The 93385-nt window shown below is 72.0% G+C and carries 89 protein-coding genes; 37 read left to right on the top strand and 52 right to left on the bottom strand.

Features of this window, described 5'->3' with window-relative positions:
- The first annotated feature begins 305 nt into the window (after window positions 1–305).
- The gene (locus DEJ32_RS12185; RefSeq protein WP_110901466.1) at window positions 306–875 is read left to right on the top strand and encodes a manganese efflux pump MntP family protein; all 570 of its coding nucleotides are present in this window, start codon (window positions 306–308) and stop codon (window positions 873–875) included.
- 45 nt (window positions 876–920) lie between these two features.
- Here the strand turns inward: DEJ32_RS12185 and DEJ32_RS12180 are convergent, their stop codons facing one another.
- The 4 genes from DEJ32_RS12180 to DEJ32_RS12165 all read right to left on the bottom strand — a co-directional run bounded on the left by DEJ32_RS12180 (window position 921) and on the right by DEJ32_RS12165 (window position 6002).
- The gene (locus DEJ32_RS12180; RefSeq protein WP_146234151.1) at window positions 921–1265 is read right to left on the bottom strand and encodes a hypothetical protein; all 345 of its coding nucleotides are present in this window, start codon (window positions 1263–1265) and stop codon (window positions 921–923) included.
- Between the two features lie 116 nt (window positions 1266–1381).
- On the bottom strand, window positions 1382–2371 hold the full coding sequence (locus tag DEJ32_RS12175; protein WP_110901464.1) for an XdhC family protein: 990 nt from the start codon (window positions 2369–2371) through the stop codon (window positions 1382–1384).
- The gene (locus DEJ32_RS12170; RefSeq protein ID WP_110901463.1) at window positions 2371–5181 is read right to left on the bottom strand and encodes a molybdopterin cofactor-binding domain-containing protein; all 2811 of its coding nucleotides are present in this window, start codon (window positions 5179–5181) and stop codon (window positions 2371–2373) included. The genes DEJ32_RS12175 and DEJ32_RS12170 overlap by 1 nt, the downstream gene beginning before the upstream one ends.
- Window positions 5178–6002: a xanthine dehydrogenase family protein subunit M gene (locus DEJ32_RS12165; RefSeq protein WP_110901462.1), complete on the bottom strand. Its 825-nt coding sequence runs from the start codon at window positions 6000–6002 to the stop codon at window positions 5178–5180. The genes DEJ32_RS12170 and DEJ32_RS12165 overlap by 4 nt, the downstream gene beginning before the upstream one ends.
- Window positions 6003–6218: 216 nt before the next feature.
- On the opposite strand from DEJ32_RS12165, the gene uraD reads away from it, so the two are divergent.
- The 4 genes from uraD to DEJ32_RS12145 are packed head-to-tail and all read left to right on the top strand — an operon-like array spanning window position 6219 to window position 8638.
- On the top strand, window positions 6219–6737 hold the full coding sequence (gene uraD / locus DEJ32_RS12160; RefSeq protein ID WP_110901461.1) for a 2-oxo-4-hydroxy-4-carboxy-5-ureidoimidazoline decarboxylase: 519 nt from the start codon (window positions 6219–6221) through the stop codon (window positions 6735–6737).
- Entirely contained in the window at window positions 6734–7060 is a 327-nt protein-coding gene (gene uraH, locus DEJ32_RS12155) for a hydroxyisourate hydrolase (protein WP_110901460.1), read from the top strand. Before uraD ends, uraH begins: the two co-directional genes overlap by 4 nt.
- Before the next feature lie 8 nt (window positions 7061–7068).
- Window positions 7069–8025 carry a factor-independent urate hydroxylase gene (gene pucL, locus DEJ32_RS12150; RefSeq protein WP_110901459.1) on the top strand — a complete coding sequence of 319 codons (957 nt, stop codon included), beginning with the start codon at window positions 7069–7071 and terminating at the stop codon, window positions 8023–8025.
- Window positions 8026–8041: 16 nt separating this feature from the next.
- Complete coding sequence (locus DEJ32_RS12145) at window positions 8042–8638, top strand: NTP transferase domain-containing protein (protein ID WP_258368367.1); 597 nt, start codon at window positions 8042–8044, stop codon at window positions 8636–8638.
- A gap of 71 nt (window positions 8639–8709) precedes the next feature.
- On the opposite strand, the gene DEJ32_RS12140 is transcribed toward DEJ32_RS12145, so the two are convergent.
- The 7 genes from DEJ32_RS12140 to DEJ32_RS12110 all read right to left on the bottom strand — a co-directional run bounded on the left by DEJ32_RS12140 (window position 8710) and on the right by DEJ32_RS12110 (window position 15883).
- Window positions 8710–9804, bottom strand: coding sequence for an alkene reductase (locus DEJ32_RS12140; protein WP_110901474.1), 1095 nt, complete (start codon window positions 9802–9804; stop codon window positions 8710–8712).
- A 66-nt stretch (window positions 9805–9870) separates the two neighbouring features.
- The gene (locus tag DEJ32_RS12135) at window positions 9871–10083 is read right to left on the bottom strand and encodes a hypothetical protein (RefSeq protein WP_110890165.1); all 213 of its coding nucleotides are present in this window, start codon (window positions 10081–10083) and stop codon (window positions 9871–9873) included.
- 48 nt (window positions 10084–10131) lie between these two features.
- Window positions 10132–10575 (bottom strand): MarR family winged helix-turn-helix transcriptional regulator, encoded by a 444-nt coding sequence (locus DEJ32_RS12130; RefSeq protein WP_110901458.1) that lies wholly within the window; start codon window positions 10573–10575, stop codon window positions 10132–10134.
- 121 nt (window positions 10576–10696) lie between these two features.
- A complete protein-coding gene (locus DEJ32_RS12125) occupies window positions 10697–13462 on the bottom strand; it encodes an MMPL family transporter (RefSeq protein WP_110901457.1) in 2766 nt (921 codons plus the stop codon).
- Between the two features lie 87 nt (window positions 13463–13549).
- Window positions 13550–14185, bottom strand: coding sequence for a TetR/AcrR family transcriptional regulator (locus tag DEJ32_RS12120; protein WP_181420667.1), 636 nt, complete (start codon window positions 14183–14185; stop codon window positions 13550–13552).
- A gap of 76 nt (window positions 14186–14261) precedes the next feature.
- Window positions 14262–14558 (bottom strand): hypothetical protein, encoded by a 297-nt coding sequence (locus DEJ32_RS12115; RefSeq protein ID WP_110901455.1) that lies wholly within the window; start codon window positions 14556–14558, stop codon window positions 14262–14264.
- Window positions 14559–14704: 146 nt separating this feature from the next.
- A complete protein-coding gene (locus DEJ32_RS12110; protein WP_110901454.1) occupies window positions 14705–15883 on the bottom strand; it encodes an epoxide hydrolase family protein in 1179 nt (392 codons plus the stop codon).
- Between the two features lie 84 nt (window positions 15884–15967).
- On the opposite strand from DEJ32_RS12110, the gene DEJ32_RS12105 reads away from it, so the two are divergent.
- Genes DEJ32_RS12105 through bla form a run of 4 tightly spaced genes read left to right on the top strand, consistent with a single transcriptional unit; the run spans window position 15968 to window position 19264 of the window.
- The gene (locus DEJ32_RS12105) at window positions 15968–16558 is read left to right on the top strand and encodes a MarR family winged helix-turn-helix transcriptional regulator (RefSeq protein WP_110901453.1); all 591 of its coding nucleotides are present in this window, start codon (window positions 15968–15970) and stop codon (window positions 16556–16558) included.
- Window positions 16559–16569: 11 nt separating this feature from the next.
- Entirely contained in the window at window positions 16570–17481 is a 912-nt protein-coding gene (locus tag DEJ32_RS12100) for an NmrA family NAD(P)-binding protein (RefSeq protein WP_110901452.1), read from the top strand.
- Window positions 17482–17528: 47 nt separating this feature from the next.
- Entirely contained in the window at window positions 17529–18326 is a 798-nt protein-coding gene (locus tag DEJ32_RS12095) for an SDR family NAD(P)-dependent oxidoreductase (RefSeq protein ID WP_110901451.1), read from the top strand.
- Window positions 18323–19264: a class A beta-lactamase gene (bla, locus tag DEJ32_RS12090; protein WP_110901450.1), complete on the top strand. Its 942-nt coding sequence runs from the start codon at window positions 18323–18325 to the stop codon at window positions 19262–19264. Before DEJ32_RS12095 ends, bla begins: the two co-directional genes overlap by 4 nt.
- Window positions 19265–19274: 10 nt before the next feature.
- Here the strand turns inward: bla and DEJ32_RS12085 are convergent, their stop codons facing one another.
- The 5 genes from DEJ32_RS12085 to DEJ32_RS12065 form a co-directional block, all read right to left on the bottom strand.
- On the bottom strand, window positions 19275–20264 hold the full coding sequence (locus DEJ32_RS12085) for an alpha/beta hydrolase (RefSeq protein ID WP_110901449.1): 990 nt from the start codon (window positions 20262–20264) through the stop codon (window positions 19275–19277).
- A gap of 154 nt (window positions 20265–20418) precedes the next feature.
- A complete protein-coding gene (locus DEJ32_RS12080) occupies window positions 20419–21435 on the bottom strand; it encodes an ABC transporter substrate-binding protein (RefSeq protein WP_110824801.1) in 1017 nt (338 codons plus the stop codon).
- A gap of 56 nt (window positions 21436–21491) precedes the next feature.
- Window positions 21492–22343 (bottom strand): ABC transporter ATP-binding protein, encoded by an 852-nt coding sequence (locus DEJ32_RS12075; RefSeq protein ID WP_110901448.1) that lies wholly within the window; start codon window positions 22341–22343, stop codon window positions 21492–21494.
- Window positions 22340–23434 (bottom strand): iron chelate uptake ABC transporter family permease subunit, encoded by a 1095-nt coding sequence (locus DEJ32_RS12070; protein ID WP_258369043.1) that lies wholly within the window; start codon window positions 23432–23434, stop codon window positions 22340–22342. The genes DEJ32_RS12075 and DEJ32_RS12070 overlap by 4 nt, the downstream gene beginning before the upstream one ends.
- On the bottom strand, window positions 23431–24510 hold the full coding sequence (locus tag DEJ32_RS12065) for an iron ABC transporter permease (RefSeq protein ID WP_258365907.1): 1080 nt from the start codon (window positions 24508–24510) through the stop codon (window positions 23431–23433). Before DEJ32_RS12065 ends, DEJ32_RS12070 begins: the two co-directional genes overlap by 4 nt.
- A gap of 28 nt (window positions 24511–24538) precedes the next feature.
- On the opposite strand from DEJ32_RS12065, the gene DEJ32_RS12060 reads away from it, so the two are divergent.
- A complete protein-coding gene (locus DEJ32_RS12060; RefSeq protein WP_110901447.1) occupies window positions 24539–25363 on the top strand; it encodes a siderophore-interacting protein in 825 nt (274 codons plus the stop codon).
- 22 nt (window positions 25364–25385) lie between these two features.
- Complete coding sequence (locus DEJ32_RS12055) at window positions 25386–25772, top strand: VOC family protein (RefSeq protein ID WP_110890154.1); 387 nt, start codon at window positions 25386–25388, stop codon at window positions 25770–25772.
- 87 nt (window positions 25773–25859) lie between these two features.
- Here the strand turns inward: DEJ32_RS12055 and DEJ32_RS12050 are convergent, their stop codons facing one another.
- From DEJ32_RS12050 to DEJ32_RS12040, 3 genes are read right to left on the bottom strand one after another with little or no spacing between them, the layout of a single operon-like run.
- Window positions 25860–26774, bottom strand: coding sequence for a carbohydrate ABC transporter permease (locus DEJ32_RS12050; RefSeq protein ID WP_110901446.1), 915 nt, complete (start codon window positions 26772–26774; stop codon window positions 25860–25862).
- A gap of 1 nt (window position 26775) precedes the next feature.
- The gene (locus DEJ32_RS12045; RefSeq protein WP_110890153.1) at window positions 26776–27741 is read right to left on the bottom strand and encodes a carbohydrate ABC transporter permease; all 966 of its coding nucleotides are present in this window, start codon (window positions 27739–27741) and stop codon (window positions 26776–26778) included.
- A gap of 45 nt (window positions 27742–27786) precedes the next feature.
- Complete coding sequence (locus DEJ32_RS12040) at window positions 27787–29148, bottom strand: extracellular solute-binding protein (protein ID WP_110824793.1); 1362 nt, start codon at window positions 29146–29148, stop codon at window positions 27787–27789.
- A 234-nt stretch (window positions 29149–29382) separates the two neighbouring features.
- Between DEJ32_RS12040 and DEJ32_RS12035 the strand changes: the two genes are divergently transcribed.
- Window positions 29383–30885, top strand: coding sequence for an alpha-N-arabinofuranosidase (locus DEJ32_RS12035; RefSeq protein WP_110901445.1), 1503 nt, complete (start codon window positions 29383–29385; stop codon window positions 30883–30885).
- A 442-nt stretch (window positions 30886–31327) separates the two neighbouring features.
- Here DEJ32_RS12035 and DEJ32_RS12030 read toward each other — a convergent pair whose 3' ends face one another.
- Window positions 31328–32365: a LacI family DNA-binding transcriptional regulator gene (locus DEJ32_RS12030; RefSeq protein ID WP_375342320.1), complete on the bottom strand. Its 1038-nt coding sequence runs from the start codon at window positions 32363–32365 to the stop codon at window positions 31328–31330.
- 211 nt (window positions 32366–32576) lie between these two features.
- Here DEJ32_RS12030 and DEJ32_RS12025 point away from each other — a divergent pair, with 211 nt between their 5' ends.
- The 4 genes from DEJ32_RS12025 (at window position 32577) to DEJ32_RS12010 (ending at window position 37862) form a co-directional block, all read left to right on the top strand.
- Window positions 32577–33527, top strand: a complete 951-nt coding sequence (locus DEJ32_RS12025) for a carbohydrate ABC transporter permease (protein ID WP_110901443.1) — start codon at window positions 32577–32579, stop codon at window positions 33525–33527.
- A complete protein-coding gene (locus DEJ32_RS12020; RefSeq protein ID WP_110901442.1) occupies window positions 33524–34486 on the top strand; it encodes a carbohydrate ABC transporter permease in 963 nt (320 codons plus the stop codon). Before DEJ32_RS12025 ends, DEJ32_RS12020 begins: the two co-directional genes overlap by 4 nt.
- 133 nt (window positions 34487–34619) lie before the next feature.
- Entirely contained in the window at window positions 34620–35954 is a 1335-nt protein-coding gene (locus DEJ32_RS12015; RefSeq protein WP_110901441.1) for a sugar ABC transporter substrate-binding protein, read from the top strand.
- A 78-nt stretch (window positions 35955–36032) separates the two neighbouring features.
- Window positions 36033–37862 (top strand): beta-galactosidase family protein, encoded by a 1830-nt coding sequence (locus DEJ32_RS12010; RefSeq protein WP_110901440.1) that lies wholly within the window; start codon window positions 36033–36035, stop codon window positions 37860–37862.
- A 67-nt stretch (window positions 37863–37929) separates the two neighbouring features.
- On the opposite strand, the gene DEJ32_RS12005 is transcribed toward DEJ32_RS12010, so the two are convergent.
- Entirely contained in the window at window positions 37930–38235 is a 306-nt protein-coding gene (locus DEJ32_RS12005) for a hypothetical protein (protein WP_110901439.1), read from the bottom strand.
- A 246-nt stretch (window positions 38236–38481) separates the two neighbouring features.
- The gene (locus DEJ32_RS12000) at window positions 38482–38790 is read right to left on the bottom strand and encodes a biopolymer transporter Tol (protein WP_110890146.1); all 309 of its coding nucleotides are present in this window, start codon (window positions 38788–38790) and stop codon (window positions 38482–38484) included.
- Between the two features lie 62 nt (window positions 38791–38852).
- Between DEJ32_RS12000 and DEJ32_RS11995 the strand changes: the two genes are divergently transcribed.
- Window positions 38853–39926, top strand: coding sequence for a spore photoproduct lyase family protein (locus tag DEJ32_RS11995; RefSeq protein ID WP_258369040.1), 1074 nt, complete (start codon window positions 38853–38855; stop codon window positions 39924–39926).
- Between the two features lie 24 nt (window positions 39927–39950).
- Window positions 39951–40355, top strand: coding sequence for a DUF6640 family protein (locus tag DEJ32_RS11990; RefSeq protein WP_220033024.1), 405 nt, complete (start codon window positions 39951–39953; stop codon window positions 40353–40355).
- A 219-nt stretch (window positions 40356–40574) separates the two neighbouring features.
- Here DEJ32_RS11990 and DEJ32_RS11985 read toward each other — a convergent pair whose 3' ends face one another.
- Window positions 40575–41990 (bottom strand): MFS transporter, encoded by a 1416-nt coding sequence (locus DEJ32_RS11985; protein ID WP_110901438.1) that lies wholly within the window; start codon window positions 41988–41990, stop codon window positions 40575–40577.
- A gap of 296 nt (window positions 41991–42286) precedes the next feature.
- Window positions 42287–42598: a DUF3253 domain-containing protein gene (locus DEJ32_RS11980; protein ID WP_258368371.1), complete on the bottom strand. Its 312-nt coding sequence runs from the start codon at window positions 42596–42598 to the stop codon at window positions 42287–42289.
- A gap of 179 nt (window positions 42599–42777) precedes the next feature.
- On the opposite strand from DEJ32_RS11980, the gene DEJ32_RS11975 reads away from it, so the two are divergent.
- Window positions 42778–44142, top strand: coding sequence for an alpha-amylase family glycosyl hydrolase (locus tag DEJ32_RS11975; protein ID WP_110901436.1), 1365 nt, complete (start codon window positions 42778–42780; stop codon window positions 44140–44142).
- A gap of 87 nt (window positions 44143–44229) precedes the next feature.
- Here the strand turns inward: DEJ32_RS11975 and mmsB are convergent, their stop codons facing one another.
- The 3 genes from mmsB to chvE all read right to left on the bottom strand — a co-directional run bounded on the left by mmsB (window position 44230) and on the right by chvE (window position 48193).
- Window positions 44230–45411: a multiple monosaccharide ABC transporter permease gene (mmsB, locus tag DEJ32_RS11970; protein ID WP_110824778.1), complete on the bottom strand. Its 1182-nt coding sequence runs from the start codon at window positions 45409–45411 to the stop codon at window positions 44230–44232.
- A complete protein-coding gene (gene mmsA / locus DEJ32_RS11965) occupies window positions 45398–46927 on the bottom strand; it encodes a multiple monosaccharide ABC transporter ATP-binding protein (RefSeq protein WP_375342319.1) in 1530 nt (509 codons plus the stop codon). The genes mmsB and mmsA overlap by 14 nt, the downstream gene beginning before the upstream one ends.
- Window positions 46928–47056: 129 nt before the next feature.
- Window positions 47057–48193, bottom strand: coding sequence for a multiple monosaccharide ABC transporter substrate-binding protein (gene chvE / locus DEJ32_RS11960; protein ID WP_110901434.1), 1137 nt, complete (start codon window positions 48191–48193; stop codon window positions 47057–47059).
- Window positions 48194–48377: 184 nt separating this feature from the next.
- Here chvE and DEJ32_RS11955 point away from each other — a divergent pair, with 184 nt between their 5' ends.
- The gene (locus tag DEJ32_RS11955) at window positions 48378–49436 is read left to right on the top strand and encodes a substrate-binding domain-containing protein (protein ID WP_181420666.1); all 1059 of its coding nucleotides are present in this window, start codon (window positions 48378–48380) and stop codon (window positions 49434–49436) included.
- Window positions 49437–49443: 7 nt separating this feature from the next.
- Here DEJ32_RS11955 and DEJ32_RS11950 read toward each other — a convergent pair whose 3' ends face one another.
- Entirely contained in the window at window positions 49444–50043 is a 600-nt protein-coding gene (locus DEJ32_RS11950; protein WP_110901432.1) for a PIN domain-containing protein, read from the bottom strand.
- A gap of 30 nt (window positions 50044–50073) precedes the next feature.
- Window positions 50074–50517, bottom strand: a complete 444-nt coding sequence (locus DEJ32_RS11945; RefSeq protein WP_110901431.1) for a helix-turn-helix domain-containing protein — start codon at window positions 50515–50517, stop codon at window positions 50074–50076.
- 207 nt (window positions 50518–50724) lie between these two features.
- Here DEJ32_RS11945 and DEJ32_RS11940 point away from each other — a divergent pair, with 207 nt between their 5' ends.
- The 5 genes from DEJ32_RS11940 to DEJ32_RS11915 all read left to right on the top strand — a co-directional run bounded on the left by DEJ32_RS11940 (window position 50725) and on the right by DEJ32_RS11915 (window position 57329).
- Complete coding sequence (locus DEJ32_RS11940; RefSeq protein ID WP_110901430.1) at window positions 50725–52398, top strand: xylulokinase; 1674 nt, start codon at window positions 50725–50727, stop codon at window positions 52396–52398.
- Window positions 52398–53099 carry an L-ribulose-5-phosphate 4-epimerase gene (locus DEJ32_RS11935; RefSeq protein WP_110901429.1) on the top strand — a complete coding sequence of 234 codons (702 nt, stop codon included), beginning with the start codon at window positions 52398–52400 and terminating at the stop codon, window positions 53097–53099. Before DEJ32_RS11940 ends, DEJ32_RS11935 begins: the two co-directional genes overlap by 1 nt.
- Window positions 53096–54628, top strand: coding sequence for an L-arabinose isomerase (gene araA, locus DEJ32_RS11930; protein WP_110901428.1), 1533 nt, complete (start codon window positions 53096–53098; stop codon window positions 54626–54628). Before DEJ32_RS11935 ends, araA begins: the two co-directional genes overlap by 4 nt.
- Before the next feature lie 28 nt (window positions 54629–54656).
- Entirely contained in the window at window positions 54657–55934 is a 1278-nt protein-coding gene (locus DEJ32_RS11925) for an FAD-binding protein (protein ID WP_258369039.1), read from the top strand.
- A 537-nt stretch (window positions 55935–56471) separates the two neighbouring features.
- On the top strand, window positions 56472–57329 hold the full coding sequence (locus DEJ32_RS11915; protein WP_110901426.1) for a cation-transporting ATPase: 858 nt from the start codon (window positions 56472–56474) through the stop codon (window positions 57327–57329).
- A 63-nt stretch (window positions 57330–57392) separates the two neighbouring features.
- Here the strand turns inward: DEJ32_RS11915 and DEJ32_RS11910 are convergent, their stop codons facing one another.
- Window positions 57393–58721 (bottom strand): GNAT family N-acetyltransferase, encoded by a 1329-nt coding sequence (locus DEJ32_RS11910; RefSeq protein WP_110901425.1) that lies wholly within the window; start codon window positions 58719–58721, stop codon window positions 57393–57395.
- A gap of 121 nt (window positions 58722–58842) precedes the next feature.
- Window positions 58843–59370 (bottom strand): hypothetical protein, encoded by a 528-nt coding sequence (locus tag DEJ32_RS11905; protein ID WP_110901424.1) that lies wholly within the window; start codon window positions 59368–59370, stop codon window positions 58843–58845.
- Window positions 59371–59602: 232 nt separating this feature from the next.
- Between DEJ32_RS11905 and DEJ32_RS11900 the strand changes: the two genes are divergently transcribed.
- Entirely contained in the window at window positions 59603–61153 is a 1551-nt protein-coding gene (locus DEJ32_RS11900) for a Mur ligase family protein (RefSeq protein ID WP_110901423.1), read from the top strand.
- On the opposite strand, the gene DEJ32_RS11895 is transcribed toward DEJ32_RS11900, so the two are convergent.
- The 4 genes from DEJ32_RS11895 to DEJ32_RS11880 all read right to left on the bottom strand — a co-directional run bounded on the left by DEJ32_RS11895 (window position 61120) and on the right by DEJ32_RS11880 (window position 63943).
- Window positions 61120–61815, bottom strand: a complete 696-nt coding sequence (locus tag DEJ32_RS11895; protein ID WP_110901470.1) for a signal peptidase I — start codon at window positions 61813–61815, stop codon at window positions 61120–61122. The two genes, DEJ32_RS11900 and DEJ32_RS11895, sit on opposite strands and share 34 nt — an antisense overlap.
- Window positions 61812–62690: a hypothetical protein gene (locus DEJ32_RS11890; protein WP_110901422.1), complete on the bottom strand. Its 879-nt coding sequence runs from the start codon at window positions 62688–62690 to the stop codon at window positions 61812–61814. The genes DEJ32_RS11895 and DEJ32_RS11890 overlap by 4 nt, the downstream gene beginning before the upstream one ends.
- Entirely contained in the window at window positions 62687–63283 is a 597-nt protein-coding gene (locus tag DEJ32_RS11885) for a TasA family protein (protein WP_110901421.1), read from the bottom strand. Before DEJ32_RS11885 ends, DEJ32_RS11890 begins: the two co-directional genes overlap by 4 nt.
- Before the next feature lie 111 nt (window positions 63284–63394).
- A complete protein-coding gene (locus DEJ32_RS11880) occupies window positions 63395–63943 on the bottom strand; it encodes an alternate-type signal peptide domain-containing protein (protein ID WP_110824764.1) in 549 nt (182 codons plus the stop codon).
- Window positions 63944–64256: 313 nt separating this feature from the next.
- On the opposite strand from DEJ32_RS11880, the gene pnuC reads away from it, so the two are divergent.
- The gene (gene pnuC / locus DEJ32_RS11875) at window positions 64257–64922 is read left to right on the top strand and encodes a nicotinamide riboside transporter PnuC (RefSeq protein ID WP_110901420.1); all 666 of its coding nucleotides are present in this window, start codon (window positions 64257–64259) and stop codon (window positions 64920–64922) included.
- 44 nt (window positions 64923–64966) lie between these two features.
- On the opposite strand, the gene DEJ32_RS11870 is transcribed toward pnuC, so the two are convergent.
- The 6 genes from DEJ32_RS11870 to DEJ32_RS11845 form a co-directional block, all read right to left on the bottom strand.
- Entirely contained in the window at window positions 64967–66199 is a 1233-nt protein-coding gene (locus DEJ32_RS11870) for an ABC transporter permease (RefSeq protein WP_110824762.1), read from the bottom strand.
- Window positions 66196–67095 carry an ABC transporter ATP-binding protein gene (locus tag DEJ32_RS11865; protein ID WP_110890203.1) on the bottom strand — a complete coding sequence of 300 codons (900 nt, stop codon included), beginning with the start codon at window positions 67093–67095 and terminating at the stop codon, window positions 66196–66198. Before DEJ32_RS11865 ends, DEJ32_RS11870 begins: the two co-directional genes overlap by 4 nt.
- Window positions 67096–67272: 177 nt before the next feature.
- Window positions 67273–68961 carry a glycoside hydrolase family 13 protein gene (locus DEJ32_RS11860; protein WP_110901419.1) on the bottom strand — a complete coding sequence of 563 codons (1689 nt, stop codon included), beginning with the start codon at window positions 68959–68961 and terminating at the stop codon, window positions 67273–67275.
- 38 nt (window positions 68962–68999) lie between these two features.
- Window positions 69000–69917: a carbohydrate ABC transporter permease gene (locus DEJ32_RS11855; RefSeq protein WP_181420368.1), complete on the bottom strand. Its 918-nt coding sequence runs from the start codon at window positions 69915–69917 to the stop codon at window positions 69000–69002.
- Window positions 69917–70849, bottom strand: coding sequence for a carbohydrate ABC transporter permease (locus DEJ32_RS11850; protein WP_181419553.1), 933 nt, complete (start codon window positions 70847–70849; stop codon window positions 69917–69919). Before DEJ32_RS11850 ends, DEJ32_RS11855 begins: the two co-directional genes overlap by 1 nt.
- Window positions 70850–70860: 11 nt before the next feature.
- Window positions 70861–72162 carry an ABC transporter substrate-binding protein gene (locus tag DEJ32_RS11845; RefSeq protein WP_110901469.1) on the bottom strand — a complete coding sequence of 434 codons (1302 nt, stop codon included), beginning with the start codon at window positions 72160–72162 and terminating at the stop codon, window positions 70861–70863.
- 131 nt (window positions 72163–72293) lie between these two features.
- Here DEJ32_RS11845 and DEJ32_RS11840 point away from each other — a divergent pair, with 131 nt between their 5' ends.
- Window positions 72294–73502, top strand: a complete 1209-nt coding sequence (locus DEJ32_RS11840; protein WP_110901418.1) for an ROK family protein — start codon at window positions 72294–72296, stop codon at window positions 73500–73502.
- Window positions 73503–73525: 23 nt separating this feature from the next.
- Here the strand turns inward: DEJ32_RS11840 and DEJ32_RS11835 are convergent, their stop codons facing one another.
- Window positions 73526–74524 (bottom strand): low specificity L-threonine aldolase, encoded by a 999-nt coding sequence (locus DEJ32_RS11835; protein WP_110901417.1) that lies wholly within the window; start codon window positions 74522–74524, stop codon window positions 73526–73528.
- A gap of 59 nt (window positions 74525–74583) precedes the next feature.
- On the opposite strand from DEJ32_RS11835, the gene DEJ32_RS11830 reads away from it, so the two are divergent.
- Together DEJ32_RS11830 and DEJ32_RS11825 are read left to right on the top strand one after the other, a co-directional pair.
- A complete protein-coding gene (locus DEJ32_RS11830) occupies window positions 74584–75495 on the top strand; it encodes a metallophosphoesterase (RefSeq protein ID WP_110901416.1) in 912 nt (303 codons plus the stop codon).
- Between the two features lie 165 nt (window positions 75496–75660).
- Window positions 75661–76722, top strand: a complete 1062-nt coding sequence (locus DEJ32_RS11825; protein WP_110901415.1) for an NADP-dependent oxidoreductase — start codon at window positions 75661–75663, stop codon at window positions 76720–76722.
- A 33-nt stretch (window positions 76723–76755) separates the two neighbouring features.
- Here the strand turns inward: DEJ32_RS11825 and DEJ32_RS11820 are convergent, their stop codons facing one another.
- The 6 genes from DEJ32_RS11820 to DEJ32_RS11795 all read right to left on the bottom strand — a co-directional run bounded on the left by DEJ32_RS11820 (window position 76756) and on the right by DEJ32_RS11795 (window position 83410).
- Window positions 76756–77643, bottom strand: a complete 888-nt coding sequence (locus tag DEJ32_RS11820; RefSeq protein ID WP_110901414.1) for an ABC transporter permease — start codon at window positions 77641–77643, stop codon at window positions 76756–76758.
- A complete protein-coding gene (locus DEJ32_RS11815) occupies window positions 77630–78619 on the bottom strand; it encodes an ABC transporter ATP-binding protein (protein WP_110901413.1) in 990 nt (329 codons plus the stop codon). The genes DEJ32_RS11820 and DEJ32_RS11815 overlap by 14 nt, the downstream gene beginning before the upstream one ends.
- Complete coding sequence (locus tag DEJ32_RS11810; RefSeq protein WP_110901412.1) at window positions 78616–79686, bottom strand: DUF2092 domain-containing protein; 1071 nt, start codon at window positions 79684–79686, stop codon at window positions 78616–78618. Before DEJ32_RS11810 ends, DEJ32_RS11815 begins: the two co-directional genes overlap by 4 nt.
- A 138-nt stretch (window positions 79687–79824) precedes the next feature.
- Entirely contained in the window at window positions 79825–80286 is a 462-nt protein-coding gene (locus tag DEJ32_RS11805) for a ribose-5-phosphate isomerase (protein WP_110890119.1), read from the bottom strand.
- On the bottom strand, window positions 80283–82055 hold the full coding sequence (locus DEJ32_RS11800) for a dihydroxyacetone kinase family protein (protein WP_110901411.1): 1773 nt from the start codon (window positions 82053–82055) through the stop codon (window positions 80283–80285). The genes DEJ32_RS11805 and DEJ32_RS11800 overlap by 4 nt, the downstream gene beginning before the upstream one ends.
- 50 nt (window positions 82056–82105) lie before the next feature.
- Window positions 82106–83410 carry an RbtT/DalT/CsbX family MFS transporter gene (locus DEJ32_RS11795; RefSeq protein WP_110901410.1) on the bottom strand — a complete coding sequence of 435 codons (1305 nt, stop codon included), beginning with the start codon at window positions 83408–83410 and terminating at the stop codon, window positions 82106–82108.
- A gap of 49 nt (window positions 83411–83459) precedes the next feature.
- Between DEJ32_RS11795 and DEJ32_RS11790 the strand changes: the two genes are divergently transcribed.
- Window positions 83460–84320, top strand: a complete 861-nt coding sequence (locus tag DEJ32_RS11790) for a GolD/DthD family dehydrogenase (RefSeq protein ID WP_110901409.1) — start codon at window positions 83460–83462, stop codon at window positions 84318–84320.
- A 73-nt stretch (window positions 84321–84393) separates the two neighbouring features.
- Window positions 84394–85404 carry a sugar-binding transcriptional regulator gene (locus DEJ32_RS11785; protein WP_110901468.1) on the top strand — a complete coding sequence of 337 codons (1011 nt, stop codon included), beginning with the start codon at window positions 84394–84396 and terminating at the stop codon, window positions 85402–85404.
- 25 nt (window positions 85405–85429) lie between these two features.
- On the opposite strand, the gene DEJ32_RS11780 is transcribed toward DEJ32_RS11785, so the two are convergent.
- Genes DEJ32_RS11780 through DEJ32_RS11770 form a run of 3 tightly spaced genes read right to left on the bottom strand, consistent with a single transcriptional unit; the run spans window position 85430 to window position 87043 of the window.
- Entirely contained in the window at window positions 85430–85954 is a 525-nt protein-coding gene (locus DEJ32_RS11780; RefSeq protein ID WP_110901408.1) for a DinB family protein, read from the bottom strand.
- A 59-nt stretch (window positions 85955–86013) separates the two neighbouring features.
- Window positions 86014–86478 (bottom strand): GTP-binding protein, encoded by a 465-nt coding sequence (locus DEJ32_RS11775; protein ID WP_110901407.1) that lies wholly within the window; start codon window positions 86476–86478, stop codon window positions 86014–86016.
- On the bottom strand, window positions 86429–87043 hold the full coding sequence (locus DEJ32_RS11770) for a hypothetical protein (protein WP_110901406.1): 615 nt from the start codon (window positions 87041–87043) through the stop codon (window positions 86429–86431). Before DEJ32_RS11770 ends, DEJ32_RS11775 begins: the two co-directional genes overlap by 50 nt.
- A 44-nt stretch (window positions 87044–87087) precedes the next feature.
- Here DEJ32_RS11770 and ykgO point away from each other — a divergent pair, with 44 nt between their 5' ends.
- Both ykgO and DEJ32_RS11760 read left to right on the top strand, forming a co-directional pair.
- Window positions 87088–87210, top strand: coding sequence for a type B 50S ribosomal protein L36 (ykgO, locus tag DEJ32_RS11765; RefSeq protein ID WP_056224971.1), 123 nt, complete (start codon window positions 87088–87090; stop codon window positions 87208–87210).
- A gap of 28 nt (window positions 87211–87238) precedes the next feature.
- Window positions 87239–87895, top strand: a complete 657-nt coding sequence (locus DEJ32_RS11760) for a histidine phosphatase family protein (RefSeq protein WP_110901405.1) — start codon at window positions 87239–87241, stop codon at window positions 87893–87895.
- Between the two features lie 182 nt (window positions 87896–88077).
- Here the strand turns inward: DEJ32_RS11760 and DEJ32_RS11755 are convergent, their stop codons facing one another.
- Window positions 88078–89820, bottom strand: coding sequence for a glycerol-3-phosphate dehydrogenase/oxidase (locus DEJ32_RS11755; protein WP_181420665.1), 1743 nt, complete (start codon window positions 89818–89820; stop codon window positions 88078–88080).
- Between the two features lie 193 nt (window positions 89821–90013).
- Between DEJ32_RS11755 and DEJ32_RS11750 the strand changes: the two genes are divergently transcribed.
- The 3 genes from DEJ32_RS11750 to ald form a co-directional block, all read left to right on the top strand.
- Window positions 90014–90976 carry a sugar-binding transcriptional regulator gene (locus tag DEJ32_RS11750; RefSeq protein ID WP_110890112.1) on the top strand — a complete coding sequence of 321 codons (963 nt, stop codon included), beginning with the start codon at window positions 90014–90016 and terminating at the stop codon, window positions 90974–90976.
- A gap of 79 nt (window positions 90977–91055) precedes the next feature.
- Window positions 91056–92057, top strand: coding sequence for an AraC family transcriptional regulator (locus DEJ32_RS16625; RefSeq protein ID WP_110901403.1), 1002 nt, complete (start codon window positions 91056–91058; stop codon window positions 92055–92057).
- 251 nt (window positions 92058–92308) lie between these two features.
- Window positions 92309–93385: alanine dehydrogenase (ald, locus tag DEJ32_RS11740; RefSeq protein WP_110901467.1), on the top strand; the 1077-nt coding region annotated here is incomplete at its 3' end.

The following is a 93385-nucleotide window of genomic DNA, read 5'->3' as shown; positions in this document are numbered from 1 at the left end:
AAGGGGTGGAGAACCAGCGATGTGCGGCTGGTGAGCGCTTGCGGGCCGTTCCCGGCTTGTGACAGTGATTCGGCACCGGTGCCGACATGGTTTGGGTGGGTTTCCCGTCGTTACCGTCCTGTTACATCCGGCCGCCCCGCCGGGTCGTCCGCTCCTACCCGAGCGGTGCGCCCAACGGGCGGATTCGGGCAGACGAATCCTCCTGATCAGGCCTTTCCGGTCCCGGAGGCTGCGATCGACATGGCAGGATCGTCGGGTTCCGAGACGACGGCGTCTCCTCCGTCCGTCTCGAGAGGCGCCACCCCATGTCGTTCTGGGCCCTGTTCCTGATCGCGCTCGGCGTCTCCGCCGACGCCTTCGCCGTCGCACTCGGCAAGGGCCTGCACATGAAGCGGTTCTCCGTGCGCCAGGCCGTGGTCATCGCGCTGGTGTTCGGGGCCTCCCAGGCGCTCATGCCGCTGCTCGGGTGGCTGCTCGGCACCGCCTTCGCCAGCGCCATCGCGGATGTCGACCACTGGGTCGCCTTCGGCCTGCTCGCGCTCGTCGGCGGGAAGATGCTGTGGGAGGCCTTCCACGGGCACGAGGACACCGACGAGGACACGGACCGGCTCCGCGTCCGGGAACTGCTCGTCCTCGCCGTCGCCACGAGCATCGACGCGCTCGCGGTCGGCATCACGCTGGCGTTCCTGCCGGTGTCGATCGGGTGGGCGGTGCTGCTCATCGGGGTCACGACCGCGGTGCTGAGCTACGTCGGCGTGGTGGTCGGCCGGCGCGTCGGTGCACGCTTCGGCAAGCCGGCGGAGATCGCCGGGGGCGTGGTGCTCATCCTCATCGGCGTGCTGATCGTGCTCGAGCACACGGGCGTCCTGGGCTGAGTCGCATCCCCACGGGCGGACGGTGCCGAGAGCGGAGGAGGACGCTCAGACACCCAGCGGCGTCGGTGCGCCGAACCACAGTGCCACCGGTGCGACCACGACGACCAGTGCGCTGGCGAGCAGCACGGCGGTCGCTGCGGTCGGCGCCCGTCTCCCGCCGAGTGCGACGGCAGCGAGGACCAGCGCTGCCACCGAGCCGCACCACGGTCCGACGGCCAGGACCACGACGAGCGGCCACAGGAAGAGCGCCGTGTCCGCGCCGCGCAGCAGCACCGGCAGCCAGAGAGCTGCCCAGAGCACCAGCAACGCTCCGGCGGACACCGACGTCAGGACGGTCGCGACGACGAGCGTGGTTCCCCGAGCGCCGATCGGGCCGGTTGTCATGGACACAGCTGGAGCCTAGCGAGCCGGGTCATCGCGGCTGACGCCGTCGATGTCGTCGGAGTGAGATCGCCGATGCTCCGCGCCGTCCGGGGTACCGGCGGGGAGTGACCCGCCGCGGCTGGTCACCGGGTCTGGGCCGTCCGCCGGTGGAGCGCCCCGCTCCCGTCGACGAGCGGACCGCCCGGAGCGCCCCGTCGCACGGCCACCACCTCGGCCATGATCGCCAGTGCCGTCTCCGCCGGTGTCTCCGCTCCGATGTCGAGCCCGATCGGGGAGCGCAGCCGCGCGGTGTCCGGCGTCCCGAGGTCGTGCAGCACCGCCAGACGCCGCTCGTGCGTCGCGCGGGACCCCATCGCCCCGACGTACCCGGCACCGCGGCGGAGGGCGAGGTCGAGCACCTCGGCGTCGAACCGGTCGTCGTGGGACAGCAGCACCACGACGCTGTCCGGCCCGATCGCGGTGTCGGCCAGCACCCGGGGCGGCCACCCCACGATCCGCTGCTGCGCCGCCGGGAACCGCTGGTCGGTGAGGAACACCGGCCGCGGGTCGACGACGGTGACCGCGTAGCCGAGCATGGCCGCGGTGTTCGTCACGGCGACGGCGAACTCGACGGCACCGACGACGATGCAGCGGGCGCGGCCACCGGCGTACTCGGTGAAGACCCGCGTCCGGCACCCGTCCGCCGGACGCACGACCGCGCCGAGCGACGCGGGCTCCAGGGACACCGTGAGCGACGTCGGCGTCCCGGCGGCGGCGGCACGGAGCGCGTCGAGCACGACGGCATCGCTCGGCAGGACGCGGTGGACGAGGACCTCGACCCGCCCGCCGCACCGCAGCCCCGGCGCCCAGTCGGCAGCGGGGTCGGACGGGTCCTCGAACCCGAAGCGCTCGAGCACGGCGACACCGGTCGTCAGGACCTCCTCCGCCGTCAGGTACAGGGACCCCTCGACGCACCCGCCGGAGATCGTCCCGACGACCTCGCCGCCGGGCAGCACCGCCATCGAGGTGCCGGTCCCGCTCGGCGAGCTGCCCTGCACGTCGACTGCGGTCGCGACGACGACGGGGTCGCCGGCGTCGAGGACGGCCAGGAGGCGCGGCGCCAGTTCGAACATCACGCACCTCCGGCGTCGGCCGGGTCGGCGAGCAGCGCCCACACCCGGTCCCGGGTCATCGGGAGACGGTACGGCCGCACGCCGATCGCGTCCCGCACGGCGTTCGCGATGGCCGGGGCGACGGGGTTGTAGGGGGCCTCGCTCATGGACTTCGCCCCGAGGGGACCGAGCGGGTCGTGTGTGTCGGCGAACAGCACCTCGGTGCGTGGCACGTCGGACATCTTCGGCACCCGGTAGGACCGGAAGGCGTCGGTGGTGACCCGTCCGGTGTCGTCGAGCACGACCTCCTCGTACAGGGCCGAGCCGACCGCCTGCGCGACACCGCCCTCGACCTGCCCCCGGAGCTGTTCGGGGTTGAGCACGGTGCCGGCGTCCACCGCCTGGACGCTCTGCAGGACCCGGACCTCACCGGTGGGGCGGTGCACGGCGACCCGGGCCCCGTGCACGGTGAACGCGAGTGACCGGGGCGTGCCGTCATGGGTGCCGTGCGCGACGAGCGGACCGTCGACGAGCAGTTCCGCGTGCCCGACGAGTTCGTCGCCGACCCGCACACCCCCGGGCTCCACGGCGACCGCAGGCCCTAGCACCCCCGATGCGGTCCGTGGGGTCCGGGCTGCCACGACCACGAGTGCCCGTGCGGTCATCTCGTCCCGGAGGGCCTGCGCGGCCGCGTACAGGGCACGTCCGGCGACGACGACGCCTGCGGAGCCGAACGCACCGGTGTCGTACCGTGCGGCGTCGGTGTCGGACTGGTGCACCTCGACGCGGTCCGGGGTGGTGCCGAGCGCGGTGGCGACGAGCTGCGTGTGCACGGTCGTCGTGCCGTTGCCGAACTCGGCGGTGCCGACGCCGATCCGGTAGCGGCCGCCCGGCAGCAGCTCGACCGAGGTGTGCGCGTGGTGTCCCCGCGGCGGCATGGTCGCGATGGCCGCGAGCGCGACGCCGGTGCCGAACGCCCAGTCCGGGGAGCCGTCGGGCCCGGGACCCGTCAGGACCGGCCCGTCCGTCCGCGGGACCTCGGGCAGGGGCCCGGCCAGGGCCTGTTCCACGAGGTCGAGGCACTGGTCGAGCCCGTAGCTGCCCTCCCACCGCAGGTCGGTCTCCTCGTGCGGATCGGTCACGACGAGCGGGTCACCGGGCACGACGACGTTCCGCCGCCGGAGCTCGAGCGGGTCGATGCCGAGCTCCCGCGCCAGCTCGTCCATCGCGGACTCGATCGCGAACACCACCTGCCCGAGGCCGTACCCGCGGAACGCTCCCGACGGCAGGTTGTTCGTGTACACCGACTCCGCGTCCACCCGCTTGGCCGGGCACCGGTACACAGCGACGGACTCGCTGACCGAGTGGAACATGACGCCGATGCCGTGGTTGCCGTACGCCCCTGTGTCCATCGTCTGGTCGACGTGCATCGCGGTCAGCCTGCCGTCGGTGTCGGCGCCGAGGCGGACCCGGACGCGCATGGGGTGCCGCGTCGGCGCGATCGTGAACTCGTCGCGTCGGCTGAACTCGTACTGCACGGTCCGGCCCGTGCGCAGCACGGCGAGCGTGACGAGGTCCTCGGTGAGCATCTCCTGTTTGCCGCCGAACCCCCCGCCGACCCGCTTCGCGACGACGCGCACCCGGGCCGGGTCGAGCGCGAAGACGCGGGCGATCTCGTCGCGGACCAGGAACGGGACCTGCGTGGCGGTCCAGAGCACGAGCCTCCCGTCCGGGTCCACCCACCCGCGGGTGGCGTGCGTCTCGAGGGCGGCGTGCGAGACCCGGCCGGTGCTCCAGGTGCCGTCGACGGTCGCGGCGGCGACCGCGAGGGCCGCTCCGACGTCGGCCGTCTCGCCGTGGAGGCTCGCCACGACGTTGCGCGTCGGCTCGGCGATCCGGTGCTCGGCCGACGTCTTGTCGCCGTGCAGGAGGGGTGCGCCCGGTCGGCGTGCGGCGTCCGGGTCGTGCACGCTCGGCAGGACCTGGTAGTCGACGCGGAGGAGCGCACACGCCAGCTCGGCGGTCCGGACGCTGTCGGCGACGACCGCGGCGACCCGTTGTCCGCGGAACCGCAGCACGCGGTCGAGGACCCGGGTGTCGTCCGGGTCGTCGAGCCGCGACTCGTGCCGTCCGGTGGAGAACAGGACGCCGGGGTCGTCCCGGTACGTCAACACCGCGTGCACCCCGGGGAGCGCCTCGGCCGCGGTGGTGTCGATCGCGGTGATGCGGGCGTGCGGGTGCGGGCTGGCGAGGACGGCGAGGTGCAGCAGGGCCTCGGTGGCCCGGACCGCGGGGGTGTCGGGGACGTCGAGCGTGTACTCCTCCTGTCCCGTGACGACGCGCATCGCGGCCGGGGCGCCGACGGACGTGCCGACCGCCGCGCCGGGGGTCGCGCACGCGGTGTTCACGACACCGTCGAGCGCGTCCTCGATCGCCCGGTACCCGGTGCAGCGGCAGAGGTTGCCCTTGAGCTTCCGGTGCCGGTCGGTGTGGTCGTCGTCGGTGAGCGTGGACGCGGTGACGACGAACCCGGCTGTGCAGAACCCGCACTGGAACCCCGGAGCCTCCGCGAACGCGCGCTGCACCGGGTGCGGGTGCTCCGGGGTGCCGAGGCCCGCTGCCGTCGTCACCGTCCGGCCCTCCAACCGGTGTGCGGGCGTGATGCAGGAGTGCACGGGCACCCCGTCGACGAGCACCGAGCAGGCACCGCAGTCGCCGGCGTCGCACCCCTTCTTCACCGACGTCACGCCGTGCTGCCGGAGGAGCGTCCGGAGGACCTGACCGGGCTGCGGTGCGACCTCCATCGGGGTGCCGTCGACCTCGATCTTCATCGGGTCCCTCCCGCTGCGGCTTCGTCGCGGAGCTCGTGCGCGGAGCGGGTGCTGACCGCGCGGCGCCAGGCGGGGGACCCGTGCGGGTCGTCGTACCAGTGGTCGTCGGACCCGAGCGCGGCCGTGAGTGCGTCGTCGAGCCCGTCGGCCGTCGGGACCCCGGCGAACCGGAACACGACCGGGCGCGGGGTAGCCGCCGTGACCACGAGCACGAACTCCTGCGCGGACCACCGTGCGGTGACGAGGGACCCCGACCGGCCGTACGGGCTGAGCGACACGCGCCGGTACCCGGTCGTCGCTCGGAGAGCCGCCTCCGGGACCTCGAAGGACCGGATGACCTCGTCGTGGCGCAGGTCGAGCGTGCGCACGCCGAGGACGAGCCGCTCGACGGGCACCCGCCGCTCCCCGCCGTCGGGCGTCCAGATGACCGCGGTGGCGTCGAGCGTGACGAGCAGCGCCGTCATCGCACCCGCGGGCAGTCCCACGGCCACGTTCCCGCCGACGGTCGCGGCGTTCCAGACCTTGAACGACGCGAGCAGGGCGTTCGCGCACTGCTCGACGAGCGGCCACGCGCGCCACGACACATCCGGCCGCACGCGGAGCAGCGACGCGATCGTGCAGGTCGCGGCGACGGTCAGGGTGCCGGGCGCGCGTTCGACGTCCGGCCAGGCGAGCGACGTCAGGTCGACGAGCCCGGTCAGGCCGGGCTGTTCCTCCGAGAACAGCCACGTGCCGCCACCGAGCGGGCGGTCACCGGGGGAGAACGCGAGGTCGTCGCGGTGCGACGGTGTCCGCACGGTGCGGACGGAGACGAGGTCCATGGACAGGTCCGATCAGGGCAGGGCGACGGGGGACGGTCAGCGCACCGACTCGTCGGCCGTGCGCGATCATGCCCCGGTTCCATGCCATGTCGGCAACCGTAGGGAACCGGTGTTTCAGCACCGTTTCGGGGAAGCAACAGCCGGTGGCGGTCGCCGCGCCGGAGCCGTGACCTGCTCGACGCCTGCCCGAAACACGGGGGTGCCATCCTCCGGGACATGACCGTTCCGCTGTCCACCCCCGTCGTCGTCCACGTGTTCGACCGACTCGACGACGCCGACGCCCGTGCACTCGTGACGTCCTGGGCCGCCGTGCCCCGGTGGGTCGAGGCCGTGCTCGCCGGTCGTCCGTTCGGGACCGTCGGCGCCCTCACCGCGGCGGCCGACCGGCTCGCACGCACGTGGACCGACGCCGAGGTCGAGGCCGCGCTCGCCGAGCACCCGCGCATCGGTGACCGTCCCGTCGGTGACGGGGCGGCGGCAACGGCCTCCCGGCTCGAGCAGGCTGCGTCCGCCGGTGCCGACGTGGCCACCGCCGCGGCGCTCCGGCAGGGGAACGCGGACTACGAAGCGCGGTTCGACCGGGTGTTCCTGGTCCGGGCCGCCGGGCGGACCGCGGACCAGGTCCTCGCCGAACTCCGCCGACGACTCGGCAACGACGACGACACCGAACGCACCGAGGTCGCCGACCAGCTGCGGGAGATCGCCCTCCTCCGACTCGCCAGGAGCGTCGCATGAGCCACCTCACCACCCACGTGCTCGACACCACGCACGGTCGACCGGCCGCGGGCATCGCCGTCACGCTCGTCGACGCCGACGGGGTGCTCGTCGCGTCCGGCACCACCGACCCGGACGGCCGCATCGCCGCGCTCGGCCCGGACCGCCTGCCGCCGGGGGAGTGGACGCTGACGTTCGCCACCGGCGCGTACTGGGCCGGACTCGACCTGCCGGCGTTCCACCCCCGCGTGGTCGTCGTGCTCACGGTGCCGGACGACCCCGTGCACCTGCACGTCCCCCTGCTGCTCAGTCCGTTCGCCCACTCCACCTACCGAGGGAGCTGACCCCGACCATGACCGACACCACCACGACCGACACCACCACCAGCACGTCCGTCCCGACGACCGTGCACCTCGGCGCGAACCAGTACGGGAAGGCCGAGGTCCGCCTGGTCCGGGTCACCCGCGACACCGACCGGCACGAGATCGAGGACCTCACCGTCACCACGCAGCTGCGCGGCGCGGCGCTCGCCGACTCCTACACGGACGGCGACAACGCGAAGGTCGTCGCGACCGACACGCAGAAGAACACCGTGTACGCCTTCGCCCGGGAGCACGGGGTGCACAGTCCCGAGGAGTTCCTGCTCCGGCTCGCCCGACACTTCACCACGGCGTTCGACTGGTACGACGGCGCGACGCTCTCCGCCGAGCAGCACACGTGGGAACGCATCGCCGTCGCGGGCCGCGAGCACGACCACGCCTTCGTCCGGGCCGGTGCCGGCACCCGGACCGCGGTCGTCCAGGTCGACGGCGACGACGTGCACGTCATCGCCGGCGTGACGGACCTGACGGTGCTCAAGTCCACCGGCAGCGAGTTCCACGGTTTCCCGCGGGACGGTTACACCACCCTGGCCGAGACCGACGACCGGATCCTCGCGACCTCGGTGACCGCCCGCTGGCGGTACCTGCCGGACGCGGTCGCGGCGGGCATCGACCACGACGCCGTGTACGCCGGCGTGCTCGAGACCATGCTCGCGACCTTCGCGGAACTGCACTCCCTCGCGCTGCAGCAGACGCTCTTCGCGATGGGCCGGGCGACGATCGAGGCGTTCCCCGAGATCGCCGAGGTGCGCTTCTCGATGCCGAACAAGCACCACTTCCTCGTCGACCTCGCGCCGTTCGGGCTCGACAACCCGGGCGAGGTCTTCTTCGCCGCCGACCGCCCGTACGGCCTCATCTCCGGCTCGGTCGTCCGGGACGGCGTGGCCGAGGCGCCCGCTGCGTGGACAGCGCTGCCCGGGTTCGTGTGACCGGGGCAGTTCCCCGGTGAGCGACCGCGCCGGGGGCACCACGGGCCTCCTGCTGGCGGCGGGGGCGGGCACCCGCATGGGCATGCCGAAGGCCCTGGTCCGCGACGCCGGCGGGCGACCGTGGGTCACCACGGCGGTCGACACGCTGCTCGCCGGCGGGTGCGACGCGGTCGTCGTCGTGCTCGGGGCGTCCGCCCGGGAGGCCCGTCCGCTGGTCCCGGACCGGCCGTCGGTCCGCACGGTGGTCGCCTCCGCGTGGGCGGAGGGGATGGGGGCGTCGCTCGCCGCCGGGCTCGCCGTCGTCAGGGAGGGCGACGGGGCCGCCGCGGTGGTCGTGTCCCTCGTCGACCTGCCGGACCTGCCGGTCGCGGCGGTCCGGCGTGTGCTCGACGTGCCGGGTGATCGTCGTAGGGCCCTACGCCGAGCCGTGCACGACGGACGCCCGGGGCACCCCGTCCTCGTGGGGCGGGTGCACTGGGGGCCGCTGGCGGCGGTGCTCCACGGGGACCTCGGAGCTGGCCCGTACCTGCGGTCCGCCGGCGCCGAGCGGGTCGAGTGCGGCGACCTGTGGGACGGCCACGACCACGACCGGCCGGGACCCGGCCGCCGGTGAGCCGGGCGTGGCACGGACGACGGGAGGCCCGGTACCACCGGTACCGGGCCTCCCGTCTGCGCAGGCGACGACTACGCGACCGACGCGCGCACCTCGGCGAGTGTCGGGTAGTCGGTGTAGCCCTCGGCGCCCTGACCGTAGAAGAGCTCCGGCCGCGGCTCGTTGAGCTCGGCGTCCTGCTCCCAGCGCTCGGCGAGGTCCGGGTTCGCGATGGCCGGGCGGCCGACGGCGATGGCGTCGGCGATGTCCTCGTCGACGACCATGACCGCCTCGTCGCGGGTGGTCATCGCGCTGAAGCCGGAGTTGACGACGAACGGCGCACCGGCGGTCCGACGGATGTGCTGCACCAGGTCACCGGCGGGGTCGGCGTGCAGGACGTCGATGAAGGCGAGGCCGAGCGGTGCGAGCCCCTCGGCGATCGCGCTGTAGACGGCGCGCACGTCGTCGGCGTCGTCCTCGACGACACCCTGGATACCGTGCGCCGGGGACAGGCGGATGCCGGTGCGGTCGGCGCCGATGGCCTCGGCGACTGCCGTGGTGACCTCCACTGCGAAGCGCGCGCGGTTCTCCGGCGAGCCGCCGTACTGGTCGGTCCGGATGTTCGAGTGGGTCGACATGAACTCGTGCACGAGGTACCCGTTCGCTCCGTGCACCTCGACGCCGTCGATGCCGGCGGCGATGGCGTTGCGGGCGGCCTGCACGAAGCCCTGGACTGCCTCGGCGACCTCGTCGGTCGTGAGCTCGTGGGGGACGGGCATGTCGGCCTTCGAGCCGTCGGCCAGGTGCGTCTGACCGGGGGCGGCGACGGCGCTCGGGCCGACGATGCGCGGGGTCTGCGCGATCGAGGGGTGCGAGACGCGGCCGCCGTGCATGAGCTGCATGACGATGGTGCCGCCGCGCTCGTGCACGGCGTCGGCCACGCGGCGCCAGCCGGCGATCTGCTCCTCGGTCTCGATGCCGGGCTGCCCGGGGTACGAGCGGCCCTCCTGGACGGGCCAGGTGCCCTCGGTGACGATCATGCCGAGGCTCGCGCGCTGCGCGTAGTGCTCGACGAGCAGGTCGTTCGGGACGCCGTGCTCACCGGCGCGGGTGCGCGTGAGCGGTGCCATGACGATGCGGTTGCTGAGTCGGAGGGCGCCGAGGGCGGCGGGTTCGAAGAGCTTCACGTGGAGCGGGAACACGAGCGCCGTGTTGCGTATTCCGACTTCACGCGCCGCAGCGGTCCGTCGGCGTCAGCGGCGCGGGCAGACGAGGGTGGAGGAGCGCACCTGGCCCTCCGGCCGGATCACGGTGTGCAGGGACAGCGGCTGGTGACAGATCGGGCACTCGCGGTCGACGGTCCGGTCGTCGATCCCCTCGGGGTGGCCGGCACCGATCTGTGACGGGCCCATCTTGTCGATCAGCGTCGTGTTCCAGCGTTCGTACCACCGGGCGAAGCGTCCCATGGCTGCCTTCCGTTCTTACCCTGATCGTTAGTGTACTCGCTGTTCGCCTCAGACTGCGTCGACGACCTCCAGGAGTGCGGTGAGTTCGTCCTTGAGCGCCTCGAGCCGTGCGACCGGCCATCCCAGCCGTGCCGCGACGGTGACCGGGACTGCTTCGGCGCGGTCGCGGAGTGCGCGCCCCGCGGTCGTCAGCGACACCGCGAGCTGTCGTTCGTCCTCGGTGCTCCGGCCACGACGGACGTAGCCCGACGCTTCCAGCCGCTTCAGGAGTGGGCTCAAGGTCGCGGACTCCAGACGGAGGTCGGTCGCGATCTCCCGCACCGAGCGCGGGTCACGCTCCCACAGGGCGAGCATCACGAGGTACTGCGGGTGGGTGAGGCCCATCGGTTCGAGCAGCTCGCGGTAGAGCCCGACGACGCTCCGGCTCGTGGCCGCGAGGGCGAAGCAGAGCTGCCGGTCGAGGGAGAGCGGGTCCGTCGCGGTGTTCGCCATGCAGCCACCGTACCCTTCGTGCACGAAGAGTCGCGCGAGCGGTGCCAGCGACCGGACGCACAGGAGGCCCGGTGCTGGTCTCGTGGACCGGCACCGGGCCTCCAGGCGGTGGCGCTGCTGCCTACGCGCGGTGCGCCGGCGGGTGTCCCGAACCGTGCGTCGGCGCGTCCGGCTCCGCCGGAGCGGCGTGCGACCCGTGGTGGCCGCCGCCGGACTGCGCATCGCCGACGGGGTCCGTCGCTGCCTGTCCGGCGTCGGCCTGTCCCGTGGCGGCCGGGGTGCTGCCGTCCGCGACGGAGCGGTGCCCGGTGACCGGCTGCATGCGCTCGAGCTTCGCGCCCTCCACGTCCACGTCCGGCAGGATCCGGTCGAGCCACTTCGGGATCCACCAGGCGCTCCGACCGAGCAGGTGCATCACGGCCGGGATGAGCAGCATGCGGACGACGAACGCGTCGAGCAGGACACCGAACGCCAGACCGAACCCGATCGGCTTGATGGTCGACGACTCCGAGAAGATGAAGCCCGCGAACACCGAGATCATGATGATCGCGGCCGCCGTGACCACCGCGCGGCCGGCGTGCAGCCCGCGCTGCACCGCGACCTTCGCGCTGGCCCCGTGAGCGTACGCCTCACGCATGCCGGAGACCAGGAAGAGCTGGTAGTCCATCGCGAGCCCGAACAGGATGCCGATCTCGATGATGGGCAGGAAGCTCAGGATCGGTGCCGGGTCGTGCACGCCGAACACGCTGCCGAGCCAGCCGAACTGGTAGATCGCGGTCAGGCCACCGAACGAGGCGAGCACGGACAGGATGAACCCCGCCGTCGCCGTGATCGGCACCAGGAACGACCGGAACACGATGATGAGGATGATCAGCGACAGGCCGACCACGACCGCCAGGTAGAGCGGCAGCACGTTCGCGAGCTTCTCGGACACGTCGATGTTCGCACTGGCGTTGCCCGCGACGCCGAGTTCCACCCGTCCGTCATCGGTCGAGACGCTCTGGGCGCGGAGGTCCTTGACGAGCTCCTCGGTCGAGACGCTGTCCGGGCCGCCGTTCGGCTTCACCTGGAAGGCGATGATCGTGCGGTCCTTCGACGCGCCGATCGGGAGCACGGCGTCGACGTCGTCGTTCTCCGCGAGCGCCTGGCCGATGGTGACCTCGGTCGCGGTGACGTCGTCCTCGCTGACCGCCTGCGGCAGTGTCGCGACGACGAGCAGCGGACCGTTCTGACCGGCGCCGAACTCCTGCTCGAGCGTCTTGTACGCCTTGTACTGGCTGGACTCGACCGCCTCGGACGACCCGGAGGGCAGACCGAGTCGCATCTGCGTGGCGGGGAGGGCGATCGTGCCGAGGACGGCGACGCCCGCGATGAGGGTGATGACCGCGCGCCAGGTCGACATCGGCTTGTTCGGCACCCGGACGGACCCGGTGTTGCCGATCTGCTGGCGCTCCTTCTTCCGCAGGATCCGGAGGCCGAGCAGCGACAGCAGTGCCGGCGTGAACGAGGTCGCGATGAGGATGGCGAACAGGACCGCCACCGCCCCGACCGTGCCCATCAGGCCGAGGAACGGGATGCCCGTGATGTTCAACGCCAGGAGCGCGACGATGACCGTCGTGCCGGCGAAGACCACGGCGTTGCCCGAGGTGCCGTTCGCGAGCCCGATCGACTCGTGCACGCCCATGCCCTGCTTCAGCTGCGTCCGGTGCCGGTTGAGGATGAACAGCGAGTAGTCGATGCCGACGGCCAGGCCGAGCATCACCCCCAGGACCGGCGTGACCGAGATGAACTCGACGAGGTCCGAGAACGAGAGCGACGCGAGGGTGGCGACGCCGACGCCGAGCACCGCGCTGAGGAGCGGGATCGCGGCACCGATGACGGTGCGGAGCATGAGGAACAGCACGAGCGCCGCGATGACGACGCCGATGATCTCGCCCGGTCCCAGGATCGAGGGCACACCCTGCGCGATGTCGTTGGACACGTACACGTCGACGCCGCTGATCGTCGCCGCCTCGGCGCGGTCGGAGATCTCCTGCTTCGTGGTCTGCGGGACCTCGTAGGTCGACTTCGTGAACTGCACCGTGCCGATGGCCGCGGAGTCGTCCGACGAGACGAAGCGGATGTCCTTCGACAGGTCGAGCAGGTCGGAACCCTGTTCGAGGTCACGCTCGCTGTCCTCGAGCTTCTGCGTGTTCTGGTCGATGGTCTTCTGCGCGTCGGCGAGCTGCTGCTCGCCCGCCGTGAGTTGCTGCTGCTGGGCGTCGATCTGCGCCTGCGCCTGCTCGAGCTGCTGCTGGCCGGCCTGTGCCTGCGCCTGGGCGGCGGGGCTCGCAGCCGCGGCGGCACCGGCGGCGCTGGCCTGGGCCTCCGCCTGGGCCTTCTGCGCGTCGAGCTGGGCCTGGGCGTCCGCGATCTGCTGCTTGCCGGACTCCAGCTGCTCCTTCTGGGCGTCGAGCTGCGCCTGACCGTCTTCGAGCTCCTTCCGCCCGTCGCTGATCTCCTTGCGCCCGTCGACGATCTTCTGCCGCTGGTCGTCGAGTCGCTGCTGCGTCGCGAAGCCGTCGGTCGTGCCCTTGACGCCCGGCAGGTCCTCGAGGTCCGTCAGGAACGCCTGCACGTCGTCCCGCTGGGCGCTCGTGAAGGCCCCGCCGTCCTTCGTCTGGAAGACGATCGTCCCGTTGCCGCCGTTCGCACTCGGGAACTTGTCGGCGAGTTCGTCCTGCACCTGGCTGGTCTTCGTGCCGGGGATGGAGATCGCGGAGGAGATCGTGCCCGAGAACAGGCTGAAGGTGACACCGGCGATCGCCATGAGCACGATCCAGGCGATGATCACCGTCCAGTGTCGGCGGGCCGCGAAGCGACCGAGGCGGTAGAGGAGACCGGCCATGCTGGGCGCCGTTCCTTTCGTGGTGTGGGGTGGTTGGTCGGAGTGGGGTGCGCCGGTGGACCCCGGGGGAGTGGTCGGTGGAGCAGGTCAGGATTCGGGGAGGTAGCCGCTGCGGACGCTGTGCACGAGCCGCCCGAGCAGTGCGTCCCAGGCGGCCCGGGCGTCGTCGTCGAGCCGCGGTCCGGTGGTCGTGAGCCAGTGGTCGGCGATCACGACGATGCCACTCATCAACGAGTCCACCAGCAGGGCGGTGTCCAGGGCATCAGCTGCGGGATGGCGACGGGCGACCTCGCTGCGGAGGCGTCCCGTGACGCGCGCGAAGGCGGTCTGCGTCAGGGCGGTGGCCTTCGGGTCGTCGCCCTCCGGCTCGCCGAGGATCCGGTGCAGGCGGACGATGGCGCTCGGCAGGTCGGTGCCGCGGGCGGCCGACTCGAGCTCGTCGAACATCGCCGACCGTGAGCCGTCCCCGACCGGCGTGCTGGCGATCTCGGCCAGGAACCGGTCGATGATGACGGACAGGGCCTCCTCGCACACGGCCAGGCGTACCTCGTCGAGCGAGGCGAAGTGGTTGAAGACGGTGCGCCGGGCGACGTCGGCGCGTGCCGCGAGTTCGTCGACGCTGAACTCGCCGCCGCGGTCTTCGATGAGCTCGCGGGCAGCGCCGAGGATCGCCTCGCGGTGCCGTTCCTTGAGGGCAGCACGGCGATCGGGCGAGCGGGTCACGACGTCGACACTAGGTGCATCGATGCACTCGGTGCATCTTCGCCGGGCCGATCCTCAGGAACGTCCCCCGGTCGACTCAGCGCGGTGCGCGCCGGTGCCGTCCGTGTCGCTGCAGCAGTGCCACCCAGCGGGGGAGGCGGCGCTCGCCGGCGACGACCGCCTCCACGGTGCTGGACGGTGCGAATGCGAACCAGGGGCAGTTGGGGCAGACGTGCAGCCACTCGTGGACGGCGAGCCCGACACCGTAGTACTGGTTCCGGGCGACGCGGAGCGGGCGTGAACACCGGGGACAGGACAGCTTGCCGCCGTCCCGGTCGATCGCGATCGATGGGGTGGTGTCTGCAGTGGTGCGTGCATCGTCGACAGCAGTCATGGCCCGAACCTCTCCGGTGTCCCGTCACGCTCCGTTGCGTGGCTGTGCGGAGAGGATACGACGCGTCCGGCCGCGTCGCACACCCGGTCACCGCCGTGTCCCGTGGACGCGGAGCCGGGTGTGCGGCGCTGCCGGTGCGGGTGGTGTCAGCGGAGCTGACGGAACGTCGCGCGGATGTCGGCGACGAGCAGTTCCGGCTGCTCGAGCAGGGCGAAGTGGCCGCCGCGGGCGACCTCGCTGAAGTGCACGAGGTGCGTGTACCGACGTTCGGCCCAGCGGCGGGAGCGTCGGACGTACTCGCCCGGCATGATGCTCAGGCCGACCGGGACGGTGAGCGGTGCCTCCACCGTGCCGGGGTTCGCCCACCCCGTCCGGTTCGCCTCCCAGTACATCCGCGCCGAGGATGCCGCGGCGTTCGGGAGCCAGTAGAGCATCACGTCGTCGAGCACCTCGTCGCGGGTGAACAGCCGCTCGGCGTCGCCGTGTTCGTCGTGGGAGCCGCCGACGTCCTGGAACATCGCGTAGATCCACGCGGCCAGGCCGACCGGGGAGTCGCTGAGTGCGTAGCCGATCGTCTGGGGGCGCGTCGCCATCTGCTGCGAGTAGGCGGACAGTTCCTGCCAGTAGTGGCCGCTCTCCTGGAGCATCGCCTGCTCCTCCGGGGAGGCGTTCCGGACTTCGTCGTCGGTCGGCATGAGCGCCATGTTGAGGTGGATGCCCGCGAGCCCGATCCCCTCGGCGGCTTCGAGCGCGGCGAGTCCGGCGGTCACGGTCGCGCCGAGGTCGCCGCCCTGTGCGAACCAGTCCGTGTACCCGAGACGGTGCATCAGCACCGACCACGCACGTGCGGTGCGCGCCAGGTCCCAGCCCGGGGTGGTCGGCTTCCCCGAGAACCCGAACCCGGGCAGGCTCGGGATGACGAGGTGGAACGCGTCCTCCGGCGCGCCGCCGTGGGAGACAGGGTCCGTGAGCGGCCCGATCGCGTGCCGGAACTCGAGGACGGAGCCGGGCCAGCCGTGGGTGAGGAGCAACGGCCGCGCTCCCGGCTCGGCCGATCGGACGTGGAGGAAGTGCACGTCGAGCCCGTCGATCGTCGTCGTGTGCTGGCCCCATCCGTTCAGGAGCGTCTCGACCCGTCGCCAGTCGTAGTCGGTCGCCCAGTGCTCGACCAGGGCGCGGACCTTCTCGAGCCGCGGACCCTGCGAGGTGTCGGGCACGGTCTCCCGATCGGGCCACCGGGTGGCGAGCAGGCGCTGCCGGAGTTCGTCGAGTTCCTCCTGCGGGACGTCGAGGGTGAAGGGGGTGATCGCGGTTTGGTCGCTCATGGTGGTCTCCTCGTCGGGAAACACTTGCTCCCGCCCGGAGATGATCTTTGCACAAGACGATCTCGGAGGTGTACCGTCTGCTGTATGGACGATCGAGTGGCGACAGGCGACCTCCCTGAGATCGACTGGGACGCGCAGGGCATCGAGACCGAGCTCGGTTGGGCCGTCCCCCTCGTCCTCCAGGAGTACGTCCGGCTCGGGAGCGTGGCGGTCGCGGACGTCCCCGGCGGTCCCCGCGGCTACCAGGTGCTCGTGGCGACCACGACGGAAGAAGCCTCCTCGCAGCTCCTGCTCGCGAACCGACTCGGCATCGACAAGACCCAGATGACCTACGTCATCGACGCGCTCGAGGCCGGCGGGTTCGTCGAACGCCGACCGGACCCGACCGACCGCCGTGTCCGTCAGGTGCACCCGACCGACGCCGGGCGCGCCCTGCTCAGCCGCACCCGCCGGACCCTCAGAGCTGCCGAGGAGGTCCTCATGCGGCACCTCGAGCCGGACGAACAGACAACGATGCGTCGGCTCCTGGCCCGCGTCGCGCTCGCCGCTGGGGCAGGGACAGCAGGAGCGCGCGGGGACGACCCCGCGTTCGAGCACCCCCTCGCCGTCCCGGAGCGATCCCGGCGGCGCACGCAGACCACCACCTCGTCGACCTCGTCGACCACCCCACAGTGAGGCCACTCCCCATGACCAGTACCGTCCTCGTCGCCGGCGCCACCGGCGACCTCGGCCAGCGCATCGTCCGCGAACTCCTGGAGCGTGACATCCGCGTCCGGGTCCTCACCCGCCCCGGGAGCGGGACTGCCACCGACCTCTTCAGCGCCGACCCGCGCGTCGACGTGGTCGCCGCGGCGTACACGGACCACGCGGCCCTCACCGAGGCCGTGGCAGGGGTCGACGTCGTCGTCTCGGCCGTCAGCGGGACCCGTCCCGTGATCGTGGACGCGCAGCGCGCCCTGCTCGCGGCGACCGTCGCGGCCGGCGTGCCGCGCTTCATCCCGTCGGACTACTCGGCCGACTACCGACGCATCACGCCCGGCACGAACCGCAACTTCGAACTCCGACGCGAGTTCGCCGCCGAGGTCGACGCCGCGCCCGTCCGCGCGACGTCGATCCTCACCGGCATGTTCACCGACCTGCTCACCGGCCAGGCGCCGATGATCCTGTTCGGGCGGCGCCGGGTCCTGTTCTGGTCCTCCGCCGACCAGGTCCTCGACTTCACCACGAAGGACGACGTCGCCCGCGTGGTGGCCCTCACCGCGTTGGACGACGACGCCCCGCGCGTCGTCGAGACGGCGGGCGACCACATCTCGGCACGGGACGTCGCGCACATCATGAGCGAGTTGACCGGGACCGCCTTCCGCCTGCAGTGGGCCGGCACGACCGGGACGCTCTCCGCGATGAGCGCGGTCGGGAAGCGGCTGTCGGGGAACCCGGACGAGACGTTCCCGGCCTGGCAGGGGATGCAGTACTTCGTGAGCATGTTCAGCGGGGAGGCGCAGCTGCGGCACGTCGACGACGACCGCTACGGTCCGCACACCTGGACGACCGTCCGCGACGTGCTCCGAGCACACCTCGAGCCGAACGCGACCCGGTGACGGAGGGGCCGTGACGCCCCGGCCGGAGGACCGTTAGCGTGGCGGCCATGACGCAGATCGACCTGACCGGGCGGACCGCCCTGGTGACCGGCTCCACGCAGGGCATCGGACTCGCGATCGCCGTGGGCCTGGCCCGCGCCGGGGCGTCGGTGGTCGTGAACGGACGCGGTGCCGACGGGGTGCAGCGGGCGATCGGTGCCGTCCGCGACGCCGTCCACGGGGCGCAGGTCGACGGTGTCGCCGCCGACCTGTCCACGGCGGACGGCGCGGCCGCGGTGCTCGACGCGCACCCGCACCTCGACGTGCTCGTCAACAACCTCGGGATCTTCGGCAGCCGCGACCCGTTCGCGATCACCGACGACGAATGGCGCCACTACTTCGAGGTGAACGTCCTCTCCGCGATCCGCCTGATCCGCTCCTACCTGCCCGCGATGACCGAGCACGGGTACGGGCGCGTGGTCTCCATCGCGAGCGACTCCGCCGTCGTCACCCCGGCCGAGATGATCCACTACGGCATGACGAAGACGGCGCTCCTGGCCGTGACGCGGGGGTTCGCCAAGGCCGTCAAGGGCACGGGCGTCACCGTCAACACCGTGATCGCCGGACCGACCCACACCGCCGGCGTCGAGGACTTCGTCGCCGAGCTGGTCGGCACCGACCTGCCCTGGGACCAGGCGCAGCGCACGTTCATGCGGGAGCACCGGCCACAGTCCCTCGTCGAGCGCCTGCTCGAACCGGAGGAGGTCGCCCACATGGTGACCTACCTCGCGTCGCCGCTGGCGTCCGCCACGACGGGTGGTGCGCTCCGCGCGGACGGCGGGTACGTCGACGCGATCCTGCCGTGACCGGGCGACGGGTCGAGCGCACCCGGGTGGCAGCGCTCGCCGCGGTGGTGGCCCTGTCGCTCGGCCTCGCCGGGTGCCAGGACGCAGCTGCGACCGATGCGACGCACAGCCCGTCCGGGACGGCCGCCGCGACCCCCGGACAGTCGACGCCGACGCCGGACGCGGCTGCCGAGCGGGCCTTCGCGGCACTCGAGACCGAGCACGACGCCCGGCTCGGCGTCGTCGCGATCGACACCGGCAGCGGGGTCGGTGTCGCACACCGGGCGGACGAGCGGTTCGCGTTCGCCTCGGCGGCGAAGGTGTTCATCGCCGCGACCGTGCTCGACGCCGCCGCACCGGACGACCTCGACGCCGTCGTGCCGATCGGACAGGGCGACGTGCTCTCGTACGCGCCGGTCACCGGTCAGCACGTCGGCTCGGGCATGACGGTGCGCGCACTGCTCGCGGCGATGGTGCGCTCGAGTGACAACACGGCGGCGAACCTGCTCGTGGCCAGGGTCGGCGGGCCGGCTGCCGTGCAGCGGTGGCTCCGCGGGATCGGGGACGACGTCACCCGGGTCGACCGCGTGGAACCGGACCTGAACGAAGCCGTGCCCGGTGACGAGCGGGACACGACCACCCCGGCGCAGTTCGCCGCCGACCTCCGCACGGTCCTGCTGGGCGGTGCCCTCGACCCCGACGACCGCGCGTTGCTCGTCGGCCTGATGCGCGGGACGACGACGGGGGCGGGGACGATCCGCGCGGGCGTGCCCGAGGGCTGGACGGTCGCGGACAAGACCGGCACCGGGTCGTACGGCGTGCGGAACGACGTCGGGATCGTGACACCGCCCGGGCGTGACCCGATCGTGCTCGTCGTGATGACGGGCCACGACACCGCGGACGCCGAACCGGACGACGCGCTCGTCGCCGCTGCCACCCGCACCGCCCTGCGGGGCTGATCCCCGTCGGTCAGCGGGGGAGCACCGCCGACCACCGCTCGACGGCGTCGTAGGCGCGCTCGCGCACCGGCGCCGCCGAGAGCACGACGTCGTGCAGCGCGCCGTGCAGTCGGCGGACCGTCACCTCGTCGCCGAGTGACAGTGCGCGTCTCGCGACGGCGTCGACGTTGAGGGCCACGTCGGCGTGGGACATGCCCTCGTTCCACCGCGGCTGCAGCATGCTCTTGTCGCTGAGCATGACGAGCACCGGGACCGTGAGGCCGAGCCCGTGCGCGACCCGCTCCTGCCCGGCGAACACCGCGGCCAGCCAGCCCGGGTGCAGCGGGAAGCCGCGTTCGGGTCGCCACCGTTGGTCGTACGTCCACGACCCCTCCGCGGAGCTCGACACCGTGCGCGTGTAGAAGCCGGGGTCGACCGCCGGCATCGGCGCGAGGGGGTTCCGCTTCGCACCCAGCTTGATGACCGGCGCGACGACCGCCCGCCCGATCGCGTCGGCCTGGAACTCGAGCCACGGGCTGTTCAGGACGAGTCCGTCGACGAGCGCCGGGTGCCGCGCTGCCCAGAGCGCCAGCGTGAGGCCGCCCGTGGAGTGGCCCATCGGCACGAGCCGCCGGCGCTGCCCGGGGTGCTCCGCCCGGATCGCGTCGAGCGCGGCGGCGATGTCCTCGTCGTAGGTGACCAGGTCGCCCACGTGCCCGGGCGTCTGGTGCGGCCGCAGGCTCCGCCCGTACTTCCGCAGGTCGAGGGCGTGGAAGCGGGCGCCGAGCCGTTCGACGCGCTCGGCGAGCTCGGTCTGGAAGAAGTAGTCCGACCACCCGTGCACGTACAGGACGTCGACGTCGTGCAGCGGACCGGCGTGGGGTCGGAGCCGGTCGGTCATCGTCCGCCGCCGACGGACCAGGGTGGCGACGACCGGGCCTTCGGCGTCCTCGCCGAGCGGGAGCTCGAGTCGCTCGTACGGCGGGCCGAGGACGTCCTCGTGCCACCCCGCGTCGGTCATGCCTCGTTCCTACCGCACGACGCTGCGCGACGACGGACGGGAGGTCCCCACCGGGCACGGCCGCGACGCCGCTGGCGCGTCGCCGCGGTACCGGCCGGCGTGGGCCCACCGCACCTTCGGGTGGAGGGCCTCCCGTCCGTGGTCGTGGGGTCGCTCAGGCGACCGGCTCGCTGTCGTCGAGCCAGCCCGCGAGCTTCGTCATGTAGTCGGCCTGCGAGGCGTAGTCGAGCGCCGGGAAGGTGAAGCTGTGCACCTGACCGGCCTGCAGGGCCGGGTTGTCGGCGAACGTGGGCTGCTTCTCGAGGTCGGCCACCTGGTAGCCCTGCTGCGACAGCAGGATGACGTCGGCCGAGATCTGGCCCGCGTTCTCCCAGCTGTAGATGCCCCAGTAGAAGCCCTTCGGCTTCGGGGTCACCAGGTCGACGCCGAAGTCGCTCCACATCTGCAGCGTGGGCTCGTCGGACGGGCGGGTGACGTAGGCGCCGTCACCGTCGGCGTACATCGAGACGACGGACAGGCCGCTCTCCTCGGACGCGGTCCGGAGGGTCTCCTTCGCCGTGTCGAACTGCTGCTCCGCGGACTCCACGGCGGACTCGTCGGCGCCGAGGTCCTCGGCGAGGTCGGCGATGTCCTCGATGACGTCGAGGCCCTTGCCGCCCCACTTGACCGTCGCGACGGGGGCGATCGCCTCGACCTGCTCCTGCTGCTCCTTGTCCTTGAAGCCGTAGGCCGGCTGCGAGGCGTCGAGCGTGCCCTCCGCGTCGGTCGGGTAGACCGAGGTCACGACGAGGTCGGGCTTCAGCGCGGCGAGCTGCTCGAGGTCGATGTCGCCGTAGGCGGTGCCGAGCTGCGTGATGCCGTCCTGGTCGAGGTCGTCGAAGCGGGCGTCCTTCGCCATCGGGAGCTGGCCGAAGGTGCCGACCGGGCGGAGGCCGTACTCGATGAACGAGATCGCGATGTCGTTCAGGACCACGACGCGCTCCGGCGTGTGGTCGACCTTCACCGTCGTGCCCATGGCGTCCTCGTACGACCAGGCCCCGGACGACGCCTTCGCGTCGTTGCCGGTGTCGTCGGAGGCACCGGTGCCGGAGCACCCGGTGAGGATGAGGGCCGTCGCGGTGACGGCGGTCAGGAGGGCGGCACGAACGGAGCCGCGGCGGGGAGTGTTCACGTTAGGTGAGCCTAACCTAACCAGGAGTTCCGCACCAGTCCGGGTCGCCCTCGGCCTCAGTCCGCGTTCCCGTCCGCCTCCGGCACGACCATCGGCGAGCCGGTCACCGGGTCCGGGATGACCCGCGCGTGCAGCCCGAACGCCCGCTCGAGCAGTGCCGGCGTGAGGACGTCGACCGGGGACCCGTCCGCGACGACCCCGCCGTCGTGGAGCACCACGAGGCGGTCGGAGTAGCGGGCGGCCAGCGTGAGGTCGTGCAGCACCATCACGACCGTGGCGCCCTGCTCCCGGTTGATCCGACGCACCAGACGCAACACGTCGAGCTGGTGCGCGAGGTCGAGGTAGGTGGTGGGTTCGTCGAGCAGGAGCGTGTCCGCCCGCTGCGCCAGGACGAGCGCGATCCAGGCGCGCTGCCGCTGCCCGCCGGACAGGCTCGCGACGTCGCGGTGGGCGACCTCGGTCAGACCGGTCGCGGCGATGGCGTCCTCCGCCACGGCGGCGTCCTCGGCGGTCCAGGGTCGGGCCCACGACTGGTGCGGGTTCCGGCCGCGCATCACCAGGTCGAGCACGCTCGTCCCGGCGGGGGCGAGGGGCGACTGCGGGAGGATCGCGAGCTTCCGCGCGACCGCCCGGTTCGCCTCCTTCCGGATCGGCGCACCGTCGAGCAGCACCTCGCCGGACTGGGGCTTGAGCACGCGGCCGAGCGCCTTGAGGAGCGTCGACTTGCCGCAGCCGTTCGCGCCGAGGAACGTCGTCACCGTGCCCCGCTCCACCGCCAGGTCGAGGTCGCGGAGCACCGGGTGCTTGTCGTACCCGACGGACAGGCCACGGGCCTCCAGGACGGGTCCGGCGTGCACGCGGTCCGGCGTGGTCACGGCCGCGAGGGCCGGCGGGGTCGTCGTGGTCATCGGGACATCTCCTTGCGGTGACGGATGAGGAGCCGGATCAGGTACGGGGCGCCGATCACGGTGGTGACGATGCCGACCGGCACCTGCCAGGGGAACGCCGACCGGGCGAGCAGGTCCGCGCCGAGCACGAGCACCGCCCCGAGGGCCGCCGACAGCAGGAGCGGCGGCCGGTTCGTCCCGGCCAGTCGCACGGCGATCTGCGGCACGACGAACGCGACGAACCCGACCGGGCCCGCGGCAGCGACCGCCGCGGCCGTGAGGACGACCGCCAGGCCGATGACGAGCAGCCGGTGCCGCTGCACGCCGAGGCCGACGCCGGTGGCGACCTCGTCCCCGAGCTGCCCGATCCCGAGCGCCGCCGACGTGGCGAGCGCGATCGGGACGCCGACGGCGGCGATGACGAGGAGCGGCCACACGGTCGTCCACGACGTGCTCGACAGGCTCCCGACGAGCCACTGCGACGCCGCGGTCGCCTGGGTGATCTTCGCGCGGATGAGCAGGTAGCTCGTGACCGCGTCGAGCGTCGCGCTCACCCCGATGCCGACGAGGATCAGGCGGTGGCTCTGCACCCCGCCACGCCAGCCCAGGCCGTAGACGATCGTGGCGGCGACGAGCGCCCCGATCGTGGCGGCGACGGGGATGCCGCCGCCGAGGACCAGGGCGCTCACCGAGTAGCTGCCCCCGCCGAGGACGACCGCGGCCACGGCGCCGACGCTCGCGCCCGAGGTCACGCCGATGATGTCCGGCGTCCCGAGCGGGTTGCGCGTGAAGGTCTGCGTCAGGGCTCCGGCGACCGCCAGGGTCACGCCGACCAGGGCCCCGGTCAGGACGCGGGGGAGGCGCAGGGTCGTCACGATGAACGACTCCGGCCCGGACTCGAGTCCGAGCAGCGCCCGCACGACCGTGCCCGGTGCGATGAAGGTCGAGCCGATCGCGACGCCGAGCACGACGAGGAGCAGGGCGGCGACCACGGCGACGACCGAGGCGGTGAGGACCCGCGGACGCCAGGCGAGCCCGATCGGCCCGATGCGGATGCCCTTCCGGGACCCGGTCGGTGTCGCGGCGGGCGCGGTCGTGGTCGCCGCGCTCACAGGGACACCAGCGATCGACGGCGTGCGACGGCGACGAACACCGGTCCGCCGATGACGGCGAGCACGATCCCGACCTCGACCTCGGCGAACCCGCCCACGAGTCGGCCCACGACGTCGGCGAGCAGGACGAGCGCGGCGCCGAGCAGCGCCGAGGCGGGCAGGGTCCAGCGGTGACCGGTGCCGACGACGGCCCGGGCGACGTGCGGGACGGTCAGCCCCACGAACGCGACCGGACCGGCGGCCGCCGTCGCACCTGCGGCGAGGAGCGTGATGCCACCGAGGCCGACGAGCCGGGCGGTGAGCAGGTCCTCCCCGAGTCCCTTCGCGAGCTCCGAGCCGAGGCCGAGCGCGTCGAGGGCGCGGGTGTTCCAGATCGCGAGCACGAGTCCGACGGCCATGAACGGCCACGCGGCCTGCAGGACGTCGAGCTGTCGGCCGGACAGTGACCCGACCACCCAGAGCCGGTACGCGTCGAGGGACTCCTGGTCGGTGAGGACGATGAACGAGGTCAGGGCGCCGAGCAGCGCGGACACCGCGGCGCCGGCCAGGGCGAGGGGGACGGGGCTCGCGGTCCCGCTGCCGGCGACCGTGACGGAGAAGACGACGACGCTGGCGACCAGTGCGCCGACCAGGGCGAACCAGACCGAGGCGCCGGTGCTCGTGACACCGAAGACGTACACGCCGAGCACGACGGCGAGGCCGGCGCCGGCGGAGACGCCGAACAGCCCGGGGTCGGCGAGCGGGTTCCGCGTGTGCCCCTGCATGAGGAGCCCGGCGATCCCGAGCGCGGCGCCGACGCTCGCGCCGATCAGCGTGCGGGGGATGCGGGAGCCCCAGACGACGGCCTCGTCGGTGCCCGAGCCGCTGCGGGTGAGGCCGGCGAGCACCCGGTCCACGCCGATGTGGTTGCTGCCGAGGAGCATGCTCGCGACCGCTGCGCCGAGCACCAGCACCGCCAGCCCGAGCAGGACGCCGACCCGACGACGAGCCGTCCGCCGGTGGACGCCGGTGGCACCGATCACCGCTCCGGGAGGGGCAGCGGGCGCGGTTCGGACGGCGAGGGGAGGGGGTGGCACGGGAGCCATATTAGGTTAGCCTTCCCTCATGGCGAAGATCCCGAGGCTGATGCCCGAGAACCCGCGGCTGTTCCGGGCGCGGGTCGTCCGTACCGAACGGCACACCCCGTCGGTCCACCGCGTCACCATCGCGAGCGACGAGATCCGCGACTTCCCGTTCCTCGGCTTCGACCACTGGTTCCGCCTGTTCCTGCAGCGCCCCGAGCAGGACGCCTTCCGGATGCCCGAGCTCGACGGCGCCACGTGGTGGCCGCAGTACCTCCGCATCCCCGAGGAGTCGCGACCGCACTGCGCCAACTACACCGTCGCCGGACACCGGCCGGAGCTCGGCGAGATGGACATCGACTTCGTCGTGCACACCGACCAGGACGGCGGACTCGAGGGCCGCGCGGCGATCTGGGCCTGCAGCGCCCGACCCGGTGACGAACTCGCCCTGCTCGACCAGGGCTGCATCTTCGACTGCCCCGACGACGCCAGCGAGGTCGTCATCGCCGCCGAGGAGACCGGCCTGCCCGCCGTCGTCGGCATCGCCCGCTCGCTGCCGCGCGACGCCGTCGGCCGCATCATCCAGGAGGTCCCGACCGCGGACGACGTCCGCGACCTCGACGCCCCCGCCGGGGTCACCGTGACGTGGCTCGTGCGCGGCGACGCCACCGCGGTGCCCGGTCGTGCGGCGCTCGCCGAACTGCAGCGGCACGTGCCCTGCGACGACCGCGGGTACGCCTTCGTCGTGGGGGAGTCCCGACTCGCCACCGAGGGCCGCCGCCACCTGCACCGCGCCGGGCTGCCCAAGTCGCGGATCACGTTCTCCGGCTTCTGGAAGCACGACGCACGGATGCCCGTCCCGGCCTGAGCGGCGCGCGTATCCTCGCGCCATGAGCTGCCGCCTGAGCGAACTGGTCCTCAACTGCGACGACCCCGAGGCGCTGTCGCGCTTCTGGTGCGCCGTCCTCGGCTACGTCGAACTCGGCGCGGACGAGGACGGCATCGAGATCGGCCCGGCGTCCGGCTTCGGCGGCGCTGCGCCCACGATCATCCTCTCCCGCGTGCCGCACGCGAAGACCCAGCCGCTGCGCCTGCACCTCGACGTCAACCCGGTCGACCGCGACCAGGACGCGGAACTCGAGCGGCTCCTCGCACTCGGTGCCCGTCCGGCGGACGTCGGGCAGACGGGCGACGAGTCGTGGCACGTGCTGCAGGACCCCGAGGGCAACGAGTTCTGCCTGTTGCGCACGCGGCTCGCTCCGCTCGCCTCCGCCTGAGACCACCCACGACGGACGGGAGGCTCCCCACCGACTGGTGGGGAGCCTCCCGTCCGTCATGCGGTCCGGACCATGGTCCGGGCCGGGTCAGCCCTTCAGGCCGGAGCCCGTGACGCCCTCCACGATCTGCCGCTGGAAGACCAGGTAGAGGATGATGAGCGGCAGCGCCGCGAGGAGCGCGCCCGCCTGGATGTCGGCGTACCGCTGGCCGAAGCTGCCCTGGACCGTGGCGAGCCCGACCGGGATCGTCATGAGGTCCGGGTTCGACAGCACGAACAGGGGCAGCAGCAGGTTGTTCCACACCCCGACGAAGGTCAGGATCGTCACCGCGGCGATCACCGGACGCGACAGCGGCAGGATGACCGACCAGTAGACCTTCCAGATGCCGGCACCGTCGATGCGTGCCGCCTCCTCGAGCTCCTTCGGGATGCCGTCGAAGAACTGCTTGAAGATGAACACCGCGATCACCGCCGGGACCTGCGGGAAGATCACCGACCAGTAGGTGTTCAGCAGGCCGACCGCGTTGAGCTCCTGGAAGATCGGGATGATCAGGACCTGCGTCGGGATCATGATGCCCAGGATGATGAGCAGGAACGCCACATTGCGGCCGCGGAACACGAGCCGGGACAGCGCGAAGGCCGCCATCGAGGCGAACAGCACCGTGAGCACCGCGGTGATGACGCTCGTGATGCCGCTGGCGAGGTACCAGTTCCAGATGTCGCCCGACTGGAACAGGGACGAGTACGAGTGCACCGTCGGGTTCCAGTCCGACAGGATCTTGCCGGCGCCGAGCGCGGCCACCCCGTTGTCGGAGAGGGACGTCTTCAGCGCGAACAGGCTCGGGATGAGCCAGATGATCGCGAAGACCGTCAGGACGACGCCGGAGGCGATGGTGAAGCCCCTGCCGGAGACACCGATCTTGGCGGCGCTCGTCGGGGCGGCCGAGGAGACACCGGTACGGAGCTTGGTGCGGCCGGTGGTGATGCTCTCGGTGGTGGTCATCTCAGGCCCCGATCTCACGCTTGGCGGCAGCGCGCTCGACGAGCTGCCGGATGACCGCGATCGCGACGATCACGATGAACAGGAGGACGGACGCCGCGGACGCCGCGCCGAGTCGGTTGTCGGTGAAGCCGACGCCGGTGATGAGCTGCAGCGAGACCTGGGTCGAGATGCCCGGGCCGCCGTTCGTCATCAGGTAGACCTGGTCGAAGATCTTCAGGGACGCGATGATCTGCAGCAGGATGACGAGCGTCGTTGTGCGGCCGAGCAGCGGCAGCGTGATGGACTTGATCTGCTGCCAGTTCGAGGCACCGTCGACCGCGGCCGCTTCGTACAGCTCACGCGGGATCTCCTGCAGGCCGGCCAGGTACAGCACGAAGTTGAAGCCCAGCGTCCACCAGACGGTCGCGATCGCGACGCCGATCATCGCCGTGTTCGGGCTGGAGAGCATGCCCGAGCCCGGGGTCATGCCGAGCGCGGTCTGCAGGCTCGCCCACAGGCCGGTGCTCGGCGTGAAGATGAACACCCAGATGAGGGAGATCGTCGCCGAGGGCAGGATGAACGGCAGGAAGAACGCCAGGCGGAAGAACCACTGCCCCTTGTTCATCCGGTTCGTCAGCACGGCGAAGACGAACGCCAGGATCACCAGCGGCGGCGTCGTGTACAGGGTGAACTGCAGCGTGTGCCAGAGCGACGACCAGAAGTCGCTCCGCCCGAGCATCTCGGCGTAGTTCGCGAACCCCGCGAAGCTGCCGAGCCCGGTGCGCACGGTCGAGGTGTTGAAGAAGCTCGTGACGATCATCCAGATCGTCGGGCCGAGCAGGAAGGCCACGTAGAACAGGCCGAAGGGGGCGAGGAACAGCCACCCGCTGCGGCCCTGGCCGCTGGTGATGCTGGTCCGGTGTGAGCGGAGCCGCCGTGGTGCAGTGGCCGCATCCGTGGGGCGGTCGAGGACTGGTGCTGTGGTCACGTCATCGTGCCTTTCGCGGGGTGTTCACGGTGTTCGCGCGCCTGGTCACAGGGGGCTCGGGGTGTTGAGGTACGTCGCCAGCTGGCTCTTGATGGCGCGGAGTGCCTGGGCCGGGCTCGAGCTGCCCTGCTGCACGAGCGCGAGCTGGGCGCCGACGGTGCCCTCGAAGGTCGACCCGGACCCGCCGTACCAGGCGGCGTCGTCGAAGACCGCCGTCTCGGCCGCGGCGGCGTAGTTCGACTGCGGGGTGAGCTCCTTGTACGCGGTGCTGTCGAAGGTCGGCATGTACGCGGGCACGTGCCCGCCCTCGGCCCAGGTCAGGCTCTGCTCGAGCATCTGCTTGATGAAGAGCATGTGCTGCTTGCGCTGCTCGGGCGTGCGGTCCTTCTTCGGCAGGATGAAGGTGTGCGCGTCGGCCTGCGTGGCGGGCTTGTCGTACAGCTGCGGGATCGGCGCCATGCCGAACTCGAGCCCCTTGATCGACTGGGCGGTGCTGATCTCCCACTCGCCCTGCATGAAGAAGCCGGCCTTGCCGTCGAACATGAGCGACTGCGCGGTGGCGTAGTCGAGGGCCTTGTTGAGCCACCCTTCCTTCACCCACTTCTGGGTTCGGCTCGTGACCTCGTTGTAGGCGTCCTCGTTGACGGTGAGCTTCGCGCCGCCGTCGCTGATGAACGGCGTCGCGCCCTCGATCTGGTTGTACATCGTCCAGAAGAAGCGCCACGGGGTCGCGGTCTCGGGCACGACGTTCGCGACGTTCAGCGCGTTGCCGCCGGTGACCTTCGACACCGCGGCGAGGGCACGCTCGAAGTTCTCCATCCCGTCCAGGTTCGTGAGCTGGTCGTCGCTGTCGAGCAGACCGGCCTTGCGGCAGACGTCGACGTTGTAGAACAGCACGAACGGGTGCGTGTCGAGCGGGATCGCGATGTTGTTGCCGTCGGTCTTCTGCGCCGTCCAGGCCTTCTGGTTGAAGTCGCTCGCCTTGAGGCCCACGCTCGCCAGGTCGTCGGCCGTGATCGGGTCGAGCAGGTCGCCGTCCCAGAGCGGCTTCGCGCGGGTCAGGTGCGCGATCGCGACGTCCGGCGGCTTGTTCCCGACGGTCGCCAGTGTCACCTTCGAGTAGTACGGGTTGCCCCACGCGAACGTCGTCGCCTGCAGGGCGGAGGAGCCGCCGTGCTGCTTCGCGTACCCGTCCTCCATGGTCTTCATGCGGACGCCGTCACCGCCACCGAACAGGTTCCAGAAGACGAGCGTCTCGGGGGCGAGCGGGGTTCCGGCGAGGCCAGCGGAGAGGGGGCTCGCGCAGGCGGCCAGCGGCAGCACGGTGGCCGCCGCGGCTCCGGCGGCGAGCAGGCTCCTGCGGGTGAACGCGGACCCGCGGGGTGGCGGGACGGGACGGTTCGGCATGGCATCACTCCATCGGGACGGGCCGAAGCGGGACGTCATCCAGGGGAGGAGTGCTGTCCCGTTCTCGGGGCGTCGGTGCCCCGTGAGCGCTCACGTTAGCGCCGCGCCGTCGGGCGCGCCAGCCCTTCCGTCCCGTGTCGACACCCGATAGCGTTTCCCTCAGGTGAGCGCTCACTTCCGTGACGCCGCGGAACACAACTGCTCGACGCACAGCCTGATCGAAGGAGATCATCCATGCCCCGCACACACCTCGTCCTCGACTCCGCGTTCACGGTGGGCCCGGTGCGGCGCCGACTGTTCGGCGGGTTCGTCGAGCACCTCGGGCGGCACGTCTACGACGGCATCCACGAGCCTGCGCACGAGTCGGCCGACGAGCACGGCTTCCGGAAGGACGTCATCGAGCTGGTCAAGGAGCTCGGCGTCACGACCATCCGCTACCCCGGCGGCAACTTCGTCTCCGGCTACAAGTGGGAGGACGGCGTCGGCCCCGTCGACCAGCGTCCCCGCCGGCTCGACCTGGCCTGGCACTCGACCGAGACGAACGAGGTCGGCCTGCACGAGTTTCAGCAGTGGCTCGACTCGGTCGGCTCCGAGCTGATGCTCGCGGTGAACCTCGGCACCCGCGGCACCGCCGAGGCGATCGAACTCCTCGAGTACGCGAACATCCCCGGCGGGACGGCCCTGTCCGAGCAGCGCCGGGCGAACGGCAAGGACGAGCCGTTCGGCATCACGATGTGGTGCCTCGGCAACGAGATGGACGGACCGTGGCAGCTCGGCCACAAGAACGCCGAGGACTACGGCAAGCTCGCGGCGATGACCGCCAAGGCCATGCGGCAGATCCAGCCCGGTCTGGAACTGGTGGCGTGCGGGTCGTCGGGCGCGTCGATGCCGACGTTCGGCGAGTGGGAGCGCACCGTCCTCGAGCACGCGTACGAGGACGTCGACTACATCTCGGCCCACGCCTACTACGAGGAGGACGACGACCTCACCTCGTTCCTGGCGTCCGGCACCAACATGGACCACTTCATCAAGACGGTCACGACCGCGGCGGACCACGTGCAGGCGCACAAGAAGTCCGACAAGCGCATCGACATCTCGTTCGACGAGTGGAACGTCTGGTCGATCACGAAGTGGGAGGAGAAGGCGAAGACCTTCACGCTCGAGGACTGGCCGGTCGCCCCGCGCCTGCTCGAGGACGTCTACACGGTCGCCGACGCCGTCGTGCTCGGCGGGCTGCTCATCTCGCTCCTCCGCCACGCCGACCGCGTCGCCTCCGCGTCGATCGCCCAGCTCGTGAACGTCATCGGCCCGATCATGACCGAGCCCGGGGGCGAGGCCTGGCGTCAGACGACGTTCTTCCCGTTCTCGGTGACGTCGCGCCTGGCCCACGGCACGTCGCTGAACGTCGTCGCCTCGGGCGACACGGTCGACGGCGGCAAGCACGGCACCGTGCCCGTCGTCGACTCGGCCGCCACCGTCGAGGACGGCCGCGCCGCGGTGTTCCTCGTCAACCGCCACCAGACCGAGAGCACCACGGTGACGATCGACCTCGCCGGCCTGTCGGTCGAGGGCGACGTGCACGCCGAGGGCATCTGGGACGACGACCTGCACGCCGTGAACGACCTGACGGACACCGCCCGCGTCGGCCTGAAGACGAACGAGTCCGTCCGCCGCGAGGGCGACACGATCACGATCGAGCTCCCGCCCGTGTCCTGGACGGCGATCTCGATCGGTTGAGCGCCTCGGTGCACGCTGCGTGCGGCGGGCACCGAGTGAGCAGAGGACGCCGGGTCCCCGCGGGGCCCGGCGTTCCTCGTGTCCGGCGGACGGCCGGTTTGGCCGGCTGGCCGGGGGGGACATTCGCGCTGAGCGACACCGTTCGCGGGTGCTGCCCCGAATGGTGTCATTCACCGCGAACGGTGCGCGGCGAGGCCCATGCCGGGCCGGCCGGGAGGCGCGCGCCGGGCACGCGCCGCGCCTCCTGTCCGGCGAAGCTCGGCTGGGCGGGACGGCGCGGCACGTGCAGACCGCGTCCCGTCCGTCGTCCGCCGTCCGCGCCAAGGCACGGCTGGGCCGTGCACGACTCGCGCTCAGCGACACCGTTCGCGGCCGCAGCCGCGAGTCGTGTCGCTCAGCGCGAATGCGGCCGAGCGCGCCGGCGCCCCGCCAGCGCCGGCGCTCAGCGCGCGGGCGGCGGCGCGGTGCTCGCGCGCTCGACGAGCCGCACCGGCACGAGGTCCGTCGCCGCGGTGGCGGCGCCACCCTCGATCTGCCTGAGCAGGGTGGCGACCGCGCGGCGCCCGACCTCGTCGAAGGACTGGTGCACGGTGGTGAGCGGCGGCCAGAACGAGTCGGACTCGGGGGAGTCGTCGAACCCCACCACGCTCAGCGTCGACGGCACCGGACGACCGAGTTCGTGGCAGGCGCGGAGCACCCCGAGCGCGGTCTGGTCGTTCGCCGCGAAGACCGCCGTGATCTCGGGACGGGCCGCGATCGACACGCCCGCGCGGTAGCCGGAGGAGGTGTTCCAGTCGCCCTCGAACACCGGGGGGACCGTCCGCCCGGCGGCCGTCAACGTCGCCGCCCACGCTGCCTGGCGCCGTGCGGCCGAGTACGACGACGCCGGCCCGGAGACGTGCCAGACGGTGTCGTGCCCGAGGTCGAGCAGGTGCTGCGTGGCGAGCCGGGCGCCGTCGGCCTGGTCGGTGTCGATGGCCGGGTGCTCGGTGGTGCCGGTCGAGTCGACGACCACCATGGGCACGCCGTCGGGCAGGGCGACCTCGGCGGTGTCGATGACGTGCGACTCGATGATGATGACGACGCCGTCGACCGCCTGTTCGTGCAGGCGGGAGAACGCGCTGCGGACGCCCTCCTCGGTCCGGGAGGCCATCGGCAACAGCGTGATCGTGAAGTCCGCGGCGCCCGCGGCGTCGGCGATGGCCTCGAGCGTGCGCATGTTGCCGAACGACGCCAGCGTGAACATGATCACGCCGATGGTCCGGAAGCGCCCGGAGCGCAGGGCCCGGGCGGCGCGGTTCGGGCGGTACCCGAGCTCGGCCATCGCCTGCTGGACGCGTGTCCGGGTCTCGGGGCTGACGTTGTCGAAGCCGCGGGCCACGCGGGACACGGTCTGCATGGAGACCCCGGCGGCCTCGGCCACGGCGGAGAGCGACGGCGCCCGACGGGGGGAGGCCGCCGGGTCGGTGGTGGTCGAGATGGTCACGCGCCCCCTTCGTGCGGACGGCCGAGGTCGGCGTCCATGCGCGACCGGTGCTGCGAACGCTAGTGCATGTTGACGTTGCCATGCTATTGTCGCCCCGTTCGATGTTGACGTCAACATCAGTCGGTCCGGCCAGCACGGAGTCGTGCTCTCCACCGGACGACCGACCGGCACATCGACGGCTCGCAGGACACGACGAAGGAGTCACATGAGCACGCTCACCGCGCGGAGCCCCGAGGCCGCGCCGCGACGGAGCGAGGGCACTGCTCCCGCCCCGCGTCGCCGTGGGAAGCCCCGAGGTCGCATGACGGGATGGCTCTTCGTCGGCCCGTTCGTCGCCGTCCTCGTCCTCATGCTCATCGTCCCGATCGGGTACGCGCTCTGGCTCAGCCTGTTCCGCGACCAGCTCATCGGCGGCAACCAGTTCGTGTGGTTCGCCAACTACGTCCAGCTCTTCCAGGACGCCAAGTTCTGGTCCGGCTTCGGCCGGGTCGCGGTCTTCCTCGTCGTGCAGGTGCCGATCATGCTCAGCCTCGCCCTCGTCGCCGCCCTCGCGCTCGACAGTGCGCGGCTCTGGGGCACCGGGTTCTTCCGCATCGCGGTGTTCCTGCCCTACGCGGTCCCGGGCGTCGTCGCGGCGCTCATCTGGGGCTTCATCTACGGCAACCAGTTCGGCCTCACCGGTGCCGCGAACGACGCGATCGGCATCGACCTGCTCCAGCCGTTCAGCCCGACCTGGGTCCTCACGTCGATCGGCAACGTCGTCACGTGGGAGTTCCTCGGCTACAACATGCTGATCTTCTACGCGGCCCTCCGCACCGTCCCCGGCGAGCTGTACGAGGCCGCCGAACTCGACGGCGCGGGCCCGATGCGCACGGTCTTCTCGATCAAGCTCCCGGCCCTGCGCGGCCCGATGGTCATCGCCACGATCTTCTCGATCATCGGCAGCTTCCAGCTCTTCAACGAGCCGAACCTGCTCAAGACGCTCGCCCCGAACGTCATCGGCAGCGCCTTCACCCCGAACATGTACGCCTACTCGCTGTCCTTCAGCGGGCAGCAGTTCAACTACTCCGCCACCGTCGCGATCGTCATGGGCGTCATCACCGCCGTCATCGCCTACGTCGTGCAGGTCCGCGGCACTCGACAGGAGAACCGATGAGCACCCTGCAGGGTCCCGCACCCCTCACCGCGACCTCGGCGACCACGACGCAGCGCGACCCGCGCGGCCGCGGCACCCGGGCCTCCCGGAAGGCGGCGCAGCCCGTCGACGGACGCAAGGTGAAGCGCTCCGGCCTGCTCACCGCGGTCATGGTCGTCTTCGTCGTGTACTCGTTCGCGCCGCTGTTCTACCTGCTCGTCAACAGCACGAAGACGCAGGCGTCGCTGCTGTCGACGTTCGGCCTGTGGTTCGGCGGGGACTTCCACCTCTGGCAGAACATCGTCGACACCCTCACCTACAACGACGGCATCTTCGTGCAGTGGCTCGGCAACACGCTGCTCTACGTGGTCGTCGGGGCCGGTGGAGCGACGCTGCTCGCGACCGTCGCCGGGTACGGCATGGCGAAGTTCCAGTTCCCGGGTCGTCGCGCCGTGTTCGCGATCGTCCTCGGTGCGATCGCCGTCCCGGGCACCGCGCTCGCCGTCCCCACCTTCCTGCTCTTCTCGCAGGTCGGCCTGGCGAACACCCCCTGGGCGATCATCCTGCCGTCGCTCATCAGCCCGTTCGGCATGTACCTGATCTGGACCTACGCGGTCGAGGCGATCCCCACCGAACTCATCGAGGCCGCCCGCATGGACGGAGCGGGGGAGTTCCGGATCTTCTTCACGATCGCGCTGAAGCTCCTCGCTCCCGGTGTCGTGACGGTCCTGCTCTTCGCGGTCGTCGCGACGTGGAACAACTACTTCCTGCCGCTCATCATGCTGAGCGACCCGAAGTGGTACCCGCTGACCGTCGGCCTGAACCAGTGGAACGCGCAGGCCACCGGGTCCGGCGCGGAGCCGATCTACAACCTCGTCGTCACCGGTTCGCTCCTCACGATCATCCCGATCGTGGTCGCGTTCCTCTTCCTCCAGCGCTTCTGGCAGTCCGGCCTCGCGGCCGGGTCCGTCAAGGCCTGACTCGCCACCCGTCCCCGGTCCGCACACCGGACCGGCCGGGAGGCCCGGCACGAGTCCGCCACGGACCGCGCCGCACCCCGCACCACCCCCGCATTCCGCAGCAGTTCTCCACAACGAAGTGAAAGGCACCACCATGCAGAAGCGTCTCCGGCGCGGGCTCAGCGCCCTCGCCATCGGCGTCACCGCCGCCATGGCCCTCGCGGCCTGCTCGTCCGGCGGCTCCGGCTCCGGCGGCTCGTCCGACGACATCGCGACGGCACTCGACGAGGGCGGCACGCTGACCTACTGGTCGTGGACGCCGTCCGCGAAGGACCAGGTCGCCGCGTTCGAGAAGGCCTACCCGAAGGTGAAGGTCAAGCTCGTCAACGCCGGTACCGGTGCCGACCAGTACACGAAGCTGCAGAACACCGTGAAGGCCGGCTCGGGCGCCCCCGACGTCGCCCAGGTCGAGTACTACGCACTGCCGCAGTTCGCCCTGTCCGAGTCGCTCCTCGACCTGAGCTCGTACGGGTTCGGCGACCTGAAGGACAAGTTCGCCGCGAGCACCTGGAACTCGGTGTCGATGGACGGCAAGGTCTACGGCCTGCCCCAGGACTCCGGCCCCATGGCCATGTTCTACAACAAGAAGGTGTTCGACGAGTACGGCATCGAGGTGCCGAAGACGTGGGACGAGTACGTCGCGGCGGCGAAGAAGCTGCACGAGGCCGACCCCGAGAAGTACCTGGCCGCGGACTCCGGCGACGCGGGCTTCACCACGAGCATGATCGCCCAGGCCGGCGGCACCCCGTTCACCACCGACGGTGACAAGGTCACGATCAACCTGCAGGACGAGGGCACGAAGAAGTGGACCGAGACCTGGGACCAGCTCGTCGAGCAGGGTCTCGTCGCGAAGACCGTCGGCTGGACCGACGACTGGTACAAGCAGCTCGGCAACGGCCAGATCGCCACGATGATCACCGGCGCCTGGATGCCCGGCAACCTCGAGGCCAGCGTCGCCGACGCGAAGGGTGACTGGCGCGTGGCACCGATGCCGACCTACGACGGTGGCCCCGCGCAGACCGCGAACAACGGCGGCAGCGCCCAGGTCGTCATGGAGCAGTCCGAGAACCCGGCTCTCGCTGCCGGCTTCCTCAAGTGGCTGAACTCCTCGAAGGAGTCCACGGGGATCTTCATGGAGTCCGGCGGGTTCCCGTCGACCACCGCAGACCTCGAGTCCTCGGCGTTCCTGGAGGAGAAGCCGGAGTACTTCGGCGGCCAGCAGATCAACAAGGTGCTCGTCGACGCGTCGAAGTCCTCGGACAACGACTTCGCCTACCTGCCGTACCAGGTGTACGCGAACAGCGTCTACGCCGACACCGTCGGGCAGTCGTACGAGAAGGGCACGTCGCTCGAGTCGGGTCTCGAGGCCTGGCAGGACGCGCTCGTGAAGTACGGCAAGGACCAGGGCTTCACGGTCTCCACCAAGTAGCAGCACCCCACCGACGCGGCCGTGCGGGCATCCCGCACGGCCGCGTCCCCCTGCCGCCCCCACCCAGAAAGGCGCGAGATGCGCTTCGCCATCGGCGACACCGACTTCCTGCTCGACGGGCAGCCGCACCGCGTGCTCTCCGGCGCGATCCACTACTTCCGCGTCCACCCCGACCTGTGGGCGGACCGGATCCGCAAGGCCAAGCTCATGGGCCTCAACACCGTCGAGACCTACGTCGCGTGGAACGCGCACGAGGCGACGCCGGGCACCTTCGACTTCACCGGCGGTCTCGACCTCGGCCGCTTCCTCGACCTCGTCGCGGCCGAGGGCATGCACGCCGTCGTCCGCCCCGGGCCGTACATCTGCGCCGAGTGGACGAACGGTGGGCTGCCGTTCTGGCTGTTCACCGACGGCACCGTCGGGATCCGCCGCGACGAGCCGCAGTTCCTGGCCGCCGTCGGACGCTACCTCGACGCCCTCGCGCCGATCCTCGTGCCACGACAGATCGACGCCGGCGGACCGATCGTGCTCGTGCAGGTCGAGAACGAGTACGGCGCGTACGGATCCGATCCCGTGTACCTGCAGAAGCTCGAGCGCATGCACCGGGACATCGGGCTCACCGTGCCGTTCACGAGCGTCGACCAGCCGATGGACGCCATGCTCGAGGACGGGTCGCTCCCGTCCCTCCACAAGACCGGGTCGTTCGGCTCCCGGTCCGCCGAGCGGCTCGCCCGCCTCCGTCAGGCGCAGCCCACCGGTCCGCTGATGTGTTCGGAGTTCTGGGATGGATGGTTCGACAGCTGGGGTGAGCACCACCACACCACGCCGGCGGCGGCCAGCGCCGAGGACCTCGACGTCCTGCTCGCCGCGGGTGGCTCCGTGAACATCTACATGTTCCACGGCGGGACCAACTTCGGCTTCACCAACGGCGCGAACGACAAGGGCGTGTACCGGCCCATCGCCACGTCCTACGACTACGACGCCCCGCTCGACGAGGCCGGCCGTCCGACCGACAAGTTCCACGCCTTCCGTCAGGTCATCGCGCGCTACGCGCCCGTGCCGGAGCTGCCGCCGACGATGCAGCCCGGCGGGTCCGGTCGGCTCGCGATGCACGACGACGGACGGGAGGCCCGACCCGCCCCCGCCGGGGACGTTGCCGTCCGCCTCGACCGCGTCGTACCGCTCGCCGGCCTCCTGCCGACGATCACGTCCTGGACCACGCACGAGACGCCGCCGACGTTCGACGAGCTCGGCGCCGCTTCCGGGTTCGTCCTGTACCGGACCGAGGTCGACCTGCCGGAGGGCGGCGTCCTCACGGTCGCGGAGGAGGTCCGGGACCGTGTGCTCGTCAGCCTCGCCGGACGTCCGGTCGGCGTCCTCGAGCGCGAGCACCACGACCGTGCCATCGCCCTGCCGCCGGCCACGGGCCTCCTGGAACTGCTCGTGGAGGACCAGGGGAGGGTCGACTACGGTCCCCGCATCGGCGAGCCGAAGGGCCTCGTCGGCGCGGTGCGCGTCGACGACGACGTCCTCACGCACTGGACGGTGTCGCCGCTCGCACTCGATCCGCTGCCGGACGCAGCCGTCGCAGTGCTCCGCGGAGCACCGGCGTCCGCGGGGGAGACCCTCGCCGGGCCGGCGTTCACCTCCGGCACGTTCGACCTCCCCGCGAGCGGGGCCACGCTCGACCGGTACCTCGCCCTGGATGGCTTCCGGAAGGGCGTGGCGTGGGTGAACGGCTTCTGCCTCGGCCGCTACTGGTCGCGCGGCCCGCAGGGCACCCTCGCCGTCCCCGGCCCGGTGCTCCGAGCCGGACGGAACGAGGTCGTCGTCTTCGAGGTGCACGCCGCGGCATCGCGCACGGTCTGCATGTGCGTCGAGCCGGAACTCGGACACACCGAGGCCTGACGGAGCGGATCCGTGACGACGAACGGCCCCCGGGGGATGCCCGGGGCCGTTCGTCGTGGTCGTGCGGTCAGCAGGTCGGTTCGGGCACGAGCACCGCGATCCGCCCGACGCGCACGAGCGGCACCCCACCGCGCTCACCCAGCTGTTCGCCGGCGAACCGGACGAGCACGCCGGGCTCGGTCCGCTCGGCCTCGACGAGCGCGGCCGCCTGGGCCGGTGTGACCAGCAACTCCCACGGGCGGCGGACGCCCGCGCTGTCCTCGGAGCACAGCTCCAGCAGGACGCCGACCCGCGTCCCCGTCGGCCCCTCGGTGGTGGTCGTCCCGGTGCGCAGCCCCACCAGCGCGCCCGTGTGCGTGACGATCTCGTTCATGGTTCCCCCTCGTTCTCGGCGTCCTCGCCGCGATGAGCTTACGGCTGCGAGGATCTCTCGCACCTCATCCGGAAGGTGGGGAAACGGGACGTGTCGTCCGCCGTTCGGCTGACGGCAGCATCGGAGGCGGTGCCGGGTCCGCCGCCCGGGTCGCGCAACGTGCCGTCGGTCGTCCGCCGGAGTCGCACGAGCTGCCGGGTCGGCTGGCTCGGAGCGGCGGTTCGTGCGACCTCGGCGCGACAGGCGCTACCGCTCGTCGAGACCGTCGAGGTCCGCGAGGGCCTGCTCGGCCTGCGCGAGCCGCTCGGACTCCGGGCGGGTCCACCACTCCGGGCCGCGTTCCCCGAGGCCGTGCTTCGCAAGCCCGTTGCGGTGACGGGCAGCTGCGACCGCGTCCTCGTCGCCGGCCCGTCTCGCCTGCTTCACGGCGTTGCGACCACGGCCGAGGTGGGACCGGAGGCGTGCGGCGACGTCCTCGGGGAGGGCCGGGTCGGTCCGTCGCCAGCGCCGTCCGTCCACGACGAAGTAGTGGTCGTCCTCCACGCCGGCGGTCATGCCGTCGAGTCTGCACGAGGCACCTCCGGAGGTGTCGGTGGTGACCGGTAGAACGGTGGGTGATGACCGAGTCCCGCATGCGCCCCCTGCTCGACGTCAAGCGCATCTACGCCGAGGACGCCGCCCTCGAACTGCCACGCGGGCAGGAGATCGTCGGGCAGTGGCCGGACGCCGAGATCGTGCCCGTCGCGTCGCACTGGCAGATCCCCGAGGTGCACGGCGACGAGCGGAACGTCTCCCGCTGGGTGCGGATCAAGACCGAGGCGCTCGTCCTCGGCGTGAAGAAGTCCCTCGTCACGAGGCCGAACGGCCGCTCGGCGGACTTCATCGCCCCGTCGACCGCGAACGGGTGCGCGATGGCGTGCGCGTACTGCTACGTGCCGCGTCGCAAGGGCTACAGCAACCCGGTCACCGTCTTCGCCAACATCGAGCAGATCACCAAGCACCTCGCTCGCAACATCCAGAAGCAGGGGCAGAAGACCGAGCCGAACCAGTGCGACCCCGACGCGTGGGTGTACGACATCGGCGAGAACAGCGACTGTTCGGTGGACGCCATGCTCAGTGACAACGTCCGCGACCTCTGCGACCTGTTCCGGATGACACCGACGGCGAAGGCCTCGTTCGCGACGAAGTACGTCAACCGCGACCTGCTCGACTGGGACCCGATGGGGCGCACCCGCATCCGCTTCTCGCTCATGCCACACGAGACGGCGAAGGTGACCGACATCCGGACGTCTCCGATCGCCGAACGACTGGCTGCCGTGAACGACTTCGTCGAGGCCGGGTACGAGGTCCACCTGAACTTCTCGCCCGTCATCCTGACGCCGACGTGGGAGACCGACTGGGCCGCACTGCTGCGGGAGGTCGATGACGTGCTCTCCCCGGCTGCGAAGGCGCAGCTCGCGGCCGAGGTGATCTTCCTCACCCACAACGAGCAGCTGCACGAGGTGAACCTCGGCTGGCACCCGAAGGCGGAGGACCTGCTCTGGCGTCCGGACCTGCAGGAGCAGAAGCTGTCCCAGAACGGTGCTGTCAACATCCGGTACCGCGCGGCGATGAAGGCGCGGCACATCGAGCGCTTCCGCCAGCTCGTCGACGAGAACCTGCCCTCCTGCCGCATCCGCTACGCCTTCTGATCAGGTCCCGGGCAGGGTGGCGTCATGACACTCTCTGCGCGCGAACTGGTCGGGCGGATCTGCATCGGCGTCGCTGCGGTCGCCGCCCCCGTGGGCGCCTTCGCCTTCGACTACAACGAGACCCACGTGAAGAACCCGGCCTGGCCGCCGCACGCCAAGTTCCACAACGCGCAGACGATGTCACTCGCGGTGGCGTTGGCCGGCCTCACCGTGTGGCGCCTGCGTCCCGCGGTGCGTGACGTCGGTCTCGCGAGCAGCATCGCCTCGACCTACTGGGTGACACAGGTGACGAGCCTCGCCTTCCCCGGCACGGCGCTGGCCGATCCCGGAGTGCAGTACCGCGACGTCAAGGGCGACCAGCGCGTCCCGATCATCGCCTGCCTCGCGCTCGTCGCCGTGGGGACACTGCTCGCCCGTCGGCGTCCCTGACCCGCACACGAGACCGATGCAGCTCACCGAACCGCTCGCCACCGCTCGCCACGCTCGTCGGGCCGACCCTGGCCGACGCCCCTCCGTGTCCTCGCGCAGACCGACGTCGGCGGGAGGGGGCTTTCGGTCCGATGCTCGACATCGCCCGCTGCCGTCGCGGCGAAGGAGAGCTCAGCTCTCGGACGGTGGCGACCGAGAGCTGAGCTGACTTCCTCATCGTCAGGCGCTGCGCTGCTGCTCCCGCTCGAGCTTGCGTGCAGCGAGCGCGCGTTCGTCCTTGCCGACGAAGAAGAGCAGGACGATCGCGACCACGACGCAGCCGAGGATCAACGCGAACGTCACGTCCCACCCGAACGCGTGGACCGAGAGGCCCACACCGGTCGACGCCAGGGTGGCGCCCAGGACGTAGCCGAACAGGCCGGTGAACCCGGCGGCGGTGCCGGCGACGGAGCGCGGGCTGAGGTCGAGCGCCTGCAGCCCGATGAGCATGACCGGCCCGTAGATGAGGCCGCCGATGAGGACGAGCATCGCGAGCGAGACCCCGAGCGGGCCCTCCACCGGGGACAGCCAGTACACCGCGAGTGCGACACCGACGGCGGCCATGAACAGGATGCCGGTCGGCGACCGTCGCCCTCGGAACACCTTGTCGCTGATGTAGCCGCAGAGCAGCGTGCCTGGGATGCCGGCGAGTTCGAACAGTGAGAACCCGGCGATGCCTTCACCGAGGCTGGCACCACGGACCTCGGCCAGGTAGACCGGCGCCCACACGAGCACGCCGTAGCGGAGGGTGTAGACGAACACGTTGGCGAGGGCGAGCTTCACCATCGTGCCGTTCGTGAGGACGTAGCGGCGCAGGGTCGTCCAGGTGGACGCGCCGTCGTCAGCGGCATCGGTCTCGACCGGTGCCGGGTCGTTCCGGTACTCCTCGATGGGCGGCAGACCCTCGGACTCCGGCGTGTCCCGGAGCAGCACGAAGGCCACCACGGCGATCACGAGGCAGACGATGGCGGGGAACCAGAAGACGCTCTGCCATCCGCCGAACCACGCGAGGCCGAGACCCGCGAGGCCGCCGGCCCCGGCGCCGCCGACGTTGTGCGCGACGTTCCAGATCGCCGTCTTGCTTCCGCGCTCCGACGTCGAGAACCAGTGCACGAGGGTACGCCCGCTGGGCGGCCACCCCATGCCCTGGAAGAACCCGTTGAAGATCATCACGACGGCGAAGAACGCGACGGACGCGCCGACCGCCGGGACGAAGGCGATGAACAGGTTCGCGATCGCGGACAGCACGAGCCCGATCGGCAGGAACCAGCGCGCACTGCTGCGGTCGCTGACGATCGCGCTGAGGAACTTGCTGACGCCGTACGCGAGCAGCACGCCGTTCGTGATGACACCGAGGCCGACGGTGCTGAACCCGTTCTCGTCGCGGAGGATCGTCGCGACGAGCGGCACGTTGTTGCGGATGAGGTAGTAGGCGGCGTAGCCGATGAAGATGCCGATGAAGACCTGCAGTCGCAGGCGCGGGTAGCGCCGGGCGACCGTCGCTGCGTCGAGTCGGGCTGCCGGGGGTGGTGCAGCGAGGAAGGCGGTGAGGCCCTTGCGTGTCGCCACGTCGGTCTGTGTTCGAGGATGTGTCATTGGTCCTGATCCGTCGGGGGAGTGTCGGTCACTGGCGGGCGCAGCGTCGCGCCCTCGCCCCTCGCCCCTCGACAGCAGCCAGCCGGATCGGAAGTGGTACTCACGCACGCAGTCCGCAGGCTGGAGGTGGTTGCACGCCGAGGAGTCGGAGACGCAGGCAACGATCGAGCTCGGATCGGCAGTGATCTCGATCTCGTTCACGACGCTCCCGCCGTGGGAACCCTACCTCTCCCTGAGCGGAAGGACAGACTCGGCGGCGGCGTGCTCGACCCTTCGCCACCGGCGGCACCACGGCCTCAGCGCGGACGGCGGATCCGGATCGGGCCCTTCGCGGTCGACGGGTCGACGACGTTCCCGCCCTGGGTGATCTCGACCTCGCCACGTGCGACCATCCGCCGGGCGGCGCGACGCGCGGGTTCCATGAGGTCGCGCCAGTCCTCACCGCCGACGACACGGGCGGCATCCGACGGGCAGATGCTCGAGGTCAGCGCGCGGGCGTCGAGCAGCGCGTCGATCGTGTGCTCGAGGGTCCGGTCCGTGTCGTCGAGCCCGTGGCGTCGGCACGCGTCGGAGCACCACTTGGTGTCCGGGCCGGCGCTGTCGGGCATGCGCCGACCGCAGGACGCACACGTCCGTTCCGCGTGCGCGGCCTCGAATCGGCGTGCGTCGTCCTCGGTCCGGATGGCTCGTCCCATGCGCCCATGATCGTCCCGGCCACCGACGCGCTTCCAGGCTGGCGGTACCCCGGTCCACGGTCCTGGCCAGGGCCGCCTGGCAGCATGCATGGATGGACACAGCAGCCGAGCCGAACCCCGCCGCCGCGACGAGGCCGATCGAGCCCGCCTGGGTCGAGCACGTCATGTGGTGGCACGTCTACCCGCTCGGCTTCGTCGGTGCGGAGGTCCGGCCCGACACCACGGTCGACGCACGTCCCGTGGAGCACCGGCTCGGGCACCTGGAGGGCTGGCTCGAGCACGTGGTGGACCTCGGTCTGAACGGACTGCTGCTCGGCCCGGTCTTCGCGAGCTCGTCGCACGGCTACGACACGGTCGACCACTTCCGGATCGACCCCCGACTCGGCGACGACGCGGACTTCGACCGCCTGGTGGCCGCTGCGCGCGAGCGGGGGATCCGCGTGCTGCTCGACGGCGTCTTCAACCACGTCGGCCGTGAGCACCCGGCGTTCCGCCAGCTCGAGACCGCGGGACCGGACGCCGACACCGCGGGCCTGTTCGCCGTCGACTGGTCGGGCTGGCAGCCGGGGCAGCCGGTACCGGTCGGGTCGTTCGAGGGGCACGACATCCTCGTCGCACTCGACCACGCGTCGCAGCAGACCGAGGACCTCGTCGTCGCGGTCATGACGCACTGGTTGGAGCGTGGCATCGACGGCTGGCGGCTCGACGCGGCCTACGCGGTGCCGCCGGCGTTCTGGGCCCGGGTGCTGCCCCGCGTGCGCGAGCGGTTCCCGGGCGCCTGGTTCTCGGGCGAGGTCATCCACGGCGACACCGCGGCGATCGTCCGGGAGTCGACGATGGACTCGACCACCCAGTACGAGCTGTGGCAGGGCATCTGGCACGGCATCGCGGACCGGAACTGCTTCGAACTGGCGCACGCGATCGAGCGGCATGACGAGTTGCTCGCGACCTCCGCCCCGAGCACGTTCGTCGGCAACCACGACGTCACCCGGATCGCGAGCGCGGTGGGGGAGGGGTTCGTCGGCCACGCCGTCGCGGTGCTCTTCACCGTCGCCGGCACGCCGTCGGTGTACGCGGGCGACGAGTTCGGCTGGACCGGCGTCAAGGAGCAGCGCGAGGGCGGGGACGACGCCGTCCGCCCCGCCTTCCCGGCGACTCCGCCGGAGCCGAGCGGGACCGCTGCCGAGCTGGTGCACGCGCACCAGGCGCTCGTCGCCCTCCGGCGTCGGCACCCGTGGCTGCACCGCGCGCACACGGACGTGGTGCACCTGACAAACGAGACGCTGGTCCTCCGGACCGCGACCGACCGGGAGGCCGTGGTCACCGCCCTGAACCTCTCACCCGACCCGGTGGTGCTGCCCGCGGCCGACGCGACGCGCGTCGAGGCGGGCCGGGCCGACCTGTCGGAGGGCGGGCTGCGCCTCCCGGCCGGCGCCTGGGCGGTCCTGACCGCCTGACCCGCCGCCGGGACGGCAACGCGAAAGCGACAGATCCCCGTGGAACTTCCACGGAGATCTGTCGCTTTCGGGGAGGAACCGCGGGTGCTACTTCCGAGCGGAGGCCGCGCGGCGCTTGTTGAAGACGTCGAACGCGACGGCGGCGAGGAGCACCAGGCCCTTGATGAGCTGCTGGAACTCGGAACCGACACCGAGGATCGACATGCCGTTGTTGAGCAGACCGATGATGAGACCACCGACGATCGCGCCCGGGACCGTACCGATGCCACCGGTGACGGCAGCGCCACCGATGAACACGGCCGCGATGGCGTCGAGCTCGAAGCCGTTGCCCGCGCTCGGCGAGGCGAGGTTGAGCTGGCCGGTGAAGACGACGCCGGCGAGGGCAGAGATGACACCCATGTTCACGAACAGCAGGAACGTGACGCGCTTCGTCTTGACACCCGACAGCTGTGCGGCCAGCGGGTTGCCGCCGATCGCGTAGATGTGACGACCGAAGACCGCGCTGCGCATGACCATCGAGTACGCGATGACCAGGACGCCGAGGATCACGAGGACGATCGGGGTGCCGTTGTAGCTGGCGAGCAGCAGCGCGATGAAGATGACCAGCGCGACGGTGAACGCCATCTTGGTGATGAACCATGCGAACGGCTCGTCCTCGAGCTGGTACTTGCGACGGGTCGCACGACCACGGAAGCCGGTGATGACGAGGATCGCGGCGGCGGCGAGGCCGAGGATCATCGTGAGCGGCTCGTAGCCCGAGGTGCCGAAGGACGGCAGGAAGCCGGAGCCGAGCGAGCGGAAGCCGTCCGGGAAGGGCGAGATCTGCTGGTTCTGCAGGGCGATCTGCGCGGCACCGCGGAAGGCGAGCATGCCCGCCAGGGTCACGATGAACGCCGGGATCCCGAAGTAGGCGATCCAGAAGCCCTGCCACGCGCCGACCAGGGCGCCGAGGACCAGGCAGAGGACGACGGCGACCGGCCAGGGGATGCCCCACTGCGTGATCATCACGCCGGCCATGGCACCGGTGAACGCGACGACCGAACCGACGGAGAGGTCGATGTGGCCGGCGATGATCACCATCACCATGCCGATCGCGAGGATCAGGATGTAGCTGTTCTGAACGATCAGGTTCGAGACGTTGATCGGGGCCAGCGTGATGCCGTTCGTCGTCACCTGGAAGAAGATGACGATGACGATCAGCGCGATGAACAGGCCGATCTGTCGGAGCTGCCCGGTGAGGTAGCTGGCGGCGGACTTAAGCGCGTTCATTGACTGGGGTCTCCCGTTCCTGGGTCATGTACTGCATGAGGACTTCCGGCGACGCCTCGGAGCGCGGGACGTCGGCGGTGATGGTGCCCTCGGAGAGCGTGTAGATGCGGTCGCAGATGCCGAGCAGTTCGGGGAGTTCGGAGGAGATGACGATGATCCCCTTCCCCTGGTCCGCGAGCGCGTTGATGATCGTGTAGATCTCGTACTTCGCGCCGACGTCGATGCCGCGGGTCGGCTCGTCGAGGATGAGCACGTCCGGGTCGGAGTACATCCACTTCGACAGGACGACCTTCTGCTGGTTCCCGCCGGAGAGCTTGCCGGTCACCGCGTTCACGGTCGGCGCCTTGATGTTCATGTTCTTGAGGAACTGGCGCGCGACGGTCGTCTCCTCGGAGCCGTTCACGAAGCCCCACTTGGCGAGCTTGCCGAGTGCCGAGCCGGAGACGTTCCGCTTGATGTCGTCGATCAGGTTGAGGCCGTAGCGCTTCCGGTCCTCGGTCGCGTAGGCCAGGCCGTTGTCGATCGCGGCGGTGACCGTGTTCGTCTTGATCGGGGTGCCGCGCTTGTACACGGTGCCGCTGATCCCGGTGCCGTACGAGTGCCCGAAGACGCTCATCGCCAGCTCGGTGCGGCCGGCGCCCATCAGCCCGGCGATCCCGACGATCTCGCCGGCGTGGACGGTGAGGTTCGCCTGGTGGATGATCTCGCGGGAGGCGTCGAGGGGGTGGTGGACGGTCCAGTCCTCGATGCGCAAAAGCTCTTCGCCGATCTTCGACTCGTGCTCCGGGTAGCGGGTGGAGAGGTCGCGTCCGACCATGCCGCGGATGATGCGGTCCTCGGAGACCTCGCCGGCGTGCATGTCGAGGGTCTCGATGGTCTGGCCGTCACGGATGATCGTGACCTTGTCCGCGATCGCCTTGATCTCGTTGAGCTTGTGGCTGATGATGATCGCCGTCATGCCCTCGGCCTGCAGCGAGCGGATGAGCTCGAGCAGGTGCGCGGAGTCGTCGTCGTTCAGCGCGGCGGTCGGCTCGTCGAGGATGAGGAGCTTGACCTCCTTCGACAGTGCCTTCGCGATCTCGACGAGCTGCTGCTTGCCGACGCCGATGTCCGTGATCTTGGTGATCGGGTTGTCCTTGAGGCCGACGCGCTTCAGGAGCGCCGCGGCCTCGAGGTTCGTCTTGTTCCAGTCGATGAAGCCGCCCTTGGCGCGCTCGTTGCCGAGGAAGATGTTCTCGGCGATCGACAGGTAGGGGCTCAATGCGAGCTCCTGGTGGATGATGACGACGCCGGCGTCCTCGGAGTCGTTGATGGTCGAGAAGGAGACGGGCTTCCCGTCGAGCAGGATCTCGCCGTCGAAGCTGCCGGCCGGGTAGACGCCGGACAGGACCTTCATGAGCGTGGACTTGCCCGCGCCGTTCTCACCGCAGATCGCGTGGACCTGGCCCCGTTCGACCTGGAGCGAGACGTTCTGCAGGGCCTTGACGCCGGGGAACGTCTTGGTGATGTCGCGCATCTCGAGGATGGTGTCCGCCACGGGACCGCCTTCCGTTGGGCGCCGGCACGGCGCGCGAGTGGGTGGGGACGGGCGGGAGGCCCGGTGCCAGCCCGGCACCGGGCCTCCCGTCCGGAGAGGAGTTGCGACCTACTTGAGGTCGGCGTCCGTGTAGTACCCGGAGTCGACGAGGACCTTCTCGTAGTTCTCCTTGGTGACGACCGTCGGCTGGAACAGGAACGTCGGGACGACCTTGACCTTGTTGTCGTAGGTCTTGGTGTCGTTGACCTCGGGCTTCTTGCCCGACAGCAGGTCCTGGGCCATCGACGCGGACTTGTCGGCGAGCTGGCGCGTGTCCTTGTAGATGGTCGAGTACTGCTGGTCGTTCATGATCGACTTGACCGAGGCGGCCTCGGCGTCCTGGCCGGTGATCACCGGGAGCGGGCGGTCGCCCGAACCGTAGCCGGCACCCTGGAGCGCCGAGATGATGCCGATCGAGATGCCGTCGTACGGGGAGAGCACGCCGTCGAGCTTGGTGCCGCCCGAGTACGACTTCGCGACGAGGTTCTGCATGCGGGACTTGGCGAGCGCCGGGTCCCACTGCTGCGTGGCGGCCTGCGTGAAGCCGTCCTGGCCGGAGCCGATCTTCAGCGTGCCGTCCTCGAGGTACGGCTTGAGGGTGTCCATGGCGCCGTTGAAGAAGAACGTGGCGTTGTTGTCGTCGGGCGAGCCGGCGAAGACCTCGATGTTGAAGGGACCCTTCTCGTCGGTCTTCTTGCCGTCGGCGTCGAGGAGCCCGAGGCCGGTCAGGAGCGAGGTCGCCTGGTCGACGCCGACCTTGTAGTTGTCGAACGAGACGTAGTAGTCGACGTTCTCGTTGCCGGTGAGCAGGCGGTCGTAGGAGATGACCTTGATGCCGGCGTCGGCCGCTGCGTCGAGCTGGTCGGACAACGAGCCACCGTCGATGGACGCGACGATGAGGACCTTCGCGCCCTTGGTGATCATGTTGCTGACCTGCTGGACCTGCTGCGGGATCTTGTTGTCCGCGTACTCGAGGTCGACCTTGTAGCCGGCCTTCTCGAGGCTGCTCTTGACGGCGTCGCCGTCCTTGATCCAACGCTCGGAGACCTTGGTCGGCATCGCGACGCCGACGAGGGCGCCCTTGTTGCCGTTGCCCTCGTCGCCGCCGTCAGAGCTGGTGGCACCGCGGCCGCCGGCAGAGCAGGCGGCCAGGGAGAGGGCGAGACCGAGAGCGGTGACGCTCGCGACGATCCTGCGCTTCTTCATCGAAGTACCTCTGTTCCTCTCGCGTCGACGTCGACGCGCTCGGGTGCGGGGCTGCTGTGTCCCGCTGGGGATGTGATGCTCCAAGTGAGCGCTCACATCATGTTGGTTCTCGTACACGGTGTCAACTCGTCGTGACCGGATCGGTATGCGCCGCCCCGGACAGACGCCGCGGTACGGTGACCGGGTGAGCACGACGACGACGCCGAACGGCAGGCCCCGCAAGGCCCCGACGATCTTCGACGTCGCCGAGCGCGCGGGCGTCTCGCACCAGACCGTGAGCCGCGTGATCAACGGGGACCCGACGGTCCGGGACGGCTTCCGGTCGCGGGTGACGACCGCGATCGGGGAGCTCGGCTACCGTCCGCGCGCCGCTGCCCGGGCCCTGGCCGGCGGACGGAGCCGTGCACTCGGCCTGGTGAGCGCGGGGGACGCGCTGTACGGACCGTCGAGCACCGCGATCGGGTTCGAGCGGGCCGCGCGCACCGCCGGGTACCACGTGCTCCTGTCGACGCTGCCCGACGACCCCCGGCCGGTCGACCTGTCCGAGGCGCTCACGACGCTGCTCGCCCAGGACGTCGCCGCCGTGGTGCTCGTCGCCGCGGACAACCGCGTGCTCGACGCCCTCGGCTCGTTGACGATGGCCGTGACGGTGCCCGTCGTCGTCGCGAACGCCGTGCAGCGGGACGCCGTGCCGACCGACCTGGTCGTGCCCGGCAGCGGCGGCGCCACCGTCTCGGCCGTCGCCATCGACCAGGCCGCCGGCACGACCATGGCGCTGCAGCACCTGTTCGACCGGGGGCACCGACGGATCGTGCACATCGCCGGGCCGGGCGTCTCGCAGGAGGGCGAGGTGCGCCGTGCCACCTACGAGCGGACCATGCGCTCCCGCGGTCTGACCCCGGTCGTGCTCGACGGCGACTGGACCCCGGCGAGCGGGTTCGCGGCCGGGCGGTCCCTGGACGTGACGGCGGTCGACGCGGTCTTCGCGGGGAACGACCAGATGGCGCTCGGCGTCCTGCACGCCTTCGCCGAGGAGGGGCTGCGTGTCCCCGACGACATCGCCGTCGTGGGCTTCGACGACATCCCGGAGGCGGCGCACTTCACCCCGCCGCTGACCACCGTGCGCCAGGACTTCCAGGCGATGGGGGAGCGCGTGCTCGCCTCGGCCCGGGCGCTGCTCGAGGGGGGCCAGCACGACGAGGCGCTGCTGCAGCCGGAGCTGGTGGTGCGGCGCTCGTCCTGACGGGGGATCAGCTTCGGCGCGTGTCTCCCGACCGTTCGATCGCGAGACCGCTGCACGCCCGCAGGTGGCGATCCACCCGGAGGGCGAAGCCCGGACAGCCGGCGCGCTCGAGAGCCGTCGCCAGACCTGCGTGCCGTGCCGGTCGCGCGGACCAGTACTGGTTCATCCGTCGAACCGTGCCCCGGACGTGCCACGACACGGCATCGTCGACGATCAGGAAGAACTCGTCGCACCTCAGGACCTCGTACGGCAGGTCATCGAGGTCGTGGAACCCCCGGTCCTCGGTGAGCAGGACGTCCGCGTGCGCCGCCACCGCCGCGGCGTGGACGTGCTGGTCCTTCGGGTCCGCGCCGCTCCAGGGGGTTCCACCCGGGAAGTCGTCGACGAGCTCGTCGATGCTCGCGATGATCGCGGCCCGCAGCCGCGTCGTGGCGCCTCCGTCTCGCTGCGGGTGGAGTTCCCGGAGCCGCGCGATCGTCTCCGCGAGGACGTCCTCCGTGGTGTGGAGTTGGAACATCGACGGGATCTCGGCGCGCAGCAGGCACACCCAGTCACGGAGGGTCCTGCTCACCCACACGTTGGCATCGACGAACACGCGCTTCGGCATCGGACCAGGGTACCGCTGCCATGTCACATCTCAGTCGAAGGCTTCGCCCGCTGCGAGGAGTTCGGCCGCGGCGGCGACCCGAGCCTGCCGCCGACGTTCGCGGAGTGCGAGGACGTCGTCGCGACGGAGTCGGGTGTGACTGCCGACCTTGCGGGCGGGGAGGTCCCCGCGGTCGACGAGCTTCATCAGCGTCGGGCGGGACACTCCGAGCAGCTGTGCTGCCCCGGTCGTCGTCAGGTCCGCGGTGACGGTCCGGATGCCGACTTCGGCCCCGTCAGCCGCGGCGTGCAGGAACGTCACCAGGGCCCCGGTCAGGGCTGGTGGCACGGGCAGGGTCGTCCCGTCGTCCAGCTCCAGGAGTGCGGCCGTGACCACGCGGTCACCGGCGTCCCCGACGACCCGCACGGCATCGCGCCGGACCGTCGGGTCTGCAGCGAGGTCCTCCTTCGTGGCGAGCGCCTTCGCGGGTGTCATCGTGTCTCCGGTTCCTGATTCGTGGACCTGGCTCTTCCGTCGGGATCGACGGTACGGGGTTGCACTTGCAAGTGCAACCCCGAGGGCTCGTCGTGCTGCCCGTCGGTCGCCGTCGCCGTCCCGCCGACACGGCCGACGAGTTGTCCGCGTGAGCGCTCACGCGCTACGGTGTGAGCGCTCACTCGACGGCGAGAGCAGGAGGCCCCCATGAGCGACGACCGGACCCGCGAGATCGCGGACGGCCGCACGACCCTCGGCATCGAACTCGGTTCGACCCGCATCAAGGCGTGTCTGGTGGGGGAGGACCTGACGGTCATCGCCTCCGGTTCGCACGAGTGGGAGAACGAGTTCGTCGACGGACGCTGGACCTACCCGCTGGCAGCCGTCGAGACCGGTGTCCGTGCCGCGTACGCCGCGCTGGTGGCGGACGTGCAGGAGCAGCACGGCTCCGTCCCGACGGCCTTCCGCGCGGTCGGCGTCTCGGCCATGATGCACGGCTACCTGCCGTTCGACGCAGCGGGCGACCTCCTCGTCCCCTTCCGCACCTGGCGCAACACCTCGACGGGCCCCGCCGCCGCCGCGCTCAGCGACGCGCTCGGGTTCAACATCCCGCTCCGCTGGTCGGTCGCGCACCTGTACCAAGCCGTCCTCGACGACGAGCAGCACGTCGCGCACATCGACGGCATCACGACCCTCGCCGGGTACGTGCACCGCCGCCTGACGGGCCGGGACGTGCTCGGGGTCGGCGACGCCTCCGGGGTGTTCCCGATCGACCCGGCGACGCAGGACTACGACGCCGCGATGCTCAGCGCCGCACAGGACCTCATCGGTGTCCCCGACCTCCGGGCGCTGCTGCCCGAGGTGCTCGTCGCCGGCCAGGACGCCGGCACGCTCACCCCCGAGGGCGCGGCGTGGCTCGACGCGACCGGGACGCTGCAGCCCGGTGCTCCGCTCTGCCCGCCGGAGGGCGACGCCGGCACCGGCATGGTCGCCACGAACGCCGTCGCCCAGCGCACCGGCAACGTCAGCGTCGGCACGAGCATCTTCGCGATGGTCGTCCTCGAGCGGCCGCTGTCGACTCCGCACGAGGAGCTCGACGTCGTCACGACCCCCGCGGGTGACGCCGTCGCGATGGTGCACTGCAACAACGGTGCGAGCGAGATCGGCAGCTGGGCCCGGGTCTTCGGCCGTTTCGCCGAGGCCGCCGGTACCCCCGTCGACACCGACACCGTGTTCCGCACGCTCCTCGACGAGGCGGCGGACGCCGACACCGACGCCGGCGGACTGCTCGCGGTGAACTACCTGGCCGGCGAGCCCGTCACCGGTGTCGAGGACGGTCGCCCGCTGCTCCTCCGCGCGCCCGACGCCCGCTTCACGCTCGGCAACCTCGTCCGCGCGGAGCTCATGGGCGCGTTCGCGACGCTCGCGATCGGCATGGAGGTCCTGCACGGCGAGGGCGTCGCCGTCGACCGGATGACCGCGCACGGCGGGCTCTTCCGGACCCCCGGGCTGCCACAGCGCCAGCTCGCCGCGGCCCTCCGCGTGCCGGTCGCCCTCGAGGCCACCGCGAGCGAGGGCGGGGCGTGGGGCATCGCCGTCCTGGCCGCCTACCTCGAGCACGCCGCCGACAGCTCCCTCGCCGAGTACCTCGACACCACGGTCTTCGGGTCCGCCGCGACGAACGTCGTCGAGCCCGACGACCGCGACGTCGCCGGCTTCACCGCGTACCTCGACCGCTTCCGCGCCGCGCTGCCGATCCAGGCGATCGCGGCCGAGGTGCCGGGCGCGACCACCCGCGGCGGCGTGCCGACGGAGGCGGGCGAGCCGGGCCTCCAGACCGACACCGACACCGACCCCCAGCAGGAACAGGACGTGAACTGATGACCGACGACACCACCCGGGCGGCCGTGGCCGCAGCGCGCGAGCGCGTGGCCCGCCTGCACGGCGAACTCGTGCGCTACGGCCTGGTCATCTGGACCGGCGGCAACGTCTCCGAGCGCGTCCCTGGCACCGACCTCTTCGTCATCAAGCCGAGCGGCGTCGTCAGCGAGGACCTCGCCCCGGAGAACCAGGTCGTCTGCACCCTCGACGGCGTCCCGGCCGAGGGCTGGGGCAACGAGCACGGCCCGTCGAGCGACACCGCCGCGCACGCCTACGTGTACCGGAACATGCCGGAGGTGAACGGCGTCGTGCACACGCACTCGACGTACGCCACCGCCTGGGCCGCCCGCGCCGAGGAGATCCCCTGCGTCATCACCGCGATGGCGGACGAGTTCGGCGGACCGATCCCGGTCGGCCCGTTCGCGATCATCGGCGACGACACCATCGGCCGCGGCATCGTGGAGACCCTGTCCGGACACCGCTCCCGTGCGGTGCTGATGCAGAACCACGGCGTCTTCACGATCGGCAAGGACGCGAAGGACGCCGTCAAGGCCGCGGTGATGTGCGAGGACGTCGCCCGCACCGTGCACATCGCGAAGCAGGGCGGCGAGCTCGTCCCGATCGCCCCCGAGAACATCGACCGGTTGTTCGACCGGTACCAGAACGTCTACGGACAGAACCCCGAAGGAGCCATGCGATGACGCAGGACACCCCCGTCGACCCCCAGGCCACGCTCGACGGCTACGAGGTGTGGTTCCTCACCGGGTCCCAGGGCCTGTACGGCGAGGAGACCCTCCGCCAGGTCGAGGAGCAGAGCCGCGCCGTGCACGCCGAGCTCGCGCCGCACGTCCCGGTGACGCTCGTGTGGAAGCCGGTGCTCAAGGACGCCGACGGCATCCGCCGCGCCCTCATCGAGGCGAGCGCGGACGACAAGGTCATCGGCGTCACGACGTGGATGCACACGTTCAGCCCCGCGAAGATGTGGATCAGCGGCCTCAACGCCCTGACCAAGCCGCTGCTGCACCTGCACACGCAGGCGAACGTCGCGCTGCCGTGGGCGGACATCGACTTCGACTTCATGAACCTCAACCAGGCCGCGCACGGCGACCGCGAGTTCGGGTACGCGCTGGCCCGCATGGGCGTCCGGCACGCCACCGCCGTCGGTCACGTGTCCGACCCGCGCGTGCAGCAGCGGGTGTCCGACTGGTCCCGTGCCGCCGCCGGTGCCGCCGCGATCCGCCAGCTCAAGCTGACGCGCTTCGGCGACAACATGCGCTACGTCGCCGTGACCGAGGGCGACAAGACCGAGGCCGAGATCGAGCTCGGCGTCCAGGTCAACACCTGGGGTGTCAACGACCTCGTCGCGGCCGTCGAGACCGCGACGGCCGACACCGCCGCCGTCGACGCGCTCGTCGCGGAGTACGACAGCGCCTACGACCTCGTCGCCGAGCTGCAGGACGGCGGCGCCCGTCGCCAGTCCCTGCGCGACGGCGCCGCGATCGAGCTCGGCCTCCGCGCCCTGCTCGCCGAGAACGACTCCGCCGCGTTCACCACGAACTTCGAGGACCTCGGCGCGCTCAAGCAGCTGCCCGGCCTCGCCGTCCAGCGGCTCATGGCCGACGGGTACGGGTTCGGCGCCGAGGGCGACTGGAAGACCGCCGTCCTCGTCCGCGCGATGAACGTCGCCGGCGCCGGTCTCCCGGGTGGCGCGAGCCTCATGGAGGACTACACGTACGACCTCACCCCGGGCGCGGAGAAGATCCTCGGCGCGCACATGCTCGAGGTCTCGCCCACGCTGACGTCGTCCACCCCGACGCTCGAGATCCACCCGCTCGGCATCGGCGGCAAGGACGACCCGGTGCGCCTGGTCTTCACCGCCGACGCCGGACCCGCCGTGGTCGCCGCGCTGTCGGACACGCGCGACGGCTTCCGCCTCACCGCGAACGTCGTCGAGGTCGTAGCGCCCACCGCGGCGCTGCCGAACCTGCCCGTCGGCCGTGCCGTCTGGGAGCCGCAGCCGTCGTTCCCGGTGTCCGCCGAGGCCTGGCTCACCGCCGGCGCCGCGCACCACACCGTGATGACGACCGCCGTCGGCATCCAGGTGGTCGAGGACCTCGCGACGATGATCGGCACCGAGTTCCTGGTCATCGACGAGCACACCACGCTGCGCGGCTTCCGCGACGAGGTCCGCACGCAGCAGACCTGGCACCGGCTCGACCGGGGCTTCTGAGCCGGTCGGGAGGCCTACGATGAGCGACGTGATCGACGACGACACCACCACCGCAGCCCACACCCGCACCAACTGGGCGGGGAACGTCACCTACTCGGCGAGCCACCTGGCGGAACCGACGAGCCTCGACGAACTCCAGCGGCTGGTCGCCACCACCCCGCGCCTGACGGCGCTCGGGTCGCGGCACTCGTTCAACACCATCGCCGACACCGACGCGGTGCAGGTGACGCTCACGGGCCTCCCGCCCGAACTCGACGTGGACGGCGAGCGGCGCGTGGCGCGCGTCGCCGCCGGCCTCACGCACGCCCAGGTGGCCGTCGCCCTGGAGGCCCGTGGCTGGGCACTCGCGAACCTCGCCTCCCTGCCGCACATCTCCGTCGCCGGTGCCGTCGCGACGGGCACCCACGGCTCGGGTGTCGGCAACGCCTCGCTGGCGCAGTCGGTCGTCGGGGTCGAGATCGTGCGGGCCTCCGGGGAGGTCGAGCTCGTCGCCGCGGACGACCCCCGGCTCGACGCGCACCGGGTCGCGCTCGGCGCACTCGGCGTCGTCGTCGCGGTGCACCTCGCCGTCGAACCGAGCTACCGCGTCGCCCAGACGGTGCACACCGGCCTCGGGTGGGACGTCGTCGACGCGCAGTTCGAGCAGATCATGTCGGCCGCGTACAGCGTCAGCATGTTCACCGGGTACACCGCCGACGGCGTCCGCCAGATCTGGACGAAGCGGCGCGAGGACCGGGACGACGCGGTCATCGACCTCGCCGCGCTCGGGGCCGTCGCCGGCGCCGAACCGATCCACCCCGTACCGGGCAGCGAGACCGCGGGCGTCACCGAACAGGGCGGCGTGCCCGGACCCTGGCACGAGCGGCTCCCGCACTTCCGGTCGTCGTTCACGCCGTCCGCCGGCGAGGAGATCCAGGCGGAGTACATGGTCGCCGCCACGGACGCCGTCCCCGCGATCCAGGCCCTGCGCGAGATCGGCGAGGCCATCGCACCCGTCCTCTTCGTCTCCGAGATCCGGCGCATCGCGGCGGACGACGCGTGGCTCGCGCCGAGCTCGGGACAGGACTCGGTCGCGTTCCACTTCACCTTCCGCCGCCAGACCGAGGACGTGGCCGTCGCGCTGCCCCTCATCGAGAACGCCCTCGCGCCCTTCGCTCCCCGTCCGCACTGGGGGAAGGTCACCGCGGCGACGCCGGAGCGGCTGCACCAGGTCTACCCGCAGCTCGGGGCGTTCGCGGCACTCGCGCGGGACCTCGACCCGCAGGGCCGGTTCCGCAACCCGTTCCTGGACCGCGTGCTCGGCTGACGCGCGCGGCGCCGTGGACCGGAGCGCCCCGCACCGCTGGATGCGGCGCGGGGCGCCCGTGTCACTGGCCCGTGCGGCGCAGGTCGAGCAGGAACCGGGCGAGAGTCACGAGCAAACTCGCGATCCCCAACCACGGGACCTGACGCCTGGGCCGGCGTTCGGTGTCTTGCGACATCGAGTACCTCCTGGTGTCATCGCCGGCGGACACGAGGAGCGTGAGCCAGGGGTGTGCCGCCGAGCGGGCTCGGCTACACTCTTCCCGAGTGCTGAACTCGGGGAACGGTGTCTTCCCCTGGCCCTCCACTCGGAGAGCGAACCGAAGCCCGGGACTGTTTGCCCAGTCCCGGGCTTCACTCGTCCGCCCTGAACGCGCTCCGGCGGTCGCGCGCTCGCCGTTCAGCCTAACGGCCTGATACACGTATTCCAGTTGCGCGTTGCCGCTGCGTCGCCGCCGCTCACAGGGGATGCCGGGGGAGTGCACCGGCAGCGCACCGGAGCACTGCCGCGTGCGCACATGTGAGGACGCAAAGGTCAGGTATGGCGAACCTGAACCGCATCCTCGGCATGGCCTCGAAGGTCATCGACAAGCAACTCCAGAAGCGCTCCGGCCAGCCCGGTGCCGGGAACCAGGGCGGTGCGCAGCAGCCGGGCGGCATGCAGCAGTACCGGCAGCCCGGTCGATCGGGTGGCACCGACTGGCGCGGCCTGGTCCGGACGGCCGCGGACAGGTTGACCGGTGACGACCGGAGCGGGCACGACTCCGCGCGGCAGCCGCAGCGGCCGACCGGACAGCAGTCGTACGGGCAGCCGACCGAGGGGCGACCCGCACGCACGCCCTCGACCGATGCCGACCGCGTGGCGATCGCGAAGTACGACTACCTGCTGAAGACCGCGGACCCCGAGCGTCTGGAGCAGGCGCACCACGACGCGTTCGCTCGCCTGACCCCGGAGCAGCGACAGCAGGTGCTCCAGCGACTCAACGCCGAGGTCCCGCAGCACGACCGGTCGACCGATGCGTCCCCGGCCGGCTTGGCGAGGGCCGCGACCCGGGGCGAGACGAGCCGTCCGGGGACGATGCGGAAGGTCCTCGCCGGCACTTTGATCGGTGGCGGAGCACTCGCGGTCGGCGGACTCGCGGTGGCGGTCGCGGGCGGCGCGGTCCTCAGCGCGGCAGCGGGACCGGTGCTCGCGCAGGCCGCTGACCTCGGCGTCGACTTCGAGGGCGTCGCGTCCGGCCTGGGCGACACCGTGAGCGGTGGGCTCGGTGACCTCGGCGGTGGCGTCGAGGGTGTCGCCGCACAGGGCGAGCAGGCACTCGGCGGGCTCGGCGACCAGGTCGGGAACCTCGGCGAGGGCTTCCAGTGGCCGGGGATCGGCGACTTCTTCGACCGCTGAGCCGGTCTGGAGGTCGCCCCCCTGGTCCGTCGTCGGCGTGCGCCCCGACGGACCAGGCCGGCCTCAGAAGTACGTGATCCCGTGCGGCGTGCGCGGCGGGGTCAGCATCGACCGCAGCAGGGTCGGGGCGGCCTCGTCGGCGGCGAGCAGCAGCCCGGCGGCCGCCAGGGTCTGCGGCGAGACCGACCCGATGAGCACCGCTCCGAGGTCGGCGACGTCCAGCCCGATGTCGGAGCCGGCCGCGTCGGCGTCGTCGGCCAGCCGGGTGACGGTGCCACGGGCCTCCCGGACGTCGAGCCGGTACGTGCCGGACGCGTGGCCGAGCGCATCCGTGACGGCGAGCGTGAGCGATCCGTCGACCGCGTACGGGCGGGACTCGAGCACGGCGGCGACGTCCAGGACGCGGAGCCAGACGTGGTCCTCCTCGTGGTCGACGTCGAACGCGCGGTTGTCGGCGACGGCTGCGACGATGGGGTCGTCCAGACGCGAGCGGTCGTAGACGACCACGTCGTTCAGGTCGATCGAGAGCAGGAACTCCCACAGCGACAGGTAGGCCTCGTCGGTCACGTAGACCAGGTCGACGACCTCGACGCGGGTGTCCTCACCGGTCTTGCCCTCGACGACGCGCCAGGTGACGTAGCCGTCGACCTCGTCCGAGCCGTCGGTGCGGTGCACGGCGGCGCGGACGTCCTTCGCCTTCTGGCCGTCGCGGCCGATCTCCCCGAACACGATCGGCCACGTGCCGGTGTTGCGGACCATCGAGCCCGGTGTGCGGGCGTGGAACCGGGCGAAGACCTCCTGGCCGACGCCGTCCGCGAGCCACTGCGGCGGGACCACCGCGACCGTGCCGGTGGTCGGGGCGAGGAAGGGGAGCGCGCGGGCGCGGCGGACACGGACCGCACGCTCGCGGATGGCGCAGCCGAACCCGAAGCGGCGGTAGATCGTGCCCTCGGACGCCGTGAGGGACGCCATCGCGTACCCCTCGGCGACACCGCGCTCGAGCGCGTGCGTCATCATCCGCCGGAGGATCCCGCGCCGACGCTCGGTCGGGCGGACGGTCACCGCGGACACCGCCTGCGTGTCGATCGCGGTCCCGTCACCCCAGCTGAGCGCCTTCCGGAACCACGTGAACGTGCCAGCGGGCCAGGTCTCGTCGACCGACCCCGGCGCTGGCTGTCGGACGTACACCCCGAGGAAGGTCTCCTGGTCGGCGATCATGTGCGCCGCCATGCGGGCTGCCGCTTCGTCGGTCTCGGTCGGCTCGTGGAAGCCGAGGCCGACGGCGTCCATCCACGGCTTCGTCCTGCTGTCCGGTGCTCCCTGGTCGTCGGTCCCCGGGTGGAACTCCCGGAGCTCGTAGCGGTCGGCGGACGCGTCGTTGATCGATCCCACGTGGCCGACCCTACCGGCGTCCGGTGGCGGTCGTCAGGGCATCCGGCGGGCGGCCTCCTGGGCGACGACCCGGTCGCGGTCCCGGTCCCGGTGGCGTCGGGGACGGTACGGGGATCGGTTGCTAGTCGGTCGCGCCGCGGGGTGGGTCGACGAGCAGGGCGACGCGGTCGTCGAGGTAGTCGGCGAGCGGCACGTCGGTGCCCGCCGTCGCCGACCAGCGGACCCGGGGGGTGCCGTCGCGGACGAACAGCGTGCCGTTGCCGTCGACCAGGGAGTCGTCGAGGGGGATCGGCGTCGCGCCGTGGTTCACGGTGTCGCCGGGGGCGAAGTGCCCCTTCGCCGCGGCTGCCCGGTAGGCACGGCGGACCTCGGCGGACACGGACACGAACTGCGCGCGGCCGGCCTCGGTGACCCGGGTGATGGACCCGGTCGACCACACCCGCCCAGCCGTCTCGGGCGAGGAGCCGAGCAGCAGCGCCCCGACGCGCCAGACCCGGCCGAGCGAGCGGATCGTCGGGTCGCGTCGGATCCCGAGCACCGGCTTCGGCTCGACGTACTCCCCGAGCGCCTCGTCCCGGGTACCGGCCGCACCGAGTCGGTCCGCCGCCCCGGCGAGCAGCACCCGCGCCCGTTCCACCCCGTCCCTCACCCGCCAGAGCCTAGACGCGGCGGGATGGTCGAGAGGTCGGGGTACGAGCAGCTGTGGTCGCGCTCGGTTCGCTGGGGTTCACTGGTGGTCCGGTCTGATCCCGACCTGTCGCCGCAGCTGCGTCACCGACGACGCGACCGGGCGGTCGGCACCCTGGCCACCGCCACCACGACGTCCGTCGCACCGATGCTCGTCGACCCCGACGACCATCGCTCCTGCCGAGGAGGACACCGTGCCGCACGCCTTCGACCCCCAGCGCTCCCGGCCGGTCGCGCTCGCCGACGTCGCCGCGGCGGCCGGCGCGGGACCGCTGACCGGGGCAGTCGCACGGACCGTCGTCACGGGCGCAGCGGTCGCCACCGCGGACCTCCTGCCCGGCTGGCTCTTCGTCGCGGTGCCGGGTCGTCGTGGCCACGGCTCCCGGCACGTCGACGCGGCCCGTGCCGCCGGAGCGGTCGCGGTCCTCACGGACGACGCCGGGGCGCGTGACGCCGCGCTCGCGGGGCTGCCGACCGTCGTCGTCCCGGACCCGCGCGCGGTCCTCGGTGCGGTCGCCCGGGTGGTGTCGGGCACCGCCGACCTCGGGTTCCCGCTGTTCGGTGTCACCGGGACCAACGGCAAGACGTCGACCGTGTCGGTCCTCGACGCGGTCATGCAGCGCCTCGGGTGGACCACCGCCATGACCTCCACCGCAGAGCGCCGCATCGCCGACGAGGTCGTCGCCAGCCGGTTGACGACGCCGGAGGCCACGGAACTCCACGCGTTCCTCGCGCGTGCCCGTGAACGCCGCGTCGACGGAGCCGCGGTCGAGGTCAGCGCACAGGGGCTCACGCGCCACCGCGTCGACGGCGTGTGGTTCGACGTCGCCGGGTTCACGAACCTCAGCCACGACCACCTCGACGACTACGTGGACATGGACGACTACCTCCGCGCGAAGGTGCAGCTGTTCCAGCCCGACCGGGCCGGACGCGGCGTCGTGTCGCTCGACTCGGCCGCCGGTCGCGCCGTCGTCCGGGCGAGCGGGATCCCGGTCGAGACGGTCACGAGCGACCCGGGCACGTCCGCGGACTGGCGGGTCACGGTCCTGGAACAACGCCCCGACGGCACCCGCTTCCGGATCGACGGCCCGGGCGTGCACGTGAGCACCGAGGTGCCGTTGCTCGGTCGGCACATGGCGGCGAACGTCGGGTTGGCGGTCGCGATGCTCCGCGCCGGCGGTGTCCCCGCGGACGACCTGGTCGCGGCGGTCGACGGCGGGCTCGACGTCGTCGTGCCGGGGCGGATGGCCGATGCGTCGAGTGCGACGGGTCCGCGCGTGTTCGTCGACTTCGCGCACACCCCGGACGCGTTCGCGAAGAGCCTCGCGGCGATCCGTGCGTTCGCCAGCGGCCCCGTGGCGATCGTCCTCGGCGCGGACGGCGACCGCGACCCGAGCAAGCGCGGTCCGATGGGTGCGGTCGCGGCGACGATGGCGGACCTCGTGGTCGTCGCGGACCACCACCCGCGGTTCGAGGACCCGGACGGCATCCGGGCCGCGGTCCTCGACGGTGCCCGGCGGTCCGGGGGGACTGCCACAGTCGTGGAACTGGCGGACCCGGCGCAGGCGATCCGCCACGCCCTCGCCGCGGTGGGGGAGGACGGTGTCGTGTACTGGGCCGGTCCGGGGCTGACCGACTACCGGGACGTCCGCGGCGCGCACGTGCCGTACTCGTCCTTCCGGGACGCGCAGGCCGCACTCGCGGAGGCCGGTCACCCGGCGCGGGAGGCCGTCTCCGCCGTCTGACCGTCGCGGGCGACGTGGTCACGGCCCGCCCGACGACGTTCCGCCCGGCGCCGACGGCGGCGCACGGCGGACAACGTGCCGATGGTGATCATGACGACGCCGTAGGCGAGCAGCAGGCCGGCGAGCGTCGGCAGCAGCCAGGTCCGGGACCCGTTCACCACCTGGTTGACCGCGCCGAGCCCGGGCACGCTGTACCAGACCTCGCCGCGGACCTGCGCCGGGATCACGGGGTCGGCGTCGGCCTCGGCGTTCGCGTCGCCGCGGAACACGAACGTCCGGGAGCCGTCCGAGGACGCACCGATCGCGACGACCCGGTGCGTGACCACCTCGGGCCGCCCGGAGACGAGCTGGTAGGTGACGACGTCCCCGACCCGGATGTCCTCGGGTGCGACCGGACGGACGACGACGAGCGTCCCCGGCGGCAGGGTCGGCTCCATCGACTGTGTCAGGACGGAGAGCGGCACCGAGCCGGTGGCCTTCGGGAGCACGACGAGCACGACGGCCAGCGCCGCCACGAGCAGGACCAGCCCGGTGCTCAGACCGAGTCCGACCGCGCGGAGGAGTGCCGGGAAGCCGGTCGGGACACGACGGACGGCGGGGCGGGCGGCGTGGCGGGGCCGGGTCGCGCCTCCGGACCGGGTGCCGCTGCTGATCGCGGTCATGCGCCGCACCGGATGGCGGGGCCGTCCTGCTGCGTGAACAGGGTCACCGGCCCGGAACCGGCGATGTCGTCGGTCGGCTGCCCGGCGTCGTCGAGGACGCGGACGTCCATCGTCACGGGCCCGGCGGGGGTGCCCGGCGGGAGGTCCTCCGGAGCGATCTGGAGGGTTCCGTGGTAGCCCTGGTCGGACGCGCCGACCCGCTTCTCGCCCACGTAGGCGGCGTAGTAGGTGGCGTCCGACCGGGTACCGCGGGCCCAGGCCACGTCGACGTAGTTGCCGTCGTGGTCCGTGCAGGTGAACGCGGGGAGGCCGTTGCCGGTGTTGAGGTACAGGCCGCCCGAGACGGTGGCGGACACCCAACTCCCGTTCGCCGTCGTCAGTTCGAGGTGCACGTCCGTGGTCGCCTGCGGGGGTGCGTCGGCCCGGACAGTCGACCGGATGCACCACACGGCATCGGCCCGCGGCCCGAGGTGGGACACCAGGCTCGGGAGCGCGGCCCAGGTCCCTCGGACGGCACCGCTGCCGACGTCCCCGGTCGCGGTGCACCCGTCGGCCGACGGGACGGGCCACGCCACGACGTCGACGGCCTGGGCGAGGGCGACCGACCCGGCGGCGACCAGGACGCGCGTCGCGGTCGTGCCCGCGATGTTCCCGGTGTTCCGCAGGGTGACGGGGCGGGTGACGGTCGGGTCCGCGGAGGTGAAGGTGGTCGTGATGGCCTCGGTGCCCGTGATGCCCGCGACCACCTTGCCGTTCGTGACGCTCGACGCGGTGGTCCCGGTCGCGGTCCAGAGCGCCCAGGCGACGGAGGAGCCACCGCCGACGAATGCGGCGACGAGCACCACGGCGAGCAGGACCCGGAGGCGGCCGTTCACCCTGCCACCTGCGTCCCCGTGACCGTCAGGGTGAAGTCGGTCACGGCACCGGAGACGGTCTGCGGCGCGTCTGCGTCGAGGACCACCTCGACGCAGGCCGTGCCCGTGACCCCGACCGGCAGCGTGTAGTAGCCGCTCCCGGTGTCGAACGCGGTCGGGCGGGCACTGTAGCCGCCGAGCCCGGCCCGGCAGTCGGACGCCCGCGCGACCGCGGCGAGACGCACGGTGAGCTCGTCGAGCACGGCGGCGTCGGGGACGGAGGGGACGTAGGCCACCTTCGCCCCGGTCAGCGCGAGCCGGATGGAGAGCGGGACGGTGCCGGTGTTCCGGACGGTGAACGTCCCCGTCGTGCTCGTCCCCGGCGCGAGCGGTGCCGCGTCCGTGACGCGCATCGCCGTGACGGCGAGGGTCGCCGTGCCCGACCGGATCGTGACCGCGTCGGTCTCGGCGGAGCTGTTCCACAGGGCGTAGGTGCTGCCACTGCCCATGACAGCAGCGCTCACGGCGGCGGCGAGAGCGATCCCGAGGGTCCAGACCCAGCGCCGACGACGGGGCGCGCGGTGGCGTCCCGTCGTCGGTGTGGTCCTCGTCATGGTCGTCCCCCTGGACGTCGCGGTCCTCGTGGTGCGACGGACGACGGGCGGGTCAGGGGCCCGCCGTCCGCCGTGTCCGGGTCGCCGTCCGTTCCCGGCGGCGTCGGTGCGTCAGGAACCGATGGCGGTCTGGGTGAGCGTGAACGCGAGCGCGCCGACGTCCACGGTGCCGCCCTGGCCGGTGGTCGCGGACTCGGGCAGGCTGATCGTGAAGACGACCTGCACGGTCGACCGGGCCTGGGACGGCGTGACCTCGAAGGCCGTGTCGGAGGTCCTGCGGAGCGCGGTGCTCGTCGAGGTGACCTCCAGGTGCTGGGTGCTCGCGTCGATGAGCTCCTGGTCACCGGTGATGCTCTGCGGCGCGTAGGTGAGGAGGGCGCGGAGGTCCGTGCCGGTCGCGCCGACCACGAGGGTCTGCGTGAAGCGGTAGGTGTTGCCCGGGACCATGAGCACCTGCGTCGGGTCGATGGACGCGGACCTCCCGTTCGTGATGTCGGTCCAGGAGCCGTCGTCGTCCGCCGTCAGGGTGAAGGTGCCGGAGCTCACCCCGGTCGCGGCACTGCTGGCCTGCGCGTTCCACAGGGCGAAGGAACCCGCTCCGCCGAGGAGGAGGGCGACGCCGGCGGCGCTCGCGATGGTGCCGGTCACGATCTTGTGCATGGTTCTTCCGTTCCTGCGCGGGCAGCGCTGTTGGCGTCATGGACTTCGGGAGAGCCCGACGGGACGGCTGTCATCGACCCCTGCATGCAGGGGGCGCGGCTGACCGGTGCCGGAGGACGGCCGGTGCCAAGGAGTGAGGGAAACTCGGGCTCGGTCGTCCTGTGGTCGAACCTACCCGGTCCCCCATACTGCGGACAGGGCACTATGCGTTTGCATCGGCCCCAGTTCGGGGGCGGAGCTCCTGCCGCGCGCGTCGGCCCCGGAATGCACACCGGATCCTTGCAGTTGCATCGACCGGATCGAGGAGGGTCACATGGGCTTCGTGCGGTGGTTGTTCGACGCACAACTCGTCATCGGCGACCAGACGGTGCTGTGGCGCGAGGTCATCGGCAACGCGTTCGGGTTGCTCAGCGCCCTGGGTGGCATGCGACGCCGGGTCTGGGCCTGGCCCGTCGGGATCGCCGGCAACGCCCTCCTCTTCACGGTCTTCATGGGGGCGCTCTTCGACACGCCCAACCCCGTCAACCTGCTCGGCCAGGCCGGTCGGCAGGTGATGTTCATCCTGGTCAGCGTGTACGGCTGGTACCGCTGGACCCACCGGGCCGACGACACCGCGACCGTGCTCGAGCCGCACTGGGCCTCCTGGCGGTCCCGCGCACTGCTCGTCGTCGGCCTGGTCGGCGGCACGGCCCTGCTGACCCCGGTGTTCCGCGCCCTGGGGTCCTACGAGCCGGTGTGGAGCGACGCCTGGATCTTCGTCGGGTCCCTCCTCGCCACCTACGGCATGGCGAAGGGGTGGGTGGAGTTCTGGCTCATCTGGGTGGCCGTCGACCTGGTCGGCGTGCCCCTGCTGTTCTCGGCCGGGTACTACGCCTCGGGCCTCATGTACGTCGTCTACGGCGCGTTCACGCTGGCCGGCTTCTTCGTCTGGATGCAGCAGCGCGGCAGGCCGTCGGCGGCACCGGTCACCGTCGGCTGACCCACCGACGGCAGGCGTGCTGCTCGCCCGCCTGGGGCCTCCCGTCAGCGGGAGCGCGGCAGCGTGCGCGTCCGGCGCCACCCGGCGATCTGCTGCAGCGTCACCTTCGACCCGTACTGCGCGACCGAGTGCCGGAACAGGTACTCGGCGAACCAGAGCAGCAGACCCGCGACGACGAACACCTCGACGATGCACACCACCGTCTCGAGGACGGAGAGCGAGCCGACCGCGTTCCGCACCATCGCCGTCACCGGGGTGAACGTCGGGAAGTACGTGAAGAACGCGGCGATCGGCGACGCGGGGGTCGTCGTGACGAAGAACGCGGCGTACAGCGGGATGATCACCGCGAAGAGCGCCGCGGACTGCAGCGTGGAGGCGTCCTTGATCGTGGGGACCGACGCGCCGACGGCGACGAACAGTGCGGACGCCAGCAGCACCCCGCCGACCAGGAGGAGCGCCCCGGCCACCATCCGCCACGGGTCGACCGCGAGGGCGCCGACCCGTCCCGCGACGAGCGGCAGGACCACGGCCAGCGAGAGCAGGCCCGGTACCAGGAACACCCCGACCTGCACGAGTCCGACCAGGAGCATCGCGAGGACCTTGCCGCGGATGAGCGTGCCGGCCGTGACGGTCGTCAGGATCATCTCGGAGATCCGGTTCTCCTTCTCCTCCACCACGACGGTCACCATCCGGGCGGCGAGCAGGACCACGAGCCCGAAGAACGCGGCGACGTAGAGCAGCGGCGGCACGACCGACAGCCAGCCCGGCGCGACACGACCGTCGGCGTAGGTCGTGACGTCGGTGGTCGGTGGTGACCGGAGGATGCGGACGGCCTCGGCGTCGTCGACCCCGGCGGCGACGCTCTGTTCGAGCACCCGTTGCGCGAGCGCCGAGTAGCCGTTGTTCGCGAACAGCCCGCGGTCGGCCCCGAGGACGGTGACCGGGGACGTGGACGGCTTCGCGGGGAACTCGATGAAGGCGTCGAGGTGTCCGGTCCGCACCGCCGCGCGGTCGGCCGCCGGGTCCTCGGACGGCGACCCGCCCCACCTCGCGGCGATCGGTTCCGAGACCAGTCCGGAGTGGTCGACGTAGTGGAAGGGCGTCCTCGCCGCGGAGCCGCTCGAGACCGCCGAGTCGGTGCCGGCCGCCTGCCCGATGCCGACGAGCAGCGAGACGACGATGACGACGAGGGGGAGCGCGAGCGTGCCGATCCAGAACGCGGGCTTCTTCACCGCCCGCACGAACTCGAACCGGACGACGGTGCCGAGGCGGCTCACCGTGCTGCTCCGACCGGGGCGGCGTCGGTCGCCGCGTCGTGGCCGTACAGCTGCACGAAGATCTCCTCGAGGGGGATGCGGCGCATCGCGAACGCGGTGACGTGCACGCCGGCCCCGACGAGCTCGGCGAGGATGTCGGACCCGTCGCGGGCCGAGGCCGCGGTGGGCACCAGGTGGGCGACGTGCCCCTCGTGCCGGGCGAGCCGGTACAGGTCCGACGCGGGCACGGAGCCGGTCAGCCCGACCTGCGCGACCGCCCCGCCGAACGCGTCCTGCACCTCGGGGATGGTGCCGTACGCGGCGGCGACGCCGTCCTTGAGGAGGAGGATCCGGTCGCAGAGCCGTTCGACCTCGTCCATCTGGTGCGTGACGAGGACGACGGTCGCGCCGTCGGCCTTCCGCTCGGCCACGAGGTCGAGCAGCAGCCGTCGGTTCACCGGGTCGAGACCCTTCGTCGGCTCGTCGAGGATGAGCAGCCGCGGGCGGTCCATGATCGTGATGCCGAGCTGCACCTTCTGCTGCTGGCCGCCGGAGAGCTTGTCGATCCGGACCTTCGCCTTGTCCGCGAGCCCGACGCGCTCCAGGTACTCGGTCGACCACCGCGTCGCCGGACCCCGGGGCATGCCGCGGAGCGCTGCGAAGTACGTCATCACGTCGATGACGGTCTCCTTGCGGTAGAGCCCACGCTCCTCGGGCAGGTACCCGATGCCGCCGGTGGCCGGTCGGTACGCCCCACCGTCGATGGTCAGCGTGCCGGAGGTGGGAGCCGTGATGCCGAGGAGAGCGCGGATCGTCGTGGTCTTGCCCGAGCCGTTGCTGCCGAGCAGCCCGAACGTCTCGCCGGGAGCGATGTCGAAGGTGAGACCGTCGACCACGGTCCGGTCCCCGAACCGCATGACGAAGTCACGCACGGTGACGGCTGCTCCGGCCACGCGGCCTCCTCTCGACGTGCCGACCCTACCGAGCCCGTCTGACGGGTCCGGGCGTCGGGGCGACCCCGGACGGACGGGAGGCCCGGCACGCGTCGCGCACCGGGCCTCCCGTCCGTCTCCCGGTCCGGTCGTGCCGTCCCGTCAGGGACGCAGCCAGGCGGTCCCGACGCCCGCCAGCACACCGTCCGTCACCGGCGCGCTGGCGAGCAGCAGCTCGCCCTCGGGCAGCCGGAACGGCTCCTCACCGAAGACCGTGACGCTCGTCCACCCGTTCGGGCGGCGGAACGCCAGGACGTCGTCGCGTCCGGTCTCGACCCACTCCAGGTGCTCCGCGGCCTGCAGCGCGCGGCGCAGCCGGAGCGCCGCGCGGTACAGGTTCAGGGTGGAGTCCGGGTCGGCGTCCTCGGCCTCGACGCTCGACTCCGCGAACCAGGCCGGCTGGGGCAGGTGGGCGCCGCCGGGCCCGAACCCGAAGCTCTCGCCCGTCCGGGTCCACGGGATCGGCACCCGGCAGCCGTCGCGGCCCACGTCGACGCCGGGGTTGCGGAAGTAGGCGGGGTCCTGGCGGGCGGCGTCCGGGACGTCGCCGACCTCGTGCAGGCCGAGTTCCTCGCCCTGGTACAGGTACGCGGAGCCGGGGAGCGCGAGCTCGAGGAGCGTCGCGGCGCGGGCACGACGCAGGCCGAGGCCCCGGTCCAGGTCGTCCTGTGACCCGCCGGCGAGCAGCCAGGCGCTGCCCTGCTTGTCGGTGGAGGGGGCGTGCGCGGCGTCGCCGCTGCGCGGGGGCAGCGCGTACCGGGTCGCGTGCCGGACGACGTCGTGGTTCGAGAACACCCACGTGGTCGAGGACCCGGACTGCTCCGCCAGGCCGAGGTTGAACTCGATGACCGACCGGAACTGCCCGGCGTCGAAGTCCGCCTCGAGCAGGTCGAAGTTGAAGGCCTGACCGAGGCCCTCGGCGCTGGCGTAGCGGGCACGCCGGTCCGCCGGCACCCAGGCCTCGGCGACCGCGGTCCGGGCGGGGGTGTACTCCTCGAACACCCGGCGCCACTCGGCGTAGATCTCGTGCACCTCGTCGCGGTCCCAGAGCGGGTGCGTGCCGTCCTTCGGCATCGCGGTGACCTCGGCCCAGGTCGGCAGGTCACCCGCGGGCAGGTCCTTCGCCAGTCCGTGGGCGACGTCGATGCGGAACCCGTCGACCCCGCGGTCCGACCAGAAGCGCAGGGTCCGGAGGAAGTCGTCGCGGACCTCCCGGTTCGTCCAGTCCAGGTCCGGCTGCTCCTTCGCGAAGCTGTGCAGGTACCACTGGCCGTCACCGACAGGGGTCCACGCCGGGCCGCCGAAGATCGACACCCAGTCGGCGGGGGCGTCCGTGCCGGACGGGCCGGTGCCGTCGCGGAACACGTACCGTGCCCGGGCGGGGGAGCCCTTCGGGGACGCGAGCGCCTCGCGGAACCACTCGTGCCGGTCGCTCGTGTGGTTCGGGACGACGTCGACGATCACCCGGATGCCGGCACCGTGCAGCGCCGCGACCATGTCGTCGAAGTCGTCGAGCGTCCCGAGCCGCGGGTCGACGTCCCGGTAGTCGTCCACGTCGTAGCCGCCGTCGGCGAGGGCGGACGGGTAGAAGGGGCTGAGCCAGACGGCCTCGACGCCGAGGGACGCCAGGTACGGCACCCGGTCGGTGACCCCGCGGAGGTCGCCGATGCCGTCACCGTCCGCGTCCGCGAAGGACCGGGGGTAGATCTGGTAGACGCTCGCCTGCCGCCACCAGGTCTCGTCGGTCGCGGGGGTCGTCGGCTGGACGGCCGGGTCGAGCACGTCGGTCATGGGGTTGCTTCCTTCGGTCGGGGTCGGGCGGGTGTCGGTCACTTGATGGCGCCCTGGGTCACGCCGGCCATGACCCACCGCTGCGTGATGAGGTAGACGATGATCGCCGGGGCCATGGCCATCAGGTACGAGGCGAACGACACGTTGTAGTTGTTGCTGAACTGGGTCTGGAACATCTGCTGCAGCACCGGCAGGGTCTGCAGCGCGGGGTCGGAGGTGATCAGCGACGGCATCACGAAGTCGTTCCAGGACGCGAGGAACGCGAAGATGCCGACGGTGGCGCTCATCGGTGCCAGCAGCGGGAACACGAGTCGCCAGAACACCTGCCCCGTGCTCGCACCGTCGATGCGGGCACTCTCCTCCAGCTCGGCCGGGATCGAGCGCAGGAAGGCCGTGAAGAGCAGCACGCTGAAGGACAGCTGGAACATGACGTGCAGGATCGCGACGCCGACGGGGTTGTCGAGCCCGACCAGACCGGTGAGCTTCACCTGCGACAGGGCGAGCACCGGGAACGGCAGGAACATCGCGGCGAGCAGGTAGAAGAACGACCAGCGGAACAGCCGACGGTCCCAGTTCCGGGCGATGGCGTACGCGGTGAACGAGGCGAGCAGGATCGTGCCGGCGACGGTGATCGCCGCGACGAGCACGGAGATGCCGAAGGCCCGCGGGAAGTCCGTGAGCTCCCACGCCTGCACGAACCCGTCGACGCTGAACGGTGCCGGGAGCGAGAAGGCGTTGCCGTCGACCGCCTGTCCGGTGGTCTTGAACGCCATCGTCAGCGTGACGTAGAGCGGGACGAGCACGGACAGCGCGCAGAGGACGAGGACGATCGTGACCGGCCAGTTGGCGCGCTCGCGCCGGCCGGCGCCGCGGCTGCCGGTGGTCCGGTCGGCGTCCACCGAACGGATGCTGCCGGTCGCCGTCGTCCCCGGTCGCAGGGGTGCTTGTAGGGACATCAGAGCGCTGCCTTCCCGCGGGTGGCCCGCAGCTGGATCACGGCGATCACGACGGCGATCACGAAGAAGATCGTCGCGTTGGCCATCTGGTAGGCGTAGTCGCCACCGTTGAAGCCCTTGAAGATCGACATCGCGACGCTGGTCGTCGAGGTGCCGGGGCCACCGTCGGTCAGGCCGACGATGATGTCGTACGAGTTCAGGAAGTTCTTGAACCCGATGACGAGGTTGATGAGGATGTACCCGGCCGTCAGCGGCACGGTGATCGAGAGCAGCTGGCGCCACCCACCGGCACCGTCGAGCGACGCCGCCTCGTACACCTCGCCTGGGATCGACAGCACCCCGGCGATGTAGATGAGCAGGGTCGACGGGATCGCCTGCCACGCGGTGACCACGACGATCGCGATCCACGCCAGGTCCGGGTCCGCCAGGATGCTCTGCTCGAGCGGCGTGATCCCGAGCGTGGTGGCGAGCGCCGGCAGGCTGTTCGCGAACAGGAACGAGAACACGTAGGCGATGACGATGCCGGAGATCACCATCGGCAGCACGAACACCGCCCGCAGCGCGATCTTGCCGCGCACCTTCGCGGTCAGGGCGATCGCGAGCAGGAACGCGACGGCGTTCACGACGAGCACGGTCACGAGCGAGAAGCCGATCGTGAACAGGTACGCCTGCAGGATCGCCGGGTCGGAGAACACCGCCACGTAGTTCGTCAAGCCGATGAACCGGAACTCGCCGAACCCGACGGAGTTCGTGAAGCTCAGCACGATGCCCATCACGGCGGGGAGCGTGATGGCGAGCGTGAACAGGACGAGGGTGGGCAGCAGGAACGCGAGGAACAGCGGGTCGATCCGCGGTCGCCTCCGGCGTCCGGCCGGGAGGCTCGTGGTCCGGCCGTGCGTGCGGCCGCCGTCCGCCTTGGTGGTGAGGGTCATGGTCGTCTCCTTCACGCGGCCGAGCGGAGCGCCAGGCGCGCCCAGTCGGAGTCGAGGGTGCGGAGTTGTCGCTGCGGGTCGCCGCCGAACGCGATCGACTGCGCGTAGTTCGCGACGGGGATCTCGGCGGGGATGAGCTGCGAGGCGCCGAGGTAGAAGGCGGCGTCGTCGTAGTACGACTGCATGCCGCGCAGGGCGGGGTTCGACGCGGGCGGGGCGTCTCGCCGGACCCCGAACCCGTTGTTGTCCGCGTTGTACCGGTCGTTCACGGCCGGGGTCATGAGGAACGACAGGAACTCCCGCGCCGCCTCCTGCTTGCGCGAGGCCTCCGGGATCCAGAGCGCCAGGTCGACGTTGACCCGCACCTTCCGGTCGGCGGGGTCCTCGGTCACGGGCAGCGGGAACGTCCCGAGGTCCATGTCGGGCGTGGTCTTGGCGATCTCGCCGAGCGCCCACGGCCCCTGCAGGTACATCGCGGCCTTCCCCTGCGCGAAGGCCAGGTTGCCGTCCCCGTACCCGCGGCTGACCGCACCGGGCTGGTGCCACTCGCGCAGCTGCGCCATGCGTTCCATCGGGGCCGCGAAGTCCTCCGCGAACGACGGCGCGGATCCCGTGCCGACACGGGTGCCGGCCGCGCGGAGGGCCGCGAACGTCGCCGGGGTGTCGATCATCCCGCCGATGCTGTAGTCGAACATGCCCTGCGCGATCGTCCAGTTGTCCTTGAACGTGCCGTACACCGGTGCGATGCCCGCCTCCTGCAGCCGGCGGCACACGGCGGCGAACTCGGACCACGTCGTCGGGACGTCGAGCCCCTGCTCGGCGAACAGGGCGCGGTCGTAGATCACCGACGCGGCGGTCACGGAGTACGGCAGCGCGCTCCTGCGGCCCGGGTAGTCGGCGGTCTGCTCCATGAGTGGCCACAGGTCGGGGTTGATCGTCGCGGCCTCGGGCAGGTCCGAGAGGTCGGTGAGTGCGCCGTGCTCCACGAAGGGCACGACGGAGAAGTTGTAGTTCCAGCAGCCGAGGTCCGGCGGGCTGTTCCGCACGAAGTTCGCCGACATGCTCGACGTCGAGTCCCGGACCACCCGGATCCGTGACTGCGCCTGGTGGAACTGCGCGATGAGGTCGTCGAAGTACCCGATGACCTCGGGCTTGGACACGTAGAAGCTGATCGTCTCCGGCCGTGAGCCGGTCGACCCGACCGGTGCACAGCCGGCGAGTGCGAGGCCGCTGGCGATGCCGCCCGCCCCGAGCAGGAACGACCGCCGGCTCAGCGCGGATGCGCTGCCGGCTCGTGTGGCGCGTGGTTGCACGTCGTCTCCGTTCGCCGGGATCGGCACCGTCGCCGTCCCGGTGTGCGCGCTGCTCCGATGCAGCGCGCCCGACTAAATATACGGACAAAATCTACTCGCGCAAGCAATCCGTGCCGCGGTAGTCTCGCCACATGCCGCAGCGTCGAGCGTCGCCCCGTGCCTCCAGTGCGGAGACCGTCCTCGATCACGCACTCGACGTCGGCGCCTTCACCGCGACCGAGGCGATGGAGTCGACCGGACTGACCCGCTCCACCGTGCTCGCTGCGTGCGAGGACCTCGTCGCACGCGGCTGGCTGACGGAGCTGGACGACGCGCGCACCGCCGGCGAGTACCGCATCGGTCGACCCGCACGGCGCTACGAACTCGACCCGACCGCGGGGTGCGTCGTCGGCGTCGACGCCGGACAGCACCGGGTCGCTGCGTTCGTCGCCGACCTGCGCGGTGCCGTGCTCGCGCGTGCGGAGACCGACCTCGGCACGCGAGGGCTCGACGTCGGGTTCCGCCTCGATGCGGTCGCGACCACCGTCGCCGCCGCGCTCGCCGCGGCCGGGACGGACGCCGACCGGGTCCTCGTGACCACCGTCGGGGTCCCCGCACCCGTCGACGCCCGCGGTGTCTCACCGGACGACGGCGGCTTCTGGGTCAGCATGAACCCCGGCTTCGACGCGGTCGCCCCCGGAGCCCGCGTCGTCGTCGAGAACGACGCGAACCTGGCGGCCATCGCCGAACGGCCGTCCGCGCCGGAGGCGTCCTTCGCCGCACTGCTCGCGGGGGAGCGGTTCGGCGCCGGCCTCGTCGTCGACGGCGTGCTGCTCCGCGGTGCGCGGGGCGGCGCGGGCGAGCTGCGCGCACTCGGACTCGTCGTCGGTGTGGGGTCGTCGGACGGACTCGGCGCGGCGGCGCGCACCGCGGTGACGGCGGCGGTCGACGCCGGCCGGGTCGACCCGGACAGCCCGCTCGGCCGTGCCGTCGCCCGCGAGGGCCTCGACGCGGCCGCGGTCTTCCGCGCCGCGGACGACGGCGACCCCGTCGCGCTCGAGGTCGTGGATCAGCTCGGGGACCTGCTCGCCCGGGTGTGCGTCCTGCTCGCGAGCCTGCTCGACATCGACCGGGTGGTCGTCGCGGGGGCGATCGCGGGGCACGCCGGTGCCGTCATCGACCGCGCTTCGGCCGTGCTCGGCAGCGGGCGGTTCGACCCGGTGCCGGAGATCGTGGCCTCGACGCTGGGGGCGGACGTCGTCGTGACGGGTGCCGTCGCGCTCGCGCTCGACACGGTCCGCGCGGATCCGCTGTCGTTCGACCTGCGGACGGCACCCGCGGCGGCGGCGGCCGTCGGCTGACGGGTGCGGGGTCGGCTCCGCCGTCAGCGGGGGAGTGCGGCGAGCACCTCGGCGGCCCGCGCGGCGTCCTCCGCGGACACGTCCAGGTGGGTGACGAGGCGCACCGTCGTCCGCCCGAGCCGCATCACCCGGACGCCAGCGGCCTCGGCGGCGGCGACGAACGTGTCGGGGTCGGACACCTGCGCGAAGACGATGTTCGTGTCCACCGACTCCGGGTCGACGTCGAGCGCCGCTGCGAGCACCCGGGCGTTCGCGTGGTCCTCGGCCAGGCGGTCGACGTGCTCGTGCAGGGCGTGCCGTGCGCCCGCGGCGAGGATGCCCGTCTGCCGCATGCCCCCGCCGTAGCGCTTCCGCCAGATCCGCGCGGCCGCGATCCGGTCGGCCGATCCGACGAGCACGGACCCGACGGGCGCACCGAGGCCCTTCGACATGCAGACGGACACCGTGTCGAACCCGCTCGCCAGGTCGGGGAACGGGGTGCCCGACGCCACGTGGGCGTTCCACAACCGGGCACCGTCCAGGTGCAGGCCGATGCCGTGCTCGCGGGCGAACTCCTGCACGGCGCGGACCTCGGCCACGGGCTGCACGGTGCCGCCGCCGAAGTTGTGCGTGTTCTCCACCGCGATCGCCGTCGTCGACACCGAGTAGGCGCCGGCGTTCGGCTCCGCGATCGCGCGCACCGCGTCGGCCACCAGACGGCCGCGGTCGGACGCCCACGTCCGTGTGGTGATGCCGGAGAACACGGCCGCCGCGCCGAGCTCGGCGCGGACGACGTGGGCCTGCACGTCGGCGAGCAGTTCCTCGCCGGGGCCGACGAGCAGGCGGAGCCCGAGCTGGTTCGCCATCGACCCGGACGGGGTGAAGAGCCCGGCTTCGTGACCGAGGAGCGCGGCGACCTCCTGCTCGAGCGCGGTGGTCTCGGGGTCCTCGCCGAACACGTCGTCACCGACCTCGGCGTCCACCATGGCGCGGCGCATCGCCGGGGTCGGACGGGTCACGGTGTCGGAGCGCAGGTCGATCACCGGACAACGGTACCCCCGGCGACGCACCCCGGTCGTCCGGCCCGGCTACGGTGTGCGACATGCAGCCTCCCGCTCCCGGAACACTCCGCATCCTGCACCTTTCGGACACGCACGTGACCGGGGACGGCGCGCTGCACCAGGGCACCGTCGACACCACGGCGGCGCTGGGCGCCCTGCTCGACCATCTGGACGGCCTCGACGGCGTGGGGCTGGTCGTCGTCTCCGGCGACGTGTCCGAGGACGGGTCGCCGGAGTCGTACGCGACGGTCCGCGACCTGGTCGGCGGCTGGGCCGAGCGGCACGGCGCGGCGTTCGTGACGGTCCCCGGCAACCACGACCAGCGCGACGGCTTCCGACGGGTCCTGTTCGACGGGCACGTCCTCGGCGAGGGCGGGAGACCGCTCATGCACACGATGGAGCACCACGACCCCGCGGTCCCGGTCCGAGGGCGGTCCGTCGTCGCGGGCCGGCGGATCGTCACCGTCGACACGAGCGTCCCGGGCGCCGGGTACGGCGAGCTGTCCGCGACCGCGACCGAGCACCTGCGGGCCGCCCTCGCCGAGCCGGCACCGCACGGGTCGGTCGTCGTCCTGCACCACCCGCCACTGCCCGCACCGACGTCGCTGCACGACGCGCTGAAGCTCCGCAACCCCGGTGACCTCGCCGCGGTGCTGCGGGGGGCCGACGTCCGGGTCGTGCTCGCCGGCCACTACCACCACCACTTCGCCGGCTCGACCGGCGGCGTCCCCGTCCTCGTCGCGCCCGGGGTCGCGAACGACGCCGACGTCACCGGTCGGTACGACGAGGAGACCGCCCTCGTCGGCACCGGCGCCCTCGTCGTCGACCTCGCCGAGGACGGTTCGCTCTGGTCGACGCCGGTCCGCGTGCCGCGTCCGGACGCCGACCAGCGGGCACTGCACCTCGACGCCGACACCGCTGCCCGCATCGCGGCGGCCTTCGGTCCGTCCTGACCGGTGTCCTCCCCCCCCCCCCCCGGTCGCCGGACCGGACGGGAGGCGCGCTCCGGGCCGCCCCGGGCCTCCCGTCCGACCCGTCCCTGCGAGTACCCCTCATCCCCGCGCACCGACCGGGGTGCGGCGAGTAGGACGGACGCACGACGTCCCGAGGAGGATGACATGCGAACCGGTAGCGCAGTCCAGTACGAGCGGTACGGCGAATTCGACGTGGTCGAGGTCGTGCCGCAGGAACGCCCCACGCCCGGCCCCGGCGAGGTCCTCGTCGAGGTGATCGCGGCGGGCCTCAACCACATCGAGCGGTTCCTCCGCGAGGGCAAGCTCCAGGACCACGTCCACGTCGACTTCCCGGCACGGCAGGGCGTCGACCTCGCCGGCATCGTGCGCGCGCGAGGCGACGGGGTGAAGGACCTCCGCGTGGGCGACGAGGTCATGGGGCACGCGCCCGAGGGCGGCTCGCACGCCACCTGGGTGGTCGTGCCCCGCGACGCCGTCGTCATCAAGCCGACCCACGTCGGGTGGGAGGTCGCCGGCGGGCTGTACCTGGCGGGCTGCACCGCCGTCGACGTCGTCCGGAAGCTCCGACTCGGACCCGACGACACCGTCGTCATCAGCGCGGCCGCCGGCGGCGTCGGGCACATCCAGTGCCAGCTCGCCCGCGACGCCGGTGCGACGGTCATCGGACTCGGCAGCCCGCGCAACCACGACTACCTGCGGCAGATCGGCATCCTGCCCGTCGCCTACGGGGACGGTGAGGAGGCCCGGATCACCGAGATCGCGAAGGGCCGGCCCGTCACCGCCTTCATCGACAACCACGGCGACGAGTCCGCGCGCGCGCTCGCCGTCCGGCTCGGGGTGGACGAGAAGCGCTTCGTGTCGTCGGATGACCGGCGGGACGCCGAACTCCGGTTCCTCCGGGCCCCGGCGTCCGACCCGGAGGCGCGCGAGCTCATCACGTACCTCGTGAAGGCCGTCGAGGACCGCCGTGTGCAGGTCCTCATCTCCGGGTTCTACCCGTTCGAGTACATCGTCGAGGCGTACGAGGACCTGGCGGAGATGCACTCCCGCGGCAAGGTCGTCGTCGGCATGCAGCCCGTCGAGACCGGGGCCCGGCAGGACTGGTACCGGTCCGAGAAGGCGCGTGACCTCCGCGACGTGTACGCGCACGAGAAGGCCGAGGGCACGCTCGAGAGCGGTTCCCCGGCGTCCCGCGGCGCCGACTGACGGCGGCGGCGCACCGCTGGCGCCCGGCCGGACCTAGCTGAGGACGTCCTTGCTGGCGAACCGGCCGTACGCCAGCGCGCCGAACACGACCAGGTACCCGAGCTGCAGGACCGCGTTGCTGCCGAACGAGTCGAACGAGATCGGGTCCCGCAGCAGGTCGCCGAACCCGAGCCAGAGGTGTGAGAACAGGAACGGGTGCAGCCAGTCGAGCTGCGGGAGCTGGTCGAGCACCTGCGATGCCCCGGCCAGCACGACCGTCGCGGCCATCGCCCCGACCGGGACGTTGGTCAGCGTCGACGCGAACAGACCGATCGCCACCAGGCCGAGCATCGACAGCGTCACGTAGAGCGCGAGCAGGACCGCACGGCCCGCGTACGACCAGCCGTCGACCTGCGTACCGGAGAGCAGCGTCACCGGACCGACCGGGAACAGCGCCGCACCGATCGCCGCCCCGACGAGGACGACGAGCAGTGTGGCGGCGAGACAGAACGCGACCGCGCCGATCGTCTTCACGACGATGAACCGCACCCGCCCAGTCGGGGCGACGAGCAGGTAGCGCAGCGTGCCGTGGCTGGCCTCACCGGCGACGGTGTCGCCGGCGACCACCCCGACCGTGAGGGGCAGGAAGAGCGGGATCGACACCGTCAGCGCCGTGAAGGACACGAACAGGCCGTTGTTCGTGATGTCGCCGAGGAACGCCGGGCCACCGTCGTCGCCGTCGGTGGTGAGCCGGACCGCGACGGCGATGAGGACCGGCACGAGGGCGAGTGCCCCGAGCATCGCCCAGGTCCGACGCCGACGGAAGACGAGCGCGAGTTCGGAGCCGAGCAGGGCGAACGTGCGGGTCCGCCGCGCAGCGCCCGGAGCGGACCGGGTACCACCGGGTCGTGTCGTCGTGTCCACGGTGTCACCCTGCGACATCGAAGCCCTCTCCGGTGAGTGCGACGAACAGGTCCTCGAGGGTGCCGCCGCCGACCGCGATGCCGCGCACCCGGACCTCGGCGCGGACGAGTTCGGCGGTGATCGTCTCCGGCTCGACGTCGGTGGTGAGGTCGGCGACCAGGACGTCGGACCCGCCCTCTCGCCGGGGCGCGAGTCCGAGGCGGGAGAGGACGACACCGGCCTGCCCGATGTCGGGGGTCCGGACCGTGACGGTCCGGGCGCCGGCGGCTCGGAGCTCGTCGAGCGGGCCCTGCGCGACGATCGAGCCGGTGCGCATCACGGCCGCGTGCGTGCAGACCTGCTCGATCTCGGCCAGCAGGTGACTCGACACGAACACCGTCGTGCCGTCGTCCGCCAGGGACCGGATGAGGTGCCGGACCTCCCGGGTCCCCTGCGGGTCCAGGCCGTTCGTCGGCTCGTCGAGCACGAGGAGGTCGCGCGGGGACAGCAGCGCGTTCGCCAAGCCCAGGCGCTGCTTCATCCCGAGCGAGTACGCGTGCGCCTTCTTGTCGGCGGCGTGGCTCAACCCGACCCGGTCGAGTGCGCTCGCGACCCGCTCCCGCCGCGTCCGCGGGTCGGAGGTCGGATCGGCGGCGTCGAAGCGGGACAGGTTGGCCCGGCCGGACAGGTAGGGGTAGAAGGCCGGACCCTCGACCAGGGCACCGACCCGGGGGAGCACCGAGTGCAGCCCGCGCGGCATCGGTTCGCCGAGCACCTCGATCGTCCCGCTCGTGGCGGTCGACAGCCCCAGGAGCATCCGGATCGTGGTGGTCTTGCCGCTGCCGTTCGGCCCGAGGAACCCGAACACCGAGCCGCGGGGCACCGCGAGGTCGATGCCGTCCACGGCCCGCTGCTTCCGGAAGACCTTGCGGAGGCCGACCGTCCGGATGGCGAGCCCGGCTGCGGTGTCCGTGGTGTCTCGGGGTGCGGCCGCGGTGTCCGTCCCCGTCGTCACTTCGCGGCGGCGACCAGCGTCGCGACCGGCACCGCGCCCGCGAGGACACGGCCGTCGTCGGCCAGGTACACCGAGACGAGCGAGGTCTGCAGGGCGCGACCGCCGTCGACCGCCGTCGTGAGCTGGTCGAGGAGCCCGGACGCCTCCGACCCGAGACCGGTGCTGTCGGCGGTGCCGGCGGGCAGGGTCACGACCGTGTCCCACCCGCTGCCGGTGACCGTCGCGCCGCCGTGGTCCGGGGCACCGTGTCCGCGACCGTCCCCGGGTGCACCCGGGACGTCGGAGAGGTCCTCGCTGGAGACGTCCGCACCGCTCGGCGGCGTGAAAGCGAACAGGCGTGCCGCCGGCGCGCCGTACGACAGGCTCGTGAAGCCGACCTGGAACGCGGGGTCGTCCTTCCCCGCGGCGGTGACCGACGCGCGCAGCGGCAGCCCCGTCTGCTGGTCGACGGCGAGCTGCACCGTGCCGACGAGGGTGTCGGAGGACTTCGGGGTGAGCGTGAGGAGCCAGGCGTCGTGACCGGCGACCGAGGTCGCCACCGGCTTCGAGACCTTCGTGGTCGGGGTGATGGCGTCGATCGCGCGCTCGGCCACGTCACCCGGGGTGGTGGTGCCGGATCCGGGCGTCTCCGCGGAGCGGCTCGGGAGCGTGACCTTCGTCGCGGCGCGCTCCTCGGAGTCCCACGTCCACACGGTGCTGCCGTTGCGGATGACGTCCCGCTCGGCGAGCTGTTCGGTGACCTGCACCCGCTGCTTCGTCGCCCCGTCGACGTAGACGCGGGCGGTGTGCGGGGCGGTGAGCAGACCGAGTGCGTCGGAGGCGTCCCCCTCGAGCGAGGAGCCGCCGGAGCCGGTGGGCAGTTCCGGGAGCCCGAGGTCGCTCGTCTGCGCGAGCTTGCCCGAGTACTGCGCGTCCGAGGAACCGGCGATGCTGGCGATGACCGCGGCGGCGGTCGGGTGCTCCCCGGCGACGGGAGGAGCGGCGGCGTTCGCCAGTGCGGGAGCGGCGACGGCCCCGGCGACGACGACGGGCGCGATCAGTGCCGGCAGCCAGACGGACTTCTTCATGGGGGTTCCCCTCGGTCGAGCATCGGACCCGCGGTGGTGCATCGGAGTCGGGTGCACGGTACGTCCGGCAACCGACAGAACGCTGTGCTCCGGCCAGGTCCGGCCAGGTCCGGCGGCCGGAGCACAGCGTTCACCGGGTCATCCGGCGGACTGCTCGTACGACCGGATCGCGTCGACCTTCCCGGCGCTCGCCGATGCCGGGTCGAAGGTGTACCCGAGCCACTCGCGCACCAGGCGGCGGGCGAGCTCGGTGCCGATCACCCGCTGCCCGAGGCAGAGGACCTGCGCGTCGTTCGACAGCACCGACCGCTCGACGCTGAACGGGTCGTGCGCGGTCACCGCCCGGATGCCGGGGACCTTGTTCGCGCTGATCGCCACCCCGAGTCCGGTGCCGCAGACGAGCAGCGCCCGGTCGGCGGACCCGGCGGCGACGAGCCGCGCGGCCTCGACGGCGACGTGGGGGTAGGCCGTGTGGCCGTCGGCGTCGACACCCACGTCGACGACGTCCACGACCCGGGGATCGGCCATGAGGTCGGCGCGCAGTACCTCCTTGAGTGTGAAACCGGCGTCGTCCGACCCGATCGCCATGCGGAACGTCATGCGTGCACTCCTCCAGTGGTGGTGGTGATGGTGGTGTTCGTGGTGTCACGTCGGGCGGTGAGGACCTCGCCGACGCGGGTGAGGACCATGCCCATCGAGACGGCTCCGGCGTCCGGGGTGCCGACGCTCTTCGCGGCGAGCGGCCGGGCTCGTCCCACACGTGGCGACAGCGCCGCGGTGGCGGTCGCCTCGAGCCGGGCGACCTCGGCGGCAGCGGTCCAGGCCTCCGGCAGCGGCACGCCGGAGCGCACCGCCGCGTCGAGGGCGTCGACGAACGGAAGCAGGGCGTCGAGCCTTGTCTTGTCGCCACGCCGCGCCCGTCCGAGCTGGACGACCGCGTCGGCGAAGGCCCGGGCCGCGTCGACCACGAGCGACGCGGTGACCTCGTCGGCGTCGTCGCCGATCGCGGCGCCGAACGCCTCGAGGGCCGCGCCCCAGAGCACGCCCGAGGTCCCGCCGGCCTCTGCCGCCCAGGCCTCGCCGGCGCGTCCGAGCAGGAACGCGACGCCGGCGGTCGCGTCCGTGCCGTCCACCGCCCGCCGGGCCGCACCGATGCCCTTCACCATCCCGCGTCCGTGGTCGCCGTCCCCGGCGACGGCGTCGATGTGGCCGAGTTCGTGCTCCTGCTCGCGGAGCAGCCGTTCCGTCGCCGCGACGACCACGCGCACGGTGTCGGCGGCCTGCCGGGAGGCCCGGCTCGCGTCCGGCACGACCGTCGCGTCCGCAGCGCACTCGGTCCCGGCGGCTGCGGGGACGAGTGCGGCGAGGGGCGCTGCCACCTTGCGGTAGGCGGGCGCGTAGGCGTCGGCACGCCAGAGTCGCTCGAGGTCGTCGTCGAGCCACTGCAGGGTGAGCGAGCACCCGCCCATGTCCAGGCTCGTCACGAGTTCGCCGACCTCGGGCTCGACGACCGCGAGGCCGGCCTGCTCGAGGAGCGGCGCGATCCGTCCCCAGAGCACGAACAGCTCCTCGTACTTGGTGTCGCCGAGGCCGTTGAGGACCGGGGCGACCCGGCCACCGGCGGGGGCGTCGGCCGGACGCTCGGCGAGCAACCGGTCCACGAGCAGGTGCGCGAGCTGGCGGGCCGGCACGAGCGGGACGTCGCGGATGCCCGGCTCCCCGTGGATACCGAGGCCGAGGCCCAGGTGACCGTCCGGCACCGTGAACAGCGGCTCGTCGGCCCCGGGCAGCGTGCAGCCCGAGAAGGCGACGCCGATCGTCCGCGTTCGGTCGTTCGCACGCCGGCCGACCCGTTCGACCTCGTCCAGCGAGGCCCCGGCGGCCGCCGCGGCGCCCATGGCCTTGACGACCGCGAAGTCGCCCGCGATGCCCCGTCGTCGGTCGACCTCGTCCGCCGAGGCGACGTCGTCGGTGACCACCACGATCCGCGTGTCGACACCGGCAGCGCGGAGTCGTTCGGCGGCGATCCCGAAGTTCATCGTGTCGCCGGCGTAGTTCCCGAAGCACAGGACGACGCCGCGGCCCTGGTCGGCGGCCCTGGCCACGGAGTACACCTGGGCGGCGGACGGTGACGTGAAGACGTTCCCGACGACCGCGCCGGTCGCGAGCCCGGGGCCGACCAGACCGCTGAAGGCGGGGTAGTGGCCGGAGCCGCCTCCGACGACGACGGCGACCTGCGGGTCGGTGTCGGCGGTCGGCAGCGTCACGACGCCGCCGGTCACCCCGCGGACGCGGTCGGCGTACAGGGCGAGCCAACCGGCGAGTTGGTCCTCGGCGAACTCGTCGGGGTCGTCGCAGATCGTGGTCATGTGCGGTCCTCCTCGGGGGACGGGTGGGTGGGAAGGGACGGGGACATCGGTCAGTGGGCCTCGTCGTGCTGCGGGACGTGGAGTCGGCCGACCATGAGGAAGGCGCAGGCGTAGAGCCCCACGAACGTCCAGGTGACGGCGGCACCGCCCCCGCCGAGCGCGAGGACGACGGCCACCACCCCGGTGCCGAGGAACGCGGCACCGCCGGCCGCGGTCGTGTACATCGCCATGGCCGCACCCCGGTGCTGCGGTTCGAGCGCCGGCATGATCGCACCCATCGGGACGAACCCCGCGAGCGAGCACCCGAAGACGCACCCGGCGACGACGGCGGCGACGTACCCCCAGTGGGAGCCGGCGGGGACGAGTTGCGGGACGTACCACCAGGCGAGCAGCCCGACCGCGGACCCGACGACGCCGAACCAGCGGACCGTGCGGACCCATCCGATGCGGTCGCCGACCCAGCCGAACAGGGCGTTCACGAGGATGTTCGTCGCGTACACGCACACGGTCATGAGGAGCCAGCGCTGCTGCCCCCAGCCGCGCTCGTCGGCGATGACGGCCGGCAGGACGACGAACATGCCGAACTCCGGTGCGGTGTTGACGAGTCGGACGAGGAACCCCATGAGCACGCGCGGCCGTGTCGCGGTCAGGCGGATCCCGCTCGTGACGACCCGCCAGGGGCTCTCGCCGGCGGGGGCGATCCGCTGCGTGCCGCTCGGCAGCCGGACACCGAAGCGCGCGAGCGCCCACCCGGCGACGACGAGGGCGATCGAGGCGGTCATCGCTCCGGTCTCGCCGACGACCCCGCCGCCGAGGGCCGGGATGGTCCCGAGGGCGAACAACGAGCCGAGCGTGGGCAGGCCGCCGGTGAAGGCGACGTAGAACCACCCGACCGCCGCACCACGGCGTTCGACGGGCGCGGTGACGTTCACCCAGACCAGGAACGCGAACGCGGCGAGCGGGTGCCCGAGTCCACGGAGCGTGTAGGCCACCGCGGTGAGCGGGACGCTGCCGAGGTGGAGGGCGCCGAGGAACAGGACCTCGAACACAACCCAGACGACGACGCCGACGGTCATCACGGGGCGTGGGCCGACCAGGTCGGCGAGCGCGCCGGACAGGTAGCTGCCGATGAGGGTCGCGAGGCTCGCACCGGTGACGATCGTCGCGACCGTGGCCGGAGGGCTGCCGAGCACGGCGACCATGTGCGGGGTGACGAAGTTCGACTCGACGCCGACCCCGGTCATCATCACCAGGACGCCGAGGAAGCCGAGGGCGAGGGGGCGGGGGATCCCGAGTCGGTCGAGGCGGCCGGGGGCGGGAGCGGTGCGCAGGAGTGGGGGCGTCGTCGTCGACATGGGCTCTCTCGAATCGCAGTGGTATCTGACATCGGGTATGTTACCCGTCATGTCCGCGTTCCAGAACCACCACCCGTCCACCGGTCCCGCGTCGGCCCCGGCAGCGCTGCCGGACGACGACGACCTCGCCGCGCTGCTGCGGCCCGGTCCGGCCCACCTCGACCACACGAACCCGTTCACCGGCCGCGTCGCGGTCGTCACCGGTGGCGCGTCCGGCATCGGCAACGCGGTCGCACGCGCCCTCGCCGGCCGCGGTGCGCGGGTCGCCGTCCTCGACGTCCGCGCCGACGCGTCGTCCTCGGCTGCGTCCGAGCTGCCCGGGGACGGGCATCTCGGCATCGGGTGCGACGTCACGGACCAGGCCTCGGTGGACACGGCCGTCGCCGAGGTCCTCGCCGGCGCCGGGCGCGTCGAGGTCCTGGTGAACTGCGCGGGCATCGTCGCCCTGGCCCCCGCCGAGGACCTCGGGCCCGACGCCTGGGCGCGGACGCTCGACGTGAACCTCACCGGCACGCACCGCGTGACGCAGGCGGTCGGACGGCACATGCTCACCGCGGGGTACGGACGGGTCGTGACCATCGCGTCCCAGGCTGCGCACGTCGGGATCGACGGGCACGCCGCATACTGCGCGTCGAAGGCCGGTCTGCTCGGGCTGACCCGCGTGCTCGCCCTCGAGTGGGGGCGCCGCGGCGTCACCGTCAACACGGTGTCGCCGACGGTCGTGCTCACCGCCCTGGGTCGGTCCGCGTGGGCGAACGAGGCGGGCCTGCGCCACCAGGACGAGATCCCGACCGGACGGTTCGCGACGCCCGACGAGGTCGCGGCGGCGGTGCTCTTCCTCGCCGGCGGGTCGGCCGCGATGGTGAACGGCGCCGACCTCCGCGTCGACGGTGGCTTCACCATTCGGTAGGACGGTCGGCGCTACGATCGCGGTGTCGTCCCGGCACCCGGCCGACGGCACCACCCCGGGAGGCCCGCGCTCGATGTCCGGAACGAGTCCGTCCGACCCCGCACCCGCCAGCGGTCCGCCGACGGAGGGCGGTGTCCCCGCCGGCGACGGTCCCCGCTCCCGGTTCCCGCTCGACACGGTGTACCAGGCGGCCCGGATGTACTACCTCGAGGACGCGACGCAGAACGAGATCGCCGCCCGCCTGGGCGTCTCCCGCCCGACCGTCAGCCGCCTGGTGTCCGAGGCCCGCCGCGCCGGGCTCGTCCGGATCGAGGTCGTCGACCCGTTCCAGGACGAGACCGCCGTCCTGGCCGAGCGGTTGCGGGTCGTGCTCGGTCTGCAGGCCGTGTACCTCGCGGCCGTGACGCACACGGCGACCCTCGGCGTCGACCTCGCCGAGCCCGTCGCCGCAGCGGTCGAGGCCATGCACCTCGCCCCGGGGGACGCGGTCCTGGTGTCCTCCGGCAGCACGGTGCACGCCATCGCGCACGGCGTCGTGCCCCCGATGCCGGGCGTGCAGCTCGTCCCGACCGTCGGTGGTCAGGCCGACCCGAACCAGTGGTTCCAGACGAACGAGATCACCCGGGCGGCCGCTGAGCGGTCGGGGGCGATCCCGACCTTCCTGTTCGCGCAGGCGCTCCCGTCCGAACCGCTCCGGGCCTCCCTGGACGAGGACCCGGCCTTCCAGCACGTCGTCGGTCTCTGGGAGCGTGCGACGGGCGCGGTCCTCGGCATCGGCGCGCCGGTCGCGACCCGCGACGCGATGGCCAGGGGCCTGCCCGTGGACGACGCGGTCTTCGACCGGGCGACCGGGGACGTGTGCCTGAACTTCACCGGCCCCGACGGCGAGGCGATCGAGTTCCCCGGCAGCGAGCGGATGGTCCGGACCTCGCGGGAGGTCCTGGCCGCGGTGCCGCACGCGGTCGGCGTGGCCGTCGGTGCCGTGAAGGTGCCGAGCATCATCAGCGCCGTGCGTGGCCGGCTCGTCAACGAGCTGGTCACCGACGCGGCGACGGCGCGGGCACTGCTCGACGCGCTCGCCTGACGCCCGGCCGCCAGGCCCGGACCGCTCAGCGCGACCGGCGGACGTCCCACAGGTGGTGCACCGGGTCGTGCGCGTAGTAGACGGCGAGCGTCGCGACCGTGAAGACGCTGCCGTCCGAGCGGCGCCCGGTCCGGGCGAGCTGGTGGTCGGGCACCCCGCCGAAGGCCGACACGGCGCGGTCGGCGGCGGCGAGGAGCTCCCGGGTGACGGTGGCCGGGTCCTGTTCGGCGTAGCGGTCCGCGACGGCGGTGGCGTCCTGGTCCCAGTTCGGGAACAGCGGGTCCTCCTCGGCGAGCATCAGCTCGAGGCGCTCCGTCATCTTCCGGTGCACGTCACGGACGTGGGCGCCGTACTCGAGCGGTGACCACGTCGACTCGTCCGGGCGCTCCCGCACGTCCGGGCGGCGGAGCTGCTCGGGCCAGCCGTCCGTGTTCCCGTCGATGACCGCGGGCACGTCCCGGAACGTCACCGCGCTGCCGTCGAAGCCACAGTCCGGGCACGCCGCCTCGATGACCCAGGTCCAGTTCTTCGTGTCCGGTTCGATCGCCACGGCCAGACGGTAGCAGTCGCGGACGGCTCGGTGTCGGGTCGGTCGCGGGGACCGTGCCGTCAGTCGCGGTCGAGGACGGGCCACACCGGGAAGGGGTCGGCCCAGGCGCGCCACAGGTCCGGCCCGGCGAGCAGCTCGTCCGGGGTGATGAGCGCTCCGTCGAGCGCCCGCGTGACCCGGTCCGCGTCCAGGTCCTCGCCGACGAACCAGAGCGACTGGCCGATCGGGGCGTCCTCGTCCCAGGACGGGTTCGCGGTCGGATCGAGCGCGAGCATCGCCCCGACGCTCGACCAGGAGCCGACGTGGTCGGGCCGGGACGCCAGCCGGAAGAACCCGCGGGAGCGCAGGACCCGTCCGTCCGGCCCGGCCGCGAGGTCGTGCTCCACGACGTCGGCGAGTCGGGACGGGTGGAAGGGCAGCGGGTCCCGGTAGCACAGGGCGGTGAGCCCGTCCGCGGACTGCCGGTGGGCGTCGTCAGCCCCGGTCGACAGGGCCCGCATCCACCCGGCGCTCCCGGCGAGCATGCGGGCCGCGCCGCCGTTCGACGTCGGGAGGTCGTCGGCGCTGCGGACCCGCTCGTCGGCGAGGACCACGGCGGACGGCGCGCAGCGGTGCAGGAGGGCGACGAGGGCTCGACGCCGTGCCGTGGGCAGGCGGTCGATGCGGTCGAGCACGATGACGGTCGAGCACGATGACGGTCGCGTACTCGACCAGGGCCGCGAGGCGCTCGCCGGCGACGAACGCGTCGTCGGCGCCGGACCAGAACAGGTGCTCGACCTCGTCGGCGCGGAGGACGGACACCACGTGCCGGAGCACCCGGTCGTCGCCCGTCTCGGCCCGGGCCGCGTTCGCGAGCATCATGCCCACGGCCCGAGCGTCACCGCCGACGGGCAGGGTGACGACGAGCGCGTGCCGGGCGCCGGGCCCGCAGACGTCGGCGAGGCGCCCGGCCCGGTCCGCGACGGCCCGTGTCGCGGCCATCGCGCTGCCGGCGGCGTGCAGCCGGTGCCCGTCGGACAGCCGTGCGGCGATGCGTGCGGCGTCGACGTCGTGGAGGGCGGAGACGAGGGTGATCGGGACTGCGGGCATGTGCAGTACGGTACATGAAAACCGTTCTCATCAAGGAGGTCCACGTGAAGGTCCGCAACTCGCTCAAGGCGCTCAAGAAGATCCCCGGCTCGCAGGTCGTGCGGCGGCGCGGGCGCGTGTACGTCATCAACAAGAAGGACCCGCGCTGGAACACCCGTCAGGGCTAGTGGGGGAGTCGCTCCGTAGGGTGAGGGGATGCGACTCCTGCTCGTCCGACACGGACAGACCCCCGCGAACGTGACCGGCCTGCTCGACGCAGAGGTGCCCGGACCCGGCCTGACCGAGCTCGGACAGGAGCAGGCCGACGCGCTCCCCGCCGCGCTGGGGGACCGGGGCATCGAGCGCCTGTTCACCTCGACGATGGTCCGGACGCAGATCACCGCGGCCCCGCTCGCGCGTGCGCTCGACCTCGCACCCGTGGTGCTGCCGGGCCTCCGGGAGATCGAGGCCGGCGACCTGCAGGGCAGACGGGACACGGTCGCCGTCCAGAGCTACCTCGCGGCCGTGTACGCCTGGGCTGCCGGTGACCGCGACGAGCACCTGCCCGGCGCGGAGGACGGCCACGCGTTCTTCGCGCGGTACGACGACGCCGTGCGGCAGATCGAGGAGACCGGGGCGGACGTCGTCGCGGCGTTCAGCCACGGTGCCGCGATCCGGATCTGGGCCGCGGTCACGGCGCAGAACGTGCCGGACGACCTCGGGCGGAACCGGCACCTCGAGAACACCGGCGTCGTGGAGCTCGAGGGCTCGACCGCCGACGGGTGGCGCCTCGTGGACTGGGCGGGCGAGCCCGTCGGCGGCGACGACCTCGCCGACCTCGGTGCGCAGGACCCGACCGGCGAGCGCTTCTGACGACACCGACGGCGCGACGCCGCCGGGACCGCAGAACGCCGCACCGGCGGCGGAACGCCGCAGCATCCGGCGGCGTCTCGGCGCATCCGGGGCGTCTCGCATCGGGCAGGTGGCGGGGTGGACGAACGGGAGGCACGGTGCCAGCTGGCACCGTGCCTCCCGTTCGTCGTGCGTCGCGTGGACTACGCGAGCTGCGACGCGGACGTCAGCGGCACGATGACGCGGTGCGACTCGCGCAGGACGTCGAGCGTGCGCTGGACCTCGTCGGCGCGCTCCTCGGCCGTCCAGTCGAGCGACTCGGCCATGACGTCGGCGAGCTCGTCGAGCAGATCGATCGTGACACCACCGACGAACGCGAGGTTCGTGCGGCGGAGGACGACGTCGACCAGGTGCACGGCCTGCTCGTGCTCGGCGAAGTACCGGACCTCGGCACGGGTCAGCGTGCCGTCCGACTCGAGCGGCTCGACCGGACCGGTGACCAGCGCATCGACGACCTCGGCGGCACGGGTGCCGTAGCGGTCGAGCAGGCGGTCGACGGTCTCGGACGCGAGGCCGTCACGGTGCGACTTGATCCACAGGGCACGCTGGCCGTCGGTGGTCGGGAAGTCCTTGCCACCACCGATCGGCATGCCGGTCGTGTCGACCGTGCGGGCGACGCCGAGCTTCTTCGTGACGTCGGTCGACAGGTGCGCGGCCAGGGCCCGGAAGGTCGTCCACTTGCCGCCCACGAGCGACAGCACGGTCGTGTCCGGCAGGCCGGCGATCGGGGTGTCGACGATCCGGTAGTCGCGGGACACGAACCCGGGGGCGGTGTCCTCGTGGCGGGGGAGCGGTCGGATGCCCGAGTAGCTGTAGACGATGTGGTCGCGCGTGACCTCGATCTGCGGGAAGACGTGCTTCACGAGCCCGAAGAAGTAGTCGATCTCCTCGTCGGTGGTGACGACCGGCTGCGACGGGTCGGCGTCGATGTCGGTCGTGCCGATGAGGACCCGGCCCTTGAGCGGGTAGATGAGGACGATGCGGCCGTCGTTGTTCTCGAAGAACAGCTCGCGGCCCTTCGTCGCCTCGAGCAGCTCGGGGTTGTCGACGACGATGTGGGAGCCCTTCGTGCCGCCCATGTACTTCGTGCCACCACCGAACGCCTCGTTCGTCAGGTCCGTCCAGGGACCGGACGCGTTCACGACGACGTCCGCGGTGAACACGAACTCCTCGCCGGTCTCGCGGTCACGGAGCAGGACGCCGCCGTCACGGCTGCCGACGGCCTCGACGTAGTTCGTCGCACGGGCGGTCGCGTCCGTGCCGGTGCCGGTGCTCGCGGCGAGCCCGTCCTTCAGGACGTCGAGCGCCAGGCGCTCCGGCTCGTGCACCGAGGCGTCGTAGTACGTGCCCGTGTACTTGAGGTCGCGGTTGAGGGCCGGCATGTCCTCGAGCGCCGCCTTCTTCGTGCGGAAGACGTGCTTCGGGACCGAACCGCCGTCGCGCGAGAAGGAGTCGTAGATCGTCATGCCGATCTTGATGAGCATCGCGCCGCGCTCCTTCGTGGAGCGCTGCTTGTGCGTGAGCATGCGCAGCGGGGCGTTCATGATGCCGGAGAACGTCGAGAAGACCGGCATGGTCGTCTGCAGCGGCTTGACGTAGTGCGGGGCGATGCGGATGAGGCCGTTGCGCTCCTGCACGCTCTCGCGCACCAGACGGAACTCGCCGTTCTCGAGGTAGCGGATGCCGCCGTGGATCATGTGGCTCGACGCGGCGGACGCGCCCGAGCCGTAGTCGCTGCGCTCGACGAGGGCGACGTCGACGCCCTGCAGTGCGAGGTCGCGGAAGGTGGCGATGCCGTTGATCCCGCCACCGACGATGAGGACCTGTGCGTTCGGGCGTCCGGTGAGGGCGGTGACCGTGTTCCTGGGCTGCGTCTTCTTCGACATGGTCGTTCGCATCGCTTTCTGGGGTCGATTCCGTTGGTACTCCATCGATCGTGCGCTCGTCGGAACGTGTGGGCAACCTCCGTGCACGGACGTGCAGAACGCTTGTCGCGCCTCCTGTCCGGGCCGCCGGACGGCGGACGGGAGGCCCGGACGGGGTTGCAGCGGGCGTGCACGTCCGTGCATGCTCGGAGCCATGAGCGACGCCGCCCAGCCCGTGCGCACCCAGCAGGCCCTGCGGGCTGCGCACCTCTACTACCTGCAGGACCTCACGATGGACGCCATCGCCGACGAGCTCGGCACGTCCCGGTCGTCGGTGTCCCGCCTGCTCAAGTACGCCCGTGACACCGGGCTCGTCGACATCCAGATCCGCTCACCGCTCGACCAGGCGGCCGCGCTGAGCCGGAGCATCCGGGCGCGCTTCGGCGTGCACGCACACGTCGTGCCGGTCCCGGACCACACGAGCGACGTCGACCGGTTGGAGCGGGTGGCCCTGTCCGCCGCCCGGATCCTGACGCAGTACATCGAGTCGAACATGGTCATCGGCATCTCGTGGGGTTCGACGGTCAGCGCCGTGAGCCGCTACCTCGTGCCGAAGACCACGCACGGGTCGACCGTCGTGCAGGTGAACGGCGCCGCGAACACCCGCACGACGGGCATCGTCTACGCGTCGGAGATCCTCCGGCGGTTCGGCGAGGCCTACGGCGCACTCGTGCAGCAGTTCCCCGTGCCGGCGTTCTTCGACGACCCCGCCACGAAGGCCGCGCTGTTCCGCGAGCGCTCGATCCGACGCGTGCTCGACCTGCACGAGCGGATGGACCTGGTCGTGTTCGGGGTCGGCGCTCCGCAGGCCCCGGTGCCGTCGCACGTGTACTCCGGCGGGTACCTCGACCCGGCGGACCAGGACGAGTTGCGACAGGCCGGCGTCGTCGGCGACGTGTCCACCGTGTTCTACCGCGCGGACGGGTCGTGGAAGGACATCGGGGTGAACGCCCGGGCCGGTGCGCCCGACCTCGACACGGTCAAGCGGGCGCCGCGCCGGATCTGCGTCGTCGCCGGGCGGGGGAAGGCCGCGTCGCTGCGCGGCGCCCTGGCCGCGGGGCTCGTGACGGACCTCATCCTCGACGAGAGCGTCGGTCAGGCGATCCTGCAGAGCTGACCGGACGGGAGGCGCGTGGCCCCGGCTCTGGGGGAGGCCCGTCGAGTCCGATGTCGGAGGTGTCGCGTACGGTCGGAGCATGGTGCTCACTCCCGATGCCGGTCCCGCTCCGTCCGCTCCGCCCGTCGGCGTCGAGCGTGCCGACACCCGGTCGTACCGGCGGTTGGCAGGCACGGACATCGACCAGGCGATGGCGTTCTTCACCTCCGACTACGACCTGAAGGCCCCCGCGATCCGGCGGACGCACGCGGACACGGCGTGGGACTTCGCCGGTGTCACCGATGAACGGATCTCCCTGCGGACCTCCCGCTTCGGCGTCGACCTGCGCAGTCAGAGCCAGTCCGACGACTTCATCGTCGCGTGGCTCCGCAGCGGGAGCAGCACCATCACGTTCAACGGCCGCTCCGTGGACCTCGAGCCCGGCGTCCCGGTGATCCTGCCGTCGGAGCCGTACGACCTGCACCACCGCGACATCGGTCTCAACCTCGTGCACCTCGACCGCTCGTTCGTCACGAGCCTGGTCGGCGACGACACGTTCTCGTTCGAGCCCCTCGAGCGGCCGGCCGCCGACGGCATGGGGGTCTGGCGCGACACGGTCCGACGGCTCTCGTCGACGTGGCTGCAGGTGGACTCCCCGATGACCGCCACCGTCCGCCGGGACGTCGCCGAGGCCTTCGCGAGCGCGGCGCTCCGGGCGTTCCCGCGCCGCAGCACGTGGCGTGCCGCCGTGACCGGGTCCGGACCGGAGCACCAGCGGCTGCGGCGTGCGCTCGACTACGTGCAGGCGCACGCCCGTGAGCCCATCGGCACGCCGGAGATCGCCGCGGCGGCCGGCCTCAGCCCGCGCGGGTTGCAGCAGTCGCTCCGGCGACACCTGGACCAGACGCCCGGTGAGCTGCTGCGGTCCGTCCGGCTCGACGGCGCGCTCGACGAGCTGCGACGGGCGGAGCGGGACGAGACCTCGGTCGCGGACATCGCCCGTGGGTGGGGCTTCGGCCACCTCGGTCGGTTCTCGGCCGCGTACCGGTCCCGGTTCAGCGAGCTGCCGAGCGACACCTTGCGGACCCGGTCGCGACGCTGAGGGCGGACCCGGTCGCGCCGCTGAGGGCGGACCCGGTCGCCGACGGCTGACTCGTCGCCGTCAGCCGAGGTGCTGCGTCGGTCCGGGGGAGTGACCAGATCGTTCGGTGGGAGCGCTCCCGACCTGCGTGATGCCGAACTCCGCGGAACGGAACGGCCGGTGAGCGGGTGATCCTTCGGTGCGCGAGCGCTCGCGGCGAACGTGCGGCTGGATGGGCGGTGTCCGAGCACCTGCCCACGAAGGAGTCCGTCATGCGCATCGGCGTCCCCACCGAGACCAAGAACAACGAGTTCCGCGTAGCCGCGACCCCGGCCGGCGTCGCCGAGCTGACGATGCACGGGCACGAGGTGCTCGTGCAGTCCGGTGCCGGGACGGGTTCGGCGTTCTCCGACGACGAGTACGCCGCCGCCGGCGCGGTGAACGTGCCGGACGCCGGGTCGGCCTGGGACGCCGAGATGGTGCTCAAGGTCAAGGAGCCCGTGGCCGCCGAGTACCCGCTCCTGCGTGCGGGTCAGGTCCTCTTCACGTACCTGCACCTCGCCGCTGACCGCCCGCTGACCGCGGCGCTGGTCGAGTCGGGCACCACCGCGATCGCGTACGAGACCGTGCAGCTCCCCGACCGGTCGCTGCCGCTCCTGTCGCCGATGTCGGAGATCGCCGGACGGTTGTCCGCCCAGGTCGGCGCCCACCACCTCATGCGTGCGAACGGCGGCCGCGGGCTCCTCCTCGGGGGTGTCCCCGGCACGCCGAAGGGGCGGGTCGTGGTGATCGGCGGTGGTGTCGCGGGCGAGCACGCCGCGACGATCGCGCTCGGGATGGGTGCCGAGGTGACGGTCTTCGACATCAGCCTGCCGCGCCTCCGAGCCCTCGACGCGCGGTTCGACGGCCGGGTGACGACCCTCCGGTCGAGCCCGCTCGCGATCGCGCACGCCGTCGCCGAGGCGGACCTGGTGATCGGGTCCGTCCTCATCCCCGGGGCGTCGGCTCCGAAGCTCGTGACGGACGCGATGGTCGCCGACATGCGCGCCGGGTCCGTCCTCGTCGACATCGCGATCGACCAGGGCGGGTGCTTCGAGGGGTCGCGGCCGACCACTCACGACGACCCGACGTTCGCCGTGCACGACGCCGTCTACTACTGCGTGGCGAACATGCCGGGCGCGGTCCCGCGGACGAGCACCATCGCGCTGACGAACGCGACGCTCCCGTACGCCGTGGCGATCGCGGACCAGGGGTGGGAGCGTGCGCTGGAGTCCGACCCGGCACTCGCCGCCGGGCTCAACGTGCACGACCTGTCTCTTATACACATCTCCGAGCCCACGAGACATCTC

The organism is Curtobacterium sp. MCPF17_046 (assembly GCF_003224295.1).
Lineage (GTDB): Bacteria > Actinomycetota > Actinomycetes > Actinomycetales > Microbacteriaceae > Curtobacterium.
Note: the sequence above shows the minus strand (reverse complement) of the source record. Positions and strands in the feature narration are given on the sequence as shown.

What these genes read in the sequence shown, in the direction of transcription:
- DEJ32_RS12185 (WP_110901466.1), top strand. Translation starts at nt 306, where the DNA reads ATGTCGTTCTGGGCCCTGTTCCTGATCGCGCTCGGCGTCTCCGCCGAC.
- DEJ32_RS12175 (WP_110901464.1), bottom strand. Translation starts at nt 2,371, where the DNA reads ATGTTCGAACTGGCGCCGCGCCTCCTGGCCGTCCTCGACGCCGGCGAC.
- DEJ32_RS12170 (WP_110901463.1), bottom strand. Translation starts at nt 5,181, where the DNA reads ATGAAGATCGAGGTCGACGGCACCCCGATGGAGGTCGCACCGCAGCCC.
- DEJ32_RS12165 (WP_110901462.1), bottom strand. Translation starts at nt 6,002, where the DNA reads ATGGACCTCGTCTCCGTCCGCACCGTGCGGACACCGTCGCACCGCGAC.
- uraD (WP_110901461.1), top strand. Translation starts at nt 6,219, where the DNA reads ATGACCGTTCCGCTGTCCACCCCCGTCGTCGTCCACGTGTTCGACCGA.
- uraH (WP_110901460.1), top strand. Translation starts at nt 6,734, where the DNA reads ATGAGCCACCTCACCACCCACGTGCTCGACACCACGCACGGTCGACCG.
- pucL (WP_110901459.1), top strand. Translation starts at nt 7,069, where the DNA reads ATGACCGACACCACCACGACCGACACCACCACCAGCACGTCCGTCCCG.
- DEJ32_RS12135 (WP_110890165.1), bottom strand. Translation starts at nt 10,083, where the DNA reads ATGGGACGCTTCGCCCGGTGGTACGAACGCTGGAACACGACGCTGATC.
- DEJ32_RS12130 (WP_110901458.1), bottom strand. Translation starts at nt 10,575, where the DNA reads ATGGCGAACACCGCGACGGACCCGCTCTCCCTCGACCGGCAGCTCTGC.
- DEJ32_RS12125 (WP_110901457.1), bottom strand. Translation starts at nt 13,462, where the DNA reads ATGGCCGGTCTCCTCTACCGCCTCGGTCGCTTCGCGGCCCGCCGACAC.
- DEJ32_RS12115 (WP_110901455.1), bottom strand. Translation starts at nt 14,558, where the DNA reads ATGACTGCTGTCGACGATGCACGCACCACTGCAGACACCACCCCATCG.
- DEJ32_RS12110 (WP_110901454.1), bottom strand. Translation starts at nt 15,883, where the DNA reads ATGAGCGACCAAACCGCGATCACCCCCTTCACCCTCGACGTCCCGCAG.
- DEJ32_RS12105 (WP_110901453.1), top strand. Translation starts at nt 15,968, where the DNA reads ATGGACGATCGAGTGGCGACAGGCGACCTCCCTGAGATCGACTGGGAC.
- DEJ32_RS12100 (WP_110901452.1), top strand. Translation starts at nt 16,570, where the DNA reads ATGACCAGTACCGTCCTCGTCGCCGGCGCCACCGGCGACCTCGGCCAG.
- DEJ32_RS12095 (WP_110901451.1), top strand. Translation starts at nt 17,529, where the DNA reads ATGACGCAGATCGACCTGACCGGGCGGACCGCCCTGGTGACCGGCTCC.
- DEJ32_RS12085 (WP_110901449.1), bottom strand. Translation starts at nt 20,264, where the DNA reads ATGACCGACGCGGGGTGGCACGAGGACGTCCTCGGCCCGCCGTACGAG.
- DEJ32_RS12075 (WP_110901448.1), bottom strand. Translation starts at nt 22,343, where the DNA reads ATGACCACGACGACCCCGCCGGCCCTCGCGGCCGTGACCACGCCGGAC.
- DEJ32_RS12060 (WP_110901447.1), top strand. Translation starts at nt 24,539, where the DNA reads ATGGCGAAGATCCCGAGGCTGATGCCCGAGAACCCGCGGCTGTTCCGG.
- DEJ32_RS12055 (WP_110890154.1), top strand. Translation starts at nt 25,386, where the DNA reads ATGAGCTGCCGCCTGAGCGAACTGGTCCTCAACTGCGACGACCCCGAG.
- DEJ32_RS12050 (WP_110901446.1), bottom strand. Translation starts at nt 26,774, where the DNA reads ATGACCACCACCGAGAGCATCACCACCGGCCGCACCAAGCTCCGTACC.
- DEJ32_RS12040 (WP_110824793.1), bottom strand. Translation starts at nt 29,148, where the DNA reads ATGCCGAACCGTCCCGTCCCGCCACCCCGCGGGTCCGCGTTCACCCGC.
- DEJ32_RS12035 (WP_110901445.1), top strand. Translation starts at nt 29,383, where the DNA reads ATGCCCCGCACACACCTCGTCCTCGACTCCGCGTTCACGGTGGGCCCG.
- DEJ32_RS12025 (WP_110901443.1), top strand. Translation starts at nt 32,577, where the DNA reads ATGAGCACGCTCACCGCGCGGAGCCCCGAGGCCGCGCCGCGACGGAGC.
- DEJ32_RS12020 (WP_110901442.1), top strand. Translation starts at nt 33,524, where the DNA reads ATGAGCACCCTGCAGGGTCCCGCACCCCTCACCGCGACCTCGGCGACC.
- DEJ32_RS12015 (WP_110901441.1), top strand. Translation starts at nt 34,620, where the DNA reads ATGCAGAAGCGTCTCCGGCGCGGGCTCAGCGCCCTCGCCATCGGCGTC.
- DEJ32_RS12010 (WP_110901440.1), top strand. Translation starts at nt 36,033, where the DNA reads ATGCGCTTCGCCATCGGCGACACCGACTTCCTGCTCGACGGGCAGCCG.
- DEJ32_RS12005 (WP_110901439.1), bottom strand. Translation starts at nt 38,235, where the DNA reads ATGAACGAGATCGTCACGCACACGGGCGCGCTGGTGGGGCTGCGCACC.
- DEJ32_RS12000 (WP_110890146.1), bottom strand. Translation starts at nt 38,790, where the DNA reads ATGACCGCCGGCGTGGAGGACGACCACTACTTCGTCGTGGACGGACGG.
- DEJ32_RS11995 (WP_258369040.1), top strand. Translation starts at nt 38,853, where the DNA reads ATGACCGAGTCCCGCATGCGCCCCCTGCTCGACGTCAAGCGCATCTAC.
- DEJ32_RS11990 (WP_220033024.1), top strand. Translation starts at nt 39,951, where the DNA reads ATGACACTCTCTGCGCGCGAACTGGTCGGGCGGATCTGCATCGGCGTC.
- DEJ32_RS11985 (WP_110901438.1), bottom strand. Translation starts at nt 41,990, where the DNA reads ATGACACATCCTCGAACACAGACCGACGTGGCGACACGCAAGGGCCTC.
- DEJ32_RS11980 (WP_258368371.1), bottom strand. Translation starts at nt 42,598, where the DNA reads ATGCCCGACAGCGCCGGCCCGGACACCAAGTGGTGCTCCGACGCGTGC.
- DEJ32_RS11975 (WP_110901436.1), top strand. Translation starts at nt 42,778, where the DNA reads ATGGACACAGCAGCCGAGCCGAACCCCGCCGCCGCGACGAGGCCGATC.
- mmsB (WP_110824778.1), bottom strand. Translation starts at nt 45,411, where the DNA reads ATGAACGCGCTTAAGTCCGCCGCCAGCTACCTCACCGGGCAGCTCCGA.
- mmsA (WP_375342319.1), bottom strand. Translation starts at nt 46,927, where the DNA reads ATGCGCGACATCACCAAGACGTTCCCCGGCGTCAAGGCCCTGCAGAAC.
- chvE (WP_110901434.1), bottom strand. Translation starts at nt 48,193, where the DNA reads ATGAAGAAGCGCAGGATCGTCGCGAGCGTCACCGCTCTCGGTCTCGCC.
- DEJ32_RS11950 (WP_110901432.1), bottom strand. Translation starts at nt 50,043, where the DNA reads ATGCCGAAGCGCGTGTTCGTCGATGCCAACGTGTGGGTGAGCAGGACC.
- DEJ32_RS11945 (WP_110901431.1), bottom strand. Translation starts at nt 50,517, where the DNA reads ATGACACCCGCGAAGGCGCTCGCCACGAAGGAGGACCTCGCTGCAGAC.
- DEJ32_RS11940 (WP_110901430.1), top strand. Translation starts at nt 50,725, where the DNA reads ATGAGCGACGACCGGACCCGCGAGATCGCGGACGGCCGCACGACCCTC.
- DEJ32_RS11935 (WP_110901429.1), top strand. Translation starts at nt 52,398, where the DNA reads ATGACCGACGACACCACCCGGGCGGCCGTGGCCGCAGCGCGCGAGCGC.
- araA (WP_110901428.1), top strand. Translation starts at nt 53,096, where the DNA reads ATGACGCAGGACACCCCCGTCGACCCCCAGGCCACGCTCGACGGCTAC.
- DEJ32_RS11915 (WP_110901426.1), top strand. Translation starts at nt 56,472, where the DNA reads ATGGCGAACCTGAACCGCATCCTCGGCATGGCCTCGAAGGTCATCGAC.
- DEJ32_RS11895 (WP_110901470.1), bottom strand. Translation starts at nt 61,815, where the DNA reads ATGACCGCGATCAGCAGCGGCACCCGGTCCGGAGGCGCGACCCGGCCC.
- DEJ32_RS11885 (WP_110901421.1), bottom strand. Translation starts at nt 63,283, where the DNA reads ATGACGAGGACCACACCGACGACGGGACGCCACCGCGCGCCCCGTCGT.
- DEJ32_RS11880 (WP_110824764.1), bottom strand. Translation starts at nt 63,943, where the DNA reads ATGCACAAGATCGTGACCGGCACCATCGCGAGCGCCGCCGGCGTCGCC.
- pnuC (WP_110901420.1), top strand. Translation starts at nt 64,257, where the DNA reads ATGGGCTTCGTGCGGTGGTTGTTCGACGCACAACTCGTCATCGGCGAC.
- DEJ32_RS11865 (WP_110890203.1), bottom strand. Translation starts at nt 67,095, where the DNA reads ATGCGGTTCGGGGACCGGACCGTGGTCGACGGTCTCACCTTCGACATC.
- DEJ32_RS11860 (WP_110901419.1), bottom strand. Translation starts at nt 68,961, where the DNA reads ATGACCGACGTGCTCGACCCGGCCGTCCAGCCGACGACCCCCGCGACC.
- DEJ32_RS11855 (WP_181420368.1), bottom strand. Translation starts at nt 69,917, where the DNA reads ATGTCCCTACAAGCACCCCTGCGACCGGGGACGACGGCGACCGGCAGC.
- DEJ32_RS11850 (WP_181419553.1), bottom strand. Translation starts at nt 70,849, where the DNA reads ATGACCCTCACCACCAAGGCGGACGGCGGCCGCACGCACGGCCGGACC.
- DEJ32_RS11840 (WP_110901418.1), top strand. Translation starts at nt 72,294, where the DNA reads ATGCCGCAGCGTCGAGCGTCGCCCCGTGCCTCCAGTGCGGAGACCGTC.
- DEJ32_RS11830 (WP_110901416.1), top strand. Translation starts at nt 74,584, where the DNA reads ATGCAGCCTCCCGCTCCCGGAACACTCCGCATCCTGCACCTTTCGGAC.
- DEJ32_RS11825 (WP_110901415.1), top strand. Translation starts at nt 75,661, where the DNA reads ATGCGAACCGGTAGCGCAGTCCAGTACGAGCGGTACGGCGAATTCGAC.
- DEJ32_RS11820 (WP_110901414.1), bottom strand. Translation starts at nt 77,643, where the DNA reads ATGTCGCAGGGTGACACCGTGGACACGACGACACGACCCGGTGGTACC.
- DEJ32_RS11810 (WP_110901412.1), bottom strand. Translation starts at nt 79,686, where the DNA reads ATGAAGAAGTCCGTCTGGCTGCCGGCACTGATCGCGCCCGTCGTCGTC.
- DEJ32_RS11805 (WP_110890119.1), bottom strand. Translation starts at nt 80,286, where the DNA reads ATGACGTTCCGCATGGCGATCGGGTCGGACGACGCCGGTTTCACACTC.
- DEJ32_RS11800 (WP_110901411.1), bottom strand. Translation starts at nt 82,055, where the DNA reads ATGACCACGATCTGCGACGACCCCGACGAGTTCGCCGAGGACCAACTC.
- DEJ32_RS11795 (WP_110901410.1), bottom strand. Translation starts at nt 83,410, where the DNA reads ATGTCGACGACGACGCCCCCACTCCTGCGCACCGCTCCCGCCCCCGGC.
- DEJ32_RS11790 (WP_110901409.1), top strand. Translation starts at nt 83,460, where the DNA reads ATGTCCGCGTTCCAGAACCACCACCCGTCCACCGGTCCCGCGTCGGCC.
- DEJ32_RS11785 (WP_110901468.1), top strand. Translation starts at nt 84,394, where the DNA reads ATGTCCGGAACGAGTCCGTCCGACCCCGCACCCGCCAGCGGTCCGCCG.
- DEJ32_RS11775 (WP_110901407.1), bottom strand. Translation starts at nt 86,478, where the DNA reads ATGCTCGCCGGGAGCGCCGGGTGGATGCGGGCCCTGTCGACCGGGGCT.
- DEJ32_RS11770 (WP_110901406.1), bottom strand. Translation starts at nt 87,043, where the DNA reads ATGCCCGCAGTCCCGATCACCCTCGTCTCCGCCCTCCACGACGTCGAC.
- DEJ32_RS11760 (WP_110901405.1), top strand. Translation starts at nt 87,239, where the DNA reads ATGCGACTCCTGCTCGTCCGACACGGACAGACCCCCGCGAACGTGACC.
- DEJ32_RS11755 (WP_181420665.1), bottom strand. Translation starts at nt 89,820, where the DNA reads ATGTCGAAGAAGACGCAGCCCAGGAACACGGTCACCGCCCTCACCGGA.
- DEJ32_RS11750 (WP_110890112.1), top strand. Translation starts at nt 90,014, where the DNA reads ATGAGCGACGCCGCCCAGCCCGTGCGCACCCAGCAGGCCCTGCGGGCT.
- DEJ32_RS16625 (WP_110901403.1), top strand. Translation starts at nt 91,056, where the DNA reads ATGGTGCTCACTCCCGATGCCGGTCCCGCTCCGTCCGCTCCGCCCGTC.